Raw genomic sequence first — 90,723 nt, forward strand, 5'->3', positions numbered from 1 at the left:
GAACTAATGCTGAATTAAGAATTACATTAAATTCAACTTTATTATTAGATGCCCAATCACCAACAATTAAATTGCATTATATTGACATTACCGATGGTCAAGAACATAAGGCAGACCTAATTGGTCGTCCTGCTTCAGGCTCAAGTACTTCGCAATATACTTTTAGGGCAAATAATTTAAAAACACTAAATTATTACCAAATTGTTTCAGTTAATTATGCAGATAATAACAATGCTGAACAAGTAATTGCCTTTGATGATAAGTCAGTTAAATACGAAGACAAATTATTTCGAACAACCCCAACTAGTTTTAGTGTTAAAAAGATTGAATCAACCTACAATTCAAGCAAAAAAACTGCTAATGTTAAACTTACACTTGATGAACAAGTTGCTCAATATTTAGAAAATTATACCGTTAGAGTTTCTTACCAACGGATTGATAAGACAAATAGAAATGTAGCAACCTCAACTGTTGAGGGAATAATTAATTCTGACTCAACTGTTAGCGTTGAGCTCACAGATAATTACACCACTCCAGCTCAGAAAACACTTATTGTACCGGAAGCTAAAACAACCTTCACTGTTGATCGTGACACAAATACACTTAATACTAAACCTCAAAATGTTGAAGGAAGCGTTTCTACTGAAGTTAAGACAATTAATCCAAACAAGTTATTTGAAACTTATAATTATAAAATTACAAAAGTTGAACTAATTCAAAAACCAGGCACAACTTCTGGCCGGGCAAAACGAAGTGTTTCAACTTCAACTCAAAATCTTGTTGATTTTAACTCAAATTACAATTCTTTAGCGACTTTTGATAGAGATAATTCAAAAAACACAACAATTAATGAAACATCAATTATTCAAACAAGTCCAATTGCTTTGTATGATCAGTTAATTTATGTTGAAGAAAAAGATAAGTTTTCAGGAATTGATGCAACAATTTATGCTTATTTTATTTCTTCAGAAGATCTATCAGATCAAGATAGAGATAGAGATAATTTTAGAGTACAACTATACAATGAGTCTCTTAAAAAATATGAACAAATAAGAAGAGCTAGTTCAATTAAAAAATTAAATGAATCAAGAACACAAGCAGGTGTTTCACATTTTTATGTTGCTACTTTTGAGACTAACTTAAATAAAGCTTCACTTTATAATATTGAATTTTTTGCTTACAAAGATCAAAAAATTGAACTTTCTGAGTATAAAACTAACAGAGTTGACAAAACTCAATTTACAACTCTAGGAAAAAAAGCTTGACTTACTAATTTTTCTCAAGTTGGTGCCTATCAAGATGAGGCAGCAAATGTTATTTTCCAATTTGACGAAAAAGACGAGTATCTCTGAAGAAACAAACACAAAGTTGAACTTGAAATTACCGAAAAACTCGACCAACCGGCCGGAAATGCTCGTCCTTCAGTAACTAAATTTAGTTTTATTCCTGATGGTCCAATTTCACGAGTAACAATTGATAATATTAATTCTCAGGATCGTACACAGGCTAGTTTAGCCCCAAATAAAACTTACGAAATTACTAAATTTACAATTAAAGAAGCTACCACTCCAGATTCAGGGGGGGCATTAGCAAATTCAAACTCTAATTTAAAAATTAAAACTGTTGATACCCAAAACACAGTTAGAGCAACAACTTTAGGTACAGGTCAAATGGAAGTTGCCAAATTTGACTCAGTTGAGGTCGAAAAAGCCCCTGTAGATCAAAAAATTCCATTTTTTGAAACTAAAGCTCAATTTTCATATCAAGAGTCAACTAATTTCTCTCAAGATGACAATACAGATGCTGATGGTAGATCAGCAACTTTAGAATTTAATTTTAATAAACATTTTTTACAAATTCCAAGAAGTTTTGCAACAATTACTATTGTTCGTTCAGATGCTGCTTCAACAACTGCTCCAGCAGGTTCGGTTCCTGGTGCTCCAGCAGATAGAAATGAAATTAGTTTTATTTCCCAAGAAGAATATGACCCAACAAAAGGGACAGTTACTTTCAAATTAAACAACCTTGATAGATTTCATACTTATGATATTAAGAACTTTGAAATTGGTGGAGTTAAAATTGATAATTTAGCTGCTTCAACAAATTTAAAATTTACACCAACAGTCCAACAAATTTTCCTCGCTGACTTAGAAGTTACTGGCTTAAAAACTGGAACTACTGGCGGTAATGCATCTACAGGTTCTGCTCAACCTTCGGCTTCGGGTTCTGCTCAAGCTTCAGCAGGACTTAACCCTACAAAAGAAGATGGATCAAAAGTTTTTGGAAATGTAAATCTTTATTTTGACAATGACAATTCATTTTTAGATGGTGCAAGATTTGATGTTAAAATTAAAAATAAAAACAATAATACTGATATAACTACAATTACTAATCTACCAGTAACTCAAGATAAAGCTAAAAAAGCAACTCCTTATAAAGTTGATATTGATTTAGCTGCTAAAGCTCCAAATCTAATCCAACCAGGAACCAAAATTGGCTTTGAATTTACACTTAAAGGAGTTTCACCAACTACTGATCTTAAAGGTAAACGTCCTGAAGATATTGTTGTTACCGTTCCTGAAAGACAATATAATTTAGAGTATGCTCCTAAACTTGAGTCAGAAGTTATTATTCCTACTGTTATTGAATCTTTAGTTGTGTCTAACCTTACAGATACAAGTGCAAAACTAAAAATTAAGCTTAAAGGTGATCCGGCTAACTTTGATCGAGTTATTAAAAATCCAATTGTTTTATCTATTCAACCTGATCCAAACGGTCAAACAACAAGCAAAATTCCAATTAGTTTAATTACCCAATCACAAGTTACAACTTTTAAAGATCCATCTAAATTTGAAATTGAATACGATTTAGATAATTTAATTCCAAATCTTGAGTACAAAATTTTAAAACTTCAAGGTCAAGATCTTGAAATCCCTTTTGGTGAAGATAACTATAGGCTTAAATTGGAAGGTTCTGGCGGTGGAGCCGCAACTCAAGCTAGCAATGATGCAAAAGTATTCAAAACCTCATTTACTGAACTCTCACCTGAAAGAATTATTTTAACCCAAACACCTAGAAATTATAATACTACTACCAATCCTCCTACTCCTAAGCCTGAATATGTGCCTGAAAATTTAACCCTAAATTTAGATCCAGTTTCAATGTGATCACTAAATGATAAACAAATTAAGGTTAAATTTAAGCCACTAGGCCCTAATGGCACAGAATTAAAACCTGGAGATACTAACAACCATGAAAGAGAATATGACTTTAATGTCAGATTTGATAGTTCCAAAAACGCACTTGTTGCAAGTCTAGACAACCAACAAGTCACCGATGCTCAAGATACTAATTTCTATCCTTCAACAACCTATAAAGTTACTCAAATTAAAACAGTTGAAACTGACCCTTCAAAGCAACTTACTTTAAGCCTTGATCAAGGCCAAGGCACTGCCCCTAATACTAATAATCTTGAGTTTACAACTCAATTAGCTCAGCCACCTTTAGTAAAGGCGGGAATCACTAATTTTTATAATCATTCAGGGAAAGAAGACACATTTGAGCAAACTATTTATTTTGCTTTTGATGATCCTTACTTTGCAATTGATCAATCATCAATGAAAGATTGAAAATTAATTCTCGAGGGAGTTGAGGATAAAGACAAAGGGAACAACGCTCAAGACGCAAGAAGCTGAATACAAGTGGCAAAATATGAGCCAAACAATGCAGGTTCATTAGTTGAATTATATAATCCGCGTGAGCTAATTGGTCCGCCGGTTGAATATACCGAAAATCCCGAACTGCAAAGACTTTTAATTGAAAAAGATATTCTTGAACAAAAAATTAAAGTAATTGAGAACGATATCCAAAACTTTGATACTCAGGATCAAAAACGTATTGATTTACTTAAAAAACTAGCAACCACTAGTTTCCAAGCAGAATATGAACGTGAATTGATCGGCGAAGGTATTAAAATTAAGAAAGAAATCGAAAAACAAAAGGCTGAATTAGAAAGACAAAAAAATGCACTTGATAATATTAAGTCTTTAGTACAATATCACCAAGAGCTAAATCAATTAAATAACAATAACCAAATTGGTTCAAACCCTTATCGTCGTTATTTTGCTTTTAGCCTTAAAGGTGATGCATCTTGACTATCATATTACAAGATGCGTGTTGCTATTCAGTATAAATATTTTAGAGACAATGATAATCGATCACAATCAGTATTTTCCAAAATTATAAGTAATATTAATACTAATCAGACAGCCAACACAAATTCAGACCGAGAAGCCTATTCTTCTACTACTGGTTCGCAAACTAGTCAAGTGTCAAGAATTCAAACAATCGAACTTGATGATTTTGCCAAATATACAAACAGAATTTTGCTCAAAAAATCTGAAATTAAGCCGCTAAACCAAATTGGTGCTTATATTGAAATGGAATTTGATGATCCAAAAGAACTTTTAGCGCCATTAAAGAATCACTTTAGCAGAGCTCAAATTCAAGGTGTAAATGATTTAGCTAAATGAATTGAATTATCATCAAATATTAGATTTGATGATCAGCGAGCAATAATAAAAAATCCCGGTTCGGCAAATAATCAATCAACATATAAAGTAGATGCGACAAATGATGATGGAACATTTTTAAGTCTTATTATAAAGAATCAATGAACAGCAAATAATTCAAGTTCCTATAACCTTGATTTTGATGTAAAGATTTATGATTATAATATTAGCAATCCTTTTGCATCACTTGTAGACAACCCTAATCATAAATATGTTGATTTAATTAAGCAAATTCCTAAAGTTGTATACCCAAAGACCACACTAAAGGAAAATCATGTCAGAAATAAGTTTTATAGTCTTAGACTTGCAAAGTTCGAAGTTGATAATTCAGGTATTAATAAGACTGTAAAAGTAGGCTTAATAATTACATATCACCATACTTCTATTGATAATTTTTCTAAGAAAATTATTTCTATTTATCCAAAAATTTTAAGCAATCTCCTTACTAGTTCAGCTAATGTTAAAGATTTCGAACCTTTAGTTCCTACCTTCTCAGATAAAGTAAACCTAACATTTATGACTTCGCCAATAATTCAAAAAGAAGATCCATATTGAGGTAACTTTTGAGCAAATCCATCTGGAAATGTTTGGCATGGTTCAGAAGTTAGACAATATGATAAAAACAGGGGTCAAACAGTACAAATTATCAATGCCTTTGAAAGATCAATTTTTCAAAAAATGTATAATGATTTTCACGACAGAGCTCCTCACAAAGTAAACCATTCTAACACTTTTTTCATTGGCCCAACTGGACCTGTTAAAGGTCTTGTTACTGGGGGTGGTCAGAACCCAAGTGTAGCTGATCCCAATATAGCCGGTCAAATTTATGGAACTAGTTATGCGGGTAAAAACATGGATACTTGACTTAACGAGCTTTGAGCAAAACAAGATCGTCACCCTTTTGGTATAAAATCTGTTCAATACCAAAAAGACGCAAAATGACTAAGAATTGAATTTAATACTCCGGGTAATGCCATTAGAAGCGGTGTCACACTTCAGGAAATTATCCCAACTGTTTCTTATGCGACTTTTGTTGATCAAACAGGTAAAATCTATTTATTTGGAAATAAAAACGGCCTTCCTATAAGATTACAAGACGATATTAACGTTAATGACAGAACTCTTTGAATAAATTTAGCTCCTGCTAATTGATCCGAACATGAACTTCCAAAAACCGGGACAAATTTAAATTTTATGGGCCTACTAGTTTTTCCTTATTTACCCCCAGATTTTACGCAAAATCGTTTTTTACGAGGAGATGTTGGTGGTAATATTTATAAATCAAATCAACAGTATAAATTCCAAAATCTTACTAATGGAGGATCACACAAGTACCTATTACCAGTAAAAGGTTATGATGGACTCCAAGTTGATGCTGAAAACCCTTATTTTGTCCCATGGGTATCACACGACAACGCCTGACTTAGAATTACTTATTAATCATTATTTTTAAGATAAATAATTAATTTATTTCAACCAATTAAAGGAGATAATTATGAAAAAAGCAAATCAAGAATACCAAAACAATAAAACAATTAACAACCATCTTAGTAAAAAATTACTTGCAAGCAGCGGTTTTTTAACCGGTGCTATTGTTTCGCTCTCGCCTTATCTTGCCAAAGTAATTACTCCAAAAACAATCTATGTCCAAAATTTTGTTGCTGACAATGTAAGTCCTAATTCAGGTGATTTTAGTTTTAAACTCCAAGGTAAAACAAAACAAGATACTGACTGGGCAAAAAAAGCTGATTTAGAACTTGTTTATATTAGTCAAAAATCACGTTATAGTGTTAAAACTAAAGTCGAGTATGACCCAAAAACTGACACTTTTCATACTTATGCCGATAATTTACTTGGTGGTTCAATTTATGAATTACAACTTGTAGCTCCAAATAATCCGCGTTATTATTTTAGTTTTTCAAAAACTTCGCAGTTTTTTTCAACAAAAAATCAAGTTGAAAAATTTAGTCATTATGATATTGAAAATGATACAATTTTAGATCTTGATTTATTTGACTCACAAAATTTACTTGATTCAGCTAATTTAATTTTGTACTACAAAGAAATTGGTTCAAATAAAATTCAAGAAGCAAAAGGACAACTTGTTGCCAAAAATGACCAAAAACAAGCTAGTTTTGTGCTAAGAAATTTAGATCGCAATCAAAAATACGAAATTGTTGCCACAAAATATTACTTTGACGATCCTGATCAGCTTTTTGATTTGGCAATTTCGCCTTTGGCTAATCGTTATTTTGCCCCAAGTCCAATTGCTGGTAAAATTTTAAATCTTAGCCAAAAGGCCTATGGTCTAAATTCAGCTTTGCTTGAGATTTCGCTAGCTTTTGAAAACAAAAATATTAAAATTAATCCAAATGAAAAAATTAATTTAGAATATTATTACAAAGACGAACTAGATAATTTCCAGTTTGGAGTTGCAAATGATGTTAGCTTAATTGTCCAAAACAATAAAGTTTTTGCTAATTTAGATTTAAAACAAATTCCTGGGGGAACCAAATTCTGAATTTCACGAATTTGGAATAATTCTGGCTCTTTGGCAATTTCAACAAATAATAATCTTTCATTTATTTCTGCACCTGAAATTGCCCGAATTAGAACTTTTGTTGATGCAAATAATACCTCAAGTTTTGATATTAAATTCAATGACCAATCATTAATGTTAAATGGTAAAGAAGTAAAAATTAATTTCTTTGCTGATGACCAGCCAACAAAAATGCTCTCAAGTTCAGCCCATGTTGTTGGAAACAAATTATTTTCGCTAGCAAAAAATTTACCAAAAGAAAAACACTTTACAATTTCATCACTTGAAATTGTTGAAAATGCCACAAATTTTGACGAAAACGGTCAGCCTCAGACTAGTCAAATTTTCTTTGCCCAAAATTTTGACCAAAAACAGAAAAAATTCTTTACTAATGCAACAAGTGCAATGGTTGAATCAGTGGTTGTTGACCGAATTAGCGAAGATCAAAGTCGTGTCAGCATGATTCTTGATTCAGTTGATGATTTTATTAAAGATAAAATTGCAACTCTATACTTTAAAGTGGCTGGATCAAGTAATTTAATTAAATCTCAGGCACAAGCTTTTAGTATTAATGGTAATAAATTGGTTCTTAGTTGGGATTTAATTAATCTTGAGCCCGGAACTAATTATTTAATTGACTCAGTCGGAATTGCTGACTCAACAAACGAATTTGTTAATAAATTATTTTTAAATTTTGGTCCTAATATTAGTACAAATAAACTAACCTGAACTACCCGTCCGGCTGTTAGTTCAATTACTTATACAACCAAATCTGACACTGCAGTTGAACTTAATATTGCCTTTAAAAATATCCTAGAGTCACTAAAAAAAGCAAAAATAACTTATAAAGAACTAATACCTGGCGGGACTTCTAAGACTATTGATGCAATTATTGAAAATAATTCAATAATTGCCAATTTGCCAATAGATTCGCTATCAAAAGGACAAAACTATTTAATTGAAAAAATTGAAGTTGAAGACTATAAGTCATCAAAAGGTGATTCAGATATTCTAGCAGTTTCAAAGACAATAACTCCGGCCCAGAAAATATTTGGTGTTCATGCTCCTTTGGTTTTAACTAAAATTGAAAATCTTGCTGAGCAACAAACAAGTGCCAAACTAAAAGTAACTTTTAGTCCTGAAACAATTAAGGCAATTGGTAATGACAAAGTAAAAATTTACTATTCTCTTGCTGGCTCATCAAAGCTTTTATCAGCTTTTGCAAATCAGACTAATACAACTGGCCAAAATGCTGATAATTCTTTAACTTTTGAGCTAAAAGATCTTGAAATCGGTTCAAAATACAATATTAATTCGATTGTTCTTACAAAAGAAGTTGAACTAAACCAAGATACAAATAAAGTACTTACTGAAAGAAATATTTTATTTGGCGATGCTGATCACAAATTTGACTCAAGTCAGTCTTCATTTTTCACTCAGAGTGCAATTATTGAAGTTGGCTATGATAATTCTTACGAGCAGCGTGTAATTGCTACTTTCATTTTAGCTGATGCAAAAGGTGTCTATAATGGTAAGACCGCAACACTTAAATACCGTCTAAAAGCAAAAAATGGCGACGTTACACAAGCTACAAATGCTAACTTTAAAGAAGGAAAAATTAGTGCAAAAGTAAATAGTGCGCGTATTTTATTTGATATTACCGACCTATACAAACAAGGTCTTTATGAAATAGACAAAAACTCGCTCGAAATTGGTGATACAACCCCTCAGGCTGCGGCAGTTCAGACTTTTGGCCGTACAAAAAGATCAGTTTCACTATTTGATGTAAGTCAAACTACAAACACAATTCCATTTAAAGCCCACTTACTTGATTCACCAGAAAAATCAGAATTTTCTACGATTCCAAAGACGGCTAATGTTACAAAAATTCAGCTAACAAATCGAACTAAAAACACTGCTCAATTTGAAATTGAATTTGGTAAAGAATTTAACCATACCCAAAACCAGCCTGGTCAGTCTGAAAAACTTGATGATTTTCTTAATAAAAACAAACTCAAAGTTCGCTATAAAAAATATGGTGGCCAAGAAGAAGAACAAATTGTTGAAGCAAAAACTAATGTAGATAACCAAAAAACATCTTTTGAACTAAAAAATCTTGAAAACGGTCAACAGTATGTAATTCTTGGCTTTGAACAAGTCCAAGCTGAAGCGGATGCCGACAAAACACCAAAAGTTGATATTTATTTAGATGATCTTGATTTTTACAAAGATCAAATAATAGCTACTGCAGCGGTAATTAAAAAAATTGAATTTGATACTGAAGTTGAAACCCAAGCCCGTCTTCGACTTGAGCTCAAAGATGATGGAAGATATACTGCCGGTAAAAAATTAATTGTTGAGCTAGAAAAAATTAACGGAGCTCAAACTCAAGCCCAAGGTCAAGTTCAAGCCCAAAATTTAATCTTAAGCGGAACAAGTCTTAATGGAATTTATGATTTTACCTTTTTAAATTTAGAAAAGGCAACAAAATACAAAATTAAATCAGTTAAATTTGAAAAAGAAACTACTCCTGCTGCCAATCCTGGTGTTGTGACTTTTTCTTCAAGACGTTCTAAGCGTAGTTTAGATCCAGTTTTAGTTAATGTTGACTCCCAAAGCGGAGTTCAAGAAGAAGAAATTGAACTACTTGAAACTGATACAAGTCTTGAGGATAAAAAATCATTTGTTACAACAGCTAAGACTGCAAAAATTGTCAAAATTGAAACTGAGTCAATCCAGACAACTTCTTTAAATGTTAAACTTACTCTTGACAATATTGATGACTATTTAGGCCAAAAACAAATTGAGCTTAGCTATAAAAATTTATCAACCCAAGCAAGCCAAACTGAACAAGTTGAAGCAACTGTCGATACAACAGCCAAAACAATTACTTTCCAATTAAGCAAGTTATCTCCTGGAGATAAATACGAAATTGAAAACATTAAGCTAAAAGAAGACTCAACTCAAGTACGAAATGACCTTGATCTAAAAAAACAAGAATTCAAATTTGAATTTGATAACTCACCAAATACTCAGGCAGGTTTTGAAAAACAATTTTTCTCACCAAGACCAAGTTTAGCCCAAATTAAGCCAATTTCAACTTCTGAGACTTCTGTTCAAATTAATGTTAAATTAAATGACAATGGTGCTAATTGAAATAATAAATTTTTACAAATTAAGATTAAGTCAAAAGGTAACCAAGTTCCTCAACCCAAAATTCCAACTGTTTATAGTGCTGAAATAATTAACGGAAATGCTGTTTTTGACATTAGCGGTTTAGAAAAAGCCGGCCAATACGAAATTGAAGAGCTAAAAGTTCTTGATAGTTTGCCGACTCAGCCTCAACCTGACCAAATTCAAGGCGGAGAAGTCGTTGATGGCTTTGACGGTGCTACTGCTGGTCAACCAGCCCAACCAAATCAAAAAGTAACTAAAGAATTTGTACTTGATGCTGAATCAGCAACAATTACTGATATTAGTTATAAATCTGATAACACAAGTGCTGATATTAGAGTTAGCTTTGCCCAAAATGAGCAATTTTTATACCAAAGTAGTGCTAATACAAAAAGAAAACTTCAATTTACTTTCCAAGATGCCCAAACTGGTCAACAAGTAACTACCCAAAAAGAATTTGAAACCAGTCAAGGCACAAACACAAAGCCTACAATTGGCCTTAGTCTTAATTCAGTTAGCCCTGGAAATTTATATGTTCTTACAAAAGTAGAAGATATTACTCCAGAAGTTGAAGGTGGTCCAAAAAGACTAAAAACTTTCAAATTTAGTGATCCTCAGCAAGCCCAAGGAGCCCAACAAACCACAACTCCAGAGGTTTTATCAAAACTTTATTTTGCAACTAAACCTGAAGTAATTGCTTATTCAATTGACAAAATTTCTGAAACAAAATATCTTGCTAGTTTTACAATTAAAGATCCACTTGCCGGAAGAAGCATCACAAATGGTGGATTTGAAGGTCGTGATGTTGAAGCAACTTTACAAAAAGTTGTTGATGCAAAAGGAGAAGACCTTCAACAACAAACAGTTTATAATGTAACAAAAAAAGGGAAAATTAAAAACTCTAAATTTAGTTTTGAATTTGAAGACTTAGAAAAAAATGCTATTTATAAACTCTTTAGTCTAACTTGAGCTGATATAGATAAAACAGAACAAACAATTTCTGGGGTTCAAGCAACTCAGATCGATGTTGACCCAACTACAAAAACTAATCCAAGCTCAGATCAAAAGTTTTCAGATTTTGCTGTTAAACTTAGTGATCCCGGGACAAAAACACAAATTGAAGGAAATGTTGCTGGAAATGGTCAAGTTGAATTTGGTGGTCAATTTACTATTAGACCTGAATCTGCAAAAATTGTAGGCATTGATATTGACGACAAAAAAGTTGATAGTGCCACAATTACTTTAACTTTTGATAAAACTGATGAGTATTTAAAACATGTTGATTATAAAGATAAGTTAGAGCTAGTTTATTACCAAACAGGTTCAACTGCTGAAAAAATTGCTAAATTGACTCTTGAAACCGCCGATCAAGCCAATGTCAAATTTAAAGCTGAACTAACAGACCTTGAAAAAGGTACCGGATTTCGTGTTTTAGGAATTAAACAAGCAGGGGGAACTCAGCCTTCAAGACGTCGTCGTAGCACAACTTCAGCTAAACCATTAAATTTTGTTTTTGATACAAAAGTAACTGAGGAAACCAAAAAATTTGCTACCTTACCAATTGTTAATTCAATTTTACAGTTCCGTAATGATACAAATCCTGAAAATTATGATTTTATCTTAAATCTTAAAGATACTGGAGATGTATTTAAACACATTCAAGCTGGTCACAAATCAATAAAAGCAAAAATTCAGTTTAAAAAAGTTGTTGATGGTAATGAAGCAAAAGACACAATCCAGGAAGTATTAGCAGAATTACAAAGTACTTCAACTCAAGGTCTAAACAAAGAGTCAAATGACGAGTCAATTCAAGACAGTACAACATTCAAATTTACGCTAACCGGATTAGATCCATTTGCTCAATATTACATAACAAAAATTGCTTATGATACAAAAGGCAATACTGATAATGTTTTAAACACAAAAAATCAAAATGATGGTGATCAAAATTCAGGACTCTTTAATTTCTCACCTCAAGCTGAAGAAAAACGGGCATTTTTAACTTATCCAGCCAAAGTAGATGTAAAGGCAATCGAAATTAAACCTGATTTTAGTCAAAATAATGCAAAACTAACAATTAAATTTGATCCAAAATTCAAAGCTTTTCTTGAAACACACCAAAAAATCAAAGTTAACTATACAAGTCCAAAAGGTTTAGGGCAAAGTGTTGAAATTAACAAAGACGATTTTAAATCAACTGTAAATACAAGTGCTCCAGAGCCAACTGTTGAAGTGACAATTAATAATATTAATGAACCAGGAAAATATGTTGTTGAATCACTTGATTTTCTTGATGAAGAGCTAAAATCTTCTCCTTTGTTATCAAATTTAGAAGTTCCACCAATTGCAATTAAAGAATCAGTTACTATTGCAAAACGTAGTTTTTATACAAATACAAAAATAATTGCAATCCGTAAAAAAGCAATTTCAGAAACAAGTGCAACAATTGAATTAGTAATTGAGGATCCAAATGGTTCATTTATTGGTAAAGCTGTAAAAGGAACTTTTACATATAATACAAACCAAACAAGAGAAGAAGAAGGCGCAATTATTGCTGATGAAATTGAAAAAACTTCAAAAGTTGTCTTCCAATTAAAAAATCTTGACAAAAATACTGACTATAGTATTAGTTCATTAGTTTTTGATCAAGCTCAAAACCAAGACCCAACAACCCTTGGTGGTGCTCAGACTCAATTTCAAAATCAGCAAACTATTGAATTTGACGACCAAAAAATTCAAGAAAATGCTCAGCAAGACTCAACAGGTCAGCCAACTGCAGCAGAAGAAAAACAATTCAAAACAACTTTTGAATCAGCTACTGCCTTAGGAATTACTTATCAATTAGATAATAAACGAACTGGTAAGCCTTGGCAAAAAGCAAAAGTTAGAGTATTTTTCTCAAGCCAAGACAAACCACTTGAAGAAAAATCAACTAGACTAAAATTAGTTTATAAATCTTCAAAACAAGGAATTTCTAATACAACAACAACTTCTGTTGAATCAAGATTAGTGCAAAGTAGCCAATCTACTTCCCAGGGTTGACTAAACAACCAACCTGACCAGGCTCATTATTATTATGAATTTGATCTTGATAATTTAGATGCAGGAGCACAATATACAATAATTGGTCTTGAAGATGAAGCTCAGCAAATTAAAATTATTGTACCTGATCCTAATGCCCCAGTTGCCGTTAATTTTTCTTCTCAACCAAGTATTCATTCTTCATTTAGTTTTAATACCGCCCCACTGATTACAAAAATGACTTATGTTCCTAGTGAAACAAGTATTAAACTAAATTTAGCTGTTGAAAACTCACAAAAATTAGACTTTAGCAATCATAGAGCTATTATTAAGTTCAAAAAACTTCGTAGAAAGAACAATGCCTATGGTTGGTGAGATCAAGCGAACTATAATGATGCATCTAGAAACAAAGATATTAATTCAGTCACAGTCAGAGTACCTCAAAGACAACCAAGTCCAGCAATTCAAGCCCAACAAGAAAGTGAAGAAAATTTTGGAATTACCTTTTTAGAATTTGAGCTAGGGGGACTTGACAAAGGTTCTTGATACTTAATTGAAGAAATCAGTCTTGCAGCTAGAGGTCAAGGCACTACACCATTAAGTCTTTATATTGACAAAGAAAAATTGCAGCCTGAAGACAAAAGAATAGCAACTTCTGAGTCAGAAAAATGACAAACAATTGTCAATACAACAGTTGAAACAACAGCGATTAAAAATGTAACGAGTTCAACAACAAATCGTTCAAATATAAGAGTCAATGGTCAACAAAAAAACCAGGCCGAACTTACAAATGGTTATTTCCAAATTGAGATTGATAGTGGCGATTGAGATTTTTTAAAAGATAAATATAATATTCAACTTGAGCTTGAATCAGTTGAAAGGAAAATCTTTTATACTGAATCAAAACTGATAAATGATTCAAGTACACCTAGATCTGGTCAAAAAAGACAAGTTGTTCTTGGGGCCAAAGGTCTTATTCCTGGAGATAAATATACAATTAAAAATTATATATTTAATCTAAAAGAAGGGGTTCAGAATCAATTTGCCGTTCGCTTACCTCAAAAATTAAAAATAACTCCGCCAGCAAATAATAGTAGAATTGACTTAAAAACTAAAAATGCAATTAAGGCAATTAAATATGAGACTGTCTCAGAAGGTCAAACTAATATTGATGTTGAATTTTACAACAATAACGGTGAGCTAAATAACAAAAATTTGGAACTAGAAGCACAAATTGATGAACAATTTGGAAATAAATATATTCCAACTAGTTGAAGAGATACTGATAAAAAAGTATCTACCACACAAAGGCTAAGTCAATCTGGCGGCCAAAAAGTTTCAAGTGTTCAATTTGTTGTTAATCGAGGCCTCAAAAAAGCAAAACAATATATTATTAAATCAATAAAAGAAAAACCGAGAACAGGGTCTGGAACCCCTATCACCTTTGACACCCCAATTAGTCAAGAAAGTGCCTTACAACGTAAGTTTTACTCAATAGCAGAAAAAACTAAATTAATTAATACTACAATTAGTGAAGTTACAACTGATTCGGCAACAATTAAATTAGAATTTGACAAAGATGATGCTTTCTTAAAAGATGATCTTGTTACTTTGTATTTAGAAAAAGGTGATCAATCTCAATCAATTGGTGCTACAACTACTATTACTACCGCAACTGGTGGAACCGATAAACTTGAGGCTACCTTTAGATTCTTAAATATTCTTGAACCAGGAAGAAAATACAAAATTAATGTCTTAACATCAAAAACAGTTGATCTTAAGGTTGATGATAATTCAAAAGTTCAAAACCCTAATTTAACTCAAGGTTGAAAATTTGTTCCTAGTGGTTCAGGTTCTTCCTCAAGTTCTACTAGTTCTTCTACAGGTGGTACCTCAAACCAAGTCATCCTTGATTTTATTACTCAACCTTTAATAACAAATATTGTTAAAACAGAAATTAATGATAATGATGCTACAATCGAACTTGAAGGTTGAACTAAAGATCTCCAAGATGCTGGCTTTAATCCTAAATTTACTGTTACTGAGAAAAATCCTGCTACTCAACAACCTGCCGGATCTGGTACAACTAACAGCAGTACCAAAGTGGGACGTAAAGAAACTTCTAACCCTCCTGTTCATAATAAGATTACCTTTAAAGTTGATGGTCTTGAACAATTTACTGAGTATAATGATATAACTCTAAAGTTACAAGCAAGCAGTAGTGGCGCCGGAGGTTCTAGCGGGGTTGCCGGAGGTTCTACCAACCAACAAAACCAACTCAGTCAAGATTTAACTGTTGCATTTGCTCCCGAAATTGCCTCAGGGGCAAAAAAAGATTTACGTGAGTTTCGAACAACAGCTAAAAAATTAAATTTAGTTGACACTGGTGCACTGACTCTTAAGCCAATTTCAACCACAACTGTAAATCTTAGTGTAAAACTAAAAAATCAAAAACAAGCTGATTCGATTGCTGATGTTCCTTTTATAGTATCATACAAAAAAGTCTTTCCTCCTATTGGTAGTGATTTAACAATTGAATCAAATTCAAATCCAGTTTTAATTGATCCAAAAACTCAAATTTTAACTTTTAATATTGCAAATCTTGAACCAGGAGCAATTTATAAAGTAACCGAAATTATTCCTTATGATTCAGCAATTAAAGAAAGTCATAAAATTGAAAACTTACAACATGACGAGCAACTACTAAAATATCTTAAAAATGTTGATGGTCTACCAGTTAAAAGCGCTTCTAAAAGCGGATCAAAATTCAACGACATCTATTTTGCCCCTCTCAACGTTCCTGTTAGCCTTGAGGCAGCTTGATCTCACCCGCTAAGATATGACTATTATGAAGGTGAGCAAGTCTATGTTCGATTTAACGAACAAGCCGGAACTGCAATAACTATGGAATGGCTAAAACAAAATCTTAAGGCTGAGTTAATCCCTCATAGAACTCACGGTAATACCAATGTAACAAACCAAAATCCAGTTGAAAAAGATTTATCAATGGCAAGTAATTACCAACAACAACAAAAAGGTAGTTTTCCTACCGACGTTACCTTATCAGACTTAAAATGAGATCCTCAAAGGCTAACGGCAACATTTAGGCTTCAGCCAAAAACTTTAAAATCAATTGTTGGTGCTCAAATTAAAGTCACAATGAAAGATATAAATAACTATCAATTTGATCCTAGCAAAGAGGATCAAACTAAAGGAAGTGGTACTGGCGCTCAAACTAATCAGATTGGTATCACCAACCAATCTGCCCCCGCTAAACCCCAATCCATAACATTTAGACTCCAATCTAGTGCTGCTATTGTAACCCCAACTAATGTTGACTATATGAATCCAGGGCTAATTGGCTTTAGTTATGCAATTTATGATCCACTTGATTTGATTCAAAAAACTGGGAAAGATTACAATCCTTTTGGGGAATTCCCGCATTTAACACCTTATGATGAACAGGACTGGCTAAAAGTTATTATTAATAAACAATTTGGATATTCAGTTAGCAGTAGGCAAATTGGCGCCCCTGATAATCAAATTTTTAATAGCCCAAGTTGGAATACTGGCCAGCCAGTTCAAGATATTGAAGTTCCCGAAGAGCCAGTTGCAATTAGGACAAAAACCGATGCTGGCTTTGGGATAAAATATGTGACTCTTTATTGAAGAATTAATACTAATTTAGGAACTTTCCAACTGCCTGCAAAGTTTAGAAATGCAAAGCCGCTATGATATCCAGCAGGGAGAGTTGTTAATTTACCAATTTCACTACAATTTAAAAATCCAGATATAACTAGTCCAGCTTCGACTTATTCATTTGTGCTTAATTCTCCTTATGCTACCCCTGGGCATATAATGCCTTATGCAAGTACTGCTGCACCTCATGATGCTTTATCGATAGTAACTCAAGGTTCGGACTATCGAAGAAGATGGAACAGACAATGAGGTGATAGTTTTGATGATACTCATGCAATTCCCCGAATTAATAAATTTCCAAAAGACATTTCAAAAGTATTTTGATCTGCACCTTCACTTGAATGAACAACAAATGATCTGCAACTTAATGATATTTTCTTTTTAAATAGAGCATTGCCTAGACTAACAAGTAATGTTAATAATAGCACTGGTTATAATTGAGCCACCAAAAACCTTAGAATACAAACTGGACTTGTCGGTGGTTTTACTGGATATAGTGGTGGGACTTGAAACATCTTATATGTAAAAAATAAAGACCATAACCAAGAAAATCCCGATTTATCAAAAGTGAATCTTACCTGAAATTCTGGTCAACAACAATTTAACGCCCCAGACTTCGAAAACCTAGCACACAAATCTTCTTGAATAGTCTCTATTACTAGTCATGATGGAAAACCTTTATTATACGACCCAATTAATTACTATGATATGTTAGGTCCGTTTTGACCACCAGAATTACCTGAATAATTTTAATAATATAAACAAAAGAAAAAAGAACAGCAGACATGCTGTTCTTTTAATTAATTTTAAAATTATCTTCGTTTTTATAAAGTTCAATAATACCTTTCAATAGATTATCTTATCAAACCGTGAAATTCGGGTAAAATGTTTGGTCTAAGAAAAAAATATGTTATAATCACCTCAACTAAGAATAATTAATAAATTTTGACATTAGAATTAAGGAGGGATTGAATATGTTTTTTGCCTAAAAAAATCAAATAATGCAAATTTTGAACTATGTTTTAAAATATTGCATAATGCATTAAAATCAACCTTTTACAAAAAAAAAAAAAAAAAATGCTTGGTCTAAAAAAAATTTATGTTACAATTAGACACACTAAGAAGAATTAATAAATTTTGATATTGAATTAAGGGGGATTAATTATGTTTTTTTCCTAAAAAATCAGCCAATGCAAATTTTTGCACTATGTTTTAAATGTGGTAAAATGCCTTAAAATTAACCTTTTGCAAAAAAAAAAAAAAAATGTTTGGTCTAAAAAAAATTTATGTTACAATTAGACTCAATAAGAAGAATTAATAAATTTTGATATTGAATTAAGGAGGGATTAGTTATGTTTTTTGGATAAAAAAATCAGATATTGCGAATTATCCATTATGTTTTTAAATATAATGGAATGCCTTAAATTTAACCGTTTAGAAATCTATAAATTTATGGCTTTTAATTATGGCTCTTTCAAAACTTCACATATTTTTTTAGGCTCAATTTAAATAAAAACGAGTTTTCTATTTAAATTGAGTTTAAATAGCAGTTGTATTTTTATGATTTTTGTCAGTGTTTTGAACTAAAAAAGTAGTTTAAAAATCACATAATTTTGCTTTTTAAATTAAAATTTTAGCTTTTTTAATTCACTTTATTTGACTGTTAAGTAGATTTTTCTTTCGTGATGGTTATATTTCAAAAATTTTTTAGTAAAAAATTTTTTTGTGTTATAATTATCTTGAATAACAAAAAATCATTAAAGAATTTTTAGATATATTGTTCATTCAAAACTTAACCCTTTGCTAATCATTTATTCTTAGGAGCCATTCTTTTGAACTTTTGCTTCCTTTAATTTAGAAGTTTAAAAATTTGAATCTAAATTAATAGTAATCCTTTTTTTGTTGTATAATTATAGTGTTAAATCTTATGTTACTTTGGATCAGTACTCAAGAGGCTTAAGAGGATATGTTGGAAACGTATTAGGGGTTCAAAAAACCCGCGCAGGTTCAAATCCTGTCTGATCCGCCATATTAGCTCTCGTGGTGAAATTGGTATACACGTTAGATTGAGGTTCTAATCCGGAAACGGGTGCAAGTTCAAGTCTTGTCGAGAGCACCATATAATTAATCCTGTATAAAAATTAAATTATTCAAACTTAAAAAAAGCCGCTTAAATAAGTGGCTTTTTTTAAGTTTGAATAGATTTTTGACTTACTATTTCCTAAAAATTTCAAATTAATTATCAATAATCACTAGACGGTCTATAAGTTCGCTAATGAGTCCTTGAGTTAGATCGATTAATGAAATAATAGCGCCAGCATTTGAAAGCACGCTTGAAGCTAATAACGCTGGTCTAACGGTTGTTTGTATTTTTCTAACACTATTTGCAAGAGTTAAAACTCCTCGAAGTCATTTGTTAACGCTACCTGCAATACCAATTGCATTTGCATGGCTTGCCATTTGTCCTTTGATTTTATCGCTAATATCAAAAGGAGCTTTTTGTAGTTGATCATAAAGTTCTTTGTATTTTGCTGAAAGATAACTAAGCATTGACCCTGCCGCACCGGCTGAAACAGCAGCGACAAAATTAAGAGCAAAACCATAAGCCACGGCTAGTCCAAAATTTATTGCTGCAAATGAAGCAGTTTTTACATGTGACCTTCATACTCCGGCTGAATATCTATTATAAGTATCATTGTTTTGTGGAACTCCGGAGGCTGGAACTCTGCGAAAGCTTATTTTTCTAGGATCTCAAGGGAATGGAACATTACCCATAGATCAACGGTTTTGTGGTTTGTATTTGTATGAAAATGTTACTGATGGCATTTTGACTTTGCGTTGATATTGTTTTTTTAATTGGTCATAATTAATGCCTTTTGTTGCTAAAGTATCTTTTGCAAGTTTTTCAAGATTTGCCCTTGGATTTGCTTTTACTTTATTAATAAAATTATTGAAATCTTTTTTAAATCTACCAAGATTGCCAATTTTTCGTGCTTCCTGGTCAACATCTTGAACATTTAAAAAATTAACACTAGAATTTTGCTCTAATTGGCTAATAACGTTATTAGCTTCTGTATCTAAAAAGTTGTTAAATTCTTCATTATAAGCCAGACTTGTTGAATCTTTTTGATGCCAATTTTTCAGGGAAATAACTGAAATTACTGGAACACTAATTAACAAGCTAGCAAATGTTAAATTGGTTAATGGACTTAGACCAATAATTTTTTTAATATTTTTGTTATTTATTTTCATAAATCATCCCATTTCTTTGAGTAAAAAAATTTACTATATATCCTTATTATATAGTAAATTTTTGCTTTCAAATTTTTTTCTTTGTTTCTTTTTTTTCTGAGTTTGCCAGTTTGATGGCAAAAATTCACTTTTTAGCGAATATAAATATGCAAAAATACCCGTAAATCCGCGATTTTTGAGGCTAAAATCTTAATCTTTATTATTTTAAAATTAACGCTCGTAAAAAAAAAAAAAAAAATGTTTGGTCTAAGAAAAAATTATGTTATAATAGAGTCACTAAGAATAATTAATAAATTTTAATATTGAATTAGGGGGAATTAAGAATGTTTTTGTCATAAAAAAATCAGATATTGCGAATTATCCATTATATTTTTAAATATGATGGTATGCCGTAAATTTAACCGTTTAGAAATCTTCAAATTTAGGGCTTTTGGTTATTGTTCTTTCAAAACTTCATATGTTTTTTTAGGCTCGCTGCAAATAAAAACGAGTTTTCTATTTGCATTGAGTTTAAATAGTAGTTGTATTTTTTTATTGTTTTTGTCAGCGTTTTAACTAAAAAGGTAGTTTAAAAATTTCATAATTTTGCTTTTTAGTCTGCTTTTTTGGTTAATAAGTAGGTTTTTCTTTCGTGAGTGTTAGATTTAAAATTCAGTGTTTTTCGTTTGGTAGTTATTTGTCCTGAGTTTTCCAGTTATCTTAATAAATCGGTAAAAAATAGGTAATTAACTTTTGCCAAAAAAGTTAAAAAAGCGCCCAAAACCGGACACTCTTTTAAGATTATCTCATCAAACTGGGAAACTAGGGATATCCTTATTATATAGTAAATTTTTGCTTAAAATTTTTCTTTGTTTCTTTTTTAATGAAATACTCTAAGACACTAAAATTTTAGATTTTTTCATTAAAGGCGATCATAAATTCCTTTGGCAAATCAGTGCTAAATTCAAGTTCTTTTCCGTCAATATGTTTAAAAATTAATTTGTAAGCATGCAATCTTTGGCCTAAATTATCAACTTTGGTTCCATAAATTGGATCGCCATAAACTGGAAAACCTATATGAGCAAGATGTAAGCGAATTTGGTGAGTTCTACCAGTCTCAAGTTGGCATTTTATTAGGCTAAAATTTTGGTTTTTGTAAACAAAATGCTTAATTAATTCAACATTAGTTATTGCTTGTTTGGAATTAAAATAACTAACTGTCTTTTTTAAGGGATTTTTAGAATCACGAGCAATTGGCAAATTTATTTTAATAAATTTATGAGGTATTTTTCCAACTACTATTGCTTTATAAAATCTTTGAATTTCTCTTTTTGCCAATTGATCGGCAAAATATGAATGTGATTTTGCATTTTTAGCTACTAAAATAAGACCACTTGTATCTTTATCAAGTCGATGGATAATTCCTGGTCGAACTTTATCAAGATCACTGAGATTATTTTTTAAAAAATCAATGACTCCATTTACAAGTGTTCCGTCTCAATTGCCAACGCCAGGATGAACAACTAAATTTTTTGGTTTATTGATTAAAAGAATATCTTCATCTTCAAAAATAATTTCAAAATCAATTTTAGCAGCTTTTAATGATGGCTCTGGACTTGTATAATCATTTATGATCATAATACTTTGACCAGATTTTACAAGTAAATTTTTTTTAGAAGATAGAACATTATCAATCAAAACTTTTTTATTTAAAATTAAATTTTGAGCAATAGCCCGTGAAGAATTAGTTAATTTAGCAACCAAAATATCAATTCTTATCGGTTCTGAATCATAAATAAGATTAATTATTTGATTTTTGTGCATGAATTATTCAAAGTTCTTTATGATAGTAAAGAACAAGTTCATCAATTAACGGGAAAATTAAATGTTGAATTTCAAAATTTGACTCGTCTTGTTGGATATTTTTGCAAACTTCAAGAATTAGCTTGATTTGTTTGCCAATTTTTTCAAGAGCTACTTCAGAAGTTCAAATTTTTGAATTAAATATTTCTAAATCTGAATTTTGACTAATTTCATCAAAACTTGAAATTGCAACTTGTCCTAGTGAACGGATTTTTTCAGCGACTTCGTCAACAAATTCAATTGTTTTTTTTGCTAATTTGTCTGTATATTTATGAATAACTAAAAAATCTACATCTTGTAGGTTTCAATGAAAATTTTTCAAATTAGTATACAAAACAGTTAGATTTGCTTGTAATTTATTTAATTTTGTAATCATATTTAAAATTATTGACTATTTTTTTACAGGATTTTTTTGCGCTTTTGCTGCCATACGACGAAATCTTTCAATTCTTCCGGTAGTTCGACTAAGTGATCTATCACCAGTAAACTGAGGATGGCAACCAGAACAAATATCAATTGTAAATTTATCAACTACTGTTTTGATAGTAAATTCTGAATTACAAGTTGAACAAGTTAGAGCTAAGTCGTGTTGAACAGGATGGATATTTTTTTTCATGTTAGTCCTTATAATTTTTTTTAAATCAATTATAAAATTATACTTGTTTTTCGATATTTTAAAAATTTTGTGCTAATTTTTTAATTTCAGTCTGATGTTGCTCAACAAAATCGCTAATTGATAGTTGATTTGCTGGGGCTACTTTTGTTCCTGCAAGAACAAAAGGGCTTGAGACAATTTTAGCACCTAAAAATTCAAAAATTTGTTTAATTAAGGCAGTATGATTTCCAAATGGATATCAACCAATTGGAGCTCCTTGGGCTGTAAGAATTTGTACATTTTTTATGTTATCTAATAATCCGTGATACTCGCCAGTTTCTTTATTAAGACTAAAGGTTTGATTTGGGATTGTAATTGCATCAAAAAAGTTTTTAGTTGTGGCTGAATAATTAAAATTTGTCATTGAAGTTGAAAAAACAACTTTATCTACTTTTTTTAATTTATCAATTCAAAACTCTGCTTGTGCATTTTGGTAAAAACTACCATCTTCAAAATTTTTTTCTGTTAAATTAATGTTAGCAATCGCAAATTTATTTAGATCAAGAACTTCAATTTGATCTTGCGGATTAATCTCTCTGTAAAATTTAACAAAAAGATCTGAAAGAGTCGAAGAATATGATCCTTTTTGTTCATTAACTGATGACTTTAAAACTAGAATATTCATAATTTTCCTATTTTTACTTTTTTTAAAAACTTTTGGCTGTCTCTTCGATATGCTTTAGGAGAGTCTCATCAAAGCCATTTTCTTTATATTTATAAGACTGTTCAATAATAAGGGGATTATTAATTTTTTTAGCACCAAGAAAATTAAAAGTACCAATGATTGTCTCAGCTGGATTTGGACTTGGCAGTTCTTCTTGTTTTGAATGTGAGCTTAATATAATTTGGACATTTTCAATATTATCAAGAAGACCAATTGCTCCACCTTTTTTTGAATATTTATAAGAAAATGTACGATCAGCAAGACAAACTGCATCAAAAAAATTTTTAATTTGGGCTGAATAGCCTCAATTTATTATCGGTGATGAAATAATTACTTTTTTGGCTTGTTTTAGCTTTTCAATTCAAAAATCAGCATCAACTTCTTTTCAAAAACTTGAAAAATTTTCTGAATTTAGGGAAATTTGCCCGACTTTATAATCATTAAGATCAAATTCACTAATAATTGCATCAGGATTTTGCTCTTTATAATGTTCAATAAAAAGTTTTGCAACATTGTTAGAAGTTGAATTTTGGTTTAAATGTGACTTTATATATAAAACCTCTGTCATTTTAGCCTCCATTTTATTTTATTTGCTATTTAATTAATTAAATTTTACCTTAAAAAACAATTAAAAAAAATAAAAAAAAATTATTACCAAAATTAAAATTTTCTGGTATAATAAATATCTCAATTATGTTGCCAGATTAAGAATAGAATTATCTTGCCAGAATAAGAATAAAAGATTAAGAATTAAAATTAGTTTGTTTTATTCCTGGCATAGCTTGTTTTTTACTCTTGTTTTTTTTATTTTAGTTCAATAGCTTTTACTTTTTTGCATTAAATTTTAAAAAATATTTTAAAATTTAACTTTTGTATTATAATTTAGCCTTTAATGTAAAAGTTTAAATATATTATAAAAACTAGTTGAACTAGCAATTACAGGAGTAAATATGTCATTAAGTTTTTTTTCAAAGGCAAAAAAAGTTGAAAGACAAACACAAGCCTTAAAAATAATCAAAGAAACTGAGTCAGAAAATTTATCAGCAAAACAATTAAAATTAATTCGCTGAGCAAACGATACTCCACGAGTTAAAGTTGGTAAAATTCAAGATGCTAACTTACCTGGTTCGATAATAGATTTTAAAAACGTATCAAAATATTATCTTTTTGGCTCTGTTGTTACAAAAGTTTTTGCAGATATTAGTTTTAGTATCGCCGAGGGTGATTTTGCTATTTTAAATGGTAAATCCGGATCAGGAAAGTCAACAATATTGAATCTAATGTCAGGGCTTGATAGGGCAACTGAAGGTGATATAATTGTTGACTCGGTTAATTTAGCCTACCTTAAAAATTCAGAGCTTACAAAATTCCGTCGTCAAAAAGTTTCATTTATTTTCCAATCATATAATCTTCTAGGAAATATAAATGGGTATGATAATGTTCAAGTTGGCGCTTATCTTCAAGGTGATAAAACAAAACTTTTGGATATCCAGGATTTATTTTCTGAATTTGAACTAGATGATATAAAATTTAAATTCCCGTCACAAATGTCCGGTGGTCAACAACAGCGAATTTCAATATTAAGAGCTCTTGTTAAAAACGCAAAAATAATTTTTGCTGACGAGCCAACCGGCGCTCTTGATGAAAATAACACAAATATAGTTTTAAGAATTCTTAAATACATTAATAAAAAATATAAAACAACAATCGTCATGGTTTCTCACGATCCCCAAATGGAACCTCTTGCCGACTTAATTATAAAAATAAATAACGGAAAACTGACAACAAACCGGCAAAAATCACTCTCATTTGAAGAATTTCTCCAAGCAAAAAATAAAACTGCCTAATTCATAGCTATTAATTTTAGAACCAAGGAAAAAAAATGAAAATATCGAAAATTTCAGTCGCCGAATCTGTTGGAAAAGGTCATCCTGATAAAATTTGTGACCAAATTGCTGACTCAATTCTTGATAAACTTTTAGCTCAAGATCCAGACTCAAGGGCGGCAATTGAAGTGATGGCTTCAAATCGACTTATTATTATCGGCGGTGAAATTTCGACAACTGGCTATGTTGATTTTGTCAAAACTGCTTGGGAAATTTTATTTGAAATTGGCTATACCGAAAATGATTTTACAATAATTTCGAATGTAAATAACCAGTCAAGAGAAATTTCTAGTCTTGTAAATCGTTCTGAAAATAGCCTTGGTGCTGGTGATCAGTCGATTGTTTATGGTTTTGCCACTAATGAGACTAAAAATTTTATGCCTCTTGGTCAAAGTCTTGCCCACTCTTTGGTTCAAAAAGCTGAATTTTACCGTAAAAATGGTCAGTTTTTAGAAGCCCTTGCTGATATGAAATCTCAAGTTGAAGTTGTCTATGACCAAAACAGCCAACCAAAAATAACTAAAATGTTAATGTCAATTCAGCATTTAAAAAATTATGACATAACTCGCTTTCGCGACTTTGTATTAAATAAAATTATGATACCAACTGCCAAAGAACATGGTCTAAATTCAGATTTTAAAACTTTCATTAATCAAGCTGGTGAATTTACAATTGGTGGCCCAATTGGTGATAGTGGTCTGACTGGGCGAAAAATAATTATGGATTCCTACGGAGATGCAGCTCACCATGGTGGTGGAGCTTTTAGTGGAAAAGACTATACAAAAGTTGATCGAAGTGGAGCTTATATTGCCCGTTATATTGCAAAAAATCTAGTTGCCGCTAATTTAGCAGATGAAATTGAAATTCAACTCTCATATCAAATTGGCTCTGAATTTCCTGATTTAGTTAATATTACTTATGTTAAAAATTCTAAATTTAGCACAGATCAAATTAGTCAAATTATTAGAGATGTTTTTGATCTTCGCCTTGCTAATTTAGTTAGTCAACTTGGGCTATGAAAGCCAATTTACAAAAATCTTGCAGTTTATGGACATTTTGGCCGCGATGATCTTGATCTTAGCTTTGAAAAGACTGACTGTGTTGAAAAAATTCACCAATATTTATCAAAGCAAGACTGAAAAAATTAGCCCAATTTTTTTAAGATTTTTTACTACCTTTTTTTATAATTTATATTATAATTTAAGTGAATAAGTAAAAACAAATTAAAACAAGTTAAACAAGTTAAACAAAGTAATTTGCAAAAGGAGATATCATGGTACTGTATTTATCAAAAAGAAAAAAAATAATCGCCGTTTCATTGCTCGGACTTTCTGTTGCCAGTGCAGCTTATATTCCGAGTGTTTTTTCAGGTAGTATTTTTGATCCTTTAGAAGTTTCATATTCAACATCAACTCCTTCAATAGTTTTGAAAAACACCCCAAATGATGTTAATTTTTCTCCTGTTGCAAATACAAATTTTATTAATCCACCTAAAAAACAAAATCTACCTGAAGCGCCAATCCCAAGTCCAGGCCCAAAAATAGTTGTCCCAAAACCAGTTGAAACCGTCCAACCCCCAACAGTTAAAAAAATCGACAACCCAGTTCCTCAATCAACACCAAAAGCAAAACCAAGACCAATCTCACCAATTGTTACCCCAATTCGAACTATCACCCGCCCAGCTCCTCGTCCGGCCCAAAGAGTAAGAACAATTCAAACAGTTACTCCTCCAAGAGTCCAAGCCCGACCGGTAACTCCAACTTTTACCCCACCTGCTCCTACTCCTGCGGCTACTTATCAGCAAGTTGATCCAAATGGAAAATATGGTCAAGCTATCCAAAACCTTATATTTCGGGCTTCAACTAATGTAGGTACTACTAATTCAAATATTGCAAGAATAACTGCTGAAATTAGAGAATTAGAAAGACAGCAACATCAAAAACATGACTCAGTTTACTGATCAGGGTCAAAAGTGGTAGGTACTGAGGAATATGAAAAACGTCTTAAAGTTTGAAATGAAAGTTATAATTACCAAATTAACCAAAAAAAATATGAACTTGAGCGCCAACAATACGATTTAAAGTACCACTCTGAACGTAAAGCCCGTTTTGAACAAGGACGCCTTGATAGCCAAGAAATTGGTCTGCTTGAAAAAGGTTATACTCCCGACAAGGAAACTGACGGATGAGAACCTAGAAATAATATCGTTAAAAATGCAATTAAAGCTGATAATGCAAGAGGAATTGCACCTTATGATAGTCCATGGCCAAATCAAGATTCAACAGTTTTAAGTAGCCTATCTCGTCAAGGTTGATCTGGCGGACTAAATGATCCTAGCTCACATGTAAAGGATTCAACCTTTAATTTTGCTCTCTCAAGTGCCGGTATTCCTAATGGTAGCAATGCTATTCGCCTAATTCAATACAAGAAAAATCCCGGTAACACCGCTGGAAATAACGGACTAACCCAATTCAAATCACTTTATTTAGACTCCTCAGATCCAACTGCTCTGTCAAAATTTGATAGCATCCTTGCAAGTCTAGCCACATCTCAAAGTGACCTAAAAGAAGTTGTCCTTCAAAATGTCAAAGGTGAGTACACCTCAACAATCGAACGAATTATTTCAAAACTTCCTAGTTCAATTACTTCGTTGCGTCTTTTTGTTGAAGACAATAAAGGGCTTGAGGCACTTTCAAAATTAGAAAATCATAAACTTACTGAACTCTCACTTTATTCAAATGCCCAAAAAGAAACCGGAACTTGAGCTATTAATCCTAACGGGCTTAAAAATGTTGACTTTATTAAATGAGACTTTGTTGATAAAGCAAATATAAATCTTTATAATGATAAAGCAAAATTACCTGGTTCAATTCGTTTTGACACCTTAAGTTGAACAAAAGAGCTAGGAACTACTGACAAAATTAATGAAGGACTAAAAATCGCTTTTGGATCAAAAATTAATCAGCGAGTATTCCAAGGAGTTTTTGGTGGCCGTGGGGGCTATCCACCTAACCTTGATTTTTCTAAAACCGAAATAAAAACTTTTAAAGATATTAAATTTGACGAGGCTAACCAAGAATTCAACCGTCAGATTTCAACATGAGAAACTGACACTGGTATTAAAGAACAAGCTAACTTTTTCTTAAAGTTCCGTGACATTTCCTTTGGAATTGACTCTGATAGTTCTACTTCAGGACCAAAAACCAAGAAAATTCGCTTGTTATTAATGCAAATATTAAAAAAGCCAAAACACATCTAAACAAAACAAGTACTAATTCAGACTCTCCTAATCTGGATGATATTGAAATTCAAATTAATCAAGAAGGTGAGGTAATTTTAAATAGTGCTTCGCTTGAATTTGTTAACAAAAAAGCTGAACTCTATTTTGAAGAAGGTATACCAAAACTAAAATTAGAAGGTTATGTTTTTGACTTTAGAGAGCTTAAAAATCAAACTCGGGTTGAAAAAACCTTCTTTTTCCTCTTGCCTTTTATTCCATTTATTTCAAATGCTATCGCAGCTGCCATTGCCGCAGTAGCAGTTTCGACAGCTGCTGCGGTAGCTGTCGAAACTTTTCCAAAGGTTGTTGATGATGTAGGTAGATGATTTGGGACCCGTGAAAGTTACTATTCGTCAGATAATTATGCCCCTGTTCCTGCGCCAGCTGATAATAATCCTGTTACTTGAAGAACTGAAAGCTCAATTGTGGTTGACTTAGATAAATTGCCAAAAGCAAAAGGTGAGCCTAGTATTAAAGAAATAGCAAATACAGCGACTTTAGAACTTTCTATTGTAAAAGCAAAAGAAAAGGAAAAATTAGTAAACTACACGGGAATCCATCCTGCATGATTTTTTAATTTTCACAATGAAAAGTTAGAACCTTATTTTGTTATTAGTAAACAAGCAATTCCAGAACCTGCAGCCTGACTTTTAGCGGTTGGAAGTTTGCTAGCCCAATCAGAATTAACCAAAATTATTATTAAAAACTTGCTACCTAGTTCAGTAAAAGATAATGAAAATGTTTATGACCGTGAAAATATGGATAAGAAACTAAATTCACCTATTGATTTTTATTCATATAATAGATCAGTTATGGAAAATTTGGCTATAAAAACAAAATATACAGCAAATTTGATGGTAGGAAATAAAGGACCAAGAAACCCAAATTATAATTTAAATAAAGATATCGGTTTTACTAATGATCGCTTTGTTGTTGGGAAAGGACTAGCTAGTGATGCTATTGATTGAACTAACCCTAAAAATGCGTTTAATATTGATACAAGCAAAAATAAAAATATACCATCATACATAAAAATATATTTTCCCAGTTATCACGTAAGGAGAGCAAGAATGATAAAGGGAAAATTCGATAAGAAGGATTTTATACCAAGAAAAAAAATGTTAAATGTTGAAAAGGTGCATTTTTTATATGGAGATGCAATTAGATTTAGTAACTAAGGCAAAAAAACAGTTAATTAAACTAAAATATATGGAAATTAATATTAAAAGTCGTTGTTCAATTCGAAACATGACTGATGATGATGTGGATTCAACGTCTGATTGTTATTATAAGAATTATCCATTTCCAAATTTTTTATCCAATTACCTTTATGAATACTTCAATCCTAATCCAATTGAAAGAATTATTAGTTTAAATTATAAACAAGAAGATTATGTTTATAATTTAAGACTAGAAGATATCCCAAAAAGTGCGTTTTTTTCCAAAAAACTCAATAAATTTGGTTTTTATAATGATATTAGGTGTTTAATTGGCGGTTGAGCAAACGGTGAATATTGTTATAAAAATGGAAAAGAAAATCTTGGTCTTATCTCTGAACTTTATCCTGCATACACTTTACACGACGGTAAAGGTTTTGAAGAGGTTGTTGTTGTCTTTGAAAACTTTGATGATATTGAAAAATGTGAATTTTCAATCTCTTATCCGGCTATTTTTTGAAAAATATTTAAATCAAAAACCAAATTAAGAGAAATTGAAGCTTTAATTATTAAGGAAATTCAGGAAAGCGTTCCTTATGCAAAGCCAAAAAATTTATCAAATTACCATGAAAAAATCTTTGATTTTTTATCAAATAGATTTGAATATGATTCAAAGTTTGTAGATATAAATAAACCATATTTAGGACAAAATGTAGAAAATATTTACAATTTGTTATTAAAAGAGAATTATAATTTTGGTGAAAAAACCCAAATTGAGCCAATTCAAAATGTATTTACTTTTGAAACTTACGAAAATTTACTTAAAAAATTTGAAAAATACGGGATTAAAAAACTCGATTTAAACATTGAAAATCGTGATAAATTTATTCTTAGTTGATTTGATAAATTTGGTCCAGAATATCGAAAGTATTGCATCAAACTTTTTGGTGAAGACGGCAAAAATTATTATGATAATGTGAATAATTGGACAAATAAAATCGAATTAATCTATTTGTTGCAAATTTTATTTGGTCCTAAATATTGAGTTGAAGATCTAGATTTTTATCCCGATGAGCCTGATTTTCTTATTCTACCAAGCTGAGCAAAATTAAAACTTGAAAATTTCGAAATTTTTTACTTTGGTGGACAAGAATATGGCCTTTTTGATGAAATAATTTCCCAATTTGACTCAAAAAAGCCAGTTTTTTGATTTAAACCATATTACTACTCCGCCTATGGAGCTGGTGATGCATGAATTTTACCAATTGCATTAAAAAATTTCATTTTATTGAATGTTGACGGTGAAAAAATTTATTACTGATTTTGCCATTCAAATTTATATAATAATATTTATCAAGGTAAATACGAAATTTTAAAATATTATTTTAAACAAAAATTAGTCAAACTTGAACAAGATATTTTTTTGCGTGATGGTAAGGATCCGGAGTTCTATGTTTCTAGATCAACAAGACAAAATAATTTAACTAAAAATGTGATTGGATCATCTATGGAAGAATTAATTTTATATCGGGATGCCTTGAATAAATTTCTAAAAGAAACAGACCATGAATTTGAGTATTTTAGACGCTTTCTAGAAAATACTAATTTATATAGCCAACAAGAAAAAGAATTGATTTTACAACAACACCTTCTCTTTTCTTGAGATAATGATGATAGAACTGAATATTATAATGAAATTGCAAGAGTAGATTTTCGCGGTTATAAAAGCAAAAAATTTATTGAGATAGAAGGGGAATAGTAGATCTTTTTGTTAATTAATAAATTTAAACACAAATAATTTAAGTTTATTTTTAAAATTTTTAACTTGTTTTTCACTTTTATTTATTTAAAAATAGTAATTTTGTTAAAAAAATTTTGTTTATTTGCAAAAATTGCTTGAATTTTTTATCAATTTTTTTAAGAGGCTGGATTTTAATGAAATTTTCCCTAAAAAGTTTTAGTGTATGCTATAATTTTAATGAGTAAAGAATTTGAATATAGCATATAAAAAGGGAGAAAACATGAATAAAAAACTGAAACTTTTTAAGTTTATTGTTAATATTATTACTTTTTCATTATTAAGTCTAAGTGTTTTTAGTCTACTTTGACATTTTCAAAATACAAAAAACTATTCAGATTTTAAACTCACAACCCGTGATTTAGATTTATTAAATTCAAAAAAACGCTAAATTTTGCTGATTTAGCCCAAATTTTTTCAACCAAAAACCAAGAAAATTCACTTGTTATTAATGCGAATATTAAAAAAAGTCAAACACATCTAAACAAAGCAAGCACTAATTCAGCCCCTCCTAATCAGATGATATTGAAATTCAAATTAATCAATATGGTCAGCTAATTTTAAATAGTTATTTACTTAAAATTGCTAACAAAAAAGTGAGCTCTATTTTGAAATGAGCATACCAAAACTAAAATTTAAAGTTCATGCTGTTGACTTTAGAGAACTTCAAAATCAAGCTCGTGTTGAAAAACCTTCTTTTTTATAAATCAGTATAGTAATAATAAAAATGTTAAATATTGAAAAGGTGGATTTTTATATGAAAAACCAATTAGATTTGATGTCTAAATCAAGAAAACAATTAAAAGAACTAAAATATTTAGAAATTGATTTTAAAACTTATTGCTCAGTTAAACACATATTTTCTGATAATGTTTTACCCTGTGATCCCTATGAAAAATATGAAGCAATTCCAGACTTTTTATGAGTCTATGTCATGGATTTTTGCTCGGTTGTGCACAATCCAATTGAAACTATTATTGGCTTAGATTACAAACGTGATGATTATGTTTATAATTTAAGACTAGAAGATATCCCAAAAACAGTCTTTTTTTTGAAAAAACTGCATGACTTTGATTTTTATGATGAAATTAGGTGTTTGTCCCGTAGATGAGGTGATGAAGATTATTGTCGAAAAAAAGAAAATCTAAGTGATGAGTGTGAATGAGAACCCTATTTTTCGGACTCGACCTATGACACTAAAGGCTTTAGATCGGTAATCGTTGGTTTTGAAAATTTTGGTGATACAGAAAAATGTGAATTTTCAATTTCCTTTCCTGCAGTTTTTCAAAAAATGTTCAAATCAAAAGACGAACTAAAAAAAATTGAAAGTATGATAATTAAGGAAATCAAAGAAAGCATTCCTTATGCAAAGCCAAAAAATTTATGAAATTATCGGGAAAAAATCTTTGATTTTTTATCAAAAAGATATGAATATAATTCAAAATTTGTAGATATAAACAAACCATATTTAGGACAAAACGTAGAAAATATCTACAATTCGTTGTTAAAAGAGAATTATAATTTTGGCGAAAAAACCCAAATTGAACCAATTCAAAATGTATTTACTTTTGAAACTTATGAAAATTTGCTTAAAAAATTTGAAAAATACGTGATTAAAAGGCTTGATCTAAACATTGAAAACCGTGATAAATTTATTCTTAGTTGATTTGATAAATTCGGTCTTGAATATCGAAAATTTTGCATCAACCTTTTTGATAAATTAGGCCAATTTTATTATGATAATTTGAATAAATGAACAAATAAAATTGAATTTATCTATTTGTTGCAAATTTTATTTGGTCCTAGATATCATATGGACACTGAGAATGTCAATCTTGCTGAACCTGATTATTTTATTTTACCAAGTTGGGCAAAACTAAAACCGGAAAATTTCCAAATTTTTTACTTTGGCGGGCAAGAATATGGCCTTTTTGATGAAATAATTTTCCAATTTGACTCAAAAAAGCCAGTTTTTTGGTTTAAACCGTACTATCGTTCGACTTATAGCACCAACACTGGCTGAATTTCGCCCATATCACTAAAAAATTTCATTTTACTGTATGTTGATGGGCAAAAAATTTATTACTGAGTTGGCCATTCAAATCTATATGATGATATTTATCAAGGAAAATACGAAATTTTAAAATATTATTTTAAGGAAAAATTGGTTAAACTTGAACAAGATATTTTTCTGCGAAATAACCAAGATCCCCAGTTTGTTTTTTCTTCTCCATCAAAATCAAATTATTTAAATAAAAATGTAATTGAATCATCTATGGAAGAACTAATTTTATATCGTGATGCAATTAAAAAATTTCAAGAGGAAACAACTCATGAATTTAAGTATTTTGACGATTTTGTAGAAAATTCGGATTTATATACCCTGCAAGAAAAGAAATTGATTTTAGAAAGACACTTTGATTTTTCTTTAAATTATTGAGAAAAAAATAACTATTTTAAAGAGATTGATAAAACAGATTTTCGCAGTGAATATAGCGAGAAAGCTCGTGAAGATGAAAAAATGTTTGCTGATCTTTTCGATGGTGAAAAACTTCTAGACTAAACATTTTAAATTCTTTTTTTAAAATTTTTAGCTTTTTTATTTTAGCTTATTCAAAAATAAATATTTTGTTAGAAAAAATTTTGTTTATTGCAAAAGTTGCTGAATTTTTTGTGCCTATTTATTTTTTAAGAACTGAGTAAATAATTTAGCTGATATAAAAACTCCTGAGTTTGACAGTTTGATGGAAAACATTCACTTTTTATTGAATACAAATACACAAAAATGCCCGTAAATTCGGGTTTTTTGACGGTAAAATCTTAATTTTATTATTTTAAAATTAACCTTTTGTAAAAAAAAAAAAAAAATGTTTGGTCTAGAAAAAAATTCTGTTATAATTACACTCACTAAGAATGAATTAATAAATTTTGATATTGAATTAGGCAGGTTTAATTATGTTTTTTGTCATAATAAAATAAGATAGCGCGAATTATCCATTATATTTTTAGATATGATGGAATGCTTTAAATTTGACCGTTTGGAAATCTACAAATTTAAGGCTTTTGGTTATTGTTCTTTCAAAACTTCATATATTTTTTTAGGCTCAATGCAAGTAAAAGTGAGTTTTCTATTTGCATTGAGTTTAAATAGTAGTTTTTTATGATTTTTGTCAGTGTTTTAAACTAAAAAAGCAGTTTAAACATTTCATATTTTGCTTTTTAAGTTAAAATTTTAGCTTTTTTAGTTTGATTAATAAGTAGATTTTGCATTCACGAGTGTTAGATTTAAAATTCAATGTTTTTGTTTTGATAGTTATTTTTCTTGAGTTTGCAGTTTGACGCCGTTCATAGTGATTTGAATGCAAAATTTGGGCTTAATTTTTTAAATTAATGTAGATTTAATTTTACTTTAAGGTATAATTATATGATTATGAGTAAACCTAAACAAAAATCACTATTTAATGTTTTGAGAAAAAATATTTTGTCAAAAACGGGAATAGCAGTTAGTCTTTTTGGAGTTGGGGTTTTTACGGCTACTGCCGTTTTAACTACTCGGATTTCTTATTCGGGTAATCCGCGAGAAAATGTTCAAAATTTTGCCAAAAAAATTAACTTAGTCTCATTTAAATTAGGTGATTTATCTGCTAATGATGATTATTATAGTATAAAAAACATAATTTTTGATGAAAACGGAAACAAACAAAAAGATCTCGATCTTAGTCGCCTTGTTGATGTTTTTCAAAAAACAAATGATCTAAACCAAAAAATTGATCTCACTGATGAAGTTGATATTCATAAACCACACCTAAAATTTGTTGATATTACAGCAAATGATGATAGTCGAAGTTTTGAAATTAAATATCAAGTTAAACAAAAGTTGCCTGACCAAAGTTTTGTGCAGTCAGATATTTATTCTCAAGAAATTAGTTTTTTGCAAAAATCACAGTTTTTACGTTCAAATTTTAGCTCTAAATTACAAAAAATTGTCAAACTTTTTCAGACTAAATTTTCTAGTCTAAAAGATAAAAACTCAACTAAAGAATTCTCAGCTGATTCGGGAAATACCCAGGCGACTTTAAATGACAACATTTTTCTAAAGCGAGCTGAGGATATATCAAGTTTTTTGAATTTAGCCCGTACTTCAAAGGAACTTGAAAATAAAATAAGTAAATTATTACCACAAATTAAGCATATTTTATTTGATCTATATAATAGTGAGGAAAATTTAATTCCTGATTCTAATAATAAAATCTTTAATTTTTCCTTTGAAAAAAATCAGTTAACAAATGAATATGCCTTTGTTGATAGCAGAGGTTTTTTAAATTTATTTTTAAAAGCTGAATTTAGTTTAGAAGCTCAAAAACTACTTGATTTTCCTGAAGTTAAAAGTTGAATTGAACCAGTTAGAATTGTTGATAATGAAGGAAACTCATTATTTACAACTTCAAAATCTTTAATAGAAAGTATCGAGTTATCAAATACTGAATCTAAAAAAATAGTCAATATTAGTGTTCTAGATTTTCTAAATTCATTACAGACAAAATTCACCTTATCGAACTTTGATATAAAAAACAAAAAAATTAATAAAGAAATCGTTCAAATAATCAATCAGGTTTTAGAAAAACCTTTGAATATTGGATTAAAAAATTCATCAAATAAATTACCTAATCAAGGTGTTAATTTAGTTTTTGATCCTTTTAATGTTGAAATTTCTAAAAATGACACTAAATTTGACTTAAAATTACCCTACAAAATTCAAATTTCTGAGAAATTTTACGGTAATGAATCATCGGAAATAGTTGAAGAAAAATTAGGCGTTCTTAACCTAGAAAACTTTAGCATTATTGATGAAAATAGCGACCAAAAAATTGACGATGGACGCTATTTTCTTTTTTTAAATCAAAATTTTGATTTAAAAATGTTTAAAAAAGATGATACTACTAAGGATAAACAAGAGCTTCCTGAAGTTAAAAAAACTGAAGAAACTGATGAATCAGACGCAAAACAAGTCACTGTACAAGAAGATACTGTTTCCATTGAAACCCAATCTACAACAACTGACGCAACTTCCCAATCTGACACAACAACTCAAACCGAATCTACTACCGAAGCTGAAGGTAATACTCATACCAAAAAACAACCAAAATACAAATACTTTTTACTAGATTCTAACAATCCTTATAGTAAAAAAGAAATTGATCAACTAATTCAAGATAATGATTTTGAAAAATTAAGTCGTCATCTTCAAAGTATAAGTGGTTATAATTATAATTATTCAAATCACGAAAGTTTAATCAAAGCTTGAACTGGAACATTAATTTTCCCATTTGACTATGCAAATAGTTTTAAGACTGATAATTCACTACATGCACAAAAAACCGGTACAATTTCATTAGATTCGACTCAGTTTTTGCAAAATCCTAATGAAACTGGTGCTTTCTATTCATTTTTAGCAAAACAAAATCCTAGAATTGTAGTTCAAGCATTTGTTGATTTTTTAAAAACATCAGGTTTAATTTTTAATTTTGTTGATCTTGATAGAGATTATAATTTTGACTGAAATAAAATTTTTGAAAGCGCAAGACGAGTTAAACTTAATTCAAGCAATTTTAAGAAATTTAGCTTTAACAATCAATATACCAACCTTGAAAATTCAGGATTTGTATCAACATTATTTTTACCTAAAGATGTTAAGTCCAAAATTTCAACTTTAAAAAATGATGAAAAAATTCTTGAATCATTAACAAGCCTAAACCTTTTTGACCAAAAAAGTGATCAAATTGCAAAATTTGAGAAAATTGATGAAAATATCGCTAATTTTGAAACTTTAGCAGATGTAATTAGTGCCTTTTATTACAAAGCTGGTCTTCTAAATAATTATCAAAATTGGTCAGAAATTGCTCTTCTAGATTCAGAAATTATTTTTGAACCAAATGATGAAATTTCACTCAGCGATCTTGAGGAAATTAAAAAACAAAGTACTTCTGACCAAGTTGAAGATATTTCAAAAAAATATAAAGCTATTAACTATTATTACAAATTAGGAATAAAGGATGAATTTGGAACAATTAGCGCTCCACTTTTTGAAAGTCCAAAAACCACACTAATACTCAAAACAATTGACGAAAAAACTGCAAAAATTAACGAAGTTACTAAAAAACTCGACCAAATAATCGATGCAATTCCCGTTTCTTACCAAACAATTCACCTAAGTGCAGAAGATTTTGATAAATTAATTGGTCAAAATAGCACAACAACAAGCGGGTCAGATGGTGGTACTACGGTTCAAGCAGCTTTGGTTTCTAGTCATTCTTCACAAAATTTACAACCAAAAGTACCTGTAAATCTTTTTAGCGATGCTGAGTGAACTCAAGAATCTCAAGAATCTCAAGAAACACAACAAACTCAACAAGGCGAAGGTGAACAACCTCAAGTTGAACAGCAAGCTCAAGAAACTCAACAAGCCGAACAAGTCCAAGAAACCCAAGAAACCCAAGGAACACAAGAAACTCAGGAATCTGGGGGTGAACAAGAAACTCAACAAATTCCAGAAGCTCAAACATCTGAAGGCGAGACCGACACTCAAACCCCTGCTGAAACTCAACAAGAACAAGACGAACTTACACAAAAATTACCAAAATTTGGTGCAGAAATTAGCCAAATTCTTAACAAAAGTTTTACTAGTTTATTTACTTCAACAGAAAAAGATAGTCCTAAATTAAAAATTAACATCGAAATTAAGGATGATATTTTAAAGGATCCAAATAAAAAACTTATCACAATTCAAGTAGGAATTCCAGAATCTTATCTAGAAAAAGTTACTGCCGAAGAAAAAACAGATCAAGAAGAAAAAAATGATGAAACAAGTTCAGAACAATCTGAAACTGATCAAGAACAAAAAAATAATGAAGCCGGGCCAGATCAAACCCAAACTGATCAAGGACAAAGTGATAACGGAAACACTTCAGATCAAGACACAACTGGTCAAGGAGCAAATAGTGGATCAGCTGAAGACGAAACTGAAGCTGTTGAAACAAAACAAGTTTTAACTTCTGAAACTCCACCGGCACCCGCTCCAGCTGCGCCTCCAGCAACTCCAGCTTCCCCTGCACCAGCGACCCCATCTTCAGCTCCAACTGCTGAGCCAACAGCTCCGGCACCCGCAGAAGCTGCCGAACAGCCAAAAGAAGAAAAATATCGTTATTCAAAAAAATTCAATATTACTGTAATTAAACAAGTTAGCACGAGTCAAACTCCAAGCGATTCAACACCATCAAATACAGATCAAAGTTAAAATAAGGAATTAAAATGATTGCAAAAAAGCATATTAAAATAATAGCAATTGGCTTAGGATCGACAATTTTTGCTTCAACAGTTGTCGGTATTGCCCTTGGATTTAATAGTTATAATAAATCATATTTTGAAAAACTTGCTGAAAAACCTAAAGATTTCAAACTTGATTCTGCTAGTTCAATTGATAAAGACCAAGTTTTTGGACTACTAGATAAGGTCAAAATTCAGACTAATTTTAGTGATTTATCAGCAAAATCAGCGCTTGAATTAGCAACAAATCCTTTATATAGTTTGGATTTAGCGACAGTTTTTAACTTTGATGAGCTAAAAAATAACGGTTTTGAAATTAGTTTTGACTTAAAAGATGTAAAAGTTGAAAATAGCGCAATTAATGATGTTTTAGTTTTTGTTAGTGACCCTAAAACTAATGCAACAGTTACTAAAAAAATTAATTTGACCGGATTTAGTACAAAATCTGACTCAAATCAGCTCGAAAATTTTGATATTGACACAAAAAGATCTTCGCTAATATTAAAATCCAGAAAATTAGTTAGTCCAAGCGAACTAAAAGCAAAAATTCAAGACTCCTATTCAAAATTTTTGAAAAATTTAAGTCCAGCTCGAGCACTTGAGCGTGCTTTTATTGAAAACAATATCGGACTAAACCTAATTAACGGACAAAATTTGCCTACTTTTTTAAACTCAAAGCAAATTATCACTCCAGTTTTAAAAGACAAAAATCTCAGTTTTTCTTCACTTGACGATTCAAAGGCGACTTTAAGTCTAAATTTAGAAATTCAAAATTTAGGCACTAAAACAAAAACAAATTTTGAACTTCCAATTCAAGGGCTCGCTAATTTGTCCCAAATTTTTGAAGACTTATCTGTTTTTATCGCCCAAAGTGGTCAAGATATTTTCAAACTAAAACCGCAAGTTCAAGCTGATTTAATTAATAAAGATCAATCTTTAGCAGAAGTTTTATACCAAAAAGCAAATAGCGACTTTAATTTTAGTTCATTTTTTGAATCTAATTTCCTAAAATCTTTTAAATTCCGTGCAAATGATAGCGATATTTGGGATCTAGAAATCATACCTTCTTTGAAAAAAGTTGACGACTCCGAAAAAGATGAACTTTTAAAGAGTCAACAAGTTCGCTTTTTAGTTAAGGTTAGTCCGACAAAAAATCAAAATTTAGCACTAAAAGTCCCAAATTTTGACTTAGAAATAGACTTTCAACCTGATTTAAGACCTCTGGAGCGCAAAATTGCAAAAGCCCAAGGAAGTCTTGCAAAATCAACTAATTTTTCCTTTCAAAAACCTGAAAATAGTCCGACAATCACGGCCACTCAAATTAATTTATATGTTAGCCAAATTTTTGATATAATTAAAAATAATTCTGAAGACGAAGATGATAAAATTATTGAAAAAATTGCCGCTAATACTTACTTTTTAGAAAAAGGAAAAACTGGAACTCCCGAAGAAATCCAGCAATTTACCAAAGATTTACAAGAACAAATCAAAAAAGATGCCGAAATTAAGCCCCAAAATCCTGACTCTGACAACAGTCAACAAACTGACAATCCAGGCAGTCAAAAAACCTTTGGACTAGGAGTTTCCATTTTAAAAACACTGCTTTTAGCAAAAAACAATGCCCAAAATGTTGAATTAGAACTAAATTCAACCCCACTTTCAAAAGCTTTAGAGTTAAACTTTAGTCTTATTGATAAACAAACCGGCCAAAACCTTGCTGATTCAAAAATAGTTATTTCCAATATTTTTAGTGAAAAAACTGCTTATGATGTTACTCGCGAATTTAATCCTTTAGTTTTTATTGACGGTAAAAATGATGTTGTTGTCCAAGAAGATGGTGAGTCAATTCTTAGTGATTTTGGTCGTCCTGAACTGAAATTTAAAGGGAAAATAACTAAAGAAAACGACGGATATTCAATTACTAAAACAATAAAATTCCAACCTAGTCAAAGTAGTGCAACTCTTGATTCGGGGGCAGCGGGATCAGCTGGAACTTCAGGTGCTCAAGGGTCTTCAGGTTCAACAGGTTCAACAACCCCACAAAATCCAACTAATATTGACAAAGGTTCATTCTTTTTGGCTTTTAAAATTAGCGGAATTAACGATTTTAACAAACATTACCTAGTTTCTTCAAAAGATGGTAAAGGAATTTTTGTCCAAAGAGTAAAAAACACTCGGTCAAGAGGATCTTTTTTAAGACAGATCGGTACTGAATCTAACAGCGGAACTACCCCTCCAGCCGTTTCTGAAGCTCAAGAAATCAAAAATGCAAATCCACAATTTGCATATATTTTAGGAATTGATTATGACTTTAAATTTAGTTTTGGCAACGGCGGTGATCAAGAAGCCAAACCCGCCAGATCCCAACAAGCGCTAATTTTACCACCTGAAGTTCTAAAAGAAATTAAGCCCGATCAGTTTGCCGAACTAACTCGGCAAGCCAGCGATGAGACAACAATTACTTTGCAAAATCGATCACTACTTTACCGTAAATTTAACCAGAAAAATAACTTTGAATCAGACACCCAGTTTATTCAAGACGGATCAACAATTGTTGTTGAAATTTCGATGAACAAAGAAACTGACGGATCAGGAACCTTAGAGGTAAGTGGATATTCATCTTCAAGTCAAAGACCTAAATTTGATAAGGTTTATTCAAAAACTATTTTTAACAAAGATGAACAAGGAAAATCTTCACCAAATAAATTTAACACCTACAATCTTGATTATTTCCAAATTGGGCCTAATCCTGATGTGATTGTAGAACAAACTGCTGATTCAGGACAGACTAATTCTTCAGAACTTCCAGAACCAATTTTTCCAGATTCAAAAGCAAAAGTTTTAATTAAGGCTTTTGCGGTTGTAAAAAATTCTGATTTTGGCGATGATGAAAATGCTGTCAAAGTTGCTCGTGATAAAACATTAGAATCTTTTGTAGATGCTTATTTAAACTAGTAAATTTAAATAATTTCGAAAAAAAGACTAATTAATTAATTAAATAATTAAATAATTAAATAATTAAATAAATAAATAAATAAATAAATAAATAAATTGCCCCTTTGAGTTTCAACTGAAGGGGGGTTTTTATTATTTTAAAATTAACCTTTTGCAAAAAAAAAAAAAAAAATGTTTGGTTTAAGAAAAAATTCTGTTATAATTGAGTAACTAAGAATAAATTAATAAATTTTGATATTGAATTAAGGGGGGATTAGTTATGTTTTTTGGCTAAAAAAATCAGAAAATGCGAATTATCCATTATATTTTTAAATATGATGGAATGCCTTAAATTTAACCGTTTAGAAATCTATAAATTTAGGGCTTTTGATTATGGCTCTTTCAAAACTTCACATATTTTTTTAGGCTCAATGTAAGTAAAAACGAGTTTTTTATTTGCATTGAGTTTAAATAGTAGTTGTATTTTTTATGATTTTTGATGATATTAAAATTAAAATCAATCAAGATGATCGGCTAATTTTAAATAGTTTTTCACTCGAATTTGATAAGAAAAAAAATCGAATTTAGTACCTATACTCAATTTTTTTACTGTTTATGCTAATTTATTGAGAACTCTTGACAAACAAGAAGTTCTAGTACATCAGTAATCCTAGGAAATAATGACCCATTATTAACTTTTATATTACAAAATAGTTTTTATTAAGATAATAAGACAATAAATTTAAGTTTTTTTATTGTTTAAGTTTATCTTTTTGGGCTTTGATAAATTCCGAAACTACGTCATAATGGATGTATTTTCTGATTTTATTTTTGTTATCATCAGTATTAGCTAAATTTTTTATTTTGATAATATTTTCTTTTACTTCTTCATTTAGTCTGCCTTCAACTAACCTCTCGATTCGGTCGTTGTGATCAACAGTGTTATTATCATTAATATAATTCTTAAGTTTTTTACTATCGATATTCATTTGTTCAGCGAATTTATTTATTTCATTATCAGAATTTTCACTCCGTTTTTCATCAACGCAAATATTAATATCAATGCCTCGATTATCATTATACATTTCAATAAAACATTCTCTAGCAAATGGCTGGTCAACTTTAAGAAATTTTGTAATTTCGCCTTGAACTAGCGCTAAAAATTCCTCTAAAGTTAGTTTTTTATTGGACTCATAAAACAAACTTTGAATATATGAAGAATCGATTTTTTCTCTTAAAACACTTGGTTGAAGATTGTCTAATTCATTAAAAACTTCATCATATTCTTTGTTTGGATTGGTGTTGTTATATTCAATTCGAACATCCTCAATTCTCACGTTTAACTTTTTTCACTGCTCTTCATTTAATCAGATTTTCTCATTTTCTTTATTTTTTTTCCAGCTAAATCCGAGAATTTCGGCACAAATTAAACTTTTTTTAATTTTTATAAAACATTCTACAAACTTTTTAGCATCATTTGGGTCGATAGATTCAGGTACATTCTCAAAATCGGGATGCTTTCAATCGCTAAAAAGTTTTTGTAAACTTCTAAAATTCTTGTTAATTTCCTCGTAAAATACTTCAATTTTCTTTGGATCTGCCATTTTTGGATCGGCATAAGCATAAGCTTTTAAAGCTTCAGTAAGCTTTTCATATAAAAAAATTGGTCGGTGATAAAAAATAATATTTCCAAAAGGTTTATTTTCGTTGTTTTCAATACGGTTTGTTCTTGAAATTGCCTGAATTAAATGTTCGTATTTAAGAAGTCGATCAAAATAAACCGTGTTTATGTATTTTGAGTCATAACCTGTTAAAAGTTGGTCAACAACAATTAACAAATCTAATTGACCTTCGAAACTGCCATTTTCTAACTTAGTTAAATTATCCCTCTTTAATCTGTCTTGAATATCTTTTTTAAACTTTTTATGTGTATTATAATCAAAAGACTGACGAAAATCTTTGTTGTATTGTTGTAAAATTTTTTCAATATCCTCTTTTTTGTCCAATCCTCGCGATTTATTTGACGAATCAACAGATGAATCAATTGAAGGATCAAAAAGTGCTGTAACTTTTAAATTTAGCTTTTGTTCTTCAATTTGTTTGCTAAAAATTTCAAAATATTTAATAGCACTTTCGATTGATTCAACAGTTAGCATTGCAGAATAAAAATATTTATTACTTCGATTAGGCCATCATTCTAAAATATTTTTAACAACCTCTTCTTTATATTGTTTTTCATGAGTTGTACCGTATCTCTTGAAAATTTCCTCCTCGAGATCAATAATTTGTTTATCATTTTTACCAAATTTAGAACGGTATTCAGTAATTCCGATTTTATTTTTAACGTTTTCTTGAACTAAATCTAGTGTTGTAGAAGTCAAGTGCTCCATAAAACTGTATTCTGAACTAAATGCTAGTACTTTTTTATCTTCCATAGCATTTTCCATTGTGTATTTGTGCAATCTTGGGCCAAAATTATCTTCGGTAGTTACCCCGAAATCATCAGAACTTACCCTATTTTTAGCGTTTATATCAATTATTGGTGTACCTGTGAAACCAAAAATAACTGAATTTGTCATGTTTTTGAGAATATTGGTAAACATATCACCAAATGTTGTTCGATGTGCTTCGTCAAAAATGAATATTTTTTTCTTTTTTGTAATTTTGTTTAACTTTTTACTAAAATTCTCATTTGTTACCCGTGATTGTTTATGAATTGAAGTTATAATTAATTTTTGTCTTATAGAATCAGTAGAAAGATGATCAATTAAATTTTCTGTTGATTCTGCTTCAATAACATCGATTTTTCCTGAAGAATTAAAGTTATTAAACGATTTTAATGTCTGAGTGACAAGTTCAATTCGATCAGCAACAAAAATTACAATATCACTAAGCTCTTTTTCCAAAATGAGAGTAGCCAATTTAAAACTAGTTAGCGTTTTTCCTGATCCTGTTGAGTGCCAAACATACCCACCTTTTTGGCACTCATGCAAATTATTAGAAAAATTTAGATCCCTTTTCAATCGTCTACCAATTATTTCTTCAACCGCATGAACTTGATAACTTCTTAAAACCTTAAGATTTTTTTCCTTGTTATCCGCGATTATATAGTCGCCAATCATTTTATGAGCCATTGGAATACTGAAAAATTTGTCAATTAATTCTAAATAATCATTTATAGGACGATTATTTTTGTCAGTTCATTTTAAAAAATTTTTATCATTAATATTTTCAATATCATTTGTGTTTGGCAAATACAACATTTCATTAGGTTTCATTGCGACAATAATTTGTACTAATTTAAAGATTCTTTTATAAAATCCACTCTTGGCATAATTTTTAATTTGGGTTATAGCACTTTGAATTTTTTCAGATTGGTTTTTTAATTCGATATGAATTAAAGGCATCCCGTTAAATAAAAGCATTAAATCAGCACGCTTTTCATCATTCTTTGTTGTCTTAAATGTTACTTGACACGCAATTTGGTAAATGTTATTTCCTATGCCGATATCTTTTTTTGAAAATATTTTTAGTTGTACTTCTTGGCCAATTTTTTCCGGGTCTAGTGATGGATTTGTTCTTTTAATGGAAATATACTCATTAGTTAGTAATATATTTGTTTCAACAAAGTTTGGGCAATTATCAATTTTTTCAATAACTTGCTCCATTTCTTCATTACTAAGACTAACATTATTAAGTACGTCTTTGTTGTTATGAAACAAAATATCTTTCCAATTTTTTACTAAAATTTCTTCTGTGACATTTTCCAAAATGACACTATACCCATTTTTATAGCCAGATTCATCTCTAAAACCTTGCCAGCCATTTTTTGGGCTTGTTAATCTATCAACTATTGCTTGTTCAAATTCTTTTTCACTTTTAAAATTTTTCATATGCACCTAAATGAACATTTCATTTAATAAAGTTTTTTTAATTTTTTGAAAATAGGCAATTTTTTGCTCATACGCAAGAATTAGTGAGTCAAAAGTTTCAAAAAGTTGCGAAATTTTTTGCTGTTCGCTAACATCAGGAGTGAATTTTACCTCAATTTGAGCCATATCGATAATTTTTAGAGAAGGGATAATGCCATTTGTGACATTTTTTTTCGTTTGAAATCCAATTACAATGGCAAAAAATTCGTTTTCAGGATATTTTTTTGAAGTAAGTATTCCACAAGAACCTGTTGCAAAAAATTTTCCTTTTCGGAAATTAACAACTCCTGCCTTTACACCTGCGGTAGTCCAAGTTATTACATTTTCAGCCAAAAATTCTTTATAATACCCCAAAATCCCATGATTTTCTGTTTGCGATGAATAAACCGGGTAGATGTATCCGCTCTCTCTCTCTCTCTCTCTCTCTCTACTGACTTAGTTTTTATTTGGCTTTTTGTTAGTGATTCTCCTCGGGAAAGCTCAAATAAATTTTCGACTTGATCAGTAATTCATGCTGATTTAAAACCTTTGAATCTAATTGAAGCAAAATCTGAACTAAAATTAGCAAACATTTTATTAGTAAAACCATTTTTAAGATTTTTCAGAAGGCTCATTTTTTCTTCAAGTTTATTAATTAAGTTTTCAAGTGTCTCAAAAAGTCGCGAAATTTTTTGCTGTTCAGGTCAGTCTGGTTGAAAAAATGTAAAATTAACAAAAAGAGGGAGTCAATGTCTACCATGATGTCTTACATTGTATTTAATTTTTTGTAAAATTAAATAATGAAAGTAAAGATTATCTTTTGGATTTTTATTGATTAACAATTTAAGCGCAGAACTTCTAACTTTGAAATCAAAATCGATAAACCGAGATTGAGTTGTAAAATCATCAAATAAAATTATTGGTGAATTTTCTGATGCTTTTTTTATATTTTTTGTGTCTTTCGCATAACCAAGCACAAAAGTTTTTCCCGGAGTTAAAACGGGAATTCCATGATTAAAATATTTAGTTGATGACTGAATATATTTTCATGATTGTTCGTGTTTTAAAGCATCGCCCAATCTTTTTTTAACTCAAGGCTGATTAAATCCTTCTACTCTAATTTTAGAAATATTGCTATTTTTGGACATTAATTTGCCTTCAAAATATTAGACAATTTTTTAATAGCTTCCATGTCTGCGGGACTTCCCTCAAGCTCATCCAAAAAAGTAGACATTTTTGTTTCTAAATCAGAAACTTTCTTTTGAATATCAACAAAAGTGTGCTTATATTTGTTTAATATTTCGGATATTCCTGAGATTTGCTCATCAACGAATTCTTCACTTTTTTCCTTAAAGTTTTGAATAAACTTTTCTCATCATTTTGAAATTAACAAATCATAAAAATTTTTTTCATTCAAATTCAAATATTGATTGTAGGAATTATTAGTTAAATCATTTTTTAAATTAGTTAAATCTTTTTTTACTTTTTCGATATCTGAATATTTTTCATTAATTTGAATTATTAAAGATTCAAAAGAATCTTTTTCTCTTGATTCTTTTGAATCTTTAAATGTTTTAGCTAATTTTTTAATGCCACTTTGAATTCAAGTGTTTTTCTCATCATTATAAATTTCATCAGTTTTATCTTCGTCACTAATTATCTGATATAACTCTTTTATTTCAGACTCAATTTGATCAATTTGATCTTGAACCTTATTTAATTGAGAAAATTCATCTGGGAAAAATTTTTGCTCAATTAAATCATTGCTAAAAAGTTTAGATTTTCATGACTTAATTCTACGAGAATCTTTCTCTTTCTGATTAACGCTATCAACTGATTCAATTTGATCATTTAAAAATTCTTTGATATCTAGGCTGCCAGAATCTGAAAAATTTTCCCGTAAAAGTTCTAAATCTTCCTTGACATTTTCAAAATTATCAATTATAATTTGGTAAACATCATAAGTATCAATTAATGGAAACTTTAAAGATGAAAAAATGTACTCAGTTATATCTTTTTCTAGCTGAATTAAGTTAATGTTTTTAATTGAATTAATATCAGATACTTTACTTTTGAAAAAATCAATAAAGTCACGCACTTTAGTTTTAAATGATTCTAGATAATTTTGAAAATCACTGTCATTATAAATAATATTTATATAGTCCTGCGAAAGCAAATCGTAATAATCGCTGTTTTCCTGGTCTTCTTTAAACATTTTTTCCTTGATTTGAGGGAAATTAAGGAAAAAACTATCAAAACGTTTTAGTTCTTTTTTGCTAATTGAGCCAAAAACTAATGAAAATAGGTCATGTTCTTCTTCTTTTTTTCCAGTTAGTTCAACATATCGTGAGATATTTAAATTAAAATTATTTTTTTCTATTTCTTCAAAACTAATTATTTTTGAAATTTCAGTTTCAAGGCGGTAGTTAACAATATCAGCAATTTTTTTGATATGTGATTTAGCAAAGCGGTTATTTTTGCCATCTTTAACAAATAAATTTGAAGCATCAACAAAAAGAATATCATTATTAAAACGATCTTTTCTTAAAATGATAATAACTGTTTCAATTCCGGTTCCATAAAACATATTTCCTGGAAGCCCAATTATAGCGTCGATTTGCCCTTTTTCAACTAGTTTTTTTCTAATTTGACCTTCACGACCTCCCCGAAATAAAACTCCGTGGGGCAAAATAACAGCACCAATTCCATCTTTTTTTATGTGATATAAGTCGTGTAATAAAAAAGCATAGTCTGCTTTGTTTTCAGGCGGCTCTCCGTATTCTTCAAATCTTTCTGTATGGCCGGCATTTTTTGGTTCTCATCTTTGTGAATATGGTGGATTTGAGACAACAGCATCGACAGTTAACAATCGATATGTGCTAGTGTCTTCATTTTCAAATAAAGGTCAATCATCTTCCAAAGTATCTCCTCTACGAACATAGATTTGATCGGAATTTATGTTTGACATAATTAAGTTCATTCTTGTTAAATTATAAGTTTCGTTTTTAATCTCTTGAGCATAATAAGTGATTGAACTTTCGCTATATTTTTTAAATTCTTGACCGATGTTTAACAGCAGACCACCTGAACCACTTGTTGGATCATAAATACTAATATCTTTGCGGTCTTTTAAATAAAATGCAACTATTCGTGAGATTAAGTCACTTACCTCATGAGGTGTATAAAATTCGCCAGCTTTTTTCCCAGCAGTTGAGGCAAATTGAGCAATTAAATACTCATAAATAAAACCTAGAACATCGTATTGTTGCCTAGTAGTTGGAATTTCATTGATAGTATCAATAAGTTGAGAAATGACTTCAGTTTGTTCTTTGGCATTTGGTGCGAGTTTTGCCAAATCAGTTTCAAATTTAGAAAATAAACCTTTAAATAATGAAGCATGAGAAGACTTTTTAGATTTATTAACTATTTCATTAACTCCATCACTAAAATCATTAAACGCACCTTGAAAGGCTTTAATGTCAAATTTTTGTTTATTTTTGACTCAAGAATCAAATAAATTCCGATGCTGGATAAAAAATCCATTTTTGTCTTTCAATGATTCTATCTTTCTATCAACTGCTTCCCAATTTATGACCCCAGTATTTCCAAGGTCAATTTCACTACGATCCAATTGATCATCCAAAAGATAGTGATCTTCCTTATCAAATTCCTGACTAATTAAATATTCAGTCTGTTTTTGACATAAAAATTTGTATAAAAGTAAACCTAAAATATAGTCCTTATATTCATAGGCCTCAAGATTTTTTCGCAACCTGTTGACACCATGTCAAATTTTTGCACCAAGTTGCTGCTTAGTTATTTTGCTCATAAAAACCACCTGTAAATTAAAAAAATTATATCATATTAAGGAATTTTCATAACTTTTTCCACATAAAGTTTACAAATGTCATTTTGCAAATTTTCTTTTTTTCTTTAATTTAGCCCAAAAATAAAAAAAGAAACATAGTAAAAAATACTAATTTACTGGCTTGTACAAGTCATTTTTATTTTTTTTATTTTTTTTCTTCTTTTTAAAAAAGTTGTGGTATAATTAATATCGATTTCATATATATTATGAGATTTTTAAGATAAGTAAAAATATTTTAAAAATATTGGTTTAATTCCCATCTCATAATAATTCTAGCAATCGGTGTGCCGGTATGAAACCAAGCGTAAGTTTAAATTAAAAAACTTACGCTTTTTTATTTTTTATTTTTTATTTACAACAATTTTTTCGTTTTGAATCGCAGTAAATCCCCTCTTTTGACTAGAAGGGTAAAATTCTTTTATTAATTTTGTTAAATTAAAATCTTCAGTAACAAGAGGAATTCCACCTGATAATGAAATATTTGTGTTTAATTTGTCATAATAATTTTTTTCTATTCGTGAATTATTATCGTAAAAATTGTTGATTAAGCCAAATCCATTAATAAATTGGAGTTCACCTTTTTCGTTAAAAACTCCTGAACCAGAAGCGCCAGGCCCGTTGTTTGTATAAAAATACAATGATAAGCGTGAAAAATTTTGTTGAGGATCAGAAGCATAAACACCCTTGAAATTATTTTTCATAGGTTTTGACTTTGGTCAAAAAAGCCCTACATTAAAATCGTAGGTTGAATCGCCTTTTTTTCAAACTTTTTCTGAAATTTGAACAGGTTTTTCTTTTACCATTTTTTCTCAGAAATCAATAAAATTTTGATAAGTTGCTAGAAAATTTTCAAATTTTGATTCAATTGAATTATTTTTAGCACTATTAGGGTCAGGTATTGTTTGATTTTGTTGAATTTTTGTTAAGATATCGGCTTTATTCTCTCTGTAAAATTTAGCTAATTCTTTTAAATCATCAATAAACTTTTTGTATTTAAAATAAAAAACTCCGAGATCAAATTTTTGATTATCAAAATCAGAAGGAATTTCAAAATAATCATTATAGAAATTCATAAGAAATTCCAAAATTTTAACTTGATCAAAGTTACTAATTTTTTCCTCATAAATTTTTTTTACATAAAAAAGTAATGCAATATTATCCCTGTCGAGGCTATAAATTTTTCCATTTTGATATCATTCAAGAAAATTTCCACCTAAGGTATTTCAGAATCTTATTTTTTGGGTCTTAATTTCGAAATTTTCATCGTTGTATTTATAACTTTCCAGTGGTCTTAAAACGTGATTATTTGTAATTAATAATGTTTTTTCATTATTGGAATCTAATATTGCGGCAGTTCCGGTCTTAAATTTTACGTTTTTTTGGTAAATTCAATCAAATTTATCGGAATTATTTAAAGGTTGGGCATATGCGCCAATTCTATTAAGTTTAAATATTTGATTTCGAGCTTTTGAATCAAAAATTGTAAATTTTTGATTCAAAATATTAGCTTTAAAGTTATTATTTTCTTCAATTAAATTATCAACTAAAGGATAATTTAAGTCATAAACTAATAAATTATTATTTTTTGGGCCAAGAAAATTTTCATCACTTTCTTTTGTGACAAAGTTATTTTCAGTATTAAATTTAAAGCGCTCATAGCCTTCAGGAAAAATAACGTTATTTTTTGTTATTTTTTCAAGATCTAAAAGAGAAAGTTGTTCAAAATAACTTTCTCTTTGTCCATATTCCTGACTTAAATCTTGATTTTGATCACTAAAAAAATCATTAAATTGGTCAAGTTCAGCTAAGTAATCTTTGCTAAATTTGTCTTCATTGTCAACTTTTTGGTCTTTGTCTGATTCAAGTAGTAAATCAATGCCACTAATTTTTTTTACAGGGGCCGGCGAATGATTTAAATAATTGTAGGTCAAAAAAGCAGTAACTGAAGCTGCGCTTACAAAAAATAAACCAAAAATTGAAAATAAAATCTTTTTTTTCCTTGTCATGGGACCCTTTTACATTAATGGATAATTTAATAAATTATATATAAAAATACCAAAAAGACAAAAATAAAACATAGAATATGAGGCAAAATAAAACATCAAATTCCAAAATATGGTAAAATTTAGTTAATTTTTATTTTATTAATATATTATTAAGAGAAAGTATTTTAATGAAAAAAAGCATTTTTTTGACTTTTGTGGCTTTAGGTTTTTTAGTTTCTTGCGGGGATACTAAAATAGAATTTAGCCCTATTAATTCAAAACCAGGTTTTCAGGATGAGGTTAATCCCAAAAAAAATCCTTATCGTCTTGAACTTGTTGATGAAAATTATTCTTATTCAGACTTTAAAGCAAAGTATCAGCAAATTTTTAAGCAAATTAAAAGCAAAAATGTTGATGAATTTCCTTTTGCTTGCGATAATGGTGCAAAAAATTGTCTAAAAGATCAAGAAATTAATTATCTTGTTATAAAACAATTAGTAAAAGATAAAATTCTCAATTTTAGCTCTGTTAGTGATTTGCCTTTGCCTGAAAATATCCCTAATATAACAGTTAGTTTTATTTCAATGATGTCAAAATTTTTTGATGAAGATAAAAAACTTACTTTACATCTCGAATTTGGCCACTTTCATTCAAGTCAACCACACATAATTCAAGATCAACATTTTACGCTTAACTTCAAAAAATAAATATTAAATTGTCCGTAATTTTAAAAGGAGAACAATGCAATCTAATAAAAAAATTCACGAATTTTTGCAAAAATTAGATATTAAACCAAATTCAATAGATATTTATATTCAATCATTAACACATAAAAGTTACAACTTTACAAATCCCTCAACACCGCATTATGAAATGTTAGAATTTTTAGGAGATTCGGCAATTCATTATGCTGTAACTCGGGCAATCTATGATAATTTTTATAAAAATGAAGGTAATTCAACTCAACTTCGTGCGGTGCTTACTTCGACAAATTATCTAGCTAAAGTCTGCCAAAATTTAGGTCTAATTGACCTTGTATTTTTAGGTAAAGGTGCATCAGAAATTCGTGAAAATAACAAGTTAAAAGCCGATGTTTTTGAAGCATTTTCAGCAGCAATTTTACTTGATCAAGGTTTTGAAAAGCTTAATGAATTTTTGGCAAAATATTTGTATAATGGTGTAAATTTTGCATGCGAAAAAGAGTATAAGGATCCAAAGTCAATTTTTCAGGAAAAAATTCAGTCTTTTTCTTCGCTTAGCAAAATCAATTATTTACCAACTCGTCTTGCTGATGGAACTTTTCGCGTTGACCTAATTTGGGAAGAAAAAAAATACGGTATTGGCTACGGAAAATCCATTAAAGAAGCAGAATTTAATGCCGCAACTAACGCACTCAACATTTTTGCCGTTGACACAGATCAATAAAAACTTGAAGATACTCGTTACTAAAGAATGATTTTTTTTGCAAAAATAGGAGAAATATCTTGCTAATTTCGTTTGAAAGTATGCCTTCTAATTTTGCCGGATAGTTCAAAGTTTCCTTATTTTCAAGGAATTCTTCGCGGTCAACAATATCAAAACTTTTTTTATTATAAATTTTAATATCGATATCAAAATCAACAAATTTGATTGTATTTTCTTCAAAAATAAAATCTGAAGCTAAATTTATATAGTAATGATAACTAAAATGTTGGCCTGGTTTAAAAGTAATAATTGCATTATGCATTGTTTTTTTTGGAAAAACAAAAATAGTCGGTTCAGAAAAACGTCATGATTTTGTGCCATATTTTTTCACAATGCTACCATTTAAACTAACAACAACATGAGTAAGTGAATTTGAAATTACTCTTGCATTTGATCACTGACGATACAAAAAACCATTATATTTATAGGCTTGAATGTTTATTATTCTTTCTGGATAAAGTTCTTGAAACGAGTTTTTTTCTACCATTTTTTTAATCCTTTTTTTATTTTTAAATTATAATATTTTATACTAAATTTTTATTATAATTTACCATTAAAACAATGAATTTAACAACATTTAGAGCAAATATTAAAGAATTTTTCAGAGTCAACCATAAAATATTTCGATTTACAAGCTTTGAACTTGTAATTTCAGGATATTTAATGGCAATGTTTTTAGTTATTGCTTTTATATTTAAAACTAGTCTTCCACGTAGATTTAACATAGCATTTGAACTTCCATTTTACGTTTTGATAGGAATAATTTTAAGTTGGTTCAAAGGCGCGATTGTTGCTTTTACGTTTGATTTTGGGAAACTTTTGCTTACAAGTCGCGTTTTTTTCTGAACCCCAGAATATGGAATTATTCCAATTTTAGTTGCAATTTTCTCCTCGCTTGCCTTTAATTTTGCAAATAAAAATAAAAAAGTGTTAATTTTCTTATTAATTTTAACTTATTTAATAACTTTTTCAGTATTTATTTTTTATTTTTTTATGAGCGAGTCTGAAATTCAAAGAGTCGCAAAAGATTGAAAAAGACTTTTTAATAAAAAATTAGTGCTTTTATTAATAGGGATTTTTGGGGTTATTTTATTAGCATTTACAACATTTTTGGTAATTTTATACTGAAAAAAACCGACACAAAAATTTAAAAATGCAATAATAACGCTTTTTGTCCTTGGTATTTGCTTTCTCGTTTTTCGTTGATTATGACATCCGTTTGCATTTGTGCAATATTATAATCGTTTCTTGAACCGAAGTGGAAGAGATAGACTTATTGAAAATTATTTTTTCTTTTATTTAACACCAATAATTTTAAAATCAACAATTTCTTTTCCAATTTATTCACTTTTTTTGATAAACATAGTGCCATTAATTCAATTTTTAAACGATAAACATAATTTTCGCTGAAAATTTGGCTATTAAGATTTTTTTCTTGGGAAAAAGGGTTTTTCCAGTTTTTCAAAAATAATATTGTCAAATTTGTCTAATTTTGTAATTAATTCAAAACTTGTTGTTTTTATTCCTAAAAAATCAATAATTTTTTCAACAGTTTTAGGCATAACAGAGTTTAGACATGCTGAAATTGTGTAAATTCCATTTAAAACTAAAATTAAACTTGCACCTAATTTATCTAAGTTTTTTTCATTTCATAATTGTTTAATATCAAAATAACCGTTTAAATTTTTTGCTAGTTCAATTATTAGTTTAAAGCCTTTTTCAAGCTGAAAATTTGACAAATTTTCAGAAAATGAGTCAAAAGTTAGCAAAATTTTTTCATAAAAACTAATATCTGTTCAATCTAAATCTTCAATTTTAAATTTTAAACCGTTATTAAAATATTTCAAAACAAGCGCAATTGTTCGGCTAATTAAATTTCCATATGTGTTGACAAAAAATGAATTGTATAGACTTTCTAATAATTTTTTGTCAAAAATACTATCATTTTCAGTGCTTATTTGACTCACAAAATAAAACTTAATAACTTCAGGATCAAATTCATCAAGTAATTCAAGCGGATTAATTACATTTCCTTTTGATTTTGACATTTTTCCTTCAGGAGTTATGAGTCAGCCGTGAGTTAAAATTGTTGATGGCAGTCTGAAATTTAGTGATTTTAAAAAAATTGGCCAATAAATACAGTGAAAACGGGCTATTTCTTTTCCAACAACATGAACAATTTCTTCGGCCTGATTTCAAAAATTTTGACTCTGTGGTGAGTCAATATTAATTTGGTCGTCAAAAATCGATAAATAACTAAAAAGTGCATCAAGTCAAACATAGATAGTCTGATCTTGAAATTTTTCAAGATTTATTCCTCATTTTAAATTTTTTCGGCTAACGGATAAATCCTCTAAACCTTTTTGGAAAAAATTTTGTCTTAGCTCATTTGCGATTTTTTTGTCTGAAATAAAATTAGGATTAACGTCTAAATAATTTTCCAGCCATTTTTGGAATTTACTGATGGCAAAAAAATAGGAATTTTCTTCAACTAATTCCATTTTTGCACCGCTAACTGGGTGAAAAAATTCGTTGTTTTTTTCGATACATTGAACTTGAGATAAAAATTCTTCGTCACTTACAGAATAAAGTCCTTGATATTGACCTTGAAAAATGTCGTTATTTTCATGCATTTTGTAAAAAATTTTTTTAACAAAATTTTTGTGATTCTGACTAGTTGTTCTTAAAAAATAGTCATAATCAATGCCAAATTTTTGCCATAAAATTTTAAATTTTTCAACGTTTTGATCAACAAAAGTCTGAGGATCTAAATCTGACTGGGCTGCTAGACGACTTATTTTGTGACCGTGTTCGTCAGATCCTGTTAGCATTAGTGCCTCAAAACCTTGCATTTTTTTAAAATTTCTAAGTACTCATGCCAAAGTCGAACTATAAAGATGACCAATATGTAGATTTCCACTAGCATAGTAAATAGGAGTTGTGATGTAAAATTTTTTAGCCATTTTTAACCTTTCGGGCTACATAAAGTTTCTGGATTTCTTTGCGATAAACATGTTCATTTTTATTATTAGGGTGTAAATAGAGATTATGTAGGAATTGGGTTCCCCATTGAGCGTTAAAATCTGATTCAATCAGAACAAATTTGGGACTAGATCCCACTCTTGCCATTACAAATTGAACACGCTTTGGCTCAAATCGACCCTGACGCAAAAATTCTATCACATCAATAAATCTCTCGATTGGTAAAACCAGTGACAGCCTTCCTTTGTCTTGAATAATTTTGCCTGCCCCGCGAATTAATTGCGATAAATTAAGGCTAAATTCATAAATTGCATTTTTAAACTCAGGGCTAACATTGCGGATTTTTTTGGTTCCGACTTTAAAATAAGGAGGATTAGCAAAAATTAAGTCGTATTTTCGTGACTGTTTTTTATTATGTTCAACTCAAAACTGATTAAAATCAGCACAAATTAGATTAATTTGACTTTCTTTTTTATTGATTTCAACGTTTTTTTTAGCTAAATTAATGGCTTTTTCATTAATTTCGATTGCATCAATAATTAAGTCTTTTTTTCGATGAGCAACAAAAATTGCTAGTGCACCGTTATTTGTTCCTATTTCAAGTGCTAGTTTTACTTTTTTAGTTAAGGTGATGAAATTTCCTAGCAAAATAGTATCAACTGAATAATTAAAACTTGTCTTGTCTTGTCAAATTTTGAGGTCATCATTATAACCCAAATTATTCAATTCAAGATTATTTTTCATATTCAAAAGTTATTAATTTTGAATTTTTACGATAAAAACGACCAAATTTAGCTAGTTTTTTGCCATTTAGCACGGTTGCATCAGCGCTAAAATGATTTCGAATTTGAAGCATATACTCGCCAACGCCGTATAAGTCAACAGGGGCATTTTGTTCTTCTAATTCTCTAATTTTCATAGGGTTTAGTCCTGATGAGGCGATAATTTTTACGTGCTGACCGTTGTTTTTATCTAGCTCTTCGCGTAGTTTTTTGATTAATTTTGCATTAATTCCAAAATCGTCTTTTTTAGGATCTTCGAACATTTGATCGGCAATATTTGAAGAAGTATCAACTCTGACTCCCGCTAAATCTTGGCCAAATTCAGCCAAAACAGCTAAAGACTCTTCAATTACATTGTTGTTAAAATCTACCAAAGCTACAAGTGGTTGGTCTGGGAAAATTTTACGGTAAGCCTGCGAAGTTTTAATAAGATCGCCATCAAAATTTTGAATTAAAGAGTGAGGCATTGAACCAAAATTTTTAGTAGCACTTTTTCCTGACTGAGCTAAATTGCTAAATATTGAAATACCGCCTATTTTTGCTGCTTTTCCGTCAATTTGGTGCATCAAATAATGATCAGAACGATCGGCCATAAAGATTATTTCTTTTTCATTTGCTGCTTTTTTGCATAAATAAGCATTTGTTGCTATTGAAGTTGAGCGGCTTAAAATTCCGTCAATAATTCCTTCAACATGACCAAAAAGATGCAAAGGACCCTCTAATTCAAGCACTATTTCACGTTTTTTTACACGAGTTCCGTCTTTTAAATAACGAATTTTATATTTTTTATAGTCAGTATTATCTACTAAAAAATTTAAAACTTCATCCATTCCGCCAATCACGGCAAAATCTTTACGTTGGAAAAACTGTAAAATAACAATATTTTTCGGATTAAATTTTGCAAGTATTTTTTGACTATCAAGAAAATAGTCAGATATATATTTATTGATTTTTGACATAATAATTTAGTTGATAAAATAATAGTAAAACTACAATATTATTATACTATATTTCCGTCGATTTGGCCATAAAAAAAATTTTTTAAAAAAAAATAATACAAAAACACCTTTTTGTTATAAAATTTTGTTTGCGTACTAAATTTTATAATTTTTAAAGGTGTTTTATAAGCATTTACTAAAAGTTTAAATCAAAATCAATTTGCTTAGAAAATACTAAATTTGTTATCGAAGGCAAGATTTAATTTTGCTGCTTTTTTGCTTTCATAACTATGCTTTTTTTGACTTGCAATTATACCAATTTCAATTTCTTTATCTAATTTTGTGTTTGTATACACGCCATAAGAAAATTTTAAGTCTGGTTTGAAATTTTTTCTAATTGTGTTAAGAACATCGTTAATTTCGGTTTGTAAAATTGAATTATTAGCACTAATTGTAATTAACATTTCCTCGGAAGATGAGAGATCAAATTCGACAAAATGGTTTTTAAAGGCATTTTCAGTTGCAACTATTGCCCTATTTGAACCAGTTTCGCTTGCATATCCGACAAAAACAAAGTTATTATTGGATAAAATTGACTCGATTATTGAACTGTTAACATGAATTAATGCATTTTGTTGACAAATAGCTTTTGTTAGAATTGAAATTTTCTTTTGAATAGTTAGGACTATTAATTGAAGAACATTTTCAACCATAAGACTCGGAAAAGTTAAACTTATTTCCTCTGGTGAAATTAAAATCAATGAATCAACAATTTTTTTCAAATTTTGAAGCACGTCAAAACTTGTTTCGCGTCTAAATTTTGACTCATTTTCAGAAGGATTTGTTGCTAAAACTATTATAATTATATTCATTTTTTGAGCAATTTCAGCTACTTCTAAAATCGCTCCTGATCCAGTTGATCCGCCTAATCCTACAATCAAAAAGAGAATTTTGACCCCAGCAAGAATTGATTGAATTTCTAAACTTTTATCTTTTACTGCTTGGTTTGCTTTTTTTCAGTCATATCCAAAATTTGATTGACTAAGAATTAGTGAATTTTGATCGCCAAAATTGAAATTAGAATATTCATCGCGTGAATTTATAAAAAATTTTGGAAAGCTAGCTTGATCTAAATTGATGTTTTGAACAATTTTAGATCCAAAATCACCTAATCCCATTAGCATAATTTTACTACATCTTTCCATAGTATTTTTACCTATTTTTCAATTTTTCTTTTTTATGAATTTTTAATTAAAACTCGTAATTTAGCTGATTTTGCTCTTGGATTTAGCAAAACTTCTTCTGGCGATGGTCGAAAAACTTTCGTTGAGAATTCTGGATCGCCTTTTTTAAAAAAATCTTGCTTAGATTTACTAACTAAATTTAAAAATGCATCTTTGACAATTCGATCCTCTAGCGAATGGAAGCTAATAATTAAAACTTTTGAACCGTGCTTTAAGAATTTGGGTAACTTTTTTAACAACATTTGCAAAGATTCAAGTTCGTTATTTACTTCAATTCGCACAGCCTGGAAAACATTTTTTACAAAGTTTTTTTTAGATAACGCCAGTGCTGGAATAACTTTTTTGACAATCTTAGTAAGATCAAAAGTGGTTTTCAAAGGTCTATTTTCAATGATTGCTTTTGCAATTTGCCGTGCAAATTTTACTTGTCCGTATTTGAATAAAATCTGAACTAGTTTTTCTTCAGAATATTGATTTAAAACTCAAGAAGCATCAAGAGATTGACTTGTGTCCATTCTCATATCTAAATTGCCATCTTTAGAGTAAGAAAAGCCACGCTCAGGATTATCAATTTGAGGTGAAGAAACACCTAAATCAACAATAAACCCGTCTATATAATCAATTCCTAATTTTTCTAAGTGATAATCAAAATTTGCAAAATCTGAACAAATAAAATTAACATTTTGACTAATTGCAGTTAATTTAGATTTAGTTTCGTCTATGGCTTGGATATCTTTATCAAAAACAATCAATTTTCCCGTTGTTAATTTTTCAAGAATCGCCTTGGAATGTCCGCCACGCCCTAAAGTTAAATCAACATAAAATCCTTCGGGATTAATTTCAAGAGCTAAGATAACTTCTTCTAACAAAACTGGAATGTGCATTTTATAATTCTACTCCCGATTTTAGCAATTCTTTTTCTAAATCAGCGGTGACATTGCTGTCAGAAAATTTTGCAAAAAATTGATCGTATCTTTCTTCAGGCCAAATTTCAATTTTGTTATTAACCCCTAATAAATAGATTCTTTTTTTGACAGCGGCCAAGTCAAGTAAATTTTTGGGAATTAAAAACCTACCTTGCTTATCGACAGAAACTTTGACGGTATTTCCAAAAAAATATCTAGCAAAATCACGAAGTCGTGGATCTAATGAGTTTGCTTTTCCAATTTTTTGGGCAATAATATCAAATTCGGCTTGGCTTCTGATTTCAAGAATTTTGTCCAAATTAGCTGAAATATAGAAGTCACCATCAAGTTCATCACGAAAAGCAGGAGGTAGCACAATTCTATTTTTTTCATCTAATATTCTGAAAACAGTTCCAAACATTTTTTATCTCCACTGTCAACCACAATTATACACTAAATCCCATTTCAAACAAAAAAAAAATTAATTTTTTTATTTATAATTTTTTGTTTGAAAAAAAATGACTGATTTTAGGTGGTGTTTTTTAAATTTTTTGCATTTTATTAGTGGAGTGAAGTGGGAGTGATTTTTATTAAAATCAACAAAAAATTTAAAAAATATACAACTTTTATGATCAAAAGCTTATTTTTTTGGACTAAAAAGGGTATTTTTATGGAAATATTAAAAATTATTTCAGTTATTAAAATTAATTCCTAAAATAAACCAACATTTTGAAAAAAATTTTAAAATAATGATTTATTTTTAAAATTTTAAATTAAATTATATATTTGTCAAAAAATGCAATTTTATTGACTCAAAACAAGCAAAATTTAGCTTAACTGTTTTGCTTATTATATATTATATAATTAGTGTGTTTTTGATGTCTGAATTTTGTATTGTAAAATTTTTAAATTTATTAATATAAGTTCTTATAAGAATAAAAATGCCGAATCAATAAAAACATGCGTTTTTTTACCTTATTTAATTAAAAAGAAAAAAATAATTAATATTAGTTATAAATTGGTAAAATTTAATGAAGAAATTGAAAAAGGTGCTAATATTAAATTAACTTTTTAGATTTAAATTAAATTGTAAAATAAATAGGTTAAATAGTTACTCAGGAGAATTTAATGAATCAAAATCATGACCAAGAAAAAAATAATCAAAAAATAAACGACCAAAATCAGTCTAATTTTTATAATTCAAAAAATTATGGGGCTAACAAATCTCATAATTCGCATTTTGCTTCCCGTGATCGCAAATATCAACATTATAGTAATTTTCAAAAACCAAATCACAGTCAAGATTTAAAAACTAACACCACTAATCCATTTCAAGGTGATGACACTCAAACATTTGTAGACCAAAAAGACATTGAAATTCAGGCCCAAAATAGCCCACAATATGAACAGCAATCAGAAAAATACGTTACTTATCAGCCTAATTATCTAGAATCACAGCAAAATTCACAAACAACTCAAGAGCAAACAAAAGAGTCAAAAAATTTCCTTGAAAAAGTCACAAAACCAAAAAAATCTAACCAAATTAATTTTTCATGACTTTTGCATGATGATGAAAATCAGTTTTTTTACTTTCTGTCTGACTCAAGGGCTGTTGCTGAAATTAGCGATTTAAATAAAAAAATGCAATATCGCGAAAAGCACTCAGCTTGAACTTCAAGTTTTTACCAACTTAATTCAGATATTTTTCAAAAGCACGAAAAAAGAACCAAAACTAAAATAAATCCTGTCGAAAAACTTTGAAATAATATCTCTTTTACTGCAAAGTCAATTTATTATTCAATTTCAACCTTGCTAGTTTCGATGTTGATGCTTATTTTTTGATTATTTTTTGCCGGAATTAATAATTTTCAATTCTGACAGTATTTAGCATTTGTTGGCTCATTTGTTCTATTTTTAGTAATTATTCAAACTTTAGTTTATTTTAATAATTTAAAAAACCGCAACAAACCAAGGAAATTACTTTTTTATTATATTGCCGATTCAAGTTTTTTACTATTAAATTATATTGTAAGATTAATATTTTTACTTAGCCCGCTTTTTAGTCATAAACTGATAGTTTTAAATGTTAATTCTGAAATAATTAGTCAAAATTTAGCCCAATTAAATCCTTATAGTCAAATTTTATATTATATTTTTTGGTTTCCAGCACTAAGTTATTTTTTTGGCCTTGGATTTTTTATTGTTATTAAGTGATCTGAATTTGTTAAAAACTTTTGATTTACCTTTGCTATTTTTAAAATTTTATCTTATCAAAAATTAGCAAATGAATATAAAATAAGACATGATGATGAAAAGCTTGCTAAAAAATTAAAAGATAGATGGATTGAACTGTACAAAATTGGACGTCCATTAGGTAATTTTTTACATCCATCCTTTATTTTTGCTTACAAGCAAATTAAATTAGACCCAAATCTTCCAATTGAAGAACAAGAAAAACTAGTAAATGATGTCCTCCAAATAGTAACTGAAGATGTGGCCAAGTATCGCTAGTCCGAAAAAAAAAAAAAAAAAAAATAAAAAAAAATTATCAAATCAAAAAAAATATGTTATAATTAAAAAGCTGCAACGGATCGGGGGGTTTGCAGAGCGGCCAAATGCGGGTGGCTGTAACCCACTTTCTTCGGATTCGGGGGTTCGAATCCCTCACCCCCCACCATTTTGCCCCATAGCCAAGCGGTAAGGCAACGGTTTTTGGTACCGTCATTCGTTAGTTCGAATCTAACTGGGGCAGCCAGATGTTAATTCACCAATTTTTTTTAATTATTTATTTTATGAAACGACCTGAAAAGATAACGCCAAGTAGCGAAGATTTTGCAAAATGATATGTTGACGTTATAACTCAGGCGAATTTAATGAGTTACGGTCCAATCAAAGGAACGCTTTACTTCAAACCTTTTGGATATGCAATTTGGACTAATATAACCAAAATAGTTGATGCATTTTTTGCTTCCCAAGGTGTAAAAAATGTTTATTTTCCGCTTCTTATACCTGAAAATTTTATAGAAAAAGAAAAACAACATATTAAAGGTTTTGCACCTGAATTATTAACAATAACTCATGTAGGCCAAAAAAAACTAGCCGAAAATATTTATATAAGACCAACTAGTGAGCTCCTTTTTGCTGATTATTTTAAAAATGAAATTGCTGCAAATAACATTTTACCGTTAAAATTAAATCAGTGAACTCAAGTTTTGAGATGAGAAAAAACTACTAATCCATTTTTACGAAATACTGAATTTCTTTGGCAAGAAGGACACACAATTCATTCAGATAAATTAGAGGCTCAAAATTTTACTAAAAAAATAGCTAAATATTATAAATTCTTTTTAGAAAATTATCTTGCTATACCAACAATATTTGGTAAAAAAACTAATCGTGAAAAGTTTGCCGGCGCTGTTACAACTTACACTATTGAGTCAATGATGCAAAATTTCCGTGCGCTTCAATCAGCCACATCGCATTTTTTAGGCCAAAATTTTGCTAAAAATTTTGGAATTCAGTTTAAAAACAATAAAAACGAATTTGAAACACCATATCAAACATCTTGAGGGATTTCAACCCGTCTAATTGGCGCTCTTGTAATGGTTCACAGTGATGATAATGGTTTAGTTTTACCGCCAAAAATTGCCCCATATAAGGTTGATATTCTTGAATTTTTTGCAAAAAAACATCCAGAAGTAAAAGACTTTTCAAAAAAAGTAGCTAGAATTCTTAAACAAAGAAAAATTAGCTATCAAATAGATGAATCAGACGAGCAAATTGGCTTTAAAATAAATAAGTCCGAAGTTTCTGGCTCACCAATTCGAATTGAAATTGGGCCAAATGATGTAAAGAAAAATCAAATTTGCCTTGTTCGCCGTGATAACCGCCAAAAAATTTATTTTAGCCTTGATGAATTAAAGGACAAATGCCCTAAAATTCTTGATGAAATTCAAAAAAACTTGTTTGAAAAAGCTAAAACGCGCATAATTGAAAATACAGTTTTTGTAAATTCATATCAAGAACTTCAAACCGAAATACAAAAAGGGAAATTTGTTATTGTTCCTTTTAGTGAAAGCTCAGCAAAAGAGCAGCAAATTCAAGACGAAACTACCGCAACAGCTCGTTGTATTTTGCCAAAAAATTCAATATTTAATATACCACAAAGCGCTAATTCAATATTTAGCGGTAAAAAAACTACTAAATTTGTCTTATTTGCAAAATCCTATTAATTTTTTCTATTTATATCTTGCAAAAAAACAATAATGTGGTATCATTTATATAAAAAAGGAGGTATTATGCCAATCTTTGATATTCACTCAACCGATGACATTAATCAAAAAATTTTAACAAGCAAAGCTGCAATTCTCGTATTTCACCAACCTGGATGCGGAGCCTGTGTTCTTTATGAACCTTCAATCGATCAAATGAACGATAAATACGGAGTAAATGGTCTAGTTATCATTAGAGTTAATGTGCGTGAAAATATTTTATTTGCACGTGATAACCAAATCCACGGAACTCCAACAACATTATTTTATAAAGATCACAAACTTGTACATCGTCTTGAAGGTTATGTTCCTGCTGATGTATTAGAATCACAATTAAAACACTTTGAGTTAATTTAATGTCTTAATTAAATCTTCATAATTTAAAGATAAAAAAAGCAATTTCATTCGAGAAATTGCTTTTTTATTATATTTTAGAAATTATATTAAAAAGGTTTATAAGGTAAACTTATTGTTGCAAAGGAGTTATTTTTAGATTGAATTAAAATTCTATTGAATTTATAACCTTCTTGTAATTCAGCTCGAAACTTATTTAACGAACTATTGAAAGTGGTATCTACAACTTTTCTATCTTTTGGCTCAGTGGTTTTAATAAATTCAGCTTTTAACTCGACATTTGCATTAGTGTTTATTCAATTTTTAAAAAGTTGGATTTGAGGATCAATTCAAAGCGCAGCATCTTGTTTAACTATCGCAATTTTTTTCTCAAACCAAATGCCACCTTTTAAATCATCAGGGAATTGATCTTGCGAAATTTCTTCAGAGCTACCATTTTTAACAACTTTAATTTTTTTGAGCGATCACTTATAGTCGTATTGTCATTTTCCGGCTGTGTTAAAGGTTGCGGTTGAATTGTTTATGTTTGCATTAACTTCAGGGGTCATTAGTTTAGTAATAGCTGGATCATCACTTTTGCCTTCAAAATGTGCCACTACTTCTGTTGCACCTTTGAATTTGTCATTTTTAATAGTAAAAACATGATTACCATTTACGTCAAAGCTTAGACTTGACCCTAATTTGTCAGCGATTTTTGCGCTCATCTGTTGCGGTGTGTTTTCTTTTTGCTCCAAAGGTTTATAAGGTAAACTAATTGTTGCAAAGGAGTTATTTTTAGATTGAATTAGAATTCTATTAAATTTATAACCGTCTTGTAAGTCAGCTCGAAATTTATTTAACGAACTATTGAAAGTGGTATCTACAATTTTTCTCGTTTTTGTGCTGTCATTTTTAATAAATTCAGCTTTTAACTCGACATTTGCATTAGTGTTTATTCAATTTTTAAAAAGTTGGATTTGAGGATCAATTCAAAGCGCAGCATCTTGTTTAACTATCGCAATTTTTTTCTCAAATCAAACGTCACCTTTTAAGTCATCAGGGAATTGATCTTGCGAAATTTCTTCAGATCCAACTTTAATTTTTTTGAGTGATCACTTATAGTCGTATAGGAATTTTCCGGCTGTGTTAAAAATTGCAGTTGAATTATTTATACTTGCATTAACTTCGGCAGTCATTGGCAGAGTAATAGCTGGATCATCGCTTTTACCTTCAAAATGTGCCACTACTTCTGTTGCACCTTTGAATTTGTCATTTTTAATAGTAAAAACATGATTACCATTTACGTCAAAGCTTAGACTTGACCCTAATTTGTCAGCGATTTTTTCGCTCATCTGTTGGAGTTTTTGACCTTCTTTTTCCCCCTCGTTTGTTTGGCTAACGCCACAACTTGTTGCTACTAAAAAAACAATAGGGGTCGAAAGGATAAATAAATTTCTTAATTTTGTTAGCTTGCGCGCCATTTACACCTCTTATTTTGTTTAATATTTTAATAGTACAAATTATACCATTTTTCTTAATATTTTCTAGGAATTCGTAAAAAATACTAAAAAATATTAAAAAATTATAAATTTTTAATTTTCTAAAAAAAATACCTTAGTTTGACAGTTAGATGGTAAAAATTCACTTTTTAGTGAATGTAAATACGTGAAAATACCGCTAAATCCGTGTTTTTTGACATAAAATCTTAATTTTTATAATTTTAAAATTAACCTTTTGTAAAAAAAAAAAAAAAAATGTTTGGTCTATAAATAAGTAGAAAAATCTCAGACAATTAGTTTTTTACCTATGATTTTGATTACACCGCTTTTGTTAATTTTTTCTAGCATATTCATTTTAAAAATTTGGACAAATAATTTACCTCATATAATAACTTGGAGTTTTATATGATAAGCAACTTTGAGGCCTTTCATAGTTATACCAATGAATAAATGAACTTATTTTTTGATGAGCAATATCCACATTTTCAAAATTTTGGCCCTCAATATTAATCAATTCTCGTTGAAAAACTGCATAAAAATATTCAATAGGCCGGTTTGCAAGGGCATTGCCTTTTGGTGACATTGATTGTTGGATATTGTTTTGTTTTAAAAAATTAGCAAATTTGTAGTTCGCATATTCCACGCCATGATCTGAATGGAAAAATTTTGGTTTAATATTGTACTTTTTAATTGTTTGTTTTACTAAGTTTATAGTTTCTTCTGAAAATCTTGTTTTAGAAATGGAAAAATTGAGCAAGTAATTGGATTTTGTTTCAATAATTGAGTGTAGGTAAAATCATTCGTTGTTAATTTTGATAAATTTAATATCAGCAAACCATTTTTCACCAAAATTTTCTGAGCTAAATTCCCCTTTGATATGATCTTCAGTCCAAATTCGCGTAAACTTTTTCTCTTTTGGCGCTGGTTTTCCTTGCTTTTTATAAGCTAGTGATTTTAATCCTAAAAATTCGTAGTGTTTTTGAAACACGTACGTGCTTACATAATTTCCTTGATTTATGTAAATATTATATAGAACGTCGCGGCCTTTAACTTTTCGATTTAAATTGAAATTTTCACGAATTCACTCAAGTAATTTTTCATCATAAATCATTTTCTTCGGTGGTTTTTTCACCCTTATTTTCTCATAAATCGAAGTGCGATTAATGTTAAAAACACTACAAATTCTAGTGCAATTTTCGATTTTACCTTTATCTTTTTCCTGTTCTTGTTTTCTTTTTTTAAGCTCCTCGAGAACAATTGCGGGGTCAATCCCGTATCTTCTAAGAACATTCTCCATTATTTCTTGATAAACTTCACGATCGTTTTCAGAAAGATCGTTAATTGTATACTTCTTTTTTGGTTTACGCGGTGATTTGATTTTCCCGCGAACACTTATCAAACTTTTCATATCATTATTATAAAACTTTTTTTGCCAATTTCTTATCAAATTATTAGCATATATATGCAACATTCATTCTTTATCCGCTTTTTTGCTTTTCGATTTGCTTTTGTAAATTTCTCTAAATTCTTCAGCAAAATGCAAAATTGCGTTTTTTAAGCCTTTAGATTCGGCAATTTTGATGTATTTAAATTTGTCTTCAATTGTGAATTTGTATTGTTTCATTTTGACACACCTTTTTTCGAATAAGTCTGAAATTGGTGTACTAATTTAAAATGTTTGGTCTAAGAAAAAAATTATGTTATAATAATTCTCGCTTAAGAATAATTAATAAATTTGGATTTTAGAATTAAGGGGGAATTAGTTATGTTTTTTGGCTAAAAAATCAGAAAATGCGGATTATCCATTATATTTTTAAATATGATGGAATGCCTTAAATTTAACTGTTTAGAAATCTATAAATTTAGGGTTTTTGGTTATTGTTCTTTCAAAACTTCATATGTTTTTTTATGCTCGCTGCAAATAAAAACGAGTTTTCTATTTGCATTGAGTTTAAATAGTAGTTGTATTTTTTTATGGTTTTTGTTATTTTATCTATAAATTGATTTTTGCCAGTGTTTTAAAATAAGTAATTACTTTTTTTAAAAAAACCAAAATCAAAAGGAAAATGATTTTGGTTTTAAAGAAGAAAAATTAGTCTGTGAAAGTTTAGTTTTACTTAATTATTAAGGATTCATGATCCATGTCAGGGTGTTTTTTGATATTTAAATAATCAAGCACTGTTGGGGCAATATTTGCCAATCTTCCATTTTTTAATTTCAAACTTTTATCACTTGAAATTAACATAACAGGAAATACGGTATGTTTTGTTGAGGGTTTATTATTTTCATCCTCAGTAAGTTCGGCATTACCATGGTCGGCTGTAATGAAAAAATGAAAATTATTTTCTTTTGCTCAGCTGTGAATCCGACCAATTTGCGAATCTAAAATTTCAACCGCTTTTATTGTTGCTTTTAGGTTTCCTGTATGTCCGACCATATCTGGATTTGCAAAATTAACGATAATAAGGTCATAATTTTGTCCAACTTGAATTAATTTATCAGTAATTTCGACAGCCGACATTTGCGGATAATCAGCATAAGACTCAACTTTTAATGAATCAACAAGAATTCGGTCAGAATTTTTTAATTCAAGTTCTACGCCACCATCAACAAAGAAAGTTACATGGGCATATTTTTGCGTTTCAGCGAGTCGAAGTTGTTTTAATCCTGCCTCATCAGCTACTTTTCCAAGTGGATTTTTGACTTTCATTTCCTCAAAAGCAATATCACAATTTATCCCTTCATATTTCATCATTGACACAAAAGTGTCGATTTTTACAGGATATTTTGCCTTAAAATCATATAAATCTGTTTGCAAAATTAAATGTGAAAGTTGCCTTGCTCGATCAGGGCGAAAATTGAAAAAAATAACACCATGATTGTCATTAAGAAAATCATTTTTATTAACTTGCAAATTTATTGCCGGTTGTAAAAATTCGTCACTAATTCCTTTTTCGTATTGAGAATCAACATAATCAATTGGATTTGTGAAGGTATTTTCGGCTTTTCCACGAATAGAATTATATCCTAATTCAACACGGTCAAACATTTTATCACGATCCATTGAATAAAAACGACCAGAGATTGAAGCAATTTTGTAATTTTCAAAATTTTTCAATTTCTTGATTAATAAATTAAGATTTGGCTTAATTGATTCAGGCGCAACATCTCGACCGTCACCAAAAAGGTGCAAATTAAGTTTTTTAACACCAAATTCGGCGGCAAAATCAATTAGTGCAAAAAGGTGATCTTGATGTGAGTGAACGCCCCCAGGAGAAAAAAGTCCCATAATTTGCACAGGTGTATCAGTTTTGATACTATGCTCAAAAACCTTAATAAATTTTTCATTTTTGAAAAACTCACCGGTTTTTAAAGCATTATTTATAATTGAAATTCCTGTATAGACAATAAATCCAGCCCCGATATTTAAATGGCCAACTTCCGAATTTCCCATTTGTCCATCAGGGAGTCCAACTTCTTGACCTGAAGCGGCGATCAAACTATTTGGATAATTGTCAAAAAGGTGATCAAAAACCGGTGTTTTTGCAAGTGCAAAACCGTTCCCTTGAGTTTCAGGACGCAATCCAAGGCCGTCAATAATAATTAAAATAACTTTCTTTTTCATTATTTCCTACTTTTTAGCGTTTTTTACTGATCGCATAACCGCTCTAATTTGTGCCTCAGATGGTTTTCGACCCATTTGCATATACATTGCGCGAATCATGCCTTCAGTTATTGGTGGATTTTCGCGAATTTGTTTTTCAAACATTTTTTTTGAGACTATTAAGGCAATCACACCGCCAATAATAAATAAAATAATTCCAACACCAATAGTTATGCCAATTCAGCCACCAAGACCAACTCCGCCAGCTGTACCGACATTTGAGATAATTTGTTCTGAATTTTCTTGAAATAATTTAGCTATTTTTTCCATTTTTTTCCTTTAGTTTCGTATAGACTTTATCAGTAATGCTAAAATGTAATTTTACATTTTCTTCAAGGAAAATTGTCCCGTGTTTCTGAATTTGCCCAAGGCAAAAATTAACAATTTTTTCAATTTGATTTGAACCAGCCGGAAAAATTGCTTTTCATTTTTCTTGCCGTTTGTTGAATTTTTGACTTAAGACATGTTTTGCAATTATCGAAGCAGCTCCAACTTGCTTAATTTTTGTGTCGGCTTTTTTCTCTAAAATTAAGGGATATTTTTCAAAATTTCATGGCTCAATGTTGAAAAATTTACTTATTTTAGCAAAATATTGACTAAATTTTTGCGCCGAGACAAAACCATCAATGAAAATTTTATCAATTGGAACATCTTTAAAAATTAAAACTAGTTCTCTGAGTACTTTAAAATACAAAAAAGCTTTGATTTCATGCGAGTTTAGTCCTTTTTGGATTAGATCATTATAGTCCTTCATCTCTAAAGAGATAAATTTATAAGTAATTTTTTGGTCCAAAATTTCAAAAAGTTCACTAATCTTTTTTTCATTTAAAAGTTTTGAATCAACAATTTTTTCAATAAGTTGCACTTCAATTTCTGACTGGCGAAAAACAGCGCAGCAAACAGTTAAATTTGTAAAATACTCGCCAACACCAACCTCATCACAGCCAATTACTAAATCATCAACCTGATATAATTCCGGTTTAAACAAGATCATCTTCCTTCAAATTGATAATTTCTTTTTTGAGTTTTTCGGTTACTTTATTTCTATTGAGTTTTCATTCAACAAAATTAATTATAATAATTGGATATTTTTTTTGCTGAATGAATTTGATTGCATCAAAATATTCAATATACTCTTTAGGTTTGCGATATTCAAGTGAATCTAAATAAATTCCAAGTAAAAATTTGCCTTGATCAAAAATAGCAACATCAATTTGCTCGGTTCCGACAACATAGTTGGTTTTTAGCTCCAAATTTGGGAAAAGTCCTAAAAATTCTTCGGCAAATTCTTGCTGAAAATCGGCAAAAAAGCTTGATTTTGCAACATTTTTTAACTCTGAAAGTGAAAGTTGTACTTTATTTTTACGTGAATAATTTATTTGTGACTGAACATCAAGATCCAAGAAATTAATTCATGATTTAAAAATTTCCAAGTCATCAGAGTTAGAAGTATTTTGAATTTCATCAGCATTTATTGACTTGCAAATTATCATTTTTTGACGGGCACGAGAAGTAGCAACATTTAGGGCGTTTTTTCCACCTTTTCGTGCTATATAAGTTGAACCAAATTTTGCACTTTGATCGTAGGCAACTGAGACAATTACTAAATCAGCCTCATCCCCTTGAATATTTTCAAGACTATTTACAATAATTTTATCAGTATAAATTAATTTTTCAATTTCTGGATAGGATTCAAAAATTATTTTTTCAATTGCATTTTGCTGATTTTTATTAAAAGCCAAAATTATCATTGTCGAAAATTTGTTGATATTTTTTTGGGCAATATCAACAACTGCTTTTGCCTCAACAATATTTTGCTGACCGTCTCACTGACCATTAACATTATGAACTTCAATTACATCATTGCCTTCAAAATTATGATTATTGGCAATTTTAAGCTCTGAATCATAAAAATGACGGGAGTTAAATGACATTAAGGAAGCATGATGTGAACGGTAATTTTTGTCTAACATAATGTTAAAAACACCTTTGGAATGGGCATATTCGAGAATTGATTCAATATTTGCAAAGGCATCATCTTCTGATTCATCATTCATTTTTGAAGCAAACCAACGAATTGGTTGCATTTGTTGATGATCACCAACAAGAACTTTAATTTTTCCGTAAAATAAAAGTGGGAGTGCTTCTTCTAAAAACATTTGTGAAGCTTCATCAATAATAATGTAATCAAAATAACGTTTTTCAAACATTACAAGTTCAATGTCAGGAGTTGTAATAATAACTGGGAACAAAATCTTAATAATTTCGGCATGTTTTAGTAAAAACTTGTAAGGAGACATTTTCTTTTTTTGTTTAACACTAAGTCTGAAGCGAGTATAGAGCTGTTGAAATTCAGGGTCATTATTTAATTTTGCCAAGACTTCAAAGACTTTTTTTGCATGGTAAATAAATAAAGCCTTATCATCCAGAACTTCAACTTTTGGTTTTTTAACAAAATTGAGAAACTTTTCGAGATTTTCAAAATTAGAAATTTCTAATTTTGAAATTTTGTTATAAATGTTTTCCAAATTGTCATCATAATTAGCAAGGTTTTCAAGAATTAAGTCAACATCTTGGCGAAGTTCATTAGAAGCCATATGCATTGCTTTTTCATAAATTTTTAATTTACGTTTGAGTTTGGACTCAATAATGTGTAATTTTAGGCTAGTTCTTGAATGGGGTGATCTTTTTGGATTGATATTAATCGATTTATTTAGTTTAAAAAGAGTTTCAGCAATACTTAGTTTAAAAAAATTGTTAGCTTTTTCAATTGTTTTATAGGCATCAAGTGTATTTGTTAAAGTTTCAATTTTAGGGAAAATTTTCTCTAAAAGTTCTAAATATTGGCGATCATCATCGGAAAACACTTTAATTTCTTTAAGTTTTGATTCCATATTGAAATTTTCAATATTTTCAATATATTCTTCAATTGGCTTGTAAAAATCTTTATAATTTTCCAATTTTTCATTAATGACAAAAAGACAGAAAAATGACATCATTTTTAGTCTTTTTCTTAAAACAACAAGGGCAATTTTTTTCTGCGAGCTAACAAGTGCGGTTCGATTTAGGGCAATAACATTTGAAATAATGTTTGCTATTGTCTGAGATTTTCCAGTTCCAGGAGGCCCTCAAATAATTGTGTTTTGTAAAATTGCCGAAATATGGGCGCAATCTTGGGTAAAATTAGTAGGCTGAATTTTAAAAAATCCTGTAAATTTCGGTGAAAAAATTGATTTTTCAACATTGTTTCTGTATGTGGTTTTGTTAATATCAACTTCAATTAAGTTGTGAATTTCACCAGTTTTAATCATTTTTTCCATGATTTGACGCTGATGTGATCCGCCAATGTTGAAAAATCCTAGAACAACTCCGGGGTGAAAATTTATTGTATCTTCTGGAGTTGAAACATCTTTTGCGATTTTTCCTTCAATGCTAGGAATTTCAAACTTATCATTATAGAATTTTTTAACATTTTCAATTACTTCTTCAATTGAAAATTCTGAAAAATCAAAGTCAAAATTAAAATCAATGTCAAGTTTCTTTAAAAATGCAAGCAGTTTATTATTTAATTTTATATGTCCATCAGCATTAAGTCTTGGCACTGAATTTACAATTGTAACTTCACATTCTTTAACAAATAAAGGCCCAAAAAAACTTCGGTCTTCAATTGACAAAGAAATATAGCAAAATCCAATGTGCAAAGGTCAAACATTTCGATCTCTAAGAATATCATAAGCTTTTTTGATCAAACGTTTTCATTTTGCCAGACTTGTTTGTTTTTTATATGATATTTTGTTTAATATGTCTTTTTTTGCTGACTGAAAATCAGAATTAAGCGCTCTTTGGGCAAGCGGGTTTAGTTTGTAGTCTGAATTTTTTAAGTATTCAATTAATTCATCTTTGTCATTAATTGATTCTATTTTTTCAATAAAATCATCAAATTCACTTGTTGTTAATGACACAGAAGAAATTGGTGAAGAGATTAATTTTCTAAGATCGCTAGTTTTTAAAGCAGAAAATAAATCTATATAATTTTCGTTGTCGATTCTTGTAAAAAGTGCTGAATCTGCACGTTCAATTGTGATTAAATTTGCTAGTAAACGCTCGTAGCTTAAATTTTGATTTGTACCAGTTGAATTTTGGGTTTCACGGGTATGGGTTCCAAATTTTTGCATTTTTTTATGTAATTTCCTTAGGATTTTTTAAACTGTTTTTAAACTTATTCAAAATTATTTATAGCTTTTCAAATAGCCTTAGATTTATTACCAACTATTAAATTAATTTCGTTTAAACCAACAACAACACCTGAAATCCCTTTTAATTTTCCAATTTCTTCAACATTGATGCCTTCAGTTGATTTTAATTTAATTTTTAATCTAGAAACTGTAAAATCACATGAGTCAATATTTTTAGTCCCGCCTAAAAATTTAACTAGATCATCAACTTTGAAACCGATTTTGTCATCAAAGGTGATTTCAGACTTTGTTTTATTATGTTTTTCTTTAATACGTTTAGCAAACAAACCAAAGCTAAAAATTTGCAAAAGAAAATAAATGATTTTGGAAATTAGCTTCATAATATCTTTTTAAATTATACTCATTTTCTAAAAAATTCATTATAATTATGCTAAAATTTTTTTGCTATGAAAAAAAGATTAGTAAGTGGAATAACTGCAACTGGAAACTTGACGATTGGTAATTTTCTCGGTTCGATAAAACCGAGTCTTTCGTTTCAAGATCAATATGAAAATTTTATTTTTGTCGCCGATCTTCATGCCCTTACTTTGCCAATTGAGCCAGAAAAATTAACCCAAAACCGGGCTAGTATTTTTGCATTTTATCTTGCATGTGGTTTTGATCCTGAAAAAACAGTGTTATTTTTTCAATCTGATGTTAGTGCTCACAGTGAACTTTTTTGACTTTTACAATCCCAAACAACAATTGGCGAGCTCTCAAGAATGACGCAATTTAAAGATAAATCTCGCCAAAAACAGGAAAATAATACCGAAAAAGTTCCAACAGGTTTGCTAACTTATCCAATTTTAATGGCTGCAGATATTCTTTTATATAATCCTGATTTTGTAACCGTTGGCGCTGATCAATTACAGCATTTAGAACTTACACGAAAAATTGCTCATCGTTTTAACAAAATTTATAAGACAGATTTTGTCATTCCTAAGGCAATAATTTCCCAAAATGCGCAAAAAATAATGTCACTTACTGATCCAACCAAAAAAATGTCTAAATCAACAAGCCAAAAAAACTCGGCTATTTTTTTAAGTGATTCACCTCAAGAAGCCTATAATAAAATTCAAAGAGCAAAAACTGATTCTGAAAATAAAATTTATTTTAGCCAAGAAAAGCCGGGGATCAATAATCTTTTGAATATTTATATGGGCTTTACTGATAAAACTCAAGAAGAAACACTTAATTTTTTTCAAGATCAATCCTATAAGTTTTTAAAAGAAACGGTTGGCACGATTGTTGCTAATTTTCTCGAAGATTTACAAAAAAAACACCAAAAAATGTTACAATTTGTTGATAATTTTGCAAAAAATGGGGCGAAAAAAGCAAATCAAATAGCAAATTCAAATTTAAAAACAATAAAACAAAAAATGGGGCTTTAACTCATGGAATTAAAAATTGATTACGAACTCAATCATTCTACCTCTCATCTTTTAGCACTTGCAATAAAAACACTTTTTCCAAATGTAAAATTAGGAATTGGTCCTGTTTATGATGATGGTTTTTATTATGATTTTGATCTAGAAACTCCACTTTCTGAATCAGATTTTGGAAAAATTGAAAAATTAATGAAAAAATTAGTTTCAAAAAATTTAAGAATTGTTCAAACAGAAGGTAAAAATCTTGATTTTCAAAGTCAAATTTACAAACAAGAGCTAAAATCTGATCTTGAAAACAAATCTGAAAAAGTGACCTATTTTTCAATTGTTGACCAGCAAAACAATATACTTTTTGAGGATCTTTGTGCTGGAAGACATCTTGAGAGTCTGAATCAAATAAAAAATTTTAAACTCCTAAAAATTGCAGGTGCCTATTGACGTGGAAATTCAAAAAATAAGCAACTCACAAGAATTTATGGTACAAGTTGAGATTCAAAGGAAAATCTTGAAAAATTTCTTCAAATTTTGCAAGAAAGACAAGAAAGAGACCATCGCCGAATTGGTTCAAAGTTAAAACTTTTTAGTTTTAGCCATTATTTTGGACTAGGTTTTCCAGTTTGACTTGAAAATGGGATGAAAATTCATAACAAAATTAGGCAAAAAATACTAGAATTTGACCGAAATTACGGTTTTAGAGAAGTTTTAACCCCTCATTTTGGTCACCAAAGCCTTTATGAAATTTCAGGACACTTACAACATTATAAAGATGACATGTTTTCGCCAATTAAAGTTGAAGATGAAGCACTTATTCCGCGACCAATGACTTGTCCACACCATATAATTTTATTTTCTGAGCAACATTTTAGTTATCGGAATTTGCCTTTTAGAGTTTCAGAGCAATCTAGGTTGTATCGTTATGAAAAATCAGGTGCACTTTCAGGTTTAGAGCGAGTTCGAGCAATGGATTTAACTGAAGGGCATATTTTTGTCACAAAAAAGCAAATTTTTAGCGAAATTAGTCACCTTTTTAAGATGATTCAAGAAGTGCTTGATTTTTTTAAAATAAAAGTTTTTTATATTTCTTTTTCAAAAAGAGACCCACAAAACAAAGAAAAATTTTTTCAAGATGATTTAATGTGGAATCAAGCCGAGAATGATTTAAAGCAATTTCTTGATCAAAACAATGTAGAATATGTTGAAAAAATCGGTGAAGCTGCTTTTTATGGCCCAAAAATTGACTTTCAAATTAAGACAGCTCTAAATAAGGAAGTTACAATTTCGACATTACAGCTAGATTTTCTCTTGCCACAAAAATTTGGAATTAGTTTTACTAACGAATTTAATCAAAAGGAAACTCCAATATTGATTCACCGTGGTTTGATTGGGACTTATGAGCGATTTATTGCAATTTTATTAGAACAAACTAAAGGAAAATTGCCGTTTTGACTCTCACCAAAGCAAATTATCGTGATTCCCGTTGGTGAAAAACATTATGAATATAGTAAAAAAATCCACGAAATACTTTTTAATTTAGGATATAATTCTGAAATTGATTTAAGATCTGAACGAATTACACGTAAAATTCGTGAAGCAAATTTACAAAAAACTGCTTTTCAGATAATTATAGGTGATGAAGAAATAGCAAAAAACGAAATTACTTATCGCGAATTTGGTTCACAAGAATCTTTCAAAATTTCATTAGTTGACTTTATTGAATTGCTAAAAAACCGCGAAAAAAATGTATAAAAAAATAACAAAAATTCCGGATTTTGTTTTTGCATTAATTGTAATTTTTATTCCTATTAGCTTAATTTATATATTTTTTTCGCCTGATTTTTGACAAAAAGAGATAATTTCATATTGAATTTTAGCCATTATTGGGATTTTAAATTTTTTTGTCTGTTTTTTTGCCTCACTGGTTTTAACTAGGCTAAAAGTGGTCGATTTTTCTTTTATTTTTTATTATACTGTTATTTTATTTTCATTAACCTTTTTACTGCTTACCTATCCACTTAATTCAACAAGAGCTTTGGTAATTTTACGAGTTATTTTAGTTTTAATTTCAATTTTTTTAATTATTCCATCTTTGATTATCAAAAAGAAAATTGCCAACCGTTTATATAAAAACAAATTAAAATCAACCAATAAATAGCGATTATTTTGATATAATTAAGTTATAAAATTATCAAAAGGAATTAGTGACATATGGAAACTAAAAAATTGCAAAAATACGATGTAATTATTATTGGGGCTGGAATAATCGGCACAAATATTGCTTATGAATTAAGTAAATTTGACTTAAAAATTGCAATACTTGAGGCAAAAAAATACGTTGCATCAGAAACAACAACAGGAAATTCAGGAATAATTCACTGTGGTTTTGACCCAAAACCGCATAAATTAAAAGCAAAATTAAATGTTTTAGGACATAAATTGTGAATTGAAAACATATTTCCAAAAGTAAACTTTCCTCGTCAACAAGCAAAAAGCATTGTTCTTGCCTTTGATTCAGAAGAAGAAAAAATTATTTATGACCTTTATGAGCGCGGAATTATCAACGGACTTAGTCAGTCACATTTAAGAGTTTTATCAAAAAAAGAGCTAGAAACTCAATATCCTTTAGTCTCAAAACAAGCATCATTAGCCCTTGAGTGTGATAATTCTTGAGTTATCGATCCGGTCAAATCTAGCCTTGCTTTTTTAGAAATTGCCCTTAAAAATGGTGTTGATTCTTATACTAACGCAAAAGTTGTTTCAATTTCAAAAAATGACCAACAGTTATTTGAAATTGAAACAAATAATGAAGAAAATAAAATTTTTCAAACTAAAATTATTATAAACGCCGCCGGTCATTATGCTGATGAAATTGGAAAATTAGCCGGATTTTCCGAATTTAGTCAAAAACAACGAAGAGGCCAATATTTAATTCTTAGAAATCACCCTGATGTAAAAGATGTTTATTTTCTAGTGCCCCAAAAATATGGAAAAGGTGTAATTGTCGCCCCTCGTCCTGATGGTAATATTTTAGTTGGACCAACAGCTGAAGAAAATATCCATAAATCAAAGGTAAATTGCCTTGACTTTAATCTTGTTGAGCAAATTCAAAAAATTGGGCATAAAATTATTCCAACCTTAGATTATCAGGAAACAATTTTTGCACTCGCAGGCTCAAGACCGATCGAAATTCAGAATAGCGATTTTGTTATTCGACCTTCTTATAAAGATCCTAATTTTATTTTTGCCGCCGGAATGCAGTCGCCAGGTTTATCAGCAGCCCCTGCAATTGCTTTAGAAATTGTAAAATTAGTTGAAAATCAAATAAACTTAATAAAAAAGTAATTTTAGATCAATCTAGCGAATATTTATCACGAGTTTCCCAGTTTGATAGATAATCTTAAAAAAGTGTCCGGGTTTAAACTAGGCAAAAAAATTAACACTAAGGTGTTGGCTTTTTTGTTTGAGTTTAAGGAGAAAGCTAACACTCAAAGTGTTAGCTTTTTTAAATTTTCAAATGCAACAAAAAGGAGAATACTAATGTCAAGACACTTTAAAAAAGACGAATTTGATATGATTTATAAAATTTACAATGAATTTGGATTAAAACAAACAATAAATTATATAAATGATATTTCGCCAGATACAAATTTTATAACCAGAACACAACTACTTCGAAGAATCAAAAAAATTATTAGATATTATAATAATGGTATGCAAGATCAATTATTAGATAAAAAGGGTTCAAACAGAAAACCAGGGAGTGGCAGACCTAAAAAATCAATTAAACCTGATTGAAACGAATTTACAAAAGAAGAATTAATGGAAATAGCTAAGAGATATTACGAAATCAATAAAAATAAATCAAAATCAGCAAAACTTAGTGAATCCAAAACACTAAATATTCCCTACAGCAAATCTGCAAAAATTTTTAATGTATGCAGACAATCAGTGGCAAAATCTAAAACTAGAGTTATAAAAGTAAAGGAGTACAAAAATGACGCAATAATTAAAAAATCCTTTCTTGATAACGAAGGTAGATATGGTCGCTTAAGGTTGAGTGCTTATATTTCTATGAAATATAATATTTACATTCACCCTCGAACTCTTGGAAGACATTTAAAAAGATTGAATTTAGTATGCAAAATTAGACGATAAAGAAGAAAGAACGAAATTAAGAACACCAAATTCGCACTGCCGGATATTGTTAAACGCGACTACAAAGATAAATTAAATAGAAATATTTTTGCTACTGATGTTTCATATGCAAAAGCTACCAGAGATGTTAAGGATAGTCATGTATTTTTGTCTGTAATAATTGAGCATAAAACTAAAAAAATCAGAGATTTTAAATTATCTGTAAACAATGATCTTAATTTAGTTATGGATAATATAAAGACATTTAGGTCTATTGATAAAGATTTTGTTATTCATTCAGACCATGGATTTCAATACACTTCAAAAATCTATATTGACAAAATAAATAAAATGGGAGGAACTGTTTCGTTGTCTCGTGTAGGAAATTCATTAGATAATAGGGAGGCTGAATGCTGATTTTCAATTATAAAAAGTGAATGCTTAAACAAGTTAGACTAAGTAAAATAACTTTAGAAGATCTGAAAAAAATAATTGCAGATTATATATTTTGATACAACAACTATAGAATTCAATCAATTTTAAATTGAAAACACCACAACAATATGCTATGATGTTAAAATAATATTAAACTGTTATTTTTTGTCCTAGTTTAGTTTTGGACGCTTTTTTAACTTTTTTGGCAAAAGTTAATTACCTATTTTAAAACACTGACAAAAATCATAAAAAAATACAACTACTATTTAAACTCAATGCAAATAGAAAACTCGTTTTTATTTGCATTGAGCCTAAAAAAATATATGAAGTTTTGAAAGAACAATAACCAAAAGCCTTAAATTTGTAGAATTCTAAACGGTTAAATTTAAGGCATACCATCATATTTAAAAATATAATGGATAATTCACATTTTCTGATTTTTCTATGACAAAAACATAACTAATTCCCCCTTAATTCAATATCAAATTTATTAATATTCTTAGTGGGTCTTATTATAACATAATTTTTCCTTAGACCAAGCATTTTTTTTTTTTTTGCAAAATGTTGATTTTAAAATAATAAAAAAATAAGATTTTAAATCAAAAAACCCGGATTTACGGGTATTTTTGCATATTTATATTCATTGAAAAGTGAATTTTTGCCATCAAACTGTCAAAATCAGAAAAATCAAATAAACTTAATAAAAAGGTAATTTTAGAGCAACCACCTAATATTTATAATATTTTTCCAAATTAAAAAAGATGCAATAAATTACTGCATCTTTTTTAATTTTTTCAGAACGCTAGCAACATTTTTATCAATGTTTGGCGGGTAAATTATTTTCACTTTTCTTAGATCAATTCCTACAAAAGCATTTTCAGAAAATTTTTCAAGACTCTCTGGTATTTTAATAGTTAAAAGCGAACTTAGAGAGTTAAATGTAAAATCGGGAATTTCTTTTGTACCTTGGCTAATTTCAATTTCAGTGATTTTTGGATTATTTGCAAATGTATGTGGGTCTAATTTAACATTTCTAGCAGTAATAATTTTGCCTTTATAATTTTTAGGGATAAAAATAATTTTGCTCAAATCGTTGTTGTATAAAATTCCGCCATAGTCTCTAAAGTAGTAATTTCCCGGCTCGACAGTGATTTTTTCTAAATTTTTTGCATTCAGAGAAAATTTGTAGTCCTCGATTTCTTGGACTGTTTTTGGCAAAACAAATGAAGAAAAGTCGTATTTTTCAGGCATTATAATTAATTTTGTCAAGTTTTTATTATATAAAACGCCGTCTTTTGATGCAAAATAAGGGTTTTGGGGATCAACTTCAATACTTTTAACGTTAAAAGTTCCACTTTGATAATCAATTCGCGAAACATTTGGACCAATGTATAATTTGCTTGCTTTTTTTAGAAAATCATTAGAAATGCCGACTATTTTAGACTTATTTTTAATTTCAGTGGCAGGCTTAATGTCGCTAGTGTTAGCAGAAACAAGCGAAACACCTAAATTATACTCATAAGTTTGGCCATTTTCTGAATAAAATGAGTCAAGAATTTTAAAGGTTTTATGATCTTTTGCAAATTCAGCATCATTTCTTCTGAATTGTCCTCAAGTTGGGTCTGAGTGAAAAAATTCTTTGGTTTTTGTATCAAAAACTAAATTTCACTGGTGTGGACCAAATTTTGATCAACCAATGACAATTGAATTTTTAATACCAATTGAATCAAGCATTGCTTTATATAAATTAGAATAACCACCACAAACAGCGTATAATTCTTCTAAAACAGCCGAAGGCTCAACCGCGGGAATCCGACTTAGATTTCAAGCATATTTTACATTTTTAATTATTCAGTCAAAAATAATTTTTATTTTTTCTTGATCAGTTTTTGGCTTAGACTCATCGATTAATTTTTTAGTAAAATCAGCAACTTTTTTGCGATTTTTTTCATTATAGCCTTGATATTCAAAATTTCTTACATCTTTTGGGTCAATTAAATTCATAAAACTTTTGGCAGAGTTATTGGAATTTAAATTACCTTGATAATCTTGGTATTTTTCAATTCCTAAAGGATAAGAATTTTCGTCTTTTTCCTTTGGTTTTTCATCTTGAATTTTTGGCTCGATTGTTTGCGAAAAATCAGTTGAATTTTTATAATTAGTTTTAACTTCATCAAAAATTTTTGTTAGTTTTTCGATGTTATTTTTGAAAAAGGATTGATTTTGATTTTTTTGGTCACGAATTTTTTCATATTCAACCTCGTCAATTACTTGATTTAATTTATCCCTAAAAAATTCGTGTTTTAGCTCTTTTAATTCAGTGTTAATAAAATTCTTGACATCATTTTCTAATTGTAAATATTTTTGTGAAAAATTTGCAAAAACAGCCGCTTCTGGCTGTTTTTTAGTGATAATCTCGGTTTTATTATCATTTTTTGGGCTTAAAAGTTGCTTTTGTTGCTGTTGTTGGTTTTGGTTTTGGTTAAAATTTTTTAAAATTTGTTTTTTGACTGTTTTTGTTTTTATATTAGGTTTTGGAATTGAAACTAGATTTGACTTTTGATCAATTTTTTGTTCAAAATTGTTTTTTTGGCTAATTTGGGCTTCTGAATTATCTAGCAAATCACCGGTTTTTTCAGTTGTTAGAGTTTCTTTTTGAATAAAATTATTCTCTTGAGATTGAGTGTTTGCATTTTCATCTTTTTTATTTTGCAACTCAATTCGTGAAGTAGTAAGTCCACAAGAAGTTAAAAGCAAACTCCCTGAAGTTATTAACAGTAAAAACAACGATTTTCTAAGTTTTTTCATAATGCCCCTAAACCAAATATTGACTATACATTATAGCAAATTGCTTAAAAATTTCCAAGAAAGAAATCAAAAAAACTTAGTAAAAAAGGCAAATTAAATCGCAAAACCTAGTAAAACCGCGGCTAAACTAGGAGCAATAATTGGATTTCATGAATAGTCAAATCCGTAAATTTCTTTTCAATTATTAACATTCAAGAAATTATTATGTTTTTTTAAGACAAATGAAGTAAGGAAAAAGATAAATCTTGGACCAAAATCACGCGCAGGATTTATAGCATAACCAGTTGAAGATCCAAGTGATAGTCCAATTGAAAGCACGATTAGCGCAACAATTATTGGCCCCATTGTTTGAAATGATTTATCCAAAAAGGCAATTGTGGCAAGTAAGACAATAGTTCCAATAAATTCGTATAAAAAGTTGCTTACATAAGATTTTTTAAATGCCGGTCCGGTGTGGTGACATGAGGCAATAACTTCTGCTTTTGTTTCTTTAATATGACTTCAGTTGATTGTATTTAGAATTATCTGGCCAAAAATTGCCCCTAATATTTGCAAAGGAATAAGTGCTAAAAGTTCGGCATTTTTTGTGCTGATAGCAAAAAAAATTGAGACTGCCGGATTTAAATGGGCAACAGAAATATTACCGGCTATTCCGTTAGCAACCATAATTCCTAAAAGCACACCAAGAGCTCAACCAAGGGCAATAACAATCCATTTTCCTGATTGATTTGCAAACATTTTTGTTGCACTTACAGAATAATTAACGCCATTTCCAAGCAAAATTAGCGTTGCCGTTCCCAGAAATTCAGATAAATAAATGATATTTTCCATATAAAATTTCCTTTTATTTTATGTCTTTGACTCAATTTAGAGTTTTTTTAACAGCAAGATCTCAATTTGCAACTAGTTTTTGAACCTGATTTTGGTCAAGTTGTGGCTTAAATGTTTTGTCAATTTGTGAAATTTGTTTTAATTCGTCAATTGATTTTCAGAATTTTGCATGCAATCCTGCAAGAAAAGCCGCTCCCATTGCTGTTGTTTCGGTGTTTTTTGGCCTTGAGATCTCAAGCTCAGAAATTGATGACTGGAATTGCATTAAAAAGTCACTTTTAGAAACACCACCATCAACTTTCATTAGTGTAATTTCTTGACCTAAGTCAGATTTCATCGCTTTAATTAAATCATTTGATTGAAAAGCAATTGACTCAAGGGCTGCTTTAATAATATGTTCTTTTCTTGTTCCTCTTTCAAGACCAAAAATTGCACCCCGAGAATAAGAATCTCAATAAGGAGCTCCAAGTCCGGTAAAAGATGGAACTAAAATTGTCCGGTGGTCGTCTTTATCAGTTTTGGAAATAAAATAATCAGTATCAGCGGCATTTTCGATTATTCCAAGTCCGTCACGAAGCCACTGAATTGTTGCACCGGCAATAAAAACTGAACCTTCAAGGGCATACTCAACCGGACTATCGCCAATTTGTCAGGCAATTGTTGTTAAAAGGTTGTTTTTTGACTGTACAATTTTTTGACCTGTATTTGCTAAGGTAAAACATCCTGTTCCATAGGTATTTTTTACCATTCCAACTTCAGTGCAAAGTTGACCAAATAAGGCAGATTGTTGGTCACCAATAACTCCATAAATTGGCACTTTTCCTTTTGCGTTAATTGATCAAAAACTAGGTTCAACGATTCCATAATCGGCCGCAGAAGGTAAAACTTTTGGCAAAATTTCGACTGGTATTTCTAATAAATCAAGTATTTTTTGGTCTCATTTTTTCTCTTTGATGTCAAACATCATTGTTCTTGATGCATTTGAGACGTCGGTTGCATGAGTTTTTCCTTGAGTTAATTTTCAAATAAGTCAAGTGTCAATTGTTCCGGCCAAAAGATTACCTTGAGCCAAAACATCTTTGGCTTTTTGGACATTTTTTAAAATCCAACGTATTTTTGTTGCACTAAAATACGGATTAATTAAAAGTCCAGTTTTTTCTCTAATATAATCTTGGTGTCCTTGTGAAATTAGTTCATCACAAAAGTCACTTGTACGGCGATCTTGCCAAACGATCGCATTATAAACCGGCTCACCGGTTGTTTTGTCTCACAAAACCACAGTTTCACGTTGGTTTGTGACCCCAAGAGCGATAAAGTTATCTGACTTTAAATTCGCGCGCGTCTTAGCGCTTTGCATTGTGTAAAGTTGAGTATTCCAAATTTCATTTGCATCATGTTCAACTCAACCTGATTGTGGATAATATTGCTGAAATTCCTTTTGAGAAATGGAAATTACATCGCCATTTTTATCAAAAACCAAGCTTCGGCATGAAGTTGTTCCTGAATCAAGTGTCATTATATATTTTTGATTGATGGTGTCGTCCATTTTTTAGCCCCCTTTTTGTGCTTTTTTTAATTTAATTATACCATTTAGATAAGATTTTTTTATTTATAAAAATGTAAAATCTTATAATAAATTTTAATTTTGTTTAAGTTTTGAAAAAAATCAAAAATTAGATAACAAAATTACATTTTTTGCAAAAATTTTTGTCTTGACAGCGGTTTTAAATCCAAGGTGATTTTTTTAATTAACACATTAACTTTTATTTAAAAATAGTTAAATTTATATTGTTTAAACTAGATTTGGTGAATTCGTAGTAAAATATTTAATCAAAAAAATTTTTTTGAAAAAATCAAGGAAAATTAATGTTAAAAAAAATATGTTCACCACAAATTAGATTCAAACAATTTGACTCAGCGTGACTAACAAAAAAAGTAGGGGATTTATTTTTAATAAATCGAAGCGGCAATTTAACCAAAAAATATTTTCGTCCGTTTGTTTCGGCAAAATATATCTACCCAGTTTATTCTTCGCAAATAGAAAATCACGGAATTTTGGGATATTATAAAGATTTTTTGGCTGAAAATGTAATAACATGGACAGCTGATGGCGTAAATGCAGGAGTCGTTAATTTTCGAAAGGAAAAATTTTTTGCAACCTCTGGCTGCGGAATTTTAATCTCAAAAAAGTACCAACCAAATGAATTTTTTGCAATTGCAATCGGTAATAACACTCGCGATCATATTACCCCAGGACCAATTCCACATTTAATTAGTTCGGAAATGGCGCAAGTTGAATTAAAATTTACCCCTAATATCAACGAGCAGAAAAAAATTTCCCAACTTTTTGAAGCACTTGAAAACTTAGCTAATAAACTTGAAGAAAAAATAAGCGTCCTGAAAAATCTTAAAAATGATTTCAATAATAAAATGTTTGCTAATTTAAGTTCAGATTTTCCTTCAATTAGATTCAAAGGTTTCAAATCAGCCTGAATTACTGACCAAGTAAAAAATTTATTTGAGATTTCCCGAGGTCAAACGTTAACCAAACACCAAATAAAAACTAGACCCGTAGAGAGAGAGCGGATACATCTACCCGGTTTATTCATCACAAATAAAAAATCACGGAATATTTGGTTATTACAACGAATATTTGGCGCAAAAAAAGATAATCTTTTCAACTCACGGAAATCCTGGATCGGCTAAATTTATTCAAGAAAAATTTTTTGCTACCTCTAATTGTGGAATTTTGAGTTCAAAAAAATATCCTGAAAGTACTCTTTTTGCAATTCAGTTCGAAAAAAACTCCAAAAAATTCATTTCTCAAGGGACAATCCCACATTTAATTAGCTCAAATGTGCTGAAAATTGAGCTAAAATTCACCCCAGATGTTGCTGAACAACAAAAAATTTCACAACTTTTTGAGACTTTTGACTCACTAATTTTCGCTTATGAGCAAAAAGTTGAATATTTAAAAAATTTAAAAAATAGTTTTATTGCTAAAATGTTTATATAAAAAAATTTTTGGCTTTTTGTTAAAAAATGCTTAAGTTTAATTAAAAAATGAATTTTTTGAAAAAAATTTTGATTTTTCGTACTATTTTTTGTCAAATTTTTTAAATGATTATGCTATAATTTAGACTAGGTAAACAGAGGTGTCCGTTTTGGGCTGAGAAAAACTCTTAAAAGTTGATCTAGGTAATACTAGCGTAACGAGTTTGTCCTTTTTTCTTTAAAAGCAAATGCTAAAATCGTCATAAAACACCTTGTTTACTAAAACACAAAAGGAAAATTGTTTGTAATGACGAAAAAAAATAAATTTCACTCTAAAAAAAGAAATTTTTTAAAAAAATTGTCTTTTTTTTCTTCTTTTTTAACAGTACCATTAGTGATTTCTGCATGTATCAATACTTCAGATCAAAATCCAGAGCAACTAGCTCAAACATGAGATACAAAAGTTAACCTTGGTTTAAGTCAAAGTTGATTTCAACTTAAAACTAAAGAAGAACCTGATCGTGTTAATAAATTTCTTAGCAATTTAACAGAAGAATTTAAGAAACTAAAAGAGGCAAATCCACAAACTAAAGACTTGCCTGATGTAAGTTTTCATTTTGTTGGAAATGATGATGCAAAAGCAAAACTTTCGCTATTAAAATCATCAAATAACTCAGATAATGCGCTTGATTTTGCAATTGCAGATGCAACTACAACTATTGAGGATGACCAAGACAAACAACTTTATAATGGTCTCCAAACTTTAACATGAGCTTTTAAAAATAGCCCTGAATCGGCAGTTTTTTACACCGATGGAACAGAAAATGACCCATTATATAAAGGTGCAAAAGAATTAAATGAACTATTTAATAAAACCCCTTATAATGAATGGTCAAGCGACCCAAATGATGCGCAAAAATGAGACAAAATTGCCTATCGATTTTTATATGATGATTCAAACCCACGAAAAATAATTTCATATTACCGTGGTATGATTATGATTTATGGCGATGAAAAAACAAGAGCTGAAATTAAAAAAAGTTGACATGATAAAGACTGACCTAAATTTAGAAATTATGGAATAATTCACGGAAATCTAACTTCTGCTGGAAAATTTAAAATGCAGAATTTTATTCTAAAAAAACATTTTGGTCCAAGTTTTAGATCAGTTAGTTTAAATGAAGATCGACTAGGACATTCAGATAAATATACTCAAGGACGCGGCTATACAATTGGTCAAGATCCAAAGTTTAGAATCGCTTTTGATGATGAGGCTTCTTTTGCTTGAACTGAAAATAAAAAAGATTCAAAACAATATACTTCAAGCGAAACAGACTCTAAACCAGACTCTAAAGTTGAAATTTTTATGCTAACAAACCCTGCTTCATACGACATTGGTTCATACCGCCCAACTTTTAATAAACTTCAAGCTGATTTAATTTCTCAAGCATTTATTAACATGGCAAAAAACGGAAAAGATGAATATGGTCCAAACGTTGGGTACAATGGTTATAGAAAAATAAATCAACAGGACCCTGAATTCCGTAAGATTTATGACCAATCAAAAACAAACTAAAAACTGTCTAATTTTTGAAGATTTTTCATTTAGACATGATAAAAATGGAAAAAATTTAATAAATCCTCTTAATTTTAAGTTATGTAATACAGAACTTTTATTTGTAATTGGTCCAAGTGGTCAAGGTAAATCTTCGTTTTTTTTGTCAATTTTACAAAATATTTTTGTTTCAGGCAAACTAATTTGGCAAAAACAAAATTTATTAGATCAAAACAAAAAAAATAAAAAAAATTTTTTAAAAACAGTTGGATATCTTACCCAAACACCAACTTCAATAAATTTTCAAAGTGTTTATTTAAATTTAGCAAAAAATTTACCTAAGTATAAAAATATTTTTTACAGTTTATTTGCAATTCCAACCAAAAACCAACGAGAACAAATAATTAAAATTATGAGCCAACTTGGTCTGGAAGAAAAAATTTACTCTATTTTTCAGGACTTATCCGGAGGTCAGCAACAGCGAGTTGAAATTGCAAAGCTAATGCTACACCACCCAAAAATAATTCTCGCTGATGAGCCAACTTCAGCTCTTGATCCAAAAACAGCGGCAAAAATTATTGATTTAATTATTAATTTTGGAAAATTAAATAATTCAATCACAATTATTATTTCTCATAATATTAATTTAGTGAAAAAATATGATGGCAGAATTTTACTAATAAACAATGGAAATGCTAACTTTTATAATTCATTTTCAGATATTGACCAAGAACAAATAGATTCAATATTTGGTAAGGATGACAATGAAGATGACGATCATTAGCGCATTTAAAAACAAGCCTTACCAAAGATTTAAAAAAACAAAACTTTTTTTCACATTTGTTTTTTTAGTTTTGTTTATTGTATCTTTTTACTCAATTTTTTCCGAAATTAATTATAATGGTTGAACCCTTTTTAAAAAAAATTTAACTGATTTGTTTGCTTTTTCAAATAAACATCCTTATTATAGTGATTCAGTTTTTTCTTTAAGTATGAGATTTTTATGAATCACAATTAAATACACTTTTCTTGGCACTTTTATCGGTGCAACTCTTGCTTTTTTTTCTGCCCTTTTTAGCTCACAATTTATTAAAAATAAATATTTAAAAAGCATAATTTGATGAATTATTATAATTCTTAAATCCTTTCCAATTCCGTTTATAATTGATCCTTTACAACTTATTTTTGCTCCAAAATTAGCGGCAATTTTAATTGTAACTTGATTTTCTTGAATTTGGCTACATCGGTATTTTTATTCTTTTTTAAATTCGCTTGATTTAAGCGGGTATCAAAAAGCAATAATTAAAGGAAAAAATCGCTTTTTTGCGTTTAAAAATGAAATTTTACCTTTTGTAATTAATAAATTTATTGGACTATTTTTATTCAGTTTTGAAGCAAATATTCGCTGAACAACCATTATTTCAGCAACTGGAGTTATTGGTATTGGAATTTTAATTAATGATGGAGTTCAAAATCCTGCATTAGGTTGAAAAATTGTCGGAATTCCACTTGCAGTTTTATTAGTATTTGCTACCTTTTTGGAATTTTTAATAATTTTCTTTAATAAATTTATATTACACAAAAGATCTGTTAATGTAAACCAAAAAAATAAATATATTTTATGATTAAAAGTAAATTACAATTGAATTTTACGGATTTTTTTTGGATTTCTTATATTAACCTTATTCATTATTAGCATTTTGGATATTGAGTCATGAAAAGTTAATCAACATCAAATTAATCGTTTTTTTGGATCACTTTTTGTTATTGACTGAAGTGTTTTTCTGCAAGGAAAATTAGACAATCCAATTTACATGGTTTGAAATCTTTTAGCTCAAGTTATTGTCTGTCTTGCAATTATTGCTGTAGTTTCAATTTTATGACTACTGGCTGCAAATGAAAAATTAAACCATTGAATTAAATGATCATTCTTTAAATTCTTGCTTAATTTTTTTAGAATAATCCCGTCAATTGTTATTTTTTATCTTTTCCTTAGCTTTGCTGTTCAACCAATTTTATGACTGACATTTCTTGTTGGAATTAAAAACGGACTTGGAATGGCAAAAAAACTAAACGAAACTCTTAATTCAATCGACTGGCAAAAATACAAATTACTAAGACTTCGGCAATGAAGTAAATTTAAGACAATAACTCACTATATTTTCCCGTTAATTTATAAGGAATATTTTAAATATTTATCGGTTCAAATTTCAGATTCAATTCATGATTTGCTTCTTTATGGAATTTTTGGCGGATCTTTATTGGGGCAAAAACTTTCGAGTCTTTCGCAGACAGGTATTGCCGGTGATAGAACAGCATTTTTTACTTTTTCGTGAGTAACTTGGTTTTTAATTTTATCTATCGAAATTGTTATTATATCTATTCAAAACAATTATTTTAAAAAAATACTCGCGATTATGGTCAAATTGAAAAATATGATTTTTAATGTTGGGGCAAAAAAATATTTATTATAACCTTTATCGCTTAAATTTCTTTTATTAATATAAATACAAACATGAAAAATAAAAATTTTTTCATGTTTTTTTCTTTTCCCGTGTTTCGCAGTTTGATGAGATACTCTTAAAAAAGAAAAATTACAAAATATTTAAACTACCTTTTTTAGTTAAAACACTAACAAAAATCATAAAAAACAACTACTATTTAAACTCAATGCAAATAGAAAACTCATTTTATTTAAATTGAGC

55 protein-coding genes, 4 tRNA genes and 1 riboswitch are annotated in these 90,723 nt (G+C 29.5%); of the genes, 31 read left to right on the forward strand and 28 right to left on the reverse strand.

Annotated elements, in window-relative coordinates; all coding sequences use genetic code 4:
• The 4 genes from R7X45_RS01735 to R7X45_RS01750 form a co-directional block, all read left to right on the forward strand.
• Positions 1 to 6,011, forward strand: a 6,011-nt coding sequence (locus R7X45_RS01735) for a hypothetical protein (protein ID WP_318055683.1), incomplete at its 5' end; no start/stop codon positions are given.
• A gap of 55 nt (positions 6,012 to 6,066) precedes the next feature.
• Positions 6,067 to 17,751: a DUF1410 domain-containing protein gene (locus R7X45_RS01740; protein WP_318055684.1), complete on the forward strand. Its 11,685-nt coding sequence runs from the start codon at positions 6,067 to 6,069 to the stop codon at positions 17,749 to 17,751.
• Between the two features lie 1,190 nt (positions 17,752 to 18,941).
• Positions 18,942 to 19,033, forward strand: a tRNA-Ser gene (locus tag R7X45_RS01745).
• 5 nt (positions 19,034 to 19,038) lie between these two features.
• Positions 19,039 to 19,123 (forward strand) — tRNA-Leu (locus R7X45_RS01750).
• 116 nt (positions 19,124 to 19,239) lie between these two features.
• On the opposite strand, the gene R7X45_RS01755 is transcribed toward R7X45_RS01750, so the two are convergent.
• The 6 genes from R7X45_RS01755 to R7X45_RS01780 form a co-directional block, all read right to left on the reverse strand.
• Complete coding sequence (locus R7X45_RS01755) at positions 19,240 to 20,256, reverse strand: hypothetical protein (protein WP_318055685.1); 1,017 nt, start codon at positions 20,254 to 20,256, stop codon at positions 19,240 to 19,242.
• A gap of 888 nt (positions 20,257 to 21,144) precedes the next feature.
• Complete coding sequence (locus R7X45_RS01760) at positions 21,145 to 22,059, reverse strand: RluA family pseudouridine synthase (RefSeq protein ID WP_318055686.1); 915 nt, start codon at positions 22,057 to 22,059, stop codon at positions 21,145 to 21,147.
• Positions 22,037 to 22,474, reverse strand: a complete 438-nt coding sequence (locus tag R7X45_RS01765) for a Dps family protein (RefSeq protein WP_044283876.1) — start codon at positions 22,472 to 22,474, stop codon at positions 22,037 to 22,039. Before R7X45_RS01765 ends, R7X45_RS01760 begins: the two co-directional genes overlap by 23 nt.
• 15 nt (positions 22,475 to 22,489) lie before the next feature.
• On the reverse strand, positions 22,490 to 22,714 hold the full coding sequence (gene rpmE / locus R7X45_RS01770) for a 50S ribosomal protein L31 (protein ID WP_044283875.1): 225 nt from the start codon (positions 22,712 to 22,714) through the stop codon (positions 22,490 to 22,492).
• A gap of 58 nt (positions 22,715 to 22,772) precedes the next feature.
• Positions 22,773 to 23,378, reverse strand: a complete 606-nt coding sequence (locus R7X45_RS01775; RefSeq protein WP_318055687.1) for an FMN-dependent NADH-azoreductase — start codon at positions 23,376 to 23,378, stop codon at positions 22,773 to 22,775.
• A 22-nt stretch (positions 23,379 to 23,400) separates the two neighbouring features.
• Positions 23,401 to 23,985, reverse strand: coding sequence for an FMN-dependent NADH-azoreductase (locus R7X45_RS01780; protein WP_318055688.1), 585 nt, complete (start codon positions 23,983 to 23,985; stop codon positions 23,401 to 23,403).
• A 382-nt stretch (positions 23,986 to 24,367) separates the two neighbouring features.
• Between R7X45_RS01780 and R7X45_RS01785 the strand changes: the two genes are divergently transcribed.
• The 9 genes from R7X45_RS01785 to R7X45_RS01825 all read left to right on the forward strand — a co-directional run bounded on the left by R7X45_RS01785 (position 24,368) and on the right by R7X45_RS01825 (position 41,816).
• Positions 24,368 to 25,264, forward strand: coding sequence for an ABC transporter ATP-binding protein (locus tag R7X45_RS01785; protein ID WP_318055689.1), 897 nt, complete (start codon positions 24,368 to 24,370; stop codon positions 25,262 to 25,264).
• 35 nt (positions 25,265 to 25,299) lie between these two features.
• Complete coding sequence (gene metK / locus R7X45_RS01790) at positions 25,300 to 26,451, forward strand: methionine adenosyltransferase (protein WP_318055690.1); 1,152 nt, start codon at positions 25,300 to 25,302, stop codon at positions 26,449 to 26,451.
• A gap of 125 nt (positions 26,452 to 26,576) precedes the next feature.
• Positions 26,577 to 28,562, forward strand: coding sequence for a putative immunoglobulin-blocking virulence protein (locus R7X45_RS01795; protein WP_318055691.1), 1,986 nt, complete (start codon positions 26,577 to 26,579; stop codon positions 28,560 to 28,562).
• 224 nt (positions 28,563 to 28,786) lie between these two features.
• On the forward strand, positions 28,787 to 29,761 hold the full coding sequence (locus tag R7X45_RS01800) for a hypothetical protein (protein WP_318055692.1): 975 nt from the start codon (positions 28,787 to 28,789) through the stop codon (positions 29,759 to 29,761).
• Positions 29,733 to 31,499 carry a hypothetical protein gene (locus R7X45_RS01805; protein WP_318055693.1) on the forward strand — a complete coding sequence of 589 codons (1,767 nt, stop codon included), beginning with the start codon at positions 29,733 to 29,735 and terminating at the stop codon, positions 31,497 to 31,499. Before R7X45_RS01800 ends, R7X45_RS01805 begins: the two co-directional genes overlap by 29 nt.
• A 262-nt stretch (positions 31,500 to 31,761) precedes the next feature.
• Positions 31,762 to 31,929 (forward strand): hypothetical protein, encoded by a 168-nt coding sequence (locus tag R7X45_RS01810; RefSeq protein WP_318051066.1) that lies wholly within the window; start codon positions 31,762 to 31,764, stop codon positions 31,927 to 31,929.
• A gap of 366 nt (positions 31,930 to 32,295) precedes the next feature.
• Positions 32,296 to 34,101: a hypothetical protein gene (locus R7X45_RS01815; RefSeq protein ID WP_318051067.1), complete on the forward strand. Its 1,806-nt coding sequence runs from the start codon at positions 32,296 to 32,298 to the stop codon at positions 34,099 to 34,101.
• An 861-nt stretch (positions 34,102 to 34,962) separates the two neighbouring features.
• On the forward strand, positions 34,963 to 38,832 hold the full coding sequence (locus R7X45_RS01820) for a P97 family adhesin (RefSeq protein WP_318051068.1): 3,870 nt from the start codon (positions 34,963 to 34,965) through the stop codon (positions 38,830 to 38,832).
• A gap of 14 nt (positions 38,833 to 38,846) precedes the next feature.
• The gene (locus tag R7X45_RS01825; protein WP_318055694.1) at positions 38,847 to 41,816 is read left to right on the forward strand and encodes a P110/LppT family adhesin N-terminal domain; all 2,970 of its coding nucleotides are present in this window, start codon (positions 38,847 to 38,849) and stop codon (positions 41,814 to 41,816) included.
• Between the two features lie 731 nt (positions 41,817 to 42,547).
• Here R7X45_RS01825 and R7X45_RS01830 read toward each other — a convergent pair.
• The 5 genes from R7X45_RS01830 to R7X45_RS01850 form a co-directional block, all read right to left on the reverse strand.
• Entirely contained in the window at positions 42,548 to 45,688 is a 3,141-nt protein-coding gene (locus R7X45_RS01830; RefSeq protein ID WP_318055695.1) for an HsdR family type I site-specific deoxyribonuclease, read from the reverse strand.
• A gap of 6 nt (positions 45,689 to 45,694) precedes the next feature.
• Positions 45,695 to 46,081 carry a restriction endonuclease subunit S gene (locus tag R7X45_RS01835; RefSeq protein ID WP_318055696.1) on the reverse strand — a complete coding sequence of 129 codons (387 nt, stop codon included), beginning with the start codon at positions 46,079 to 46,081 and terminating at the stop codon, positions 45,695 to 45,697.
• Entirely contained in the window at positions 46,045 to 46,854 is an 810-nt protein-coding gene (locus tag R7X45_RS01840; protein ID WP_318055697.1) for a restriction endonuclease subunit S, read from the reverse strand. Before R7X45_RS01840 ends, R7X45_RS01835 begins: the two co-directional genes overlap by 37 nt.
• Positions 46,854 to 49,535, reverse strand: a complete 2,682-nt coding sequence (locus R7X45_RS01845) for a type I restriction-modification system subunit M (protein ID WP_318055698.1) — start codon at positions 49,533 to 49,535, stop codon at positions 46,854 to 46,856. Before R7X45_RS01845 ends, R7X45_RS01840 begins: the two co-directional genes overlap by 1 nt.
• Positions 49,536 to 49,915: 380 nt before the next feature.
• Complete coding sequence (locus R7X45_RS01850; RefSeq protein ID WP_318055699.1) at positions 49,916 to 51,580, reverse strand: Mhp366/Mhp367 family surface (lipo)protein; 1,665 nt, start codon at positions 51,578 to 51,580, stop codon at positions 49,916 to 49,918.
• A 167-nt stretch (positions 51,581 to 51,747) separates the two neighbouring features.
• On the opposite strand from R7X45_RS01850, the gene R7X45_RS01855 reads away from it, so the two are divergent.
• Both R7X45_RS01855 and R7X45_RS01860 read left to right on the forward strand, forming a co-directional pair.
• Complete coding sequence (locus R7X45_RS01855; RefSeq protein WP_318055700.1) at positions 51,748 to 52,266, forward strand: hypothetical protein; 519 nt, start codon at positions 51,748 to 51,750, stop codon at positions 52,264 to 52,266.
• A 34-nt stretch (positions 52,267 to 52,300) separates the two neighbouring features.
• Positions 52,301 to 52,984 carry a ribonuclease III family protein gene (locus R7X45_RS01860; RefSeq protein WP_318055701.1) on the forward strand — a complete coding sequence of 228 codons (684 nt, stop codon included), beginning with the start codon at positions 52,301 to 52,303 and terminating at the stop codon, positions 52,982 to 52,984.
• Here the strand turns inward: R7X45_RS01860 and R7X45_RS01865 are convergent.
• A complete protein-coding gene (locus R7X45_RS01865; protein WP_318055702.1) occupies positions 52,944 to 53,510 on the reverse strand; it encodes a DUF402 domain-containing protein in 567 nt (188 codons plus the stop codon). The two genes, R7X45_RS01860 and R7X45_RS01865, sit on opposite strands and share 41 nt — an antisense overlap.
• A 74-nt stretch (positions 53,511 to 53,584) precedes the next feature.
• Between R7X45_RS01865 and R7X45_RS01870 the strand changes: the two genes are divergently transcribed.
• The gene (locus R7X45_RS01870) at positions 53,585 to 54,448 is read left to right on the forward strand and encodes a hypothetical protein (RefSeq protein WP_318055703.1); all 864 of its coding nucleotides are present in this window, start codon (positions 53,585 to 53,587) and stop codon (positions 54,446 to 54,448) included.
• On the opposite strand, the gene metG is transcribed toward R7X45_RS01870, so the two are convergent.
• From metG to mraZ, 6 genes are all read right to left on the reverse strand, one after another.
• On the reverse strand, positions 54,445 to 55,986 hold the full coding sequence (gene metG / locus R7X45_RS01875; RefSeq protein ID WP_318055704.1) for a methionine--tRNA ligase: 1,542 nt from the start codon (positions 55,984 to 55,986) through the stop codon (positions 54,445 to 54,447). The genes R7X45_RS01870 and metG overlap by 4 nt on opposite strands.
• Entirely contained in the window at positions 55,979 to 56,749 is a 771-nt protein-coding gene (locus R7X45_RS01880) for a tRNA1(Val) (adenine(37)-N6)-methyltransferase (RefSeq protein WP_318055705.1), read from the reverse strand. Before R7X45_RS01880 ends, metG begins: the two co-directional genes overlap by 8 nt.
• Positions 56,739 to 57,746 (reverse strand): nicotinate phosphoribosyltransferase, encoded by a 1,008-nt coding sequence (locus tag R7X45_RS01885; RefSeq protein WP_044284241.1) that lies wholly within the window; start codon positions 57,744 to 57,746, stop codon positions 56,739 to 56,741. Before R7X45_RS01885 ends, R7X45_RS01880 begins: the two co-directional genes overlap by 11 nt.
• Before the next feature lie 203 nt (positions 57,747 to 57,949).
• The gene (locus R7X45_RS01890; protein ID WP_318055706.1) at positions 57,950 to 58,930 is read right to left on the reverse strand and encodes a hypothetical protein; all 981 of its coding nucleotides are present in this window, start codon (positions 58,928 to 58,930) and stop codon (positions 57,950 to 57,952) included.
• Positions 58,931 to 58,962: 32 nt separating this feature from the next.
• On the reverse strand, positions 58,963 to 59,853 hold the full coding sequence (gene rsmH, locus R7X45_RS01895; protein WP_318055707.1) for a 16S rRNA (cytosine(1402)-N(4))-methyltransferase RsmH: 891 nt from the start codon (positions 59,851 to 59,853) through the stop codon (positions 58,963 to 58,965).
• A gap of 1 nt (position 59,854) precedes the next feature.
• Positions 59,855 to 60,295, reverse strand: coding sequence for a division/cell wall cluster transcriptional repressor MraZ (mraZ, locus tag R7X45_RS01900; protein WP_044286005.1), 441 nt, complete (start codon positions 60,293 to 60,295; stop codon positions 59,855 to 59,857).
• A gap of 707 nt (positions 60,296 to 61,002) precedes the next feature.
• Between mraZ and R7X45_RS01905 the strand changes: the two genes are divergently transcribed.
• The 5 genes from R7X45_RS01905 (at position 61,003) to R7X45_RS01925 (ending at position 64,502) form a co-directional block, all read left to right on the forward strand.
• On the forward strand, positions 61,003 to 62,385 hold the full coding sequence (locus R7X45_RS01905) for a hypothetical protein (protein WP_318055708.1): 1,383 nt from the start codon (positions 61,003 to 61,005) through the stop codon (positions 62,383 to 62,385).
• 82 nt (positions 62,386 to 62,467) lie between these two features.
• A tRNA-Tyr gene (locus R7X45_RS01910) sits at positions 62,468 to 62,551 on the forward strand.
• A gap of 3 nt (positions 62,552 to 62,554) precedes the next feature.
• A tRNA-Gln gene (locus tag R7X45_RS01915) sits at positions 62,555 to 62,629 on the forward strand.
• Positions 62,630 to 62,666: 37 nt separating this feature from the next.
• Complete coding sequence (proS, locus tag R7X45_RS01920; RefSeq protein ID WP_318055709.1) at positions 62,667 to 64,106, forward strand: proline--tRNA ligase; 1,440 nt, start codon at positions 62,667 to 62,669, stop codon at positions 64,104 to 64,106.
• A gap of 66 nt (positions 64,107 to 64,172) precedes the next feature.
• A complete protein-coding gene (locus R7X45_RS01925; RefSeq protein WP_044284236.1) occupies positions 64,173 to 64,502 on the forward strand; it encodes a thioredoxin family protein in 330 nt (109 codons plus the stop codon).
• Positions 64,503 to 64,588: 86 nt separating this feature from the next.
• On the opposite strand, the gene R7X45_RS01930 is transcribed toward R7X45_RS01925, so the two are convergent.
• The 7 genes from R7X45_RS01930 to R7X45_RS01960 all read right to left on the reverse strand — a co-directional run bounded on the left by R7X45_RS01930 (position 64,589) and on the right by R7X45_RS01960 (position 74,217).
• The gene (locus R7X45_RS01930; RefSeq protein WP_318055710.1) at positions 64,589 to 65,959 is read right to left on the reverse strand and encodes a hypothetical protein; all 1,371 of its coding nucleotides are present in this window, start codon (positions 65,957 to 65,959) and stop codon (positions 64,589 to 64,591) included.
• Between the two features lie 394 nt (positions 65,960 to 66,353).
• Positions 66,354 to 67,601 carry a DDE-type integrase/transposase/recombinase gene (locus tag R7X45_RS01935; protein ID WP_318055711.1) on the reverse strand — a complete coding sequence of 416 codons (1,248 nt, stop codon included), beginning with the start codon at positions 67,599 to 67,601 and terminating at the stop codon, positions 66,354 to 66,356.
• Positions 67,602 to 68,090: 489 nt separating this feature from the next.
• Positions 68,091 to 69,602 (reverse strand): 2,3-bisphosphoglycerate-independent phosphoglycerate mutase, encoded by a 1,512-nt coding sequence (gpmI, locus tag R7X45_RS01940; protein WP_318055712.1) that lies wholly within the window; start codon positions 69,600 to 69,602, stop codon positions 68,091 to 68,093.
• A gap of 6 nt (positions 69,603 to 69,608) precedes the next feature.
• Entirely contained in the window at positions 69,609 to 69,911 is a 303-nt protein-coding gene (locus tag R7X45_RS01945) for a YneF family protein (RefSeq protein WP_080684852.1), read from the reverse strand.
• Entirely contained in the window at positions 69,895 to 70,635 is a 741-nt protein-coding gene (locus tag R7X45_RS01950) for a ribonuclease HIII (protein WP_334308809.1), read from the reverse strand. The genes R7X45_RS01945 and R7X45_RS01950 overlap by 17 nt, the downstream gene beginning before the upstream one ends.
• A complete protein-coding gene (locus tag R7X45_RS01955; protein WP_318055714.1) occupies positions 70,622 to 73,816 on the reverse strand; it encodes an ATP-binding protein in 3,195 nt (1,064 codons plus the stop codon). The genes R7X45_RS01950 and R7X45_RS01955 overlap by 14 nt, the downstream gene beginning before the upstream one ends.
• A gap of 44 nt (positions 73,817 to 73,860) precedes the next feature.
• Positions 73,861 to 74,217 carry a PTS transporter subunit EIIB gene (locus R7X45_RS01960; protein WP_044284230.1) on the reverse strand — a complete coding sequence of 119 codons (357 nt, stop codon included), beginning with the start codon at positions 74,215 to 74,217 and terminating at the stop codon, positions 73,861 to 73,863.
• A 66-nt stretch (positions 74,218 to 74,283) separates the two neighbouring features.
• Here R7X45_RS01960 and trpS point away from each other — a divergent pair, with 66 nt between their 5' ends.
• The 5 genes from trpS (at position 74,284) to R7X45_RS01985 (ending at position 79,416) form a co-directional block, all read left to right on the forward strand.
• Positions 74,284 to 75,267 (forward strand): tryptophan--tRNA ligase, encoded by a 984-nt coding sequence (gene trpS / locus R7X45_RS01965; protein WP_318055715.1) that lies wholly within the window; start codon positions 74,284 to 74,286, stop codon positions 75,265 to 75,267.
• Positions 75,268 to 75,270: 3 nt separating this feature from the next.
• A complete protein-coding gene (gene thrS, locus R7X45_RS01970; RefSeq protein WP_318055716.1) occupies positions 75,271 to 77,010 on the forward strand; it encodes a threonine--tRNA ligase in 1,740 nt (579 codons plus the stop codon).
• Positions 77,003 to 77,416 carry an MAG3450 family membrane protein gene (locus R7X45_RS01975; RefSeq protein ID WP_129644171.1) on the forward strand — a complete coding sequence of 138 codons (414 nt, stop codon included), beginning with the start codon at positions 77,003 to 77,005 and terminating at the stop codon, positions 77,414 to 77,416. Before thrS ends, R7X45_RS01975 begins: the two co-directional genes overlap by 8 nt.
• Before the next feature lie 53 nt (positions 77,417 to 77,469).
• Entirely contained in the window at positions 77,470 to 78,603 is a 1,134-nt protein-coding gene (gene glpO / locus R7X45_RS01980; protein ID WP_318055717.1) for a type 2 glycerol-3-phosphate oxidase, read from the forward strand.
• A gap of 195 nt (positions 78,604 to 78,798) precedes the next feature.
• A complete protein-coding gene (locus R7X45_RS01985; protein WP_318055718.1) occupies positions 78,799 to 79,416 on the forward strand; it encodes a transposase in 618 nt (205 codons plus the stop codon).
• Positions 79,417 to 80,601: 1,185 nt separating this feature from the next.
• Here R7X45_RS01985 and R7X45_RS01990 read toward each other — a convergent pair.
• From R7X45_RS01990 to glpK, 3 genes are all read right to left on the reverse strand, one after another.
• On the reverse strand, positions 80,602 to 82,638 hold the full coding sequence (locus R7X45_RS01990; protein WP_318055719.1) for a leucine-rich repeat protein: 2,037 nt from the start codon (positions 82,636 to 82,638) through the stop codon (positions 80,602 to 80,604).
• A 93-nt stretch (positions 82,639 to 82,731) separates the two neighbouring features.
• Complete coding sequence (locus R7X45_RS01995) at positions 82,732 to 83,469, reverse strand: MIP/aquaporin family protein (RefSeq protein ID WP_318055720.1); 738 nt, start codon at positions 83,467 to 83,469, stop codon at positions 82,732 to 82,734.
• 13 nt (positions 83,470 to 83,482) lie between these two features.
• On the reverse strand, positions 83,483 to 85,015 hold the full coding sequence (gene glpK / locus R7X45_RS02000; protein ID WP_318055721.1) for a glycerol kinase GlpK: 1,533 nt from the start codon (positions 85,013 to 85,015) through the stop codon (positions 83,483 to 83,485).
• A 320-nt stretch (positions 85,016 to 85,335) separates the two neighbouring features.
• On the opposite strand from glpK, the gene R7X45_RS02005 reads away from it, so the two are divergent.
• The 5 genes from R7X45_RS02005 to R7X45_RS02025 all read left to right on the forward strand — a co-directional run bounded on the left by R7X45_RS02005 (position 85,336) and on the right by R7X45_RS02025 (position 90,492).
• Entirely contained in the window at positions 85,336 to 86,175 is an 840-nt protein-coding gene (locus R7X45_RS02005) for a restriction endonuclease subunit S (RefSeq protein ID WP_318047010.1), read from the forward strand.
• Positions 86,099 to 86,485: a restriction endonuclease subunit S gene (locus R7X45_RS02010; RefSeq protein ID WP_318055724.1), complete on the forward strand. Its 387-nt coding sequence runs from the start codon at positions 86,099 to 86,101 to the stop codon at positions 86,483 to 86,485. The genes R7X45_RS02005 and R7X45_RS02010 overlap by 77 nt, the downstream gene beginning before the upstream one ends.
• Before the next feature lie 125 nt (positions 86,486 to 86,610).
• A riboswitch (TPP riboswitch) is annotated at positions 86,611 to 86,702 on the forward strand.
• Positions 86,703 to 86,857: 155 nt separating this feature from the next.
• Positions 86,858 to 88,039, forward strand: coding sequence for an ABC transporter thiamine pyrophosphate-binding lipoprotein p37/Cypl (gene cypl, locus R7X45_RS02015; protein WP_318055722.1), 1,182 nt, complete (start codon positions 86,858 to 86,860; stop codon positions 88,037 to 88,039).
• Positions 88,017 to 88,802, forward strand: coding sequence for an ATP-binding cassette domain-containing protein (locus R7X45_RS02020; RefSeq protein ID WP_318047231.1), 786 nt, complete (start codon positions 88,017 to 88,019; stop codon positions 88,800 to 88,802). Before cypl ends, R7X45_RS02020 begins: the two co-directional genes overlap by 23 nt.
• The gene (locus R7X45_RS02025) at positions 88,783 to 90,492 is read left to right on the forward strand and encodes an ABC transporter permease subunit (protein ID WP_318055723.1); all 1,710 of its coding nucleotides are present in this window, start codon (positions 88,783 to 88,785) and stop codon (positions 90,490 to 90,492) included. The genes R7X45_RS02020 and R7X45_RS02025 overlap by 20 nt, the downstream gene beginning before the upstream one ends.
• The last annotated feature ends 231 nt before the right edge of the window (positions 90,493 to 90,723 follow it).

This window comes from Mesomycoplasma ovipneumoniae, assembly GCF_033343935.1.
Taxonomy (GTDB): Bacteria; Bacillota_I; Bacilli_A; order Mycoplasmatales; family Metamycoplasmataceae; genus Mesomycoplasma; species Mesomycoplasma ovipneumoniae_G.